Here is an 81200-nt window from a genome sequence, read left to right as displayed (position 1 = left end):
TCTACTCTAAAACATGCTAAAAAGCTCATCAACCTTGGAGAAAAGCACGAAATATATATCTTGCCCAAAGGTCAGGATTGGGATGATTTGCTTAGAGCAAACAAAATTAATAAAAGGCTTATGGAGGACTGCAAGCACCGTGGCAAGCTGCTCATGGCTAAAACGGTAGAAGAGTATACCTACCATAAGTATTGCAGAAATTCGGCGAAACGGTTTGTCATTACTTTCAAAAACAGACTCTTTAGCGTCTGCATTGATATTGCACAATTGACTGAAGATTTAGCCGGCATTCCGCTTGAGGACAAAGATAGCTTTCCCGTCTTTATCAGTCACTGCACTGTGATGGAAATATGCAATCGTGATCCTCAATGTCTTTACCGTGAAGTGGATGAATTGCTAGGTGAGCAATGGTATGTTTTCAAAATACAATCCACCAGCAAAAAGCCTGAAATTGTACGTCTTGAAGGTTCGAATATCGCAACAGCGGATGCCTTTCACAAAGCCTTGCTAAATAGAACTGCTGGAGGGACTTTCAGCGGAACTCCTGCCGACATGCGAATCCTTACAAACCGTTGGCTTCAAAATGAACTCTCTACCGTCCGCTCTCTTCCGTATATTGGGTATGACAATGAATCCCAAGCGTACATTTATCCGGCAGCAGCTTTTTATAAAGGTAAGGAAATTAGACTAGACGAAAACAGTTTTTATAGAGTGGGAAAAGATCTTGTCCGCCCCGGCCTGAAATCTATCAAAATAATATCAGATGGAAAGTTTACCCCTGATTGGTTTGATAAGTTTTTGAAAACTTTTCACTGGCAGGGACTTGCTCTTCTTGCTTTCTGGACAGGATCACTCTTTGCTCATCAAATACGGAAAGAGCAAAAATCCTTTCCTTTTTTTGAGCTTACAGGAGATCCGGGCGCAGGCAAATCCACCATGCTCGAATTCTGCTGGAAATTGTTAGGGCGTGAAGATTATGAAGGTTTCGACGTGATGAAATCCACAATAGCAGGCCGCCGCAGGGCATTCAATCAGGTTTCCAATATGCCTATTGTTATCATTGAGTCAGACCGTGAAACAGGCGGTAAAGACAGCAAGCAAAAGCAATTCAATTTTGACGAATGCAAGCCTTTCTATAATGGTAGAGGAACAGGAACGCTAGGTGTCCCCAAGCGCAATAATGACGTTGAAGAATCCTTGTTCCAAGCATCCCTGATCATATCTCAAAATGCGCAAGTAGACGGCAGTGAAGCTCTTTTACAACGAATTGTACATTGCCATGCCGATAAAACTCATTACGATTCCGGATCGCGTGAACTTGCTCGTTTTTTTGAAAGGATTCCCTGCGAGGAAGTAAGCGGATTCTTGAAGACAGCTCTTATCAATGAAGCAAAAATTCTAAACACGTATTTTGAGAGTTTCAAAAAGATAGAAACCGCTTTTTCCGCATCATTAAAAAATGAGCGGATAGCTAAAAATCATGCACAAGTCGCTGCCTGCGGATATGCTTTGCAAACAATCTTCCCTGCCATAAGCTCAGAAACAATAGAGAATTTTAAACGCTACATCCTGCAAAGAGCAACCTTACGAGAGAAGCGACTTTTAGCAGACCATCCTTTAGTAGAACAGTTTTGGGAGACTTTCAGATACCTAAACTCAGAAGCAAGGAGTACAGAAGGAGAAGCATTGAACCATAGTGGCAACCCTGCCTATTACGCAATCAATCTAAATCACTTCGTGCAACAATGCAGAGATAATGGGCAGGAAATGCCTGACCTCAAAGTATTAAAAAAGCTGCTCCCGCACTCAAAAAAACATAAATTGCTTCATAAATCTAAGGCCATGACTAGCAAAATAACAAACAAAACAGTTCGATGCTGGGTTTTTAAGGTCTAATATCTTTTGAATAAAAAAATCATCACCAGAGGGAGTCGGAAAACTGTAATAAGTGTAATTATTTGTAAATATACCTATAAGCATCTAAAATAGTTGTACTAAAATAAAACTCTGCGTGTAATAAAAAGTGTGATTTTATGTAACAGATATTACACTTTGAGATTACATTTCTTAAAAACACAACCCACCGAAAATACAGGTTATTACATTTCCTATTACATATTATTTCATTTTTATTACAATTTGATTTTCAATTAACTTATCTTATTTCAATGCCTTAAATAGATAACGCTGAGTCCATTACAGAAATTACACTTTCCCGAAGACCTATCCCTAGCTTGAATCTATCAATAAATATTTTCAGCATAGTATTCTTAACAGCCGCACTTTAAAAATTAGCTGTTTCTTACAATTTTTAATCCGTGTGCCTCGGTTATACGAGGGAAGATATTATCGGATTTGCAGATTTAAGTTCCAGCTTTTTACCCTCATTGTTTTGAAATCTAAAAGTAGACTTCTTTTGCTGTCTGGAAAGATTACCATCCAAATCAAAGCGACAAAAATGAACGTAGCTTATCGTCAGCAATTCATCATTTTTTAACTTTTTATAAATTGCCTTCTTCGAGTATCCCTTCTCTGTCAGATCTCTAATCACTGACAACGAAGCTATCACTTCAACCCTTGCATCATATTTTTTTCGCACTCTATCCTCCTTTTTCACCCTGACTGACTAGCCATAATAAGATCACTAAAACTAACAGATTAACTCTTTTAAAGTCAAAAGTATTAGACTGTTAGCTTGTGAAATTTTAGGACACTATGTGATACTTTCAGATACTAAACGAGATTATAGATGATTTAAGAGGATTTTTTGATATTTAACAGTGAGCATCACTAAATATCAAAAAATTACCTTTAATCCTGTATAATAACCTAAGCTTTGGAGGCAGGACAGGTAAGGTGGGCCCACTTTTTCAAAGTGGACAACCTTACGCCCTGCTCCCTATGGGAGAAGAGCTTATTCGCCTGCGGCTCAATGCTGGGAATGTGAGAAATTTGAAGCAGATCAAAGCGGCAGTTTCAGTAAATAAAGAGTTGCTACAATTCTATTGGGAACTTGGGGCAGATATTATTGAACCGCAAAAAAAATCCACTTGGGGAAGCGGATTTTTAAAAAAGCTAAGTGCAGACTTAATCCACACTTTCCCTGACTCTAAGGGGGGTGCGAATAACGAACTTGCGAAGTCTTTGCCTGAAGAGTTAGAATTATATAGAACAGATTAAGAGGGGGGGGATAAGTGTCTGGTGCTGGCCGTGGAGAAAATTTGCGCGGCTTGTTTTGTGAACATACAAATCATTATAGGTAAGTCATGATATTTTTAAATCAGCATGTAGAAAATGATGGCAGTATACCCAACGCTTATTGTGACAAATGTAATCTTGATTGCGAAACACTCCCCTTGATTAGTGGGGAGATTGAAGACGAGAGTGTGCGTATTATGCGCTGTCCCGAATGTGGGGATACTGGTGAATTTCGTAGGACTGGTGGTAGTGTATGGGATTCTTCAGAGTAGAATTAAGATTGTTTTAAGCTATGTGTTTAACTGTATTTTGATTCGATAAAGCCATCAAAAATATTCTCTATACTTGAATTATTTGATTTTATGCCGCTGGAGAAACCTTCGACGTCAGCATTATTTAAGTAGAATTCCTGAGCCATTTCATCCAAGTCAAAATTTTTAAGAATTAGTGTGACTTCTTCTGTGGTTAGAGGTCTAATGAGCTCTTCTGTAGACTTAGACAATATGTCTCATCTACCTCTACAGAGGGCCCGTAGCAGTAGTTTTCATCATCGTAATCGCCTTCTCCCAAGGTAGAACATTCCTCCATGTTGTCATTGATAAAATCGTAAGCAATTTCGTCGGTCCATGCTGGTATGTAATTTTTGGCAAAGGCATTCTCTAATTCTGATCGTTGTGCTTCATCCCATGAATATGTGAGGGCTCGTTCAGAAATCTCTTCTAGATCATTAGATCCATATGTATTGCGAAAAAGTAAACAAAAAAGTTGGAAAATATCATTAATTGGGCATTTTTTTGTTGCTACAAATCGGTCGCAAAATTCAATTGCGTTGCTACCCGTTTCGATTTCTTGAAGTTCATTCTTGATGTATTCAAATGAAACGTCTTTATATACTTCTTTAAAGTCTTGCTCGTTGAGTAAGCTGCCTAGCTTAATTGAAAAAGACATCCCCCTCATAAATATATTGTTTTCAAGTTTTTGAGCGATTATCCCCGCCACGTTATGAACTAAGTCTTCATCCTGCCAAAATATTTTTTTCAAGATTGTGAGCCCTTTATCCTCTTTGAAAAGCAATAACATTTCAGAAAAGCGTAAAGGATCGTTTTTGTATTTATTTAGTACATAGTCAGAAATGGAAGGATTGAATGGGGTATATCTAACGATTCTCTCAGGACTTTTCCCGTAGCTATAATGGCTTTCGTTCCTATTGATAAAGGTGCGCGCTAACTCTTTTGAGACGCTGTAGAAATCATTTGGGCTAGGGGTTCTTGCCGAGTGTCCCCCTGCTGCTACAAAATTGTTGTATGCGTATTGTAGGCTTTCTTCATTTACCGATGAGTCTCCAAGGACGACAAGATCAACCATGCCACGGGCAAAGTCGTCTAGCTGGTTGGAATACGGATGGTCCCAAACGTCTACGGGGTTTTTGAGAGACTTGCTGATGAAGCTCCAGTACTCATCACTTGGAATGTCTTGGCAGTGATCTCGGGAAGTAATAAATTCAAGAATGCGGGGATTGTAGTTTTTGTGCCGTGCTATGTGTAAATATTTTTTCCTTGCAATAATTTCCCCCAAGTAATCTTGTGACAGCCCACTTTTCCACATGAAGCTATACAAAATTCGTGCTTTCTCTTCTTCTGTATATTCTTGAATTTTGAGCAAATACTCTTTACTTTTTAGTTTTGCTGGAGTGTTAAATTGGCCTAATGAATATCCTCTATCTAAAATGTTAGTCCTTGACGTTAAGACAAGTTTTTTGTTGCTAGCATCTTGTATTAACTTGATAAATTTCATGATTTTTGCATCTTCATTAAACCGCAATGTTTCAAGAAAGTTGCTGCCTAAAAAATCATCAAAATAGAAGATTTGTTTTTCTGTATTGCTATATACTGCTCGCGCATTTTGTATATTATCTTCCACTGCTATCAGGCTATATCCTTCTGCAACGAAATGAAGGCAAATTTGCTCAGCAAGAGTGGTTTTGCCTACGCCGGGCTCTCCGGTAATCACAAGGGTGTTTGTTTGGCTTATTTTTTCTAGAGCTTGCTTATGGGAATTGGTGACAACGTAGCTGTTGCTTGACTCTATAGCGTCTCTAAGGAATTGATCACTAAGATTATATGTGGCTGCGTTTAGTAGACTTCTTAAAACTCCGGAGCTTTGAATCCAGAGTTTGTAATGTTGGCGTTCTATACCGCGAAACCGTGCGATTAAGGCATTGAGGTCATCTTTACCGTATATGTCTGATGTGCATTTGATGTGTGGGGCGAGGGTCGCCTTAATTTCATCTTTGTTTTGCGGCGAAAGAGGGACGGATGTAGATAGAATATATCTGTTCGGAGACAGTTTATTAATTTTGTTTTTTTCTGTGTGTTTTAGAGTTCTCAGCAATGCGGGAAATCCGGAAACGGCGTAGTGCTTGCTCTGAATAATACAAGTTTCGTCTCGGCTGCTTGAAAAACGGCCATCTATGCCCATGTCTTTGCCAGACTTAAATCTTTCAATCTGCACATTTAAATGTTTTGACAACAAATCGTTTGTCAAATTTTCGAAATCAATTGGGTCTAAAATTTTAAAATCATAGCAAGGCATTGGTACGTCTCAGTTCTGTAAGTTAGTTTGTTAATGGGGCTGCTCTTCATCTTGTCGGCATGAAAGGTAATAGATATGTTCAGCGGAAGAGGTCAGCGCGAAGAAATACCCCGTAGAGTTAAAAAGATCCTCAACAGAAAAAGAGACACATATTTGGTCAATTAACACTGCTTTTGGGGTTTTGCATAGAAGGGCTTCTTTGAGTTCAAAGGGGAATGAACGCTCCATGGATTTTTCAAAGAGTACCTGAGTACATGTGTAAAACTTATCCCATAGTTCTTCTGCGACAGCATCATTATTCATGTCTAAGGTCAGCTTCAGGTGTATCGCAGCCTTCTCGTGTCCTTCTATTCGATACCGAAAGGAATTTCCTGTTTTGAAATCCATTTGCTTGGGCTCAACAGAATCTGCATGCCAAAGATTGTCGATGGCTGGCTCATAATATCCTGTTTTTATCCCCTCTGTGAGCAGAAAGTCTTTTGCCTGAGATGGAGACCAGCCGTCAGATCTAGGAACTACCTGCGGCTTCTTTTCCGTGTGTAGCATTTTGAACATAAGAAAAATCGAGTCAACAATCCCCTTGTATGACTCTCTGTCTGCGTAAAAAATTCTTCCAGCCCACCTTTCTAAAAGCTTCGTCCTCACATTAAAGGCGATAAGGGCAGCGAATATTGCAAAGAGTCTTATTTTTGTTGAGGGGAGTTTAAAATAAATGTCATAGTAAGTATTTTCATACGTCAAAGCTAAATGCATGAAATATAAAAACGGAATATAAAGCAACGTGAGTAAAGGAGGCAGCGAGTAGTCTGTAACCAACCCCTGGACAGCCTCTTTGTTTAAAGATGAAACCAATTCTCCTGTTGAATAAATTATTAATCCCCAACCAATTGTTGAAATGGTGAAGCTAATAAATTTTCTGACAAGATTATATTGCTCGTCGCGTTCAGCGACGACTGCCATCATACCCAAAAAAGTTACTACGGGGATAAGTAGCATTTCGGCTAAAAAAGGAAGAGTGTATGTGCCAGTGATAATTTCTATGAAAAGGACAAGCTTGATGTTGTCCATTAGCAGATGTCTAAAGTTGATAGAAGTATTGTTATTGCCTGACAGCTTGAAGAGGGAAAATAGAGCGACACTAAAGAACCATATGGTTGTGCCTTTAATTTGTGAAAAGTCCCATAGTCCATATTTGTGTAAAAAATATACTATTGTGCAAGTGTAGGCCGCAATTGAAGATATTGCGATAACTATTTTGTACTGTAGTAGAGCGCGAATCGCATTTTTAAATGCTTCTCTGACTTCTGCCATGCGAGGTGCATAGCTTATGCTGGCTACGCAGACAAAGACCCAAGTCACAATAGCCCATTCGCGAGAAGTTAATGTGAGCATAGGGCTGTAATTTATCACTTTAAATTTAGGTAAATATTTTTGAATTTTTGAACTGAAATAAAAATATTAGAGGCTTAGTTGAATTCAACTAAGCCTCTAATATTTTGTATCTGTTTTAGGAAAAATTCTCATTGCATTGAGAACAATCTAGATCAGTAGCTAGCTCTATGGGAAGTGGGGCATAGTCTTGGCCGGAACATGGAGCAAAATCATCAGGCCATGGTGCTTGCAGATCAAAAAGCAATCTAAATCCCATTGGGGCATCTCTGTTAATCCTTTTGACCTTAAGGGAAATTTTTTCAGGAGATACCCGCCGAAGTAATGCATGAAAGTCTTTTTTTAAATACCTTGGGCAGTACCCAAGAAATGAGACGGGATCGTCTGATCTAAGAGAAATGGCTAGTTTGTCAAATCTGTTCATGGGGTCTGGTTGAAGAAAGGCATCGTCGCCGCATTTAATCATATCAAGATCTAATTTGGTGCCTTCGTTTAAATACCTTAATCCGTGGCTGAAGAAAGAAACATGCAAAATGTTATCAATATTTTTTTGTGGACAGGGAAAAATTTCTAAGGAATCCGTTCCGCGTTTGCCTTCAGTCAGTGCGAGTACATCTAAGGGGTCATAGCTGCTGTCTTCTAGTGCTAGCCAATTTAGAAAATTTTTAAATTCAGGCCGGCTTTCGCTTAAAAGCCTATTTTTGAAAATCGGGAAGAGTTCTTTTGATCTATATGTTTTTTCAAGATTAGACATTCTTCCAAATGGAATAAATCCATCAGCACTTTTAGCCCCAAGAGTATAAAAAAAAGTGAAGCCTTTATCACAGCGCATAAGGCTTGCAACTGTTTTCCATTTCCTCGTTTTGGCATTTTGCCAAGCAATAAAAAGTCTTTTCATCGTAGTTCGTCCATTCTTACTAGTAGCCTAGTTTTGTTTTCTAAAACAACTTGAACACCAAATTCAATCGCAATTGGAGTTATTAAATCAGGAGGTATTTGATTGAAGATGCTACGAATCATGTCTTCATCTAGTCTTTTTAGTTGGTTAAGCCATCCAAGAGTGGCATTTTTGCAATGTTTTCCATAGTCGTAAAATGCATCTATAGTACGAACTCTTTGTAACTTGTCTGGGGTGAAAAAAAGACTTTTGGCTTTTGCCACGTAGGTTGCAATAGACGCACGCCCTTTGCCTTCTAATATGTCTTTGCGCCTTTGGTCCTGCTCGTGTCTTCCTAGACTTGAAGCATGGTCAAATGTCTCGGCAAGGTATATTTGGTCTTCAAGGATAATGATTCCCCAGTTCTCATGATGCCTATCTTGATTTGATATTAAGGTATCAAGCATCAAATAACCAGCAAAAACCTCTGCTGCAGTATGGATGCTAGGTTTGTCCGTCCATGTCAACGGGGGTAGTATGTGGGGGGCACTTTTGAAATAAGCAGTCACAGTTCGAATGCAGTGATCTTTATTCGTGTCTTCTGTGTCGTGCCCATATCGTTCATAAACCTTTTTTAAAAGCTCATTACCTAAAGCAAGGCGTCCTCCCCTAGGTACGATAGTTTTAGATACTACACCATTTCTCTCTTGATGGACGCCAAAATCATATGTCGCACTAGGTATACCTAGCTTTTTGCATAGTTCGTGTGCAACTTTTTCTGCCCAGTTTTCACCTGTATTTTCACGTCCTTGCTTGAATAATAACTGGTTGTCATTGAACCAAAACTTACTTTTAGTCCCCATTTGTTCAAGTAGAGTGTCTGAGCCTGTTGGTACGTCTATTATTTTATAATGCATTTGCTTTATGTATAAGAAAAAGTTTGGCTAATTACAATATATCTAATGGTAAAAACATTATTTCCTAAAATGTTAGTAATGGATTTGTTGCATGGCTTTTACACTATCGAACAATCCGCCCCAACAGGAGTAACCCCAGATAAATCAACCTTGCTGCGAACCTTGCCAAGGTCATAGTTGGCCTGCATAGCCAGCCAGCTTTCAGGGGTACGACCGAGGGCCTTTGAAAGACGCAGTGCCATTTCAGGAGAAACCGCACTCTTGCCATTCAGAACGCGTGTGAGGGTGGAGGGAGCAACTCCGAGCATCTTTGCAAGCTTGCGGCAGCTGAGAGTGTGCTCTTCCATATACACGGAGCTGATAAGCTCGCCGGGGTGTGGGGGATTGTACATAGTCATTAGTGATAATCCTCGTAGTTTAAAATGTAACCATTTCCGTCTCGAAATTCAAAGGTCAGCCGCCAATTGCCATTGACGGTTATGGACCAAAGATCTGCACGGCTTCCTTTGAGCTTGTGCAGCCGGAATCCGGGAAGGTTCACGTCCTCTACTTCCTGAGCCGTATCAATGACCGAAAGCTGGATTCTGAGCCGCTTGGAATGCTTGGCCTGGACTCCAGCTGTTGAGCCGGTACGGTAAAATTTTTCCAGACCTTTGTGCTTAAATGTTTTGATCATTGTTCTTCATTTGTATGTTGCGTGCTGCGCAACGTTTTGTCAAGGCCCATTAATTATCCAACACCGTCACAGCTGCTCTCAGATTGTCCGGCGCAAGGTGCGCATACCGCTCTGTCATTGCTAAAGTAGAGTGGCCCATGAGTTTTGCCACCGTATACAAAGGTGTTCCGCGTTGAACCAGCCAGCTTGCAAATGTATGACGTAGAGTGTGGAAAACTACCTTTTGCCTGCGGTCATCAATCCCTACATTTAAGCCTAGTTCATCAACCGCTTCATTAAAAGAGCGAGACACTTCATTTATTTTTTTGCCTTTTTGAGCACTGAATACTGGCTTTTGAGTTGGATCTGTTTGCCTTCTGAATTCTCTAAGTTCCTTTTTGACCCGCTTTGTCATGAATGCATGGCGGGAAAGAGTGTTCTTCGAGTCTCGTATTAGAACCATGCCTTCGGCAAAGTTGAGGTCTTTCCATTCTAAATTAACAATTTCTCCTGCCCTCAGACCTCCATAAATGGAAACGAGTGCAATAATATAAAGCTGATGATGTTTGTCTTTTAATATTTCAAGAAGCTGTTCGGCTTCATCTTCTGACAGAAAGCGTGTTCGCCGGTTGTCCATTTTAGGCATTTTGATTTTCTTGACTGGATTATCGCCGTTGAAGAGGTCCATCTTCTTGGCGACATTATACACTTGGCGCACGGTTGCCAGAGCATATTGAATTGAGCGCGGGCTACGTTCTTTTTTAGCCATGTTCGTTTTAATGCGCTCAAGGTCAATAGCGGAAACGTCTGCAAAAGGAATTGTGCCTATGGCAGGGGATATCCAGATACGGTGAAGACTTTCTTCCCTTTTCCATGACGTGGCCGCTTTATTTGATTTTGCCTGTGGTCGGTAAAATTGTGACCATATTTCATCAAAGGTTATACCTTTTTCTTTTTCAGCGAGTTCGCGAGTTTCTTTCTCTTTGAGATGGTTGGTAGCCATCTCTTTTTTTTGCTTCAAGGTTTGCGGAAATTTGCCTTGAGTTTGGTTGACCTTAAGTTCACTTAGAATATTGGCTGCAATTTGTGGTTTGATCCCGTTGCTGGACCATCCTATTGCTTCGGTTTTGGTCTTGCCTTCATACTTGTAAGTAATGGCGAAATATTTGTCCGGCTGGATGCCGTGTTTGCGGGTCTCATGTTCCCGATAACGCACTCCGGGGAATTTGGTTTTGTGCCATTTGATATTTGAAGCCATTCTTCCTCCTTCATGTTTTGTACAACTCCTGTACAACTTTTTTAGAGGATGGGCAATGATCACAAGTGATGACATGTGGAATGTGATTGGTTAAAAAGTAAGTTAAAACAATGGTTAACCGAACTTATGTGAAGGCGTGTGATTTCTTGTGAAACTTCAAAAAACGGACTCAAAATCCGCCGGTAGTGATACCATGAGAGTTCAATTCTCTCTCCCGGTACCATTTGAAATATAAGGGTTTCTCACTGAAAGTGAGAAACCCTTTTTTTGTGCCTAAAATAGCTTTCCCCACACTCTTCCCCATAAAATTAAAAAAAGTGAAAAAAGTTTGATTAAGTTCAAATTTTTTTCACTTTTTTGTTCCCCATGTCTATTTATTGGGGAAGTTCGCTTAACCATCATCCTATTTGTAAAAAAAATATACCTCAGTTAAAGGGGGATAAGCTGTATAAAAGCATAGGGAGATAGCGAATGAGTGAAGCGCAGAATGATAAAGTTACTGAGGTTCAAATTACAGATGTGAATACTTTTGAAAATGAGAAAGAACAATTTGTTGAAGCTAAGACTAAAGTTGTTGAGCAAGTAGATGAAAAGCCTAAACGTGAAGCTCTCATTCAGTCACTTTTTCAAGAAAAAAGTTTTGAAGACAAGCTATTAGAGGCATTTGTGTTGTTTGTGAGTATGATAATTCCTGTAGTTATTATCAAGTTTGTTCCTAGTCATCCAAATGCTTCAGTATTGGGCTATGCTTTTATTTGCTCTTTTGTTCTTTGGCTAACAATTTATTTGTTTAATTTTGCACTCTCACATTTTATAGAAGGGATGAACTTTTTTACAAAGAATGAAGTTCCGCGACGAATTTTAGCTTCGGAATTGAGAACTAGGTGGAATCGAAAATCAATTGCTGATTTTACGAACGCAATTCTTGAAAATAGATTGAAAGTGTTTTTTATGTCTGAATATAATTCTGTAAAATTTATGAAGATAGGTTGTTTCCATTCTTCTTTTTTCCGTCAGAAAGAAAGAGCTATTCGTCTTTTTGATGAGCGCTGTTTTTTTGATTTAGATGAAGTAGAGAAGATTGAATTGAAATATTCAAGATTTTTGTCAGATGAAGACCGTTTAGCCCAAATACAAAATTTAGAGATTGAAGAGCTTAAAAAAGAAGTTAAATCTTATCAAACACAGAAGGCTCGTTTGACTCTCGCTCAGAAAAAGTTAGACGGAGCACATAAAGAAGGCTTCTTTCTTGCGAATATGGTGCTGGAAATGGTCAAAGACCCGACATCCTTACAGACTTTTTCTCATGAGGATTACCAAGCGATTGCTGATAAGGTTAAGGATAAAAAATATATTCAGGATTTGAGTTTGAATCGTCCTGCAGATAAGTTGATTAAAATTTTTCGTCTGAATCTCCCTTCAGAATTTAGAAACACAGGAAATGATTCCAAGTAAAAACCTTGGGACAATATGGACAAAATGGACAAAATTATATTTCTGTCCATTTTGTCCATATTGTCCGGCCATAATTATTCTTCCTTTTTTATTTCTATTTAGGTCTTCTGTTTAAAAATACCCTGCCTTGCTTCCTACTCTGTTCATAAATTTTCAAGTTTTTACAGTAAATAAAACTTAGAAATTTAATTTCTAATAACATCTTGAAAACAAACAACTTTGCCCTCTAAATTCTGTCTGTATCCGACAGAACTTGGAGGGTTTCTAACAGGATTTCTACCCCTCCAGATGGTTTAACAGCTCCGTTAAACGTGATCGATTTGCATCGAATAATAAACACCTCCAACCAACAAGGAGAAATCGATGCAAGGACTATTAAACACAAAAGAAGCAGCGGAAAGATTGAGACTTAGCCCCGGAACATTAGAAGTATGGCGTTGTCTTGGTAAAGGTCCGCGCTATATCAAAATAGGGCGGCGTGTCGGGTACGATGCTAATGATCTAGATCTCTATGTTGAATCTTGCAAAATTATCCCGCTCGAAGAACAAGCCAACTTGCCGAGGCCCAGATGAACGAGTCCGGCACAGACATTCTTTCTATGTTCAGGCATAAACTCCCTGTTCCGTTGGGTCCGAAGTTTCCGCCTTCGTTGGCTTCAATCGCGTTGCCTTCCGTTTTGGCCGAGTACTGCTATGAACTGAGTGAATCCTTACAAGTTCCGTATGATATGGTTCTCTGTAATTTCTTTGGAGTTCTGTCCACAGTCGCGCAGCGGCGTTTTTCTATAGAAGTGAAGGAAGGTTATCACGAATCCTTAAACCTTTACTTATTGTCACCGCTTCCACCCGGTGAAAGGAAAAGTGCTGTTACTCAGGCTGCACGTAGGCCGTTAACCAAGTGGGAAAACGATCAAGAGAAAGTAGTAGGACCACTGGCTCAGGAAGTCCGTTCTAAGCGATTGACGCTAAAGCGGGCTATTGATCATCGTCGTAACTTGGCTGCTAAGGCAAAGAATTCCCAGAATCGAGATAGTTTATTGCAAGAGATTCGTGACCTTGAGGAAGAATTGCCAGAGTTGTTATCCATTCCAAGATTACTTGCTGATGACATTACTCCTGAATGTCTGGCTATGCTCATGGAGCAGCAAGGCGAGTGCATGTCTATTATTGAGGCCGAAGGCGGTCTCTTTGATACCTTTGCAGGACGGTATAGCAAGATGCCTAACCTCGATCTCATCTTGAAAGCGTTTAGCGGTGAGCCGTGTCGTGTGGATCGTAAGCACGGGCAGTATATCGGGCTGAAGCATCCATTGTTGACGATATGCATTACGACTCAGCCTGATGTTTTGCGGGGAATGGCCATGAATCCAGAGTTTAGAGGGCGCGGCTTTCTGGCTAGGTTTTTATACTTCTTTGGTCAAAGCAGGCTCGGGTTTCGAATTGCGGAACCTCCGAAAGTTTCATTGCAGGTTGAGCGGGCATTTCTTGAGAGAGTTGAACTCCTTTTATCCTTCAAAACAAATTCTGAAATTACTGATCAAAGTCAGCCCTTGTTGCTCAGTGCTGAAGCGTATGAGTTGTGGAAAGGTTTTTTCTTGCTCATTGAGGGAGAGCTGCGACCGGGGAAGAGTCTGGAAAGTATGACTGATTGGGCGGGTAAGGTTCCCGGTCAAGTTGCTCGTCTTGCTGGATTGTTACACCTCGTTTCATCTGGAAAAATTGAATCTAGAATTGAACAATCTGTGATGTTGGCAGCTACCGAACTTGGCAAGAAGCTTGTTTCTCATGCTCTATATGCTTTTCATGATATGGGGTGTGATGCTTTGACTTCGTGTGCTCAGGCCGCTCTTAAGTGGATTAAGAATAGAAATATTGAGCAATTCACTTTTCGGGAATGTCATCGTGCCATCCGTGGGAGATTTCCTAAAAAGAAGCAAGTTGAGCAGGGCATAACGATGCTTGAGGATTATGGGTATCTTGTTCTGGTTCCTATTCAATCATCTGGTGTTGGGCGTCCTTCGAGTCCTAGTTACAAAGTTCATCCGGCTGTCCATGAGCAGGAGGTTACTCCAAAAGGAGTGTATAGCCAGCCTACCCAACGTGACACAGCTTGCTGCGCAACCAGTGCCGCCGTTGGGGCTGGCGAGGGAGGCAAGCCTCCCTTCGATCCCTCCGTTTACGCCAAGGAAATGGAGGTTGCATGAGCTCAATACGAAATGAGTGGATTAATCTCAGAGTTACGCCAGAAGAAAAAAAGATCATCACTTCCGAAGCAGAAACTAAAGGAATGAATACTTGTGATTTTGTACGCCATAAATTGGGAAAGCAGCGAGTTCGTAAAACCAAACGTGAAAGAGAGAAGCTGCTTCACGTTGCCCGCATAGGAAATAATCTCAACCAGCTTGCTCGCTGGGCAAATACTTATAAAGGCAATGCAGATTCAATTTTAATTCTCGCTGAACTGTCAGCGGTTGAAAAGGAGTTGAAATGTATATGAGGGTTTTTCGGTACGGCAAAGGGAATGGAGTCGCATCCATAAAATATGTCCTTGATCCAAAACGAGAGGGGCGTGAAGATTCTCCGCCAGAAGTTTTGCGAGGTGATCCAGAGACAGTGCAAAAGGTTATTGGCTCAACTGACAGGGTATGGAAATTCACTTCCGGCGTGCTTTCTTGGGCTCCAGAAGATGAAATTTCACATCAAACAGAAAAAGAGGTCATGGATAGCTTTGAAAAAATAGCATTCGCAGGCATGGAGCCGGATCAGTATTCTATCCTTTGGGTTCGGCATAGTCATGCCGGACACCCAGAGCTGCACTTTATTATTCCGCGCACTGAACTTAGGCAGGATAAAGCCATGAATCCATGTCCACCCAACTGGCAGAAACAATACGACGTTTGGCGTGATCTCTGGAATGAACGCAAGGAGTGGGCAAGGCCAGATGATTTGAAACGGTCTCGGCTTACACAGCCGGGGAAAGATATGCATTCTCCAAAGGGTAAGCAACTGAATGACTTCCGTAAAACCGTAACTGACTATTTGGCGCAAGGGATAGCTGACGGTTTGCTTAAGGACAGGAAGGATTTGGTCACGGCTCTTCAAGAGCTAGGCTACGCCGTGCCGAGGCAGGGTAAGAATTACATCACCTTGGAGTTGCCAAACGATAAAAAGCGCGTCCGACTTAAAGGAGGGATATATGAATCATCTTGGAGAGCTGACCGAGAAATTAAAAGCGAGGATGGACTCACAGTCTCAGGAGGTCGAGCAGGTAACCAAGAACGCATTGAAAGACTTGAGCGGGAACTTGGTGAAATATGCCGAAAGCGAACTGAATACCATCACCAGCGATATGGACAGCCATCTTCAGAGGCTCAGGAAAAAACAATCCAGAATATCCGCGCATCATTGGAAGCAAAGCATTTTGGCAAATATCATATCCGCTCTGCTTCTAGTCATAATCTCAGTCTGCATAACCGGATACTTCGGTTGGCGCATTCAATCCCGTACCGAGGAGTTGAGCCAACTCACGGTCAGGGTCTCGAATCTAAAAACGCAGGAAAGCAAGCTCAAGAATTGGGGCATAACAATGCACCAGCAGGGCAAGCAAAAGTTTCTGGCATTTCCCAAGGGAACGAATCTGGAAATAGTAAAAACATCCAACGGCGACCCAGCCGTTTTATTGCAGAGGTAGATCATGAACGAGTTAAGTCAGAGCTTATCGGAAACGTTGGGACGGATGGAGAAAGCGCAGGAACAAAGGTTGAAGCAGCAAGATCAGAGAATCGCCGAACAAGGGCAAAGGATAGCCGAGCTGGAAAAGGAGATGCAGGGTTGCCTAGACTTGCAGAGCGGATTGGACGGTGCGTTGAGGGAGTTGGGGCGGTTGTGCGGGCGGGGGAGATCAAAAGGCGTGAAAAAAAAGACCTCCATATAAATGGTACTTGCATAAAATAGCCCCTGCTTTATACAATGTGTTTATTTTATGTGCTGGAGGCTTAATGAGGGCATTTAAATTAAGACGTGAACTGTTAAGCCTCCAGCTTTATTGCAAAGCATCGTATCGTGTTTTTCCTTCTGCTGTGACTTTAAGATCAGCAAGAAATCTTTTTCCGTATTTTTTCACAAAAAATGAATCAACTGTATCAATGTTACCTGTTGCGCATACTAGAGCTTTATAAGCGATAGCTGACTTTAAAGGGATATCGTATGGCCAAAAAATAAGTTTAGAGTATACTGTTAGTATTTCGGACGGTGTTTGGATTATAAAAGAGTCTCTTTTAGCTGGGAGTGGTCTTACAGATGCAAACATAATTTTTTTGAAAAAAAACGGCAATTTCCGTTTTGTAAATATAAGATTTTCAAAAGTTTGAGTTATATTATCTAATGTATCTACTTTTATGGTTTTGGCTACTATTTCTCCTGCAAATTCTATGGTTTCTTGACTTGGCAATCGCATATATAACATTTTAGGCTCGCTATCGATTGCTAGCGAGGTTTGGATGGCGTTATAATTTTCCCTACCATGATTTTTGATGTGGTTGGCAATATGTTCAGCATATAAATATTCGAGGAACGATTTGTGTGGGAATTTAAAACTATCGTTTGTGCTTAAATCTCTGACAAGGAGACCGTAGCTCCTAACATTGGTGTATACTTCGTCCATAGCATTCGGGTTGTCTTGCAGTCTTTTCCTTAAATTTTTCTGTGGATTTTCAGTAATAAGTTTTGCTGCGGATGCTGAAGCAGGAATGTTTTCATATAATCTTTCGGTAATTTGCTTAAAATAATCTCCTCTAATTTGGTTTTGCTTGTTTGAACGCATCATATACACAGCAATTCCACTCATGAAGTACCGTCGTTCGTTGTCATTCAAGGTCATGAATTTAAAAACTGATAGTTTTGTTTTGTCTTGTTTTTCTGTTTGCCGATTACAACAATGGTCTATAAATGTAGACATAATTAGTGCTGAGGTTATTTTTTGTGTCTTACGATACTCTATCATCTTTTCTGTATTCCAAAGAATACTGATTATATATAAAAGAGAGGGGCGTGCTGCTACGTCTTTAAACGCGTTGTTAGATTTAAATAGGGCTACTATTTCTTCTTGGCTTTTGGGCTCGCAATTTCTTAAGCTATGTTGGACTTGTTCAGCATTGAATGGTTTCAGATATAAAGCCTTGCATGAAGGGCCAACGCTTTGCGTTTCATCAATTCCAAGAGCTTGTTTTAATTCGTCTTCGTCGAGAAAAAAGTTAGGGCGTCCTGTGATTATTATTTTGGATTTAGGGTAGCAGAAGTTCCAAAGAGCTGCGAAATGAGCCATCCTAGCTTCTTTGTCTGTCACTCCTTGCATTTCGTCAAACCCTTCAAATATAATACATAGTTTCCCTGATATTAGTAAGTTGAAAACAGCTTCTGGAGCAATGTTATATCTGGCAGCCCAAACAGCAACAAGCTGCTTAGGTTCAAGGCTAGACGGACTTTTTCCTCGTAGATCTATAAGGATAGGGATGCGATTTGTAGAGATTTTTTTGGAACATAATATATTGTACGTGAACATTAGTGAACCACTACTTTTGCCTTGTCCATACTCACCTAACAGTGCAATTTGTTGTCGGCTGCTCGTTCTAAGCCATTCCTCAAGGAAGTTTTCAAGTGTTAAATCTACATCCTTTGAAGTGGAGGTAGATATGTGAGATTGCACGTATGTATCTTTAAGAGTGAGAGAGCTATCTGGGAGTGGGGTCTTCTCAACTTGTTTTCTTATGTCGGCTGCATAGTCCGAAAAATCTGCTAAATTTTTAAGTAATTCTTCTTCAAAAAAATGTTGTAGGGTTACCCGTTCAAATTCATCGAGAGGTATGTTTGGGCCTTCTTGAGTGATAACGAATATCTCAATGTTAGCAGGTTTATTGTTTGTATTGTTTTTAATGTAATCAACGACTTCTGCTACTTTTTTAGTGTCTGGTTGATGCAGGGGACAATAAATAGCAATTGGCAAATGTGTTTTTTTATCTTTACCAATCCAGCAGGATGCTCTGTCATGCCAATCATCTTCATCTATTAAGAAGTCTTTAAATTTTAGTTTTATCAGTGACCTTGCTTGCTCATTCCAAGCACAGTTGTCGACATGCCTTAATAGTTCAGTTGTATATATATCCGATTTTTTCCCTTTATATTCTGGAGAGGGAGGGGATCCTTTTGTTATGCGGTTTATTTCTGATATACCTTCAATTAAAAATGATAGAGGTAGATTCTGCCTTTCATTAAATTGCTCTTCTTTAAATTGTTTTACAGATTTTAGACCATTCCAATTTTTAAAAATAGATTGAAAAAAGTGTACTAGAATTGCAAATAATATTATAATAAAGAATTTATCTACAATCGTTGCTTTTTGAATTGTTGTTTCAGCCCCTAGAATGAGATCAAAATAATGTGCGATAGGGGCCCAAGGGGTGCTAACAAAAACAGTTTGAATGATAAGTATAAACGCAAAAATAGCAGATGAAGAGGCCATAAATGCAAAGCGTTCGCGAGTGTACTTTTTGCGTTTTAAATATATGTATATGGCTAAAAGGCCCAGCACGAAGAAACTCACTAAAATAATAATACCCCAAAACATCATTTTTATGGCTCCTGTTTATACAATGGCGTTGTCATGTTTGCTTTATGCGTTCAATTGTCCTAAAAAACAAATTGAAGTTGGTATGGATATATTATTTTTGAGATAAACGCTATATTTGTTTAAAGATGAATAGGATTCTTGTTTTTTAATTTTAATTTACTATTTGCTATAAATATATGGTCACCACCTACCAACCACCCCACACAATAACCCCACTCATCGTAAATCTGATAGCCCAGATAAGCGAGGTAATAGGGCGTTTAACCGTCCTTACCGATAATTCAAAGGAATTACGGCTAAGGCGCATCAATCGCGTGCGCACTATTCGTGGCTCTTTAGCTATTGAGGGGAACAACCTAAGCGAAGAACAAATTACAGCTATTCTTGCCGGCAAAAGGGTAATAGCCCCGCCCCGTGAAATTCAGGAAGTTCGTAACGCCATTGCTGCTTATGAGCGGTTCGGTAGTTGGTCCGTTGAGCGGGAAGCTGATTTGCTGGAGGCACATAGCGTACTTATGTCCGGCCTGATAGATGAGGCTGGTGCTTACCGTCATTCCGGTGTCGGCGTGATTGCGGGTGAAAGGGTAATTCACATGGCCCCGCCAGCGAAGCGCGTTTCTATTTTAATGCAGGATCTTTTTGGATGGCTTGCCGCAACTGACGATCATCCACTAATAGCAAGTTCAGTTTTTCACTACGAATTTGAATTCATACATCCTTTCGCTGATGGCAACGGTCGTATGGGCCGTTTGTGGCAGACTCTTATTCTGAACCGCTGGAATCCTTTGTTTGCAGATATCCCGGTCGAAAGTCTGATCTATGAACACCAAGAAGAATACTATGACGCTCTACAACAGAGCACAGATAAAGCTGATTCAGCTCCATTCATCGAGTTCATGCTCAGGATGATTTTCGATGCTATTGCATCTGCGACCCCCCAAGTAAGCCCCCAAGTTGACCCCCAAGTTAAAGCGTTGGTGGAAGCCATTTCAGGTGAAATGAGTCGTAATGAACTTCAAGCTGTTTTGGGTCTGAAAGATCGGAAATCATTTAGAGAACTTTATCTCAAGCCAGCTCTAGAAGAAGGGCTTATTGAAATGACTATTCCTAGTAAGCCTAATAGTAAGTTGCAGAAGTATCGTTTGATTTAAGCGGGGGCTTTTGTTGCTGCGCTCCATAAAAACTGTGATTTTATTTTAAGGACTATATAAATGAAAAAGAGATTGAGAAAGAAAAGAAGACTTGGTGAATTTAAAGAATTTGGATTTAGTGTAGGTTTCCGATATTCTAATGAATTAGATAGAAAAGCTGAGGATGAGTTAATTGATAGGTTTATTGAAAAAGCAATTGAAGATAATGGGCTCGGATTCGGTGGTGGCGGCTGCAATCCTGAATGGAGAGGGTTTGTTGTTGCGGAGAAAACGAGAAACTCCACCTCAAAGCATCATCAGGAAGCTGTTGAGCAATGGTTTATTCAAGATTCTGAAATTTTAGAATATTACGTTACTCCTATGGTTGATGCTTGGCATGGCAGCTATGATGATGAAGATATTCAATGGGTGCATAAGAAAAAGGCATAGCAGGCTTTCATCTTCGAGTATGAAACAATTTTGTATGAATTATTTGGGCTCTGTATCCGGCCGGGATAGTAGCATCTAGGCTATAGTCTTTTGTCTTGTATTTCTTACCATCTGCGCAGTTTTTTCCAAAATAGAAACAACTGAATTTTCTTCAATTTTATTGCTATCAAAAATGGTTTGCAGGTGTTTAGAGATAGCAAGCACCTCAACTCTAAACAGCTCGGCAATCCTTTTTTTTGAGGAAGCTATATCTACCTCTTTTGACCGCCACATTTCTGCATCTTCTGATACATATCCCCCACAACTTCACTTGCCTTCATCATGGCATCATCACGCAGGTGTGCATATCTCTGAACCATAGACGGTGTTTTATGGGTGAGCAGTTTTTGCAGAGTGTACATGTCTACTTGTCCCGAACTGGCGAGGGTAGAGGCAAAGACGTGTCGCAGTCCGTGCATAGGACGAAAATCTTTGGCCAGTCCCGCATTGTCACATATACGCCGAAAGGGAATACGCATTTCTTTTGTTGGGCCGTTATCTCTACCGGGGAAAATGTATTCGCTGTCTTTTTGGGGCAGGTCTTCCAAAATTGATCTGGTTAAATTATTCAAAGGTATACGCTGATCAGTTCCACCTTTTGGGTCTTTGAGTGTGATGAAGCCACGATTAAAATCAATGTCATTCCATCTCATCTTAAATATTTCGCCTTTTCTCATGCCTGTATAGAGGGCCATAAGCATCATGTTCGCAGCAGGTTTATTCGATGATGTTTCAATGGCTTCCATGAGTGATGAAAGCTGTCTGGGCGTGAGATCTTCAGTTTTGATGTTATTTACTTTAGGCATTTCAAAATGAAGTTTTGCCTGATTGACTGGCTGACACAGTCCGCGCTTGGCTCCGAAATTAAGTATGCGTTTGAGCAGGACAAGTTCTTGTTTCACTGTGCCGGGAGCAAGGCCGCGGTCCTGTAGTTTGCGGCGCAGTTTGTCTATGTCCGTTGTTGAAATTTCTTCCGTAATTTTTCTACCAAAATCTTTGAGCAGGTATGCCCGCCAGCGATTACGGTCGTCTTTTATGCTCTTGTTTTCCTGCTTGGCATCATAGAATGCTTCCCATAACCGACTGGTGGTCATTTTCTCCCGTTCTGCTCGGATCTTCTCGCTACGCTCTTCATTGGAGTCAACCCTGCCTTCAATGCGCAGTACCCGGAGACGGTTGGCTTTGGCTGGTGTCATACGGTCCTGATGCTGGCGACCGGCTTTTTCTTCGATTGATTTTCCGTTTTTATAGTAACGGATATAGTATATTTCCTCATTCACATCAGTTGTGGGGTGGGTGCTGGTGATGTAGAATACACCTTTGTATGCGGTTTTATTTCTTTTTTTAGCTGCCATAACCTTGTCCTTTTTGCCTGTTTGTGGGGAAGAGGATTTTCTGATCAATTTTCTCTCATTAATCCGTTTAATTCCGTGGGGTCATGGCTCATATTCCCCATGCTATTCCCCATAAAGAAGGCCAAGATACAGTAAATTATGGGGAAATCAAACAAGGTAGGTTAAAGAGTGTTCTTCTTTTAATTAAAGAACTTATGAGGCAGTTAAACTCGGATAAAGTGTCAAGAACGGTACTCAAAATCCGCCGGTAGTGATACCATGAGAGTTCAATTATCTCTCCCGGTACCAGATAAATCAAGGGTTTATAGCTTTGCAGCTGTAAACCCTTTTTTTGTGCGTGGTGGTTTGTACAACTCCTGTACAACTTTTTTTGGTACTAAGATTTAATGTTGTTATAGCTTGATAGGCCGATGGTTAGCTTTCAACTTTAGCAGGCAAAGACATGAGCCACGGAAATCCTGATATGGGGTCAAAGTGATCGAGCCCTGTTAGGATGTTGGCGTTAGCTTCAATCCATCCATGTGCCAAGCGCAGGCAATCAATGCGTACATTGGAGCATAACCGAACATGGAGGTTTAATGCTCCATAAGGAGTAGAGAGTTTGATCTCTTGACCGTCTTTAATCCCGTGTGCCGGTGCCGCATCATGGTGCATGTCAAGATACTGATCAGGTAAAGCCTTGCGGTATTCCAGCACGTTATGAAACTGGCTATGTTGGTAAGGAGAAACTCGGTCACCAGTGCTTAGGGTAAAGGGGTACTCGTTCGCATCCTCTACAGGCAGTATGAACGATTCTGGTACAGGCATGGATGCTTGCCCCATTGATGCAAGTCGTTCTGATGCATAGTGGACTGGTCCGTGTTCATCATATTCTGCTTTATATGAAACCGTTGACGTGGAGCTTTTTTCCAGATCTTCAATAGAAATACCACTTTGGGACAGACGCCAAATAAGTGCCTCGCGGTTGTCTTTCCACGGGAAAAGTTCTCCCAAACCGAGTCGTTCAGCCAGAGTGAAAATGACTTTCCAAGCAGGTTCCCCGATGGCTGACTCCGTAGAGACTGGACGAACCAATCCCAAAAGAGGTCGCCCGGTTGTCCCGTAATCATGTACCTCTAAGGTTTCAAGCATGTCTGCTGCTGGAATAATTAAGTCAGCCAATTCCGCTGTTGGAGTCATGAAGAGATCAAAGACCGCAAGAAAATCGAGCTTCGAAAGGGCCTTTCGTTGAGCATCCTCATCAGGAAAGGTCAGCATCGGATTACCACCCATAATAAGCATAGAGCGCAAAGGATAAGGATCTCCTTCAAGAATAGCCTTACCCCAAAACATTCCCTGCCCTTGCGTATCCCCACCAGTATACATTGGAGCCTCATGCGTTCCAATAGATCTTGGACGCGCAGGATATTTATCCATACCGGGCAATGGAGCAAGCTTCACGGCACTGGATTTAGGTCGAACGTCATCCAAAAGAGATTGCAGGCATGCTATAGCCCGAATGGTTTGCACTCCGGTGGGTTTGAGTTCAAGCCCAAGTCCGGTTTGCACCCAAACTGGACGATTTGCATAAAGAATTTCCCAAGCAGCCTTGACAGTTTCAAGCTCCAAGCCTGTTTTATTAACAGCCTCATTCAAGGATATTCCTTCTAGCATGGCTCTTAAGTCCTCGAATCCAATAGCTTCACTCGATGGAACCAATTTAGCATTTTCAATTGCCAGCTTGAGAAACGCTAAAGCCAGAAATCCATCTGTTCCGGCTTTTATCTGTAAGTGGATATCTGCCATTTTTGCCGTTTTTGTTTGAGATGGGTCAACCACAACCAAGCGAACGCCATCTGTCACTGCTTTTTTGATATCTTTATATGTTCGAGGAGAAGATATCGCCGGATTGGCACCCCATATCAACGCGGATTTCATGCGCGAAAAATCCGGTTCGGGGATGCCTCCGTAGGTCATTCCATGTCCCATAGCCATTGAAGCATGACAGAGGCTGCCCACGGAAATGTAATTGGGGGATCCCAAACCGTGAGCAAGATGCTTCATGTATGCAGCAACTTCCTGATGTTTGAGGGATTCTCCTTTATAAAGGCAAATGCTTTCTGGGCCATATTGATCTCGGCTTTCAGCAAATTTCTCAGCTAGAACATCCATTGCTTGGTCAAATGTTATCGGAACAAGCTTTCCGTTCTTGCGTAAAAGTGGCGTTTTCAATCTGTCTGGAGAATGCCGAACGTATCCATATTTTTTCCCTCGAGAACAGATGAATCCTCGGCTTACGGGGTGCTCTGGGTTGCCATCAATTTGGGTTTCTCCATCAGTTTCACTGACCAGTAATCCACAGTTCTCTTTGCAAATCCTACAAATGGTCGGAACAAAAGGGGGCTGCATGCTATATCCTTAAATTAGAGTTTTTTACTTACATCAGTTCTTCTACAATACACATAATCACTAGTTTTACTCTATTAATTATAACTATGGCTTAAATCTATAAGTGCGCCGCAGAGCTACTCAAAATATCTATTGGACATATTCCTCGGCAAACATATATATACGTTTCATCTTAATTTGTTTAATTGTTATGTATTTTTTTTAACATAATAAAAATTTAACTGTAAAAATAGTTATATTTGAATGTATAGGGGTAAATTGTATGTCTAAAACTCTTGTTGAATTTATTAATACATGTCCGTGTTGTGATGAGTATGTGAATATAATAGAAAAAACTACTTCACAGTATGGTAGTAGTATTGATCTAAAAGTTTATTACGCAGGTAAAGATTTCGATTACGTCAGAAAGTATGGGCAGGTAAACAAAGGGACAATGATCATAAATGAAAGAAAAAAGTATGACTCATTGACTACAACAGTAATAGAAAATGCAATTGCCGAAGCCGTTGCCGAAGCTGACTCGCAGGCTGACAGCTAATGTTTCAAATGTTTACAAAGCCCTTGTTGCTGGCGCTAGATATCCTTAATGATGCTTCTCCTTGGCTACTTGCCAGCTTCATTTTGGCTGGAGTTCTCCATGAGTACCTCCGCCCGGAAATACTTCAAAAAATGATGGGAAACGATCGCCTCTCGTCCATTATTAAGGCTACGCTCTCCGGCATGCTACTCCCTATCTGTAGTTGCGGTGTTATTCCTTTGGGGCTCGGCCTGTATTATTCTGGAGCATACCTCGGACCTACACTGGCCTTCATGACTTCCACACCAATCATAAATCCGGCCGCAGCTGTATTGGCTTTCGGTCTGCTTGGGCCAAAGATTGCTGGTATCTATATTCTTGCAGGCTTTACCGTCCCCTTGGTTATGGGGCTTATAGGTAATCGCTTCGGCGGCCTAGAGCGCCAACTACCTGGCATGGAAAACCTTTCCGCGCCCCCCGTCCTTGAAAATATGAGCGCACCTTCCGTAAAAGAAAAGTTATTGGCAGGACTTCGCTGGGGTTTTTGGGACCTTGGCGTCATGGTCAGCCGCTATATTGTTTTCGGCGTGTTGCTAGCCGGTATGATCATAGCTCTGACTCCTCATGGAGCCATTCAAGAATACCTTGGCAATCCCGGTATGATTTCTCTATTTGGCATCGCAGCACTAGGCGCTATTATGTATGTTTGTGCTGTCGGCCATATCCCTTTTATAGCTGCTTTGGTGGCTGGCGGAGCGGCTCCTGGCGTAGCAATCGTCTTTCTTATGACCGGTGCCGCAACTAACCTTCCGGAACTTTTGAGTATGTATAAAATGATCGGCAAACGTTGCGTCATTATTTATTCCAGTGTCCTCATTATTACAGCTCTGGCTTTCGGTCGTCTGGCCAACTACTTGCTTATGCCGGATTTTATCCCCGTGTTCTCATTAGGCGCTGATAATAAGGCGATAGATATAGCTAATTCACTGATTGTATCAGTCCCTGACCCTATTCAATACTTTTGTTCACTAATTATTGTTCTGCTTGGAGCCCACTCTGTTGTTCCTAGTCTGATGAAAATATTTAGCAGCAAACGGGTGACGGTCTAAAATATACAATGAGAAATGCATACATCTTATTTGCAGAATTGTTGGTCCTATCCGTTTTATGTTGTGGATGCGAAAACATACAGAAAACACCAAAGGATGTAGCTGAAGGGCTCACGCAATGTACTGATATTTACGATGTCTTTTTTCAAAAAAATCCTAAGTGTACGCCCATTTTGGCTACCGAAGGAGATGTTAATGATGATGGTGATGCCGATCTCGTACTGTTGTATGTCGGGGTAGATTGCAATAATTGGATGTGCGTTCTGCTTCGTGACAAAGATGGGGGCTATACCGCTTCGAAAACGCACAAAGCCCCCGTATCAAACCAGTCTGTAATCTTTCGGAATATAGATGGTAAGCCTCCACTTGAATTTATCGTGCAGGGTATGAAAGGAGCTAAGTCAGGTTTTGCTATTTACAGAATGGAAAATGGCGAACTGATGGATGTTTTTGGAGAAGGCATGGAAGACTGCTGCTAAAATATCTACTTTCATTCATTTAATAACTTAATAATAAGGATTTCTCATGGGCACATCTTATAAAATTTCTCTTAGTTCATTTTTATCTATAACAATCATGATGGTTTTGGGGGCACTGCTTTTTTCTGCCAATCAGGCGGTTGCAGATGACGATGACTACGTTGTTCAACTTGGCTACTACAATTGCGATCACATGACAGCCGCGCCCATAGCCAAGGAAGCAGGAATATTCGATGAGCTAGGTCTCAAGGTGAATGTAACAGGAAATGGGCAGGTCCCTCAGGCAATGGCTGCAGGGCGGATGGATGCCGGTTATATTGGTATTCATGGTCTCATGAGAGCCCGCCTTAAAGGTGCCCCCATTTTCGTCAGCGCTAATAACCATCTTGGCGGTTCCTACTATCTGGTTGTTTCCAACGATATCAAAACACCGCAGGACTTGATTGGCAAAAAGCTTTCTCTAGGTAGTAACCCTACCAAGCGAAGCGCTTCATGGGTTGGATTCACTGCAGCGAATAATATTCCTGTAGATCCTGCAAAATATGAAGTTTTTGCCATGGCAGACAAGGATGAATTCATTGCACTTAAGACTCATAGTCTTGATGGGTACCTCACATGTGATCCTTGGGGATCAATGGCTGAATATGATGGTTGTGGCTGGATTATGGAAACCTTTTCTAAACTGCCATCCACCAATGATTGGGGCGTTTGCTGCGTACTCGCTATGAGTAATGAGTTTGGTAAAGAGCATCCGGAATTAGCAAAAAAAATGATTCAGGCTCACGTTAAGGCTTTGGAATTCATATACACTCAGCCCAAACGGGCAGCGGAAATCTTTGCAAAAGCTTACTCTGTCCCTGAGGAAGTGGCTCTTATGACTATTTTCAAAAAGACTGTTGCCGAAGAGCGCACGTTGAACTGGGAAGTTGATAAAGGGAAGATTCAGGACGAGATCGATTACAACGTATCCATTGGAACTTTGGACGCAGCTCCTCCTCTTGAAGAGTTTGTGAATGTTGAGTTCTTAAATGCCGCAAAAGTGGATGATTTCAAAACATTCATCAAAGAGAAAGTCGATCCCATTTTTCCTATGGGTATGACATATGAGCAGTGGAAGGCTAAGGCTTTGGAAATCCACGCACAGAGGGGGTAGCTGGAGTTCTGTAATGAAAGGCTCCCTGTTAATTTTATTAGGGTTGGTCGTGGCGCTGAGCGTTGCGGCCGCCTTTGGTTCTCCAACCGAAAGCACAACGGATATCCGGATCGGAACACCTTCGGATACTGCTGGGCTTTTAGCTGATTTAGCTGTCGAAGAAGCTGACATAGAAGGGTTAACCACTGTTAGCGGAATTAAGACATTTCAAATCAATGACTGCTGCACTCCAGTTGCGCAATGGGCAATGTCGTCTCAATCTGTAGATTTGGCTTTGATGTGTCCTGATTCAGCCGGAGCTTTGGTTGCCAAGGATGCACGGTTCAACATTATTGGCCCTATTCTTTACAATTCCGAGGTTCTTGTTTCTAGGCTAGATACAAAAATTTTATCAGTAGGTGTTGCGCAAGGACGTACACGATTAGAGCCAATACTTAAGGAGGCTTTAGGTGAAGAAATTTCTGTTTCTCCTATGCTCCCAACATCTTTACCCTATGCTTATAAGAAAAAAGTCGTTGATGCCGTGGTCGTTGATTTCTTCACAGCTCTGAATATGCCGGGACAGATAACGAGGCTTGCTCAACAAAAAAATGAGAATCTTTCATATGTCCTTGTGATCAGAAAAGACCTCCAGATCACGCCTCTCTATTCCAGAATTATTAAGGCATTTGAGAATGCTGCGACGAAGATGAGTAATTCGACCGAGCTTCAAGCGGCAGTTCTAAAATACAAAAAAACAACTCTAAATGATGAAGAGGTTAAATTATGGCAGACACTACGAATTCGCTTCGTTTCTCCTATAAGCATGCCAATAAGTTTGCCAAAATTGTAGGATCTGAAACTTCTGGACAGCGAAAGATCTGGTACAGACTGATAACATTGCTCATTTTCACTGGGACTTGGCAGTTGGCAGCATTGTATTACAATAGTGAATTTGCGCTTCCAGGTCCGCTAAGTGTTGTTAAATCTTTCGGACTGGCGGTCATTGACCCGACTACCTTGTTCAACCTTTGTCTGACTTTGCGGCGAGTTATAACTGGGTTGGGCATAGCTTGTGTTCTTGGCATGAGCATCGGGTTCACTATGGGGTATTCCAAAACAGCAATGCAGCTAATTGATCCAATCATTAATCCACTTCGTCAGGTCCCTATTATGGCGTGGGTGCCTTTGACCATTGTTTGGTTCGGTCTGGGAGATGGGCCAACTATCTTTCTCATCGCCATGGTCGCCGTCTTTCCCATATTGCTGAGTACTATTTCAGGTGTGCAGTCCATAGATAAAGACTACTATAATGCCGCTCGCTCAATGGGGGCTGGGTTTTGGACCGTGTTTCGTAAAATCATTATCCCTGCATCACTGCCGGAAATACTTACAGGTTCTCGAGTGGCTGTGAGCGCGGGATGGATGTCCGTTATCTGAGCAGAGTTTATAGCAACGAGTGCCGGGTTCGGTTTCTCAATGGTTGAAGCGTCTACGCTGATGGACACGCCCCGCCTGATCGCACTTATGATCATGGCGGCTCTTGTGGGGTATGCTATAGATTTGCTGATTGTTTCACTCAGCAAAGTAATACTCCCTTGGCGTTATCTGGAGGACTAGTTCCTCATATAATTTCCTTTTTAACAGCACGGTGAACACAATGCATCTGCACATTAACAATGTTTCAAAAACTTTTTCTAGAAGCGGAATATCCAATACCGTCCTGAACGACATCAATTTCAATGTCAGTTCAAGTCAATTCCTAACTCTTCTGGGTCCATCAGGGTGCGGAAAAACTACCTTGCTAACCATTATTGCCGGATTTCAAAAAGTTACATCCGGTAAGATTATCCTCAATGGGATGAATGTATCAAAGCCATGTTCGGACCTTGGTTTTATGTTTCAGAATTATGCATTGTTCCCGTGGATGAGTGTGCGGGACAATATTCTTTTCCCCTTGAAGCAACAGAAAATTTCTAAGCGAGAACAAGAATCGCGCTTGGCTGAGCTGTTGAGTTTGTCCCGCTTAGAAGGCAAGGAAAATCTCTATCCGAGTCAAATCTCCGGTGGTATGAAACAGCGGACAGCCTTTGTACGAGCATTGGCTGGAAACCCGGAGGTTCTTTTGATGGATGAGCCTTTGGGAGCCGTAGACCACCAAATGCGCCAAGCACTTCAGGAAGACTTAGAACGTCTCTGGATTAAAGACAAAACCACAGTGGTTATGGTTACTCATGATGTTGATGAAGCTATCTACTTAAGTGATCGTGTGATTGTAATGTCTTCCGATCAGGGTCGTGTTGTGGGCGATATTCAAATTAAAGACCCTCGTCCTAGAAGCCGGTCAGGGCCTCAATACCATAAATATAAAGACATATTAACCAGCCACCTCAATCAAGCTTATATCCCATGTAAGGATGAAAAAGAGAGTAAAGGAGTGGAAGCTGCATGATTACCGCAGGCATAGACGTCGGATCGGTAGCAGCCAAAGCAGTTATATTTGATGATAAGATTATAGGAAAGGCGGTCATTCCAACTGGCTGGGATCCAAAGGGCGCAGGTGAAGAAGTCTTTCGCATGGCTCTGGCCGACGCAGGTATAAGCAGGACGGATGTATCTCACGTAGTCGGAACAGGATACGGCCGTGTTGCTCTGCCTTTTATAGATAAAAAAATCACTGAAATAAGTTGTCATGCTAAGGGGGCATCCTATCTATTTCCTGGATGTCGTACGGTCATTGATATTGGCGGGCAGGATCTTAAGGTCATCTCAATCGAAGAAGATGGCTCTGTCTCTGATTTTATTATGAATGACAAATGCGCCGCAGGGACAGGACGGTTTCTGCAAGTTATGTCTGGAGTGCTGGATATGACGATATTGGAATTGGGAGAAACGGCTCTTTCTGGCGAAGCTGTGGAAATAAATAGCATGTGTACTGTTTTTGCCGAGACTGAAATCATTGGTCTTCTGGCCCAAGGCACGGATAAGAAATCTATTTGCGCAGGTATTGTCCGGTCCATAGGCAGGCGTGTCCGTGCTCTCTCTGGTCGTGTATCCTGCCGGCCTGAAATAGCTTTTACCGGAGGACTGGCTTTGAGTTCAGGTATTTGCTCGATCATTTCCGATGAATTGAGTGCCCCATTTAAAATTTCAGATAGTCCTCAGCTAACAGGTGCACTAGGTGCAGCAATCTTATCCCAAAAACTAGCAAAAGCTGCTGCAGAGCAGCAAAGCGCCCAATAGGAACACAAATGATCCTTGAAACAATAGAAAAAATGAAAACCCTCAGTGAACGCAGTATTTTGGAACTCACATCTGCGCATGAAGCAGGGGCAAAAGTAATAGGACATTACTGTCTTTATTCGCCATCAGAACTGGCCATTGCTGCCGGCGCTATATCTGTCCCATTATGTGGCACTCGAAATGACCCCATTCCTGCGGCAGAAGAAATTCTACCCCGTAATCTTTGTCCACTGATCAAAAGTAGTTTTGGTTTTGCAGTAACTGACACATGTCCATATTTTGCTATTTCAGATTTTTTGGTTGGAGATACTACCTGTGATGGTAAGAAGAAAATGTTTGAGCTTCTGTCTGAATATAAGCCCATGCATGTATTGCAACTCCCACAAAATCAAGATCCCGAAACGGCTCTTCCTTTCTGGAAAAACGAACTATACCGCCTCAAGGAACGTCTGGAAACTGAACTTGATACGGTCATTACCCAAGAAAATCTCCAGAAAGCTATAAAACTTCTGAACCGAGAGCGTAGGGTTCTTAAAAGGTTAATGGATCTGTCCAAAAACCAGCCATCTCCTATTTCCGGCATGGATCTATTACAAATCAAATTTAAACTAGGCTTCTTCCCCGAGAAGGAAGACGGGTTGTCCTTGGTAGAAGATATTATCAAAGAAATTGAAGACATGGTTAGCGAAGGAGTAGAAGGCTGCTCGACGAGCGCACCTCGAATCCTCCTAACTGGTGTTCCTGTAGGGCTGGGCTCTGAAAAAGTTGTCAAACTCATTGAAGATTGCGGCGGCGTTGTGGTTTGTTTCGAGAGCTGCGGTGGTTACAAAAAAGTATATCAAGTTGACGAGGATGCCGATCCTATGGACGCTTTGGCAAAGCAATATCTCAGCACTCCGTGTTCAGTCATGTCTCCTAATACGGGCCGGTATGATCTCCTTTCACAGCTTATTGGCGATTTTCATGTAGATGGAGTTGTCGATCTCACATGGCAAGCCTGCCATACATATAATGTGGAATCATATTCTATCAAAAAGCATGTGAAAGAAGTCCATGGTTTGCCTTTCATACAGATAGAAACTGATTATTCCGATTCTGACACGGAACAACTCAAGGTTCGTGTTGAGGCGTTCCTTGAGATGCTTGGTTAAATATAAATATTGGAGAGTTTAATGTATTTTGAAAATTATCCTGCTGAAAGGCTCTATATTGACAGTATAGATTCAAGGCTTTCACCAGAAGGCAAAAATGCTCGACTAGAAATTATGAATTTCACGATCGACAATCAGCGGCCTTACAATATAAACAGTGACGCTTCTCCTCAAATCCTTGAAGTAATTGAGGAATTGCGGGAAAAGAATGCAGCTGTAATAAGTTCTGATGGTGAAATACAATTCATATATCCTGTCTCAGCCATTCCTACTGGGCATAAGGTAATGCTGGAGGACGGACGCAAGTTTTCAGCCATGTGCGCTATTGATGCCATGGGGGCAGCCTTCACCTATCGCCAAAATGTTACTATTGAATCCGCGTGTGCGCATTGCGGTGAATCCGTTCGAGTTACAGTCAAAGACGGCGGGTTGGATTTAATTTCTCCGAGTACAGTACACGCGTTGTACTTCGATCTAAACAGCGATAATGAATGGGCAGCTAACTGCTGAAACATAATAAACTTCTTCTGTACGAAGGAGCATTATTCAGATTGGACCAATGCGAGAAAATTAGACGAGAACCAGATTTTCTGCCTTCCAGCAAAAGAGGCAATTTTCGTCTCGGAAATGATATTCAAGCTTGAAGATAGATAATGCAAAGGGGAAGGTTATACTGAGGTCTTCCCTTATCCTGTACCGGTCAAATCTAGAGAAATTTGGCCTTCCTGAGGGTGTCTTATGGGCAAGGGCGAAATCGTTTGGCGTCTGATCTCCTAATGAAGAGTGTGGACGAAACTCATTATATTCCTTGCGCCATGTTTCAATTTTGGTTCGAGCGTCTGGAATAGATAAAAACCAGTGAGTATTTAGACACTCATCCCGAAAACTACCGTTAAAAGATTCAATAAATGGGTTATCCGTTGGTTTTCCGGGCCTTGACAAATCCAGAATGACTTCATTTTCATACGCCCATTTATCAAGCGCTTTAGAAATAAATTCACTGCCGTTATCTACTTGGATACGAAGCGGTTTCCTGTCTGAAAGAATACGAAGCCATTCAAGTCTGGCAGCTACTTAATTCCCCTTTATCGATGGATCTACATGAATATCTAAGCACTCGCGACTAAAATTATCGACAATAGTTAATGCTCTGATTCTTCGGCCATTATACAGATTATCGGCGACAAAATCCATCGACCAGCACTGGTCAATAGTTGAGAGTTCTGGGCGCTCCATTCGATGTGCAGCAGATATGTGCTTTCGTGGTCGCTTGGAACGCAGGCTCAACCCTTCTTCTCAGTATATGCGATGAACCTTCTTGTGGTTCATATACCAGCCTTCTCTTCTCAACAGGATATAAATTATATGGCATCCATAGCGTACACGGCTCTCTGCAATATCCCGAATACGAAGCCGCAAAGGAGAATCATCCTTTCTTACTGACTTATAATAGTAGCTTGATCTTCCCAAACAAAGGACTGAACACCTTCTACGAATGCTGACTCTGTAAGCCTGCTCCAAATATTCAGCAAATTTAATCAACTGGGCAGACTTCAAAACTTTTTTGTTAAAACCTCCTGAAGCATTTGCTTGTCCAAACTTAGATCGGCAACCAGCTTTTTTAGTTGCCGGTTCTCTTCTTTAAGTTGTTTCAAGCGGCGCAGCTCGCTAACGCTGAAACCAGCGAACTTCTTTTTCCAGTTGTAAAAAGTTGCTTCAGATATGCCCATCTTGCGACATAGCTCATTAACCTTTGTTCCTGTTTCAGCCTGACGCAGTGCAAATGCGATCTGTTCATTGGTAAATTTATTTTTCTTCACGGCAAACTCCTTAACCTGATTATAGGTTGGTTTGCCAAAAATTTATATTTTTAAATGGTGCAGCTTACAGGGAAGAATCCATTTTGAGCTGGATATGCTAGGCTTCAAGACTTGCCCCTTGTGCAACAACAGGATACGTAATGCTGCATCCCATGACACCCACAACCCACCTTGCAGCTCCCATGAACAAATCCACTCTTCCCCATTTCCCCAAGTTAGCGGCCCAACTTAACAGCCCTATTGTGATTGGCGAAAAAACCATTCCCAATCGCCTGTGGTTAGCGCCCATGGCCGGGTTGACTCACTGCGCCTTTCGTCAGGTTCTCGCCCATTATGGTTCCTGTGGCTTGGTCTTTACGGAAATGTGCAACGCCAAGGCTGTGCCAACAGAAAATCCCAGGGTATCCCCGGTATTTCGGTGGCATGAGTGGGAACTTCCCAGCTTGGTCTGTCAATTGGCGGGTAGCACTCCAGAGGAGTTGGTGATTGCAGCAGAGCGCGTGGAGCGTGAAGGCTTCTTTGGTGTGGACATTAACATGGGGTGCTCCGCACGGGGAGTGATCAAACGCGAGGCGGGAGCCGCCTTTCTGAAGACTCCAGACAAAGCCGTGGCCGTGGTGGAAGCAGTACGAAAGGCTGTGTCCATTCCTGTTTTTGTCAAATTCCGCACCGGCTGGTCCAAGGAGATCGGTCCAGCAGTGGACTTGGCCAAAAAGCTTGAGGCTGCAGGAGCCGATTGCCTAGTCTTCCACCCGCGTGTGGCCCCGGACAAGCGCACCCGTCCCCCAGTAATTGACAACATCCGCTTCATCAAGGAAGCAGTCTCCATTCCCGTCTTTGGTAATGGCAATGTGACAACCCCGCAGCAATGTCAGGATATGCTGGATACGACAGGCTGCGATGGCGTATCCGTAGGCCGTATGGCTGTGGCCCGCCCCTGGCTCTTTGCCCAATGGACAGCTGGCTGTATACCCGACGACAATATTTTTCAGGACTACGTTCTGCGTCTGGCTACAGCCTTGGAACAGGAGTTTGATCCCATCCGAGGCATCAAACGATTTCAGATGTTCATGGTTTATTTTGCAGCTAATTTCCGATTTGGTCACAGCCTGCAGGCCATTTTTTCCACGGCAAAGACCATGGATGATGTCCGTAGGTTGGCCAAAGAACGCATCAGGCCGGACATGCCTTTGAGTCAATCTCCCAACATGAATTTGCACAATTTCTGAGCCAGTGTCCCTCAAAGAATTAGCAAATTATCTTCAGGATTGTGGCCACTTTAGATGTCTTTAAAATATAACTACACTTCTCACATTCTTCCCTATAAAATTAATAAAAGTGAAAAGCGTTTGATTAAGTATAAGATTTTATCTTTTAGCTATTGTAACGTCCTAGCTTTTCAGCCGTGTAAGCGCACAGTTGCCGCCTTTAAAAATAAAGGGTGTAACTTAGGCTCCGTAGTCAACATAAGTAGCTTTTTTGTTTGCGCTGGCATCTTGCATTAGACCATCATGCAATAAGACAAATAGCGTTGCCGAGACAAAAGCCAACCCGACTTTTCCGGCAAAAAATCTGATGATTAGGAAGGGGGAGTTCGTCAAAGATAGTTCTATTAAGAGGCATTGAAAAATGAATTTTATTGGAAAAAGCTCTTATAGTTGAAGTGCACGAAGGATCAATCGAGTGTACCACTTAAGAGAAAGATGAAATCCCTATAAACTGGTTCTGCCTAAAAGAACTATCTAACAGGCTCTCCAAAAATTTGATGTAGCTTCTTGTAGAGAGTGTTTGGTGCAAACGGTTTAACTATGTAGTTTGTAGCACCGGCTTGCACAGCTAGAATAACGTCAATGCTTTCTGCATGAGCGGTTAACATCAGGACTGGCAATTCTTGGTAATCTTCACTGCTCCGGATCTTGTTCAATAACTCAATTCCGTTCATCACAGGCATATCCCAGTCAAGAATGACAAAGTCCGGTGAGTCTTTAACAATTTTATTCCAGCCTAACTTTCCATTCTCTGCTTGTATAACATTTTGAAATCCTACCGCACGCAAAATGTCGGAAGTTATTTTTCTAACTCCTTGATTGTCATCCACAATGAGAAATTTCATTTCTCTATCAATAGCCATATACTACTCCAAAAAGTTGATAAGATCACTCTTGGTATTTTTTTAAGCTTACTGTGTAAAGGTGTAATGCAAAAAAGAGTGAGCTTGAAACTCTGCCTCGATCTAAAACGGTTATCTTATGACCAAATCTTCAACCACATCTTGGAGTCTCCCTGTTCTAAGGTTAAGCTTCAAGCATACTTCCGCATCTTGTGTATTGGGATTGTAGTGTTCACCACATGTTGCTGCTGAATTGGCCAGACTGCTTGCTCCTAAATGGATCGCATTGTTCGCAATTTGCCCACTTCTTATCAGCGAATTTCTTTCATATTCCAGCCCCTGAATTATATCAGATAGCCTAGCCTTCGCATCGGAACGCGCAGCATTTAGAGCTGTTGATTTCGACCCGCCTGACCCGCTTCCGACAACTTGAAAGTATCCGCTGTAGAACGCTTCTGTCTTGTCTGATACTTCGGTAAATGAATTTCCGTAGTCGGATTGCTGCATGCTCGGGTTATATGAATCGTTTGAATTCGAAGTGGATTTTCCACAGCCGGAAATGAATAATGCTAGGATGATAAGGAGTGTTGCAGAGCAGGATGTCTTTTTCATGATTAGCCCTTTAAAATATGATGTTCCCGAAGAAATTCCAGTACGCTTCTAAAATCACTTAGTGTTACTACAGAGATAAAACTATACACAACTTGGTGTAAAATCGGAAGGGCTGTTTGCTATAAAAGCGGCCTGTGCTTTTGCGCTGAGCATTTCAATGTGCAACTAGCACTCCTGACCCCGGTTAATTTCACTGCCTCTCAAAAAAATAAATATCACTTTTTTGTACAATATGCTGATTTTACACATCATGTTTTTTTGAGACTCCATTGACACCCCTACCCCGTGGGGGTATATTGAAGGCGAAATATTTGATGAAAATAGTCGACCCTCTTTTAAAAAGATTTAGAGGGTGGTATGTAAAAAGAAAATTTTGGAGGATTGTAATGAATCGTAAAATGATTAGTCTTCTTCTCGGTGTTTTGCTGGTCCTTTCAATTGCGAGCATGGCTACTGCAATGGGTGGTGGTAACGCTCGCAAAGGTAAATTTCTTTACAGAAAGCACTGTCGTACCTGTCATGGTGACAGTGCATCTGATCTCAGTCCGAACAGCAAAACTCAAGCTGGGTGGACTGCAACATTCTCTGACACATCCAAGATTAAGTGTTCTCCTGATTGGAATGGTGTTAGCGAAAAAGACTTGAACGATATTTTCACTTATCTACATGATTTCGCCAAGGATTCCCCAACCCCTGCTAAGTGTAGCTAGTTTTATTTAAAATACTGCGGCGGAGAATTTTCTCCGCCGCATGATCCAAACCTCGATTCCTTTCCACTGATTCAACATGGAGGTGGAAGTGGCCAAAGACAATATGAAACTATCTCGCCGCGATTTCTTTAAGGCCTCAGGGCTTATTGCGGCTGCTGCAGCTGGAAGTGTTCCTGTGCTTGGTGGGCTTGAGCCCGGCTTGGCTCATGCCGGAACGTCCTCCGGTGAATGGAGTAACGCTTATTCTGTGTGCGACATGTGCTTTAATAAGTGCGGTTGCATCGCCAGAATTCAGGATGGAGTTGTTAAAAAGCTTGATCCTAACCCCAAATTTATTAAGTCTAGAGGAATGCTCTGCGCCCGTGGTAATGCAGGCGTTTCACAGCTCTATGATCCTGATCGCCTCAAGCATCCTCTTCTTCGGAAAGGGGCGCGCGGTGAGGGAAAATGGCAGCGCATTCCTTGGGACGAAGCCTTGGATATGATGGCCGCAAAGATGCAGGACATCCGCAAAAAGTATACCTCATGTGGGCATCTTTTTAGTGCGGGGGCTGATCTGCAATCGCAATTCGTAGGCCGTTTTGCCGAGGTTTACGGTTCTTATAATGTTACATCGCATGAATCTTTGTGCCTCCTTAGTGGTAGCAGGGCCTTTCTTGATACCTTCGGCGAAGTTCCATTCGCGGACGTATTGAATAGCAAATACATAATTATGGCAGGTGCTAACCGCTTCGAAGCATTGGTTACACCGGATTCCATAGATCTTATGACCGCTATGCAAAAAGGAACAAAGCTTGTGGTTCTTGATCCTCGCTATACTAAGACTGCGGCCCTCGCCAATGAGTGGCACCCGATCCGTCCCGGTACAGACATGGCCTTCATGCTGGCTCTTGCGCACGTTATCATTAATGAAAAATTATATAATGAAACTTGGATTCAGGATAAAACTTACGGGATTGAACAGTTCCGTGAGCACGTTCAAAAGTATGATCCGAGATTTGCCGCTGAAGAGTGTGGGATTCCGGCTGAGGACATCGTCCGCATAGCTAGAGAGCTTGCCGCGGCGGCTCCTGCGGCAATGATTTATCCGGGTCGCAGAACTTCAGATTACAAAAATTCTACTCAGATCAGACGTAGTTTCGCCATCGTGAATGCTATTCTCGGTAACTGGGATCAGCCGGGCGGGCTACTTGCCGCACGCGAAGTCGGCCTTAAGGGTGTGCCTTTTGACGCTCCTTGGTATGATGACAATCCAGATGACCGCGTTGATGCTCATAAAGTGCCCATGATGTTTGAGCATGACGGGTCTTTTGTTCTTACTCGCGACGCAGTTCTTTCCGGAAAACCATACCCTATTAAAGGGTGGTTTGTTTACAAAACTAATCCGCTCGGAACTGCTCCTAATCGTGCCAAAACCATAGAGATGGCAAACGCGATGGAGTTTATGACTGTGGTGGATGTTGCTATGAGCGACACTGCTTGGATGGCGGATTTGGTTCTGCCTGCGCCAAGCTATCTTGAACGTCAGGACCCTGCGTCCGGTCTTCAAGGTTCGGCAGCTTGTGCCTGTGTTGTTCAACGTGACGCAGTGGTTCCGGCTCTTTACGAGTCGAGGCCCGTTTTTGATATACTCAAGTCTGTTGCCGGTAAATTGGAACTGGGCGAATATTTCGACTTTACCATAGAGGAATATCGCAAGAAGCAACTGCGCGGGCTTCCGAATGCCGCCACTGCTCTGGCTGATGACGGAGTTTATTATAATCCAAGCAAGGTTTACGGCATCTATAAAGATAGGGTTTATAAGACTCTCAGTAAAAAGATAGAGCTGTATAATAAACGTTACGAAGGCATGGGCGTTGATCCTATGCCTGTTTATTCTCCGCCGTCCAAGGTTCCGAAAAATAGGTTCCGTATGGTTGTTGGACGAAGCGCTATGGTTACGCAGACTTCATCGCAAAACAATGCAGTTTTGCATCAGCTTACTGGTCCTAATACTCTGTGGTTAAATACCGCATCTGCTAAGAATCTCGGCATTCATCCCGGTGATACTGTGGAAGTTGCCAGCTCGGTCGGCAGGGGAGAGCTTAAAGTGGAGATCACTGACGGAATCCGCGAGGATACAGTCTATATGCTCTCAGGGTTCGGACCTTTGTCACCTCAGCTTAGTCTTATCTTTGGTGAGGGAGCCAGCATGTCAGCGGTGCTTCAGGAAGGTTATGACGAGATTTGTGGTAATGCGGCTTTGCACGAAACAATCGTTTCCGTAACAAGGAAGGTGGCCTCATGAGTATTAAACAAGCTCAACTGGCCATGGTCATTGATTCGTCCATGTGCATAGATTGCAAAGGGTGTATGGCCTCCTGCAAAATTGCGAATGATTCGCCTGAGGGGCAGTGGCGAAACTGGGTTAAGCATTCAGTCCCTGACTTTACTGCCAGATTCCCTAAAACGCACTTTCAGCCCGGTGGCTGCATGCATTGCGACAATCCTACTTGTGTGCAGGCTTGTCCCACTGGAGCTACCTATAAAGATAAAAAAGACGGCACGGTGCACATTGATTCTTCACTGTGTATAGGGTGCGGAAACTGTATTCCGGCCTGTCCTTATGATGCCCGTTTCCGAAATATTCTGACCAAGAAAGCCGATAAGTGTAATTTCTGCGCTGAACGTAGAGAGCAGGGACTTCTGCCTGCTTGTGTTGACACTTGTCCAACTAAGGCTCGTGTTTTCGGTGATATTAATGATCCTGAATCCGAAGCATCGCGTTTGCTTGCGAAAAACGCGGGCAGGCTTGTTAGGGTTGTTAACGCTAAGACCGATACCAAACCTAACATGATCTACCTCGGTGAAACCGCTCCGCTGAATTGGCCTGTTGAGGCTAAAATGCCGACAGCTATGGCCGCTCTAACTAGCGTAGTAAATCCACTGGTTAGAACTGTGGTTGGTTTATCGGGAATAGGAGTTGCCGTGATGCTTGTCAGGCAGCTTATTGCCGGATCTGATTCTGAGGACGATGTTCATGATGAGTCTGGAACCGACTCCCAAAATAAAGGGGGGGATGCATAATGAGTCAGAAACAATTAAAGCGGCACGACCGCTCGGACATTTTCATCCACTGGTTCAATGCAGCTTGTTGGCTGCTGTTGCTCATCACAGGACTGGCGCTGTTCAGCAATCCTGAGATTGACCCCGTTGGGTCAGGGTATCCAGCCTTTGTTCGCTCCATAGTGGGCGGCGGGGGGAATTTACTCCTTATTCACGTAGCTTTAGGTTTCATTTGGGCTGGTGGATTACTGCTCTATATAATGGTAAATTTAAAGGGCGCTTTGTTCTTCCTTAAAGAAGTGTTCGTGGTTAGTCCGGCCCGTGACATTTCGTGGATAATTAAAAAAATGGTCATCATGACCGTAGGCCCGAAGCCGCTTGGTGATAATGCCGAGCTGCCGGATCAGGGTTATTACAACATGGGGCAAAAGGCATTTGCTCAGGCTTCGGTCATCGGGTGTATCGTAATTGTTGTGACGGGGATTATTATGTTCCTGTCCGACAGGACTCTCGGCGCTGAGGCTACTGCTCTGGTAAGTTGGTCCATAACTCTGCACTACCTTGCCGTGGGCTTGGTCTTCGCAGGTCTTTTGGTTCATATCTACATGGCTGCTATTTCCCCTGAAGAACGGCCCGGGTTCCTGTCTATGTTCACAGGGCATGTTCCGGAGGGATACGCTAAGCATCACCATAAAATCTGGTATGACAAGGTTAAGAGCGAAACAAGTTCTGACAGTTAAATAAGAAAATCAGCCAAGTGAGGATGTCTCTTGGCTTCTATGCACGATAAACCTTTGAGGGAAGAGAGGAACACATGAGAAGAAAACAGTTTATTACAGCTTTGGTAATGGCGCTGTGTCTTGCATTTATCGCAGGTCCGGCAATGGCGAAAGATCTTGTTCCGGCTGATAAAATGCAGGACTGGATGTACACAGACATGGTCGATGTTGACTTTGTAGCAAAGTACGCGAAGATGCCTAAGCCTGAAGGCGTTATGGTTATTGATTCACGCCCTTACAAAGGTAAGTACATGGTTGGTTACATTCCAACTGCGGTATCAATTCCTGATTCCCAGTTCGACAAAATGACTGACAAGCTGCCTAAAGACAAAAACACTCTGCTAATCTTTTATTGTCAGGGTTTGAAATGTAAACTCAGTCACAAGAGTGCAAAGAAAGCTGTAAAGCTTGGCTATAAAAACGTTAAAGTCTTTCCTTATGGTTACCCCGGCTGGATTAAATCCGGACGTTACGGCTCCATCGGCCTTGAAGTTGTGGCCCAGAAAATGGCGAAGGGCGATGAGTACCTGCTGATTGATGCTCGTCCGACTAAAAAGTTCCTTGCGGGTTCAATTCCATCATCCATTTCCATTCCAGATTCCAAGTTTGAAAAGCGTAAAGGACTTCTACCTACTGATAAGAACGCACCTCTCATTTACTTCTGTCAGGGTTACAAATGTAAGCTCAGCCACAAGTCTGCCATAAAAGCTAAGAAGCTTGGTTACACCAATGTTTCCGTTGCTGAAGCTGGATACCCGGGCTGGGTTAAGATGTACGGTTCTGCCGCAGCTGTGAAAGTTGAGGCCGGCGGAGAAGAAGGTAGCATTGCTATTAAGCAGTTCGAAAAGATAATGGCGGAAAATCCTAAATCAATCATGTTGATTGATGTTCGCGACGCTGACGAATTTGCCATGGGCCATATTCCAAGTGCAGTGAATATGACTGTTGATAAGCTTGAGAAGGATATTAAGACTCTTCCTACTGATAAGCCTATCGTGTTTGTTTGTTCCACAGGCGCACGTAGTGGTGAATCTTACTACCTGGTTAAAGACATGCGCCCTGAGATTAAGGACGTTTACTACCTTGAAGCTGAAGTCGACTTTAATAAAGACGGCACATTCAAGATCCATCATCCAAAGAAATAATGCATAATATCAGGCCGGAAGCAGAGATGTTTCCGGCCTTTTAATCCCCGAGGCAGACCATGTTTATTAGTCGGTTTGTACTATCATCTTTTGCAATGCTAGGGCTTCTTTTTTTTGCGCCGCTAGTGGGATGGAGTGCGGGCGAAGAACCTTCATGGTGGGCGGATGCGGCTAGCGAAGCAAAACAGAACGGGTATGAACTGGTGTCTGGGGCTCAGCTTGAAAACGTGCTGAACGGGACACAGGGGATTCTGGTTTTGGACGTGCGAACGGGGTATGAATTTGAGGACGGACATATTCCTGAAGCTGTGAATATTGAGTTCGATTTAAGTGAGCAGATCCGGCTTGGTGAATCGAAAAAAGATGAATTCAGAGAATTAGCGGGAAATGATTTAAATCGGCCCATACTCATATATTGCCGAAGCTTCAGGTGACTGCGCAGCTCTATTGCAGCGCGCTGGGCAGCGCGTCTTGGATATACCAATGTAGTTCGATATCCTGAGGGGTGGTACGGTTGGGTCGCGGACCACTCTAAAAAAGTAGAGACGGCCGCACCTACTTTCGAAACAATTTTTCCGGATACTGAACTTAGCATATTAGGTGGCGCCAAAGATAAGGTACGCCTTGGAGTGGATGATTCTGCTCGGAAAGTTAGGCTTCACGATTTGCAGTTTAATTATTACTTAGTTTTGCTCGTTAATGATAACCGTTTGGAAAGTGAACAGGCGGCGCGCACTTTTGAAGAAGTTCGTAAAGAATTGGAATGCTGTACGCCGGATGTGCTTTTTGTTGCAATTGGACTGGGCATGAATAAGCGGGCAGTAAAGAGTTCTACCAGTGAAACTGGTGCAAACTATCCATTTTTTGCCGATCCTCTGGAGGATATAGCTGATTCCTTCGGTACATACACTTTGCCGACAGTGGTAATGTTTAAGAAGACAGAATCAACTCTTATTTCGGTATTTAGCTTTAGTGATATTAAATCTGATCCTGTTCCTCTCTTAAAGAAAATCAATAGCGCTTTGAGCGGACGACATGGACAGAAGTGTACTATTCGCCAATGATTTTGTTCAGCACACCTATTAAAAAGTCAGCCGATAGCGTGTAAAATTTTTCTGAATTGGTTGAACTAGACGAACCGAGTTTTTCTCTGAACAGCTTGGTCCATAAGAGCATTTCTTGTCCAAACTTTAGCGCCTTAATTTCGGCAGAAGAATCATTTGATCCCCATGCCTGAATAAGTAGGACGAATAGATATTCCAGTTCGATGCAAAGGTGGTCCGGTGGTTCTGTGGCGAGGATGCCGCTAGGTTTTAGCCCGTATTGTTCAAGCTTGTCTCGCATGGCAAGAGCCGGTTCTCTCATTATTCGAGCTGAACCCGGTTCGTAGCAAGATTCGTATAGAGGGGCGGTTATGCCTCTTATATTATTGATAAAAAGGTTGACGTAATCTGTTTCTAGACGGACACATATTTCTTCCTGAGAACAGGAATTGTCTATCGAATCTAGAATGGCAGTAGCCAACTTGGTTAGTGGTTGTACAGCATTTTCGGAAGGGGAAGCTAGAGCGGGAAGACCGTCTTCCAGAACAGCTCTACATTCATCTTTATTATCATTTGAACGGAATCCACGAAAGATGATAGTGCAGATTTCAAGACAGTTTAGAAGGTAAATTTGGGTTGGAGTCGCGCCTTCGCTACCTGATTCATTTGATTTTGAAATAATATTTTTTTGATTACTCATGTATGTAAGCCTACTTAAACTTACTGGCACATACAACCACTTGGTGCAGGAGAAATGGTTATGACTGGAAATAGTTCTGAGCAAGAACAAATAAAACAGGAAGTCCTGAAACGCATGAAGCGTATCGAAGGGCAGGTGCGCGGAATTCAGGGCATGGTTGAGGGCGGGAAAGAGTGTAATGACATTCTGGTTCAGGTTAAGGCCGCCCGCTCAGCTCTTAAATCCGCGACTTCACTTATAATGAAACGGTATATGCTGAAATGTTATGCTGATTCTCTTGAAAAGGGTGAAGACCCAGTGGAAGCTATGGACCGCTTTGTGAAGGTCCTGACTAATTTTATGGATTAATGGTTTAGCTAGTCAATTGGTTAAGGATGATTGCCTTTAGAGTCGCTTCCTAGAGACAGTCTTTTAATATTGAAGTTTAATAAGCGATATATAGGAGAAACTAACATGAAAAAGGTAATTATAGCTGTTTTTGCTATCATGATGCTTGCGTCCACAGCCATGGCGGCAGACAATTTAGACCGTTGTTATTACAGCATGGATAACAATGGAGACAGTGTTCTAAGTAAGGAAGAATTTAAGAAAGCACTTCCAGAATCAGATAAGGCTTTTTCCGCAGCAGATGTCGATAAAAGCGGTGATCTGGATCATGACGAGTGGGAATCTTACAAGAAGTCTATTGGAATTGAAGAGAATCACGGTTAACTTTCTCTCGACGAGGATCTTATGAATATTGGACCATATACTTTTGAAGAGTTTAAAGAAGTTGCCCGTAAATTCCACGGATACCCTGCGCCTGGTCTACTTATCGGTGGATATATGGTGGAAGAGGCTAAATCGTATTTGCCAGAGGGAACGCTATTCGATGCAGTAGTGGAGACGGGTAAATGTCTTCCCGATGCAGTACAGGTTTTGACCTTGTGCTCATACGGCAACGGCTGGATGCGGGTGATTAAACTTGGGCGTTACGCTTTATCCTTGTATGATAAGTTTACGGGTGAAGGCGTTCGCATTCATATAGATATGGCCAAACTTAAAAAATGGCCCGAGATAGAAAGCTGGTTCTTGAAATTAAAGCCTAAGAAAGATCAGGATACGGATCTGCTCTTTAGTGAAATAGAAAAAGCCGGACACAGCTTTTGTACGGTAACGCCTATTCAGATAACAGAGGATTTCATGTCTCACAAAGGTATGCGATCCATCGGTATATGTCCGTCATGTAAAGAAGCTTACCCCGTCAGTGATGGCGCAATCTGCCGCGGCTGTCAGGGGGAAGTTCCTTACGTGGGTGGTTCGCGTGATATGGTTCGCGAGGATTGTGTTATTGCTGTGGATGTGCAGGATGCAGTCGGTAAAAAAGCTTTGCATGATATGACCCGCATTGATCCCGGTACGTCTAAGGGGGCAGAGTTTAAGGCTGGTCAGGAAATCACTGCGGGGGACGTTTGCCGTCTTCAGCAAATGGGGCGTAACCGCGTTTATGTTTCCGGAAGTGACGATGAATTAGCTGATATGGTTCATGAGAATGAGGCCGCGCAGGCTTTTGCAAAGCGTATGGCTGGTGATGGTATTGTATTCAAAACTCCGCCCGAGGAAGGCAAAATAAGTTTTTGCGCCGGACTTAAAGGGCTGCTTACCATAGACCGTGACATTTTGGCCCGGTTCAACTTGCTGCCGGATGTTATGTGCGCCGCCCGTCAAGGCGATATACTGGTAGACGCAGGTAAGCCCGTGGCGGGAACCAGAGCTATCCCACTACACATAACGAAGAATGTTTTTGAAAACGCGTTATCCGTTCTTGATGCTGGGCCTATCTTTAAAATACTGCCACTTAGAACTGCTAAGGTCGGTATACTGGTTACAGGGACTGAAGTTTTTCAAGGGTTAATCGAGGATAAATTTATTCCGATCATATCTGGTAAAGTGGAGAGGCTTGGGTCCGAAGTCGTTGCAACAGCGGTAGTACCGGATGATCGCAAAGCCATATCTGATGGAGTGGCTGAACTTCGCGGGCAGGGAGCTGATCTTATTGTTACCACAGCGGGATTGTCCGTTGACCCCGATGATGTAACTCGTCCCGCACTTGTTGACGCGGGGCTTACGGATATTCTTTACGGAGCGCCTATTTTGCCCGGCACTATGCTGCTTCTTGGAAAGATCGGGAATGTAGACGTTATGGGTGTGCCTGCCTGTGCTTTATTTTACAAAACTACAAGTTTCGATTTATTATTGCCCATAATTCTAGCAGGGCAGAACATAACCAGAAAGGATCTGGCTAGTATGGCAGAGGGCGGACTGTGTCTGAATTGCCGCTCTTGTACTTTCCCTAAATGCCCATTCGGTAAGTGATTTTGTTTCGGGAAGTTATCTCCGATTGGGGCGTAATATAGATATGTGATGGGTAATATTTTAGTGTTTTTAAATGTTTTTAACGATAGGTCATAAACAGAAGTGTCACCTTTAAGAGACCATGATAGCTACGAAAATGAGACTTTTAAAGATTTGGATATGAGCGATGAGTCTCTGAAAGATATTTCGTTTTATAACTGTCAGTTTATTAAGTCTTCATTCCAATTTGCAAATTTAGTGAGCTGTGTTTTTGAAAATTGCACGTTTTCAAATTGTAATCTTGCTCTTGCGAAATTGAAAAATACAAACTTCATTGATGCAGAATTTATTGATTCTAAATTGCTAGGAGTTAACTGGAGTAGCGTGAGGGTGGTTATTGTTGCGTCTTTTGTGAACTGCTTACTCGATAGCTCATCTTTCAGCGATATGAATTTAGCTAAAATGAAGTTTGTTTCATGCTCTATGATTGAGGCTGCTTTTACTAATACAAAACTCACTCGTGTGAAATTTGATGATTGTGACTTGGCAAGATGTTTGTTTTCTGGTGCTGACCTAAGTTTTGCCGATTTTAGCACTTCGAGAAATTATTATATGGACGCAGAATCAAATAAGCTTCACAAGACTATCTTTTCACTGCCCGAAGCTGTTTCGCTACTTGGGAATCTCGACATTGAATTAAAGTAGGCCGCAATAAGTGGTTATACGCAGGTTAGCACTGTGTTTGCCCATTCCATGGCTTCCTTGTAGCACTTCATTATGTCTGAAGCTTCTAAATCTAGAGTTGCAGCCATGGCTCCTACTGTGTCCCAATCAGATTTTTCCATTGCTTCGATAAGGGTAAGCCAAGGCCAAAACTTTGTTTCGCGGCCATCTAAAGTATAGCGAATAGTGTCATCCAGCGCAGAAAGTAGTTGTACTACTCTGCTCATGGGGAGTTCCAGCATTGCGTCAAGCAGTGAGAATAAGCCCACTAAAAATAGGCGCTCGTCCGGTTTTACGTCGGCTGAAATGGCGTTGAGAGATTCCATTACTTTGGCACGTTGGAGGCTTAGTATTGTAAGCTCTGCTGACTTTCCGGGCTGTTTCATGTCTGTGAGCAATACAACACGAAGCCAATGCCTGAGCTGATCTCCTCCCAAATATACTACAGCTTGCTGAATTGAAGACATCTTAGCCGTCAGTCCATATGCTGGAGAGTTCAGAAGATTTAGAAGGCGGACACTGAGTGATACGTCTTTTTCTATGGTTCTGCTCAGTTCTCCCAAATCAATGTCGTCGTTGTTGATCATTTCCATGAGGTTGAAACGGAGCATCTCGTTTGAAGAAATTTTACGCACAACTTCAGTTTTAGGGCGCTTGAAAAAGTAGCCTTGGTAATATGAGAAATCTAGCGTTTTCAGGCTTGCAAACTGCTCTTCTGATTCAATGTTTTTGGCAAGGAATTTACCCTTAAGACCGCCGATAGCCTGTATGTATTGAGATATATGTGAGGTCTCTAACTTAGATATATTAAGAGTCATTATGTCAGCAAGCATATACAATTCTGTATTTGTATATTGCGCAGAAAAATCGTCGATTGAGACGGTGTAGCCTCTATCTTTTACCTTTATAATCATTTCTAAAAATTCTGGAGAAACTTCATCCGGGTCTGTGAACTGCACTACAGTATTTTGTGGATGCATCGAGAACGGTATTTCTTCCAAAATAGCTTGTTCAGGGAAATTTATAATAACTTTTGCAGACTTGAATTTATCATCTGGACTGAGCGCTAAACTGGCCATAACTTCCATGGTGGCCTTGAACCCGTCAAGATAGATCGCTGAATCTACATCTTCATTTTGACGGTAGAATAGCTCGTAACCCCATACTTTCATCATGCGGTTGAAAATGGGTTGCCGTGCATAGAATGCGTTGCTGTACGCATGCTCACTGTTGTTTGAGGTTGTTTTTTTACTCATACTTTACTCATGTTTTCAGGGGTTTGTAGAAATAAACCTGATTTTTCCCTTTATTTTTTGCTAAATACATAGCTTTATCAGCGGCTTTCACCAGATCACGTGAAGTTTCAGCGTCCTGCGGATACAAAGCTACACCTATACTCGCGCTTGTTTGGCAGACATTGCCTTCACAGCTTGCAGGCTGGGCAAGTGCTTTTCTGATCTTTTCAGCTACAATTTCAATGTCTGATGGATTATTATACATCTCGGTAAGTACAGTGAATTCATCGCCACCGATACGGCAGGCGGTGTCTGATTCGCGTACAGTGGTCATCAGCCTTTTGCCTATACTTCTTAGCAAGGTGTCACCTGCATCATGTCCGTATGTGTCGTTGACTGTTTTAAATCCATCTAAGTCAATGTATAAAAGAGCCAGTGTGTAGTTGTTGCGCTTTGCCATCGCTATAGATCTTTTTAGCTGTGCATAAAACATATTGCGGTTGGGAAGACCTGTTACCTGATCATGTAAAGCAAGGTGTTTTATTTTTGCCTCATATATTTTGCGCTCAGTTATGTCCGTGAACGCCCCGACTATCCCGGAAATATCACCCGAAGAATCAATAAATGCACTCTTTTTGACCTGAACTTCATGTTGCAGGCTGTCTGGGAATGGAAATGCTGTTTCATATTCCTGCTCTTTGCCTGTTGCCAGCACACGAAGGTCAAAGGCTTTGCTGAGGTCCACTATTTTGTTTGGAATAATTTCCATGGTCGTTTTTCCGATGATATCCTCTTTAGATAGACCTATTACTCCGCAAAAAGCCTGGTTAATATTTCGGTAGCGCAGGTCTTTGTCTTTGTGAAACACCGGTATCGGGATCGCATCTAAAAGTACGTCCATGAAGTGGTAGTTGGCTTCTAGCTTTGCGGCATGTTTATTTTTTTCAATTTCAGCCCGTTCTACACTACCCCAAATAAAGGCAAAAGATGATAAAATTAATGTGACATGATAGGCTAGCATGTGGCTCCAGTAGGGCCATGCTGTTTGAAAACTATTCGGGGCTATTGGGTGCTTGAAGGTCGTATAAGTTTTGTAAGTAAAGGATGCTATTACGAGAGCTAAAGCTGTGCTTAACATGAATTGGTAGCTCTTAAAAACGATGGTATTACGTAGTGTTGCCCATATGCAAAGTACTAGCTGTATAAATATTAATACAGAAAATATAGTGTCACATGCTTTTATGTTCGGGATAATAGAGGTAAAAAAAGAGGCTGATAGAAAGGATGTGCAAGGGATAAGTAATGAAAATTTGAGAAGCCTATGTTCTTGTGCTCTAAAACGTTCCGTTCCTATGTATATCAAAAATAGTGTTGTTGAGCCAAGAGTATGGGCTGCAATAATGGATAATTCTGGAAAATAAGGCCTAGCAGCTGAAAGGGCGAAGGCTGTACTGAGGCAAATGTAAGCTGAACTGATCAGGACAAAACCGTTGTATATCTTATGAAAATACGCAAAGAGCATCATAATAAGACCGAGCGTTAAGCTAATCAGTCCGTTGTCGATGAGGGTTGCACTTATATTAATGTCCATGCTTGGGTCGCTCCAAGGGGAATTTATTTTGCGTAAGAACTAATATTTAATTTTTTGGCACTTACCACCGTGATAAGTGGATTTCTATGTGGATACTTAGTGAAAAGCAAGGTAAATTCATACCTGTTTGGTGTGATTTGTTGCTCTATGTAATTATTACATAGAGACTGGCAGCTGCATAGTAACGCTTGTTCCTTTGCCTGGACTTGAAGAAAATTTTAGAAGTCCATTATGGTCCTTCATTATGCTTGATGATATGGACAGCCCGAGACCTGTTCCACCGGAGTCTCTTTTGGTGGTAAAGAAGGGATCTTCAATATATTTAATGTTTTGCGCAAGTATGCCGCTTCCATTATCCTGTACAACGATACATGCGAATTTTTTATTTTTATTTTCATCGTGGCAGGTCTTCACTGTAACGGTGAGATGTCCATCTGTTTTGGGCAGTGCTTCGCAGCTGTTCACGATAATATTGATAAGAACTTGAATGAGTCGCTGAGGATTGGCATCAACAGTTGGACTTTCGTCCGGAAGGACAAGCTCAAAATTTCTGGCTGAATTTTTGATTTTGTGACGGACGAAGGTGAGCGCGCCTCTAACCACGTCATTAAGATCTATATATTCGCGCCCGTCTTCGGGGTTTTGGCGGGAGTAGTCTTTCAGGCGTGAGACAATGTCCTTAATGCGGGACGCGCCTTCCATCATCTCTTGAAGAAGGTAAGGTAGATGGTTGCGGAGTTCGGAGTATTCCAGTCCGCCAAGGACGAAATCTCCATTCTCTTCACTGAACTCATCAAGTATTCCCTGCGCATCATTCCACACATCTTTAAGTAGCGGTAAATTTAAGGTCAGATAGCTGTTCGGGTTGTTGATTTCATGAGCTACTCCGGCGACAAGAACTCCGAGCGAGGCCATCTTTTCTGCCTGCATCATTTGCTGTCGTCGTTGTTCCATTTCCTTTCTGGCTGTGATGTCGGTCAACTTTCCTTCGACGTAGAGGGTCTGTCCTTCTTTGTTTTTTTCGCAGCGGGCGTTGAATTCCACCCAGATAGGCATTCCATCTTTGCGAAACATGCGAGTTTCAAAATCTTTAATGACATCTTCTCTACGCAGGATGGAAAAGACATTGTCCCGGTCAACCGGATCACAGTAAAGTTGGGAGCTGATGTTTGTAATGGAAGACATTAATTCGTCAGGTGATTTATAGCCTAAAATTCTGGCCATCTCATTATTAGCTTCTATAAACCGGCCTTGAACTGTGGACCTGTATATTCCTTCAAGTGCTTTATCAAAAATGGCTCTGTATTTACGACCTTGTTCTTCCTTTTCGTTCCACTCTGTAATGTCATGGGCCGAGACTGTTCCTGCTACTATTTTACTGTTTTCGGTTACAGGAACGTATGTGTTTTCGTAATATTTAGTCTCGCCTTTGCGCCGCTTATATGTGCGCTTAAGGATATATGATTCGCCCTGTAAAACTCTATCAAAATGGCTTCTCGCAGATTCAATTTCTTTAGTGTCGGTAAATATGTCCAACACGTTCATACCGGGGTATATTTCGACGTGCCAGTTGTGTTTTACGAATTCGTAGTGAGCTTGATTGAAGGTGATGTAGCGGTAGGAAGGATCAAAGGAAAATTGCATTACGTTACGCGGAGCATCAATTAGCGCGCGAAGTTCTTTCAGTTCCTTTTGGAGCTGAGAATTTTTATCTTCCAGATTTTTCATGCGGTTATCAGGAAGCTCTTTATCAAGTCCCATATTTACCTTGTGTACGGTTTATTCTTCTTCTTTTCTTTTTATTTTATTTAGTCGTTTATTTAGGGCCTGCCTCGAAACTCCGAGTATTGACGCTGATGTGGCTTGATTGTTGTCAGTGCGGCGCATGGTCTCTTTAACTAATTCATCACACACTTCTTTTAGTGTGGGCAGAGTAGAACCGAAGGCCACCTTACCAAGAACTTCACTGTTCCCGGTTTGCTGCGCGGTAGAAGTAGAACCGATGTGCTGCTGAATTCTTTCGATGTTAAGTTTAAGGCCATCTGTGCAACTCAGTGCGTCAAGAATCAAAAATTGCAGTTCCCGAATATTCCCGGGGAAGTCGTAAGCTGCCAGCAGCCCGATAAGGTTTGCCGGAATCTCAGGTTTTCTGCGCGTTTCATCCTTGCATGCGTTGCGCAAGAAATAGTCCACCAGCATGGGGATATCTTCTTTGCGCTCGCGAAGCGGAGGAATATGAACGTGATGAGCTTTAAGCCTGTAATAAAGATCACTACGGAATTTTTGTCCTTCGTTCAGGGTCTCGGGCGCAATGTTGGTCGCTGCAATAATACGCGCATCGGTTTTGCGAGTAAGGTCTGACCCTATGGGCATGTATTCGCGTTCCTGAACTAAGCGCAGCAGTTTGAGCTGCGACGCATGCGCGAGATCTCCGATTTCATCTAAAAATAGAGTTCCACCTGCAGCGTTAACAACAAGCCCTGACCTGGCTTTATCCGCTCCGGTAAAAGCTCCTTTTTTGTGCCCGAAGAGGGTGTCTGCAAAAATATTGTCATCAAGCCCGGCTACGTTTACGGGGACGAATTCTCCGATTTTACCGCTTACTTTATGGATAGCTCCAGAAACAAGCTCCTTACCGACTCCACTTTCTCCCGTAATAAGCACTGGCTTAGATGAATCTGCAATGGCTTCAATGTATTTGAAGATCGAGCGCATATTCATGCTATCAGTGATAATCTGATCGAATGCTTCGGGGTGCTCAAGCTTGTCGTCAAGGAAGCGTGAACGCAGGCTGGTATTTTCGCGCTTAAGTTCGCGAATCTGAATAGCGTGGCGAATACCGGAGACAAGACTGCTCTTGTCGTAAGTTTTTACAAAGAAATCGAACGCCCCCAGCTTCAAGCACTGTACAGCCGTTTCCACCTGACTCATTCCAGTGATAACTAAGATTGGTATTTCAGGATGGCTGGCGGATACGAGCTGAATCAGATCTTCCCCGCTGACATTGGGCATGGAGAGATCTGCAGCAATGACTTCCACGTCGGTGGTTTCCAGAATGGCTGCCACTTCGCGACTGTCGTTGCAACATAGAATGTTATCAATTCCCGCTGACTTTAAGGCCAGTGAAAATGAGCGCAACCATGTTTCCTCGTCATCAACGAGAAGTACGGGATTCTTTGGGAAAGTACTCTTCTTCATCCTGTCCTTACTGGAATTACAAAACTTATGTCTCTTTCAAACTGAACCAATCTATGCTGATAGTAGCTCTCTGCAACTAAAGTTGCAACTGCGAAGTTCAGGCTTACTCGTATGTGCGCAGATCAACTAAGGGAGCGGCTCCGTCTTCAATTTGTTCACTGCTGTTAAGTTGCTCCAGAGTCGGTCTAAGTTTTACCATTTCCTGAAATGCCGGAATAAATGCGCTTTCATCTAAGGCTGCACTCAGCTGGAGTTTCAGGGTGAGTAGGTCGCGACCGCCTTCGTTGGTAATTACTACCTGATGTTTTTTAATCTGCGGGAATGTTGCAACTACCTGCGCAACTTGAGTGGGGTATATGAACTGTCCTTTGACCTTGGCTGTATCGTCTACGCGGCCAAGAATCCCGGCAAGCTTTGGAGCTGTTCTGCCGCAAGCACATGGCGTATCGACCATGCGTGAAAGGTCACCTGTTCCGAAACGGATGAGCGGGTATGAAAGAGTATATGGGGTAACTACAACCTCGCCCATTTCGCCCATGGGTAGTGGGCTTCCCGTTTGCGGATCACAAATTTCTACATAACAACGGCTGGATACATGCATTCCGCCAAGTTCCAGACATTCATAAGCAAGGCACCCAACATCAGCGGTGCCATATCCTTGTCTGACCTTCATACCGAAAGCTTCTTCAACTTCTGTACGTAAGGATTCAGGGAGCCTTTCTGCCGCAACAAATGCAACGTCCAGATTGAAATCTTTTTTAAGGTCCATTCCCGCCGCGCTAGCTTTGTCCGCAATGACTTTAAGGAAGCTGGTCATGCCCACAAATCCAGTAACAGGAAGCGAGGTCATGAGCTGTGACTGAACAGCAGAATTGCCGGGACCAGCGGGAATAACCGCACAGCCAATTTCGCGCAGAGGCTCTTCAAGCATCAATCCTGCAGGAGTAAGGTGATAACTAAATGTCATCTGAACCAAATCGCCCGGACGGAAACCCGCCGCATAGAAACCTTCTGTCCAGCCCCAATAGTCTTTTTCGCGTCCTTCAGGATCAAACAAAGGACCCGGCGACTGATATATTCTACTAAGCTCACCAGGAGCGGCAGTAAGAAGCCAGCCCAAGCCTTTATCCTGTTGCAGTCCAAGAAGCTCTTTTTTGCGAAGAACAGGGATTTTGGAAAAACTATCAAGGTCTTTTATATCTTCGGCATTAAGTCCAGCCGCTTTCATGCGTGCCTTAAATTCACCGGATGATTTCATTGCCGTAGCGATTACAGTCTGTACTTTATCAAGCTGTCTAGCCGCACGATCTTCTGGTGAATCCTGCTCGACCTGATCATAAATTCCGTTTGATCTATCCATTATTTAATCCTCGCTTTAGAAATAAGAGTAAGAGTAAGAATAGGTGATTTCGCCTTCAGCTGGACCAAAGGGGATAATCCCCTTTGGAAACCCTATCAGTTTAAGAAGGGTAGTTATTTTAGATCTTTCTACGAACATAACCCTTCTTAACCGTTAAAAGTTTTGGGAAGGGGGTCTGGGGAAACCTTTTTTCAAAAAGGTTCCCCCCAGCCGCCGGAGGCATTCTTATTAACCAAGCCAGCGTTTTCTGCGGCGGTAGTGTTTTACGTCTCGATAGCTTCGTTTTTCTCCGCCATGTGATAGGCCGAGATAGAATTCTTGAACATCTGGGTTATGTAATAGTTCTGAACCTTTGCCGTCCATAACAATTCGGCCATTTTCCATTATGTAACCGTAGTCGGCTAGGGAAAGGGCCATGCGGGCATTCTGCTCAACTAGAAGGACAGTTACGCCTTCTTCTTTGTTGATTTTTTTAACGATATCAAAAATTTCTTCTACTAGAAGCGGCGCTAGTCCTAGAGATGGCTCGTCGAGAAGAAGCAGCTCGGGACAGGCCATTACAGCTCTGCCGATGGCTAGCATCTGCTGTTCTCCGCCGGACATGTACCCTGCAAGCTGTGTTCTGCGTTCGAGCAGTCTTGGGAAATATGCGTAAACTTTTTCAAGGTTAGTTGAAAAGTTTTTGGCAGGCTGGGTGTAGGCTCCGCAACGAAGGTTTTCCTCAACTGTGAGGTCTTCGAAAATGCGACGCCCTTCCATTACCTGAAAAATTCCTTGGCGCACGGTTTTTTCGGGGCTTTTGCTGCTCATCGGTTTTCCCTTATAGAGAATTGTACCGGAGGTAGCTTTACCGTCTTCTCCTTCAAGTAGGCCGGAGATAGCTTTTAAGGTGGTTGATTTACCCGCACCATTTGCGCCAAGCAGGGTGGTAATACTGCCCTTTTCGACACTTAAAGAAAGACCTTTCAAAACCAGCACAACATCGTTGTATACGACTTCAAGATTTTGAACGTTTAGCAGACTCATATATTTTCCTTACCTTGGATAATCAGGAGGGCTTTTGCCCTCCTGATTGTTCATATCTATGTCAATGTCGATTCTATATTATTTGCCGAGCCACTTGTCGTCGCGATCTAAAGAAACTGTTTCCAAGAACTCAAGCTTGCCGTCTTTAACAGTACAGATGTTAACAGCCATGCTTGGTCTGTGATCTTCAGGGTAGTAGCTGATTGCAGGAGCAAGTCCCATTGGATCGTAATCTCGCATTGTTTCAAGTGCGTTTTTGATGCCTTCACCATTGAGTTCGCCGTTAGCTTTTGCTTTCTTCATACCTTCGACCATAACCATGGTGGATACGAATCCGCGCATGTAATGAGTCATCTGTGGCTCACCTTTTGTTTCAGCTTCAATCATCTTCATACCGGGGACATCCTGTCCGTAGACAGAAGCAGCCTGAATTCCGAGATTGCCTTCACAAGCAGGGCCAGCCATTTTGGCAAGGTTTTCGTCATTTCCCCAGATATTTACGAGGAACTTACCGGTGAAACCTAACTTCTTAGAGTCTTTCATAAGTACAGCTGTGGAAGGAGTTGTTCCGCCAACCCATACGAAGTCTGCCTTATGCTTTTTCAGGCCAAGAATCTGAGGAGTTGCGTCCATAGCTTTAAGGTCAAGAGTTTCGTCTCCTGTTACTTCAAAGCCAAGCTCTTTAGCGTATTCTTTCATAGCTGGAAGAGGAGTGTGACCGTATGGTTTATCTGGGTAGACAAAAGCGATGCGTGGTGCGCGTGCTTCTTTCCATGAATCTTTGATGTACTTCAGTCCTGCGCGGCCCTGTGTGGAGTAATCAGGTGCGATTGTGAAGTTGTAAGGTGCATTAGCTGGGTTCATGAGATGAGCAGAGTAGGAAGCTGAAAATACAGGTATTTTATCACGTTTGACAAAGCGTACCAGAGCTTCAGTGTCGCCAGTTCCCCAGCCCTGCAAGGCAATGATGCCAGCAGATTTGAAACGTTTGTATGCGGAAAGTGCCTGCTGCACGTTGTAAGCGTAATCTACTTGAATAAGTTCGATCTGGTCGCCGTCGATTCCGCCGTTAGCGTTAACGTAGGCTACACAATCTTTAATGCCCTGAGCGTAAGGAACACCTACGCTGGAAGTAGGACCTGTAAGGTCAGAAAGTACACCGACTTTAACTGTAGCAAAAGCTGTGGAAGCGAAAAGCATTGCCGCTATTGCCGCCATTGAAATTATGATCTTTTTCATAATTTTATCTCCTGTAAAAAGTTAGATTATCGCAAATGTGCCTGCTAGCACGTTTTTTTAGTAAGCAAAGGGGTATAGTTTCCAGTACGCCTTAATCATCTTCCACTTGCGAACCAGTCCTTCCGGTTCGAATATAAGGAAGAGTACGAGAGTCAGCCCGAAGATACCTTCTTTGAGTGGAGCCATCAGAGCACTGATGTCTGGAGCAAAAGATCCCACTAAAGAAGTTGCGGTATTGAGAACTTCTGGAAGCAGGGTAATAAATACCGCTCCGAAGATGGCTCCTGTTACAGATCCCATTCCGCCGATGATGATCATGGCGAGGTAACTGATAGACAGTGATATGGAGAACTGCTCCGGGGTGATGTACATAGTGTAATAGGCCCAGAGTCCGCCTGCGATTCCAGCCATGAAAGAGCTGGTTGCGAATGCCTGCAGTTTGAACTGGAACAGATTTACACCAACATTTTCTGCTGACTGGTAGAAGTCGCGAATGGCGACAAAAGCTCTACCTGAACGGGACCGGATAATATTGCTCACTCCGAGTACACACAAAACGGTTACTGCGAAGATGAGATAGAACATTCTTTCGTCTGAATCGAATGAAAAGCCCATAATGGACGGGGGATCAACTGGCATTCCGTTTGCGCCACCAGTAAATGCTGACCAGTGCAGGAATACGTATTCCAAGATCATCTGCGCGGCCAAAGTTGAGATTGCCAGATAGATACCTTTAAGCCTCAGCGATGGAATGCCGAAGAACATGCCGGCGACTGCGGCAAGAGCTCCGCCACCGAGTAGGCAGAGAACAAAGGGAACTCCTTTGGCAGCGAGAACCGCACAACCGTAAGCCCCTACTCCGACAAATGCGCCGTGTCCAAGTGACATCTGACCACATACTCCGGTGAGCAGGTTGAGGGATACAGCCCCGATGACTGCAATCATGATCAGGTTCATCACTGATATATAGTAGAAGTCGAGGACCTGCGGGGCTATGAGCATTGCCACAAGGAACAGCCCCAAACATGTTTTTTGAAACATGGAGGGGAAGAGCTGGTCTTCTTTGTTATACGAGGTGAAAAAAAGTCCGCATTTAAGCATGTTACACTCTCTCGATTTCTTCGGTTCCGAACAGGCCGTATGGTTTTACCATAAGGATGATTACCAGCACGACAAATGATGCAACTTCTTTAAAGCCGCCAAGATTAAATAATTCTCTAGCAAGTCCTTCACAGACATTTTCAAGCACTCCGATGATAAGTCCGCCGAGGGCCGCACCGAGTAGACTGTCCAGTCCGCCCAGAATTACCGCCGGGAACACTTTCAGTCCGAGATGTCCGAGCTGGGAGTTGATGCCGTTGATATTACCAAGAATGATACCGCCGATGGATGATACAACCGCAGCGATGCACCATGACAGAGCAAATATATTTTTGATGCCTATACCCATGGACTGAGCTGCCTGCTGATCAAATGCTGTGGCTCGCATGGCGATACCTACAGATGAATATTTGAAGAACAGGGAGAATATTGCGAATAGCAATAGACACAGTACAAAGGCGGCAATGTAAACTGGAGCAATAGGTAAGCCCATCAGCATAAACGGTTCCTGCGGCAGAATGTGCGGGAAAACTCTAATTTGTGTTCCCCAGAATACCTGCACCAGAGACTTCAATATTGATGAAAGACCAATGGTAACCATAATAACCGAAATGATCGGCTCTCCGATGAGCGGGCGAAGTATCATTCTTTCGATCAAAAGACCGAGTAGAACGGAAAAGGCTAGAGTCATCACGAAGGCCAGAGCAAAAGGAATTTGGTATTGAACGGTTAGTGCGAAGCATATGTATGCCCCTGCCATAACCATCTCACCCTGTGCGAAGTTAACAACTTTGGTTGCTTTATAGATGATGACAAAGCCAAGAGCGACCAAGCTGTAAATAGAGCCGACGACAAGGCCGTTGATTATGAGTTGGAGGTAATATTCCATGATCAGACCTTCCCTGACGGGTTATTAAGTTCGCGGATGGCAATATCGCCGGACATGGATCGTTCAGTTCCGTTCTGATACCTGATTCGCATGGTAAGATTTATTGTGGAATCTCCGTTATAGAGAGCGGAGATAAGATCGCTGTAGCGTTCTTCAATGACTTTTCTACGAATTTTACGGGTACGGGTCAGCTCGCCGTCATCTGCATCAAGTTCTTTAAACAGCAGTGCAAAGCGTTTAATAGCTGTGCCTTCCTGCAAGGATTCGTTGATAGCGGTAACTTCCTCTGCGATTAGTTCGTAGAGGCGCGGGTTTGCTGCCAAATCCTGATAGGTAGTGTAAGTCAGCTGTTTCTGTTCGGCCCAGCGTCCTGCAATGTCACTGTCGAGGCAGATAATGGCGGTGATGTAGTCACGATCTCGTCCTACAACGACCGTTTCCTGCACAAATGTGGAGAATTTGATTTTGTTTTCGATGAACTGCGGGGAGAACTTAATTCCATTGTTCAGCTCCATAACATCACTTAAACGGTCAATGATGATGAGCTGTCCGTTATCCTTGAAGTATCCTGCGTCACCTGATTTGAGCCAGCCGTCTTCAAGAGTTTCAGCTGTTGCTTCTTTGTTCTTCAAGTAACCGAGGAAGACAGCAGGGCTCTTGGATAGAACTTCACCTTCGTCTGATATTTTTATCTCAGTTTCAGGAATAGGCTCACCGACGGTATCGAAATTGATTTCGCCGTTTTTGTGGATACAAGAAATACCGGCAATTTCAGTCTGCCCGTAAATCTGCTTCAAGTTGATTCCGAGAGCGTGGAAGAATGTGAAAGTGTCCGGCCCAAGAGGCGCACCGCCTGTTGATGCTGAACGAATGCGGGAGAACCCGAGTCTGTCACGCATTGCTCTGAACAACCCTATTTCAGCCAGCTTGTAACCGAGAGTTAGGGATGTGCTCGGCTTTTCGCCATGCAGAATCTTTTCAGCGTACTTGATGCCGATAGGCATGAGCGTATTGAATAACCATCTCTTAAATGGAGTGGTTTCCATTATGCGAACGCGGACTTTTGCCGCCATGTTTTCCCAAACTCTAGGCGGGGAAAATATGAGATGAGGTCCAATTTCGCGGATATTCTCTTGAATGGTCGCCGGCTCTTCCGGGAAGTTTACACAGAATCCGAAAAGCAAAGCCGAAGCCACAGCCATCATCTGCTCACCCATCCATGCCAGTGGCAGGAAAGAAACAAATTCATCAGATTCATCTTTTGGGTCGGAAATCCCTAGATTGTAAGCCATAGAGAGAAGATTGGTATGGGACATCATGGCGAGCTTAGGTCTGCCGGTTGATCCTGATGTTGTAGCGATGATCGCTATGTCATCAGGTGATGTCTCTTTAGACCAATTTTCAAATTCAGAGGCAGTGTCGCGGCCCAGATCACATATTTCATCGAAAGCTTGAAGGCCTTCGACGTCATAACCAACCAGCCCTTTAGGGTCGTGGTAGATGATGTGTTTAAGCTGTGGAAGTTCATCGCGGATTGACATGATTTTATCAACCTGTTCTTGATCTTCCGCAACAACTAGCTTTGCTTCTGAAAGGGTAAATACGTAGCCTATTTCGTCAGCAGGAGCATCTTGATAGAGACCTACGGAATAGCCGCCGATTCCTTGAATTGCTAACTGCGCCCAGAGCCATTCCGGTCTGTTATCGCCGATGATGACTATGGCATCGCCTTTTCCGAGACCTAGTTTTTTTAGGCCGCCTGCGAATTCAGAGGTGATGGTCAGATATTTATTGTAGGAGAACGGTTGCCATATGCCGAAATGTTTTTCGCGCATGGCGGTGCGGTCACCACGTTCTTTCGCATTTTTGATTAGCAGAGCCGGTAGGGTTGTTTCGTATATTTTTGTCATATTAACGCCCTTGGTAAAGCCCGTCTTCATCGCCTAGGTAGGCGCTGATGACTTTGGGGTTGCTTTGCACTGCTTCCGGGGTTCCACTTGCTAAAATTCTACCGAAATCAAGAACTACAACATGGTCTGAAATGTCCATTACAACGCCCATGTCGTGCTCAACCAAAAACACTGAAATTCCCCATTCTTCATTGATATCCAAGATGTACCTAGCCATGTCCTCTGTTTCTTCGAGGTTCATGCCTGCCATAGGTTCATCTAAAAGGAGTAATTCAGGTTCGGCGGCAAGTGCGCGGCCGAGTTCGACCTTTTTCTGAACGCCGTAAGGAAGATGTCCAGCTGCCTGATGGCGGTATGGGGAAAGTCCTAGAAAATCGATAATTTCTTCTACCCGTGCACGATGAGCGGATTCTTCCTTGCGGGCCTTTCCAAAATAGAAAAGTGAGGCGAGCAGTCCGTAATTTATGCGGGAGTGACGCCCAACCATGAGATTGTCCAGTACAGATAATCCTCTGAAAAGGGCGATGTTCTGAAATGTGCGGGCCATGCCGAATTTGGTGCGTTTACTTGCAGGAGTGCCGAGCATTTCTTGTCCCGCCATGGTTATGGAGCCTTTGTCCGGCGTGTAGCGTCCTGAAATGCAGTTAAGCATACTGGTCTTACCCGCACCGTTAGGACCGATAAGAGAAGTTATGCTTCCTTTTGGCACGTGACAGGATACGCGGGAAAGAGCCGCAACACCTTTAAAGGTCAGCGTGATATTATCTACGTTAAGTAGCGGGTCGCTAGATCCATTCATCCCTGAAATCCTCCGGACCTACAACTTCATAACCATTTTTTTGTAGAGCCGCTGCGACAGATGAGGGGTTCTCTGTGTTGATGCGGACAACTACCATTCTGCATTCATTGTGCTTGAATGTGCCTGTTGAGATGATGGAGTAACCGAGATCGTCTATGAGGCTTGCAACTTTTTTCAATATGCCGGGTTTGTCGCTAACTTCGATAACTATTCTTGAGCCGCCTTCAGCAAATCCCATCTCTTCCATAAGCACGTCGAGAATGACATTGCGGTTTATGTAACCGATGAGTTTGCCTATGTTATCGACGACAGCAAGTCCTGCGAGATTTTTCTCACGCATTTTAGCGGCTGCAGCTTCGATTTCCGTTTCAGGGCTGATGGTGGTGATATCAGTGCGCATGATTTTGCGCAGAGTCAGTTTGGAGAGCAGGTAGTTAATTTCATGTTTATCAAGTCCGGTCATTGTGGACGGCATTGCCGCGCTCACATCTTCCTTGCGGACATATCCGATGAGCTTATCGTCTTCCACGATCAGCAGCATCCACAACATATTTTCATCCATGAGAGTTGCTGCATCTTCTGCAAGCGCATCCGGGGATTGCGGCATGAAATCTTTTAGCATTTTTAGCCCGACGTACATCGTATAGTTTCCTCCTGAGACAATTTTATACAGTCTCTATTGGAAAGATCGTGCCAAGTTTTGAATTGTCGGAGTAATTTCCGCAAAATGGATATATGATGTACAATAAAGATCTTTATTCTAGCATGTTACGAATGTTTTAAGTGGGCTCTTTTAGTTGCGTAAGCTTTTCTTTTTATTATTTATTTCTTCTTTCGGTTAACATGTTAGCAACTTTTATTGACAATATTTGGTGGCTTTACGCAGTAAGCACCTTTTGTTGCAACAACAAGTCTGTGCAACAAATGTTTACAGTGCAATAGAAGTTGCACCGAGTTGGAGTCTTAGGCTGACGGGCGTGTATTTTGAATATAAGGTCTCGGAAAAGCATGAAAAATTGGAATAGTGCAATGTTTTTTTTGAGAAACGATAGTTGCGCAAGTGTTATACAGTTAGAAAATTAGAATAGCTTAGGATGCCGAATCTATCTTGCTTATGAGTTTTGCTAACGAGTCAAATCTTGAGCTATTGTTCGGTCGGTGCTACCATAATGCTTGCTAAAGATAGTAAGTTTATACGGGAGACTCAGTGTTATTTTATAATATATTTGATGGTAACTTTTTTTATCTGTTGAAACGTTGCTCCTTAGGAGCTATTTTAGTTGTGCTTTTTATGTGCGTTTCTACTGGTTTTTCTTATGGAGAAGAATCCAGCGGTATACCTGTGAGCGATATTATCGTTGCCGGGCAGGCTGACTTTGAAAATAGTGCACGCTATCAGCAAGTTTCAAGCTCTGTTGGTTTTGCACAAAATCCACGGTCCGGTAATGTTAATAAGGATTCTTCTGGAGTTTTCCCCTTACCTAAAGCCTCTAACGAGCCTTCCAGTGGTTCGCTCGATTATAGCGCGCTTGGGCAGATAATTGTTCTTTTGCTATTTGTAATACTGCTAATATTTTTTTGGAATTGCAAACTGAAGAGGTTCAATCAAACTCTTCAGTTTGAAGTTGCTAAGCGGCGTAAATTGGAGAATGTACAACACTCTCTTTACCAGGTTGCTATTGCGATTACCTCGGTTTCAAATATCGAAGAGTTTTTCTCTGTTGTACACACGCACATCAATGAGTTTATATATGCCAACAACTTTTTCATTGCAATTTACGATCATGAAAAAGACGTGCTCAGTTTTCCTTATTACACTGAGGATGTAGAGCAAAAACCTCCCTCAAGGTCTTTCGGTAAAGGGCTTAGTGAATATGTAATCAGAACTGGTGAACCTTTATTTGCAGATCAGGCAAAGCAGGCTGAACTGATAGAACAGGGCGAACTCGAGGTTATGGGGGCTCCTGCAATTGTCTGGATCGGTGTACCTATTGTTCATGAGGGCCAAACTCTCGGGGTTATGGCGGTCCAGATTTATGATGATGCATATGTTTTGGGTGATGAAGATTTGGAGATACTTCATTTCATTTCCCCATATGTAGGCATAGCTCTTGATCGATTGCAGCTTTATGAGCAGGGAAACGTGCAGACTCTTGCGCTAAAGGAGAGTGAAGAGAGGTTTAGGACTTTATTTGAGGAGTCCGCAGACGCGGTCGTTTTGTTAGATGGAGTTACTATTTTCCAATGTAATCGGGCGGCTTACAAACTGTTAAATATGGAATCCCGTTCAGAATTGGTTGGTTTAAGGCCTAGCGAGTTTTCGCCTGAGGTGCAATTTGATGGGGTCAATTCCAGAGAGAAAGCTCTTAGCATAAGAGATTCTAGTAAGCTTAAAAGCGGGACCCGTTTTGAGTGGGAATTAAAAAAAGTTACCGGGGAAGTTTTTCCTGTAGAAGTTTTACTGACTCCAATTAGTTATAGAGGTCAAAAAATATTTCATATGGTTTGGAGAGATATAACCGAGAGGAAGAAGGCCGAAGCTGCCTTGGTTGAACGTGAAATAAAATATAGAGCACTTTTTGACCACGCAAGTGACGCAATTGTTCTGATGGATTTGAAAGGTCAATTTATAAGTGTTAACCCTGGGGCTGTTGCCATGTTAAGGGTTCACTCAGAAGAAGAGTTCATGTCTTTCACTCCCTCCAAGTTTATGCCCCAATTTCAGCCAAATGGATTACTTTCAACTACCTCTCTGTCTTCCAATCTTCAGACTGCTGTGGACTTAGGAAGTCTGGAATATGAAGGGGTTGGTAAACGCGCTGATGGTGAAGAATTTTATGTAAATGTCCGACTTCGTTCTTTAGTGGTCAGTGGTGAGACTTTAATACTTGGGACATTTCGTGATGTTACCGAAAAAAGAGTTGGGCAAGAGGAGATAGAACGTTCCGTATCATTGCTTGAAGCTACCATTGAGTCTTCAGCTGACGGTATTCTTGCGGTAGACGGGTATGGGCTTGTTGTTGCGTGGAATACTCGCTTTGCTGATATGTGGGATATTCCTGAACAAATTTTAAACGATGGAATTGTTTCGGATATTTTTGGGTACCTCATTGATAACATCGAAGGTCCGGAATTCGCTCAAGAAAGTCGTTGGGATTTTTCACTCGAATCTGAACATGATTATGTGGATGAGTTGGTCCTCAAAGATGGCCGGATTATTGAGAGGTATTCAAATCCGCAGCGTATCGGCTCTAATGTAGTAGGCAGGGTTTGGAGTTTCAGAGATATCACTGATAGGCGGCTAAGTGAAATCGCTTTGGAAGAGTCGCATCATCGATTGAATGATATAATTGAATTTTTACCTGATCCGACTATAGTTATAGATGTTTCCGGAGTGGTTGTCGCATGGAATAAGGCTGTTGAAGATATCACCGGGGTGTCTAAAGAAGAGATTATAGGCAAAGGAAACTATGAACATGCTTTGCCTTTTTATGGGGAGCGTAGACCTATACTTATAGATTTGGCCATGCTCTCTGAAGAAGATATTCCTCCTGAGATCTATGATTCTGCCGAGAGAAAGGGAGATATGCTTTATGGAGAAGTGTATGTTCCAAGAGCTTTTGGGGGGAAGGGGGCATATCTTTGGGGTGTAGCTTGCCCGCTGCGGGACGGGGCAGGAAATATCTATGGTAGTATTGAATGCCTACGCAATGTTACAGATCGTCGTAATGTTGAGCAGGAGCTAAACAGAGCAAAACTTTCTGCGGAAGCCGCAACGAGAGCGAAGTCAGAGTTTCTGGCAAATATGAGCCATGAAATTCGCACCCCTATGAACAGTATTATGGGGCTTGGGCATTTGGTTTTAAGTTCGCTGCTTGACAGCACACAGCGGGATACCCTGGAAAAGATGATGTCGGCAGCTGATTCTTTACTTTCAATTATCGAAGATATTCTTGATTTTTCAAAAATTGAAGCGGGTAGACTCGTATTGGAGCATACAGATTTTCAACTTGATGATGTTCTTAATAAACTGTGCAATGTTGTTGCAGTAAAGGCCGAACAAAAAGGATTGGATTTCGTTTTATTTGTGGATCCGGATGTGCCGTATCGTGTGATAGGTGATCCTCTTCGTTTGGAGCAAATACTTATAAATCTTACTAATAACGCAATTAAGTTTACTGAAGAAGGTGAGGTTGCACTGCTTATTTCCTGCGTTAGTATAGGTGATGAGAATGTTCGGTTGAGATTTGTTGTCAGAGATAGCGGGATAGGGCTCGGAGAAGAAGAAATAATAGACTTGTTCCAGTCATTTACTCAAGCTGATACATCAACTACCCGGAGATTTGGCGGAACTGGCCTCGGATTAGCCATTACCAAAAGTCTTGTGGAATTAATGAATGGCTCAATTCATGTCGATAGTGATCCCGGTAAGGGAAGTCAGTTTGAGTTTGATGCAATTTTTGAGGTGGTTGAAAGTCAGCCGGATATGACGTTGCCATTCAGTTCTTCCGGTATGAACATCCTTGTTATTGAAGAAAATTTTACTTCGAGAAAATTTATAGAGACATCTCTTGAGGGAATGTCTTCAGCTGTTTTTGCGGAATCTACAGGTGAGGGGGGGCTGGCTTTTTTAGGGTCTAGTCTTTCTGAGTCTAGGGCCATTGATTTTATTTTTGTTAGCCAGAGTTTACCGGATATTGATGGGATTAACGTGATTTCGTACATACGCGCTATTGCCGAATTTAAGGATGTTCCTATTACTCTCATGGTAAGAGCTGAAACTAGTGAGAAATCCCGTAATATGGCTATTGAGCGGGGGGCAACTAACTTTATTTCGAAGCCTGTGACCAGAGATTCTCTGCATCAGTCTGTGAAAAAAGAGTTGGACTTGAGCGCTGATTCTCAGGAGATTTCTGAATCGTCCCAAGAGGCGGCTTCATTTCCAGAATTGAAAGAACGTGGAGTAAGAGCTCTTTTGGTTGATGATAATTATCTCAACCAACAGGTTGCCTATTTCATGCTCAAAAAGTTTGGTCTTAATGTCGTTGTCGTGGATAATGGGCGTAAGGCTTTAGAGGCTTTATGGGCAGATCCTTACGACATCGTCTTTATGGATATACAAATGCCTGAAATGGACGGGCTGACTGCTACCCGTATAATTCGGTCAGATGAACAGTATAAGGATTTACCCATCATTGCCATGACAGCTCATGCTATGCAGGGAGATCGAAAAAAGAGTCTGGCAGCGGGTATGAATGATCATATAACTAAGCCGATTTCACCTGTTGTTATATTGAATGCTTTGAATAAATATGTAAAATCCACCGCTTTCAGCTATGTGCCGATCAGTCATGATGCGGAATTGGATGGTATTGAGATTCCTGAAGTTACCGGAATTGATACTGCCAAAGGACTTAGCAACGTTGGTGGAAATAAAAAAGGATACCTGAGAATTCTGAGAGGGTTCAGGAATGATTATTCCGATTTTGCTGGAGAAATAAGTTCTTTAATTGGGAAAAAAGAATTTGAAAAAGCTTCAGTCAGGCTTCACTCTCTTAAGGGGGTTAGTGGTAATATTGGCGCAGCTTCTCTTTATGATTCGTGCCGTCTTTTTGAGAGAGCACTTCATCGTTTGGAGGAAAAAAGAATTAATGCCCATTTAAGTGGATTTGTGTCAGAAATGGGAGCCGTCATAGATGGCTTAGGGGAATTAGGCGGAGTAGAGCTTGTTGAAAGTAGTAATTTTACAAATGACATAGAGAAGAGCTTTGAACTCATAAATGCACTGTACTCGCTGCTTGAAGAAGGGAACGCGGATTCTTATGATGCCCTTGAAGAGCTTATGAAATATATCGACCCTGATAGGTTTGAAGGTGATCTTCAAGAGCTGGCTAATCATATAGATAACTTTGACTTTGATGAGTGTTGTGTAGTTTTGGAAAGGATTGCCGCAGCTCTGGGTATGGTTCTTAGAAAAAGGAAATAAAATGGACGATAAAGCAAAAATATTGGTGGTTGATGATGAACGTTTGAATTTGAATGTTCTTTCTGATTTGTTGCGTCAGGACTACAAAGTCATTTTGGCTAAAAACGCGAATCAAGCCTTAGACCGCATTAATGCGGAGTATCCTCCTGATATTATTTTGCTTGATGTGGTTATGCCGGAAATGGATGGCTACACTCTTTTGCATAAAATTAAGGAACAGGAAGCTACAAAAAATATTCCAGTAATTTTTATTACGGCTCTTGATTCAAAACAGAATGAAGCTAAAGGCTTAGAAATGGGGGCTGTTGATTACATTCGCAAGCCTTTTCACCCCTCTATTGTGAAAGCTAGAGTGAAAAACCATTTGACTATTGCCAGGCAGAGAAAACTTCTTGAGGGGTTGGCTAATCTTGATGGGTTGACCGAAATGCCAAATCGCCGAAGCTTTGAAATTGCGGTGGAAAAAGAATGGCGCAGATGCCTCCGTTCCGGTGATCTGATATCTTTGGCAATGTTGGATGTTGATTGCTTTAAGCAGTTCAACGACAATTACGGACATACTGCCGGGGATGATGCTCTGAAGAAGGTCGCAGATGTTCTTTCCAGTGAAATGAAGCGTCCTGCTGATCTTGCTGCCAGATATGGCGGAGAAGAATTTGTAATACTTTTACCTGAAACCGATGCTGAGGGTGCTAAATTTGCGGTAGAAAGAATCTGCAAGGCCGTCGAGGACCTGTGTGTACCTCACGGATTTTCGTCTGCGGGGCAGTATTTAACTGTAAGCATCGGTGGAGTCACCGTAACTCCATCCATTTCTTCCAAGCCGCTAGACATGACTGTGGGCGCCGATTCAATGCTTTATGAGGCTAAACGTCGCGGAAGAAACATGGTTTTGTGGACCGATCTTAGTTAAAATCAGGATTCCAAAAGTCTGGTGTTTTTGTGCTGCTCCGAAGTGCCTGCAGGAAACCAGATTTCAAAAGTAGTGCCGGATCCGATTGTGCTTTTGCACTCAATTTTTCCTTTAAGAGCTCTGGTAACAAGATTGTAGACCAGATGCATTCCCAATCCTGTGTTTCCTGCGCTTCTCTTTGTTGTGTAAAACGGGTCATATATTTTTTCCAATTGTTCTCTGCTCATACCTATCCCGTTGTCTGAGTAAGTGAGGATAACTCCCTCATTTTTCTTATGGGCAGAAATGGATAATGAGCCGTGCTCTAAATTCGGAAAACCATGGGTAAGCGAGTTCATCATCAGATTTGAAATGACTAGCATTAATGACCCTGGGGAAAGTATAATGTCCAAATCATCCGGACAGTCTATTTCCAGCGAATAATCGTAGTCTTTTAAGTTTGGTTTGAGAGATATAAGTATTCCGTCTATGTAGTCGCGAAGGTTGACATTTCGCAGGTCGTCAGTTGATTGGTCTACAGCCAATTGCTTAAAATCACTGATTAATTTAGCTGCTCTGTTAAGATTTTTTACAATATTAGTCAGGGCAATCGTGCTTGTTTTAATGTATTTTTCAAGATTAGATTTTTTTAATGAGCTTGAGTCGAACTGTTCCTGCAAATCTTCAGTCATTCCTTTCAAATATGATGTACTTGTTACTCCAATTCCGAGCGGAGTATTAATTTCATGCGCAATTCCAGCGACTAGCTCCCCGAGTGATGCCATTTTTTCTGTTTCCACAAGTTTGTTTTGTGTCTTGCGCAAGTCATCCATAGATTTGGTTAGTGCCGAGTTGGCGTTTTCAAGCTCGATAGTCCGCATGGACACTCTTTCCACAAGCTCCTTGTTCAAGAGCTGCAAGGTGCTTTCAGCATTCTTAATGCGGGTGATGTCCATAGATATTGTTAATATGGCCCGTGTATGAGTTTCCGTTGAAAGGTAAGGAACCTTAGTTGTTTCAAGCCAGTGAATATCTCTATTCTCGTCAACATAACTTTCTTCAATAAGAAGTTTATCTTCCCGATCAATGACAAGCTGATCATCGTTTTGTATTCTTGCTATTTCGTCCTGGTTGTCTATGACTTCAGACAGGTGCTTTCCTGTTAGCTCGGTTGCTATGCGCCCTAGCCTTTTAGCCTTATTTTTGTTTACCAGAATGAATTTCCCGTTTATGTCATTTGCAAATATTTCCTGTGGTAGGAGATCTATAATTTGTCTGAGACGGGCTTCACTTTCGAGAACTTTTTTTACTGCTTTTCTGTTTTCCGTTACGTCTTGCCCCTGTAATAAAATAAAGTCGGCACTGCCTTTCTGGTCTATATTTACAGGAGAAAATGTCCATACAAAAAATAGTTCTTCGCCTGAAATAGTTGAAATAGGGATGACAGCTACGGGTGGAGTTTGCCCCGCAACAGCACGTCCCAGATATATTCCGATATCTTGTGAGTATTTGTCAGGAAAGAGTACCTCCAGAGATCTTTTTTTAAATTTGCTAGGTAAAGCAGATGCTAGTTTTTCCGCAGCGGGATTCATATCCAGTATTTTACCATCTAAATTACATGTAATAATCGGTGCGGTTGCAGATGAAAAAAGTTTGGATATGTACGTGCTTTTTTTGTCGAGGCTGCTAACCATTGTTTCAAGATTTTTGCCTAGCTGATTGAATTCTTTTACGCTTCCTCTCTCGAACGAGGTTTCGCTGCTTCCGTCCACAACAGAGTGCGCATAATTGGTTAGTTTTTTTAGCGCGTTGAGAATTCGGTTTTGCATCATCCATGCTGTAATGGCAGAAAGCAGAAGTGCGAGAGTGAGCATTATGCCCAGACTTTTCATATAGTTTGTCTTTAGAGCCTGAAAGGACGGGTTTCTTTTTGAAAAAGTATATAGCAAGGGGCTATCGGTTTGTTCTTCTAGAAGATGTATTGTGGAAAAAATGCGGTCTTCTCTGATAAGGTAGCTGTCTGAGGAAACTCCATGAGCCCACTTGATGAGTTTGCTGATTTTATTCTCAGACTTGTTGTGGGAGCTTATGAGCAGCCTCTTTTTAGTTATAAGGGCAGCATCAATAGCTCCTGATGAAGATCTTAGGCTATCTAGAAAAGACACATTTGAGTTTAGATCAATTCCACCGTAAAGAGCACCATAAACTTCTCCTGTCTTACTATTTGTTATCGGAATTGAGCAAATAAGAATTGTTTTGATAGTGTCAGTGCCCTGAAAAGTAAGGTGTTCCCAAACTGGAGATGTTGTAAGCGCATTTTTATGTTTTGCTTTAAGTTGCATTATCGGAACGGGGAAAATGCCCGCATCAACCAGATGGTTCCCTCCTTTGAACACTTCCAGTATATCGAGTAGATAACCTTGTTTGGAACTGAGGAAATTATATAGCTTACGCTCTATCTCTTCTGAATTGTCAGAAGCTAAAGCTTTTTTAAAGTCAGGAGCAAGAGACATTTCGATCAGATCGTCTTTGATGTCGTTGAGGGTATTGTCTAAGGATAGCGCAACAATGCTTTTAGTTTTTTCAAGGTCAAGAGCAAGTTCACTTTCCAGAGCCGTCTTAGATATATAAAATGACCACGCAAAAATGGTAAGACCTGTAATTACAAGTAATCCCAGTATTGGGATTGCTATTTGAACTGCAAGGCTAAGGGAGTGTTGCTTTTTGTTCATAACCGCCATGAATTATTCCTTAGTTATACCAGAGTAGCGAAAGCTTTTTTCCTTTAAATAATCAAGCCTCTGTGGGCTGATACCTCTTTCAATCAGTTCAAATCTTCCAGAAAAAACAAGAGGTAAGTTTTTACTTTCTCCAAGCAATTTTAGAATGACAGCATCTGCCATTGCAGCTCCATTGTCATCGTTTATTCGCATTACAGTTACATCCATTTCGCCATTTTGAATTGCTTTAAGTTCAGAAGATCCACCACCCCATCCGTTGACCATGACTTTTTCCATCATGTCTTTTTCGCGGAGAGCTTCTATCGCTCCAAGGGCAATATCTGTAGCGCATGTGTATATGAAATCGATATCAGGGTTTTTATCAAGTATAGCGAGAGTTGCCAATCTTGCTTTTTCTTTATCTATTCCGGTCTGATAAACTGATACAAGTTTTAGTTTAGTGTTGTTATCCATGTACGAAATGAAAGTTTTACCTCTGACCTCGCTTAGATATCCTGGACCCGGAAGAAGTACTGCATAGCTACCGTTGCCATGAGTTTTTTTTGCAAAATATTGGGCCAGTATAGTTGATCCCGTTACGTGGTCAAACCCAATGTACATTAGCGGCTGTTTGTCTTCCCATGCTTTTATCGGCGTAGTGATGTTTTGGAGGATCAAAGCCGGTTTATCCGTTATCAGGATAGGCTCTATCATCCTTTTGTGCCTGAGGGCATCGAGAGTGAAAATGAGAAAATCGGGTTTCTTTGCTAGCGCTTTATTGAAGGCAATATTTTGTTCGCGCAGTGAAGCGGTCGGCTTAACATAAAAAGAATGTATTTGTGGTTCGATCCCGTACTGTTCCAGACGGGCTTTAAATGATTTGCTGCTTCTGCGCCAGTAGTCTGAAATTTGTTCACCTGGATAAACTATGGCGACTGAAAAGTTGAGTGGTTTGATTGACAATGCCGGGGCGTCACCCTTAACTCGAGCATTAAATTTCTCAGCTTTACTTTTTTCTTCTGGATGTATTTTGTACAATTCTTCAATGGTAAAATAATCTGCCGCCTGTGCTGTACTCAGCACTGCGAAGCACAGCAGGGAACAGAAGGCCAATGCACCGATTAGTATGTTTTTATATGCTGTTAGCATATGCCTCTCCTGAGCAGATGTTAAAGTACATATGAATTCTAGCAGAATTGTGCTGAAATGTAACTGTAAGAAAAAACATACATGAATATAGGAAAGGTTGCGGGCATCCTATATTAGAATGCCCGCAACTGTTAAGCTGTGGCGCAGAGTTTATCTTGTTTTTTTAGAACGGAGACACCTAAGTATACGAGAGGGGTATCGAGTAAAGCAATGGCCGTTTTTGCCATCCATTGCCCAATGATTATTTCGGTTACCGGCATAATTCCGTAGAATGCGATTAAGACGAAAATTGATGAATCTATCAATTGAGAAGTCATTGTGGATAGATTATTCCTGAGCCATAGATGTTTTCCGTCTGTTTTATTGCGGAGCAGGTGAAACATCCAAACGTCGTATTTTTGGCTTATTGCGTAAGCTATAAGGGATGCCAGCACTATTCTTGGAGTGTTTGCGAGGACGCTAGCGAAGCCGTCTTGCCCTGTCCAGAATGGAGCTGGAGTCCAATTGAGAGCGGCCCACGAAAGACAGATGGCGGCAAGCAGAGCTATAAAGCCACAGTGGATTACTTCGTTTGCGCGTTCTTTTCCCCATACTTCACTGATAATATCAGAGGCAATAAAGGTGAGAGAGTATGCGAGAACTCCAGCAGGTGCGTAGAAGCCAAAGATACTAATGATTTTGGTTGAAAGTACTGCGGCTATGACCAGTGAGCTGATAAAAAGGCACGTGAGAAGAGTGAACGCTTTGCGTTCAAATGTAGAGGAGAGCATTAGATTCCCTTGTGTTGATGGTTCTTGTCATGAAGCAGAGTCTGCCCGATACGAGCAAAAGGGAGAAAGTCCCGCACCTCGACAGATCTGCTTCGGGGCCTGAAAATGTTGTCGAAAGAAGGCTTGCCTGTATTGCTAAGAAAAGTCAAAATGGAAAAAAGGCCGTATTTCGGTAAGATTCTGCTCTTAGCGGGAGTTTTCTTTTAATTGATAAGCTGTTATCTGCTCACGGCCTTCTGTTTTTGAGAATGAATTTAATTACAGCTTTATGCTGGCAACATATATTTAGGGAGAAACTTTATGAAAACCACCAAAAGCCAGGACAATACAGATGCGTTGAAAACTCTAGGTGCAGGCGGGGAGACCCGTTACAATTACGATTCTCCAAGTTCTGATATTCTAGAGGTTTTTCCAAATAATTTTCCAGGACGCCCATATCTTATAAGTATAGAATTTCCTGAATACACTTCTCTTTGTCCTGTTACAGGGCAGCCTGATTTTGCCAACATTATAGTGGAATACATTCCTAATGAAGTGTGTGTTGAGTCTAAAAGCTTTAAGCTCTACATGGGTGCATACCGCAATCATCAGTCCTTTATGGAAACCATCACTAATAATATTTTAGATGACTTTGTAACTAGGCTTTCTCCTCTCTGGATGCGTGTGAAAGGAGTTTTTTCTCCGCGTGGTGGAACCTGCCTCCATGTATTTGCAGAGCATTACGATGAAGATAGCGAAATGTATGAACGAGTTCGTAATATTGTTCGCGAGTGGAAAAGCGAAGCCGGGCGACATAGTTCTTAGTTGACAAAGAAAGCATTGTTTCGTATTTTGCCAAATAGCAAAACAATAGGGAGTAGTGTGTGAATAAAAATATTGAAGCAAAAGCGAAAGTTTTCAAAGCGCTGGGCCATCCAAGCAGACTTGTTATTGTAGAGGCTCTTTGTGAAGGGGAGCTTTGTGTATGCGATATTGTTCCGCTCGTCGGGAGAGATATTTCTACTGTTTCGAAACATCTCTCTTTATTGAAAGAAGCTGGAGTTCTGAAGCATAGTAAGCGTGGAACAAACGTGTACTACAGTTTGCAGATGGATTGTGTTCCCGGATTTTTGGGTTGTTTAAATGATTTTCTTGGTAAGCATCTAGAAAGTCAAGTTAAGGATTATGCTTCAAACTCGATCAAGAGATTGTAAGGCGAAGAGCTCGTTCTCTTGTTCCCTTTTTTTTGGTTTGGTATTTTCGTATTTGGCAAAATAAACAATATTGAGGTGTGTAATGGAAGAATTAAATATCAGTCCGTGTGCGTGTTCAGGAAATAAACTCGAAGAACTTGGTGCGAATGTCAAAAAGGTTGAGAAAAAGCCTCCAATGCTCAAAGGGAAGGCGCTTTGGGCCGTTTTGGCCGTAGCTGTCGTGATCTGGTATGCATTGTATTCGCAATTGCTTGGGTTTTCGAAATATTTCGCCTTTGATTTGCTGGGCCTTGTAGAGGGAAGCAGGCTTGGCGGGACAGTTCAGTTTTTTGTATATGACACTCCAAAAGTGCTGATGCTGCTTGGAATTGTAGTTTTTGGTATTGGAATAATTCGTTCTTATGTAACCGTTGAGTGGACGCGGAAAGTACTGGCTGGACGCAGGGAATCGGTTGGAAATGTACTGGCTGCTCTTTTAGGCGTTGTTACACCATTTTGTTCCTGTTCAGCTGTTCCACTTTTTATCGGATTTGTGGCAGGTGGCGTGCCTCTCGGAGTTACTTTTTCATTCCTTATTTCAGCACCTATGGTTAACGAAGTAGCTTTGGTGCTCCTTTACGGCCTGATGGGCTGGAAAATTGCCACTTTATATTTTGTAACCGGGATTACTATAGCCATAGTTGCCGGTTGGATTATCGGAAGGCTGGGCATGGAGAAGCATGTAGAAGGCTGGGTTAAGCTAGCTACTGCTGATAAAAGCGCTGTGCAGGGGAGTATGTCTATTGAAGAGCGCGTTGATTTCGGTCTCGAGTCTGTGAAGGATATTGTCGGAAAAGTTTGGTTGTATATGGTGCTAGGTATTGCCGCCGGGGCAGCGATTCACGGCTATGTTCCTGAAGGGATGATGGTTTCTATCATGGGCAAAGAGGCCTGGTGGGCAGTTCCCGTCTCTGTATTAATGGGAATTCCTATGTATACCAACGCTGCTGGTGTCATTCCGATTGTCGAAGCCTTACTTGGTAAGGGGGCTGCTTTAGGGACTGTGCTTGCTTTTATGATGAGTGTTATTGCTCTTTCACTTCCCGAAATGGTTATACTCCGAAAAGTATTAAAGCCTAAGTTGATTGCAGTCTTTGTGGGCGTTGTCGGTTGCGGGATTCTTTTGGTCGGATATTTATTTAATATGATTATTTAGCATTTTACTGCAAATCGGAATAAAGGCTTGCTCTGATTGAATAACAATTGGAGCAAGCTTTTGTCGTTTTAAGTTTTTTTTGAATATTAAATATGTTAAAAAGAGTTATAGAGAATTTTTTAAGGGGGGCTTATGCTTGAAAAATACGAAACTGGCTTTCTTGTGGTAAGCTGCTCTGGAGCATTAAAATCGGGGCAGGTCTCGAATGCTATTGCCGTGAAAATGGCGGAAAATGGCTTTGCTGAGATGATCAGTATTGCAGGAATAGCTGCGGGGCTTGATGAATATGTTGATAAGGCGAAGAGAGTTAATGACCTTATCATAATAGATGGTTGCGATAAAAAATGTGCCTGCAAAATAGTTGAGAGATTAGTGGGAACTCCGAAGCATGAATTTTGCCTGGCAGAGCTTGGATATTTAGATTCAGAAGGCCCTGTTGATATGGACGAAGTTGATATTTTTAGAAAAAAAATTAAACTTTTGTATGGACAGGCTAAAAGCAGTAGTAAGTACTCTGTCTGTGGTTGCGAAACATGCACTCGCAGTTAATTATAATTTCTTTTGTTAGGTGATAGATTTACAGCTTAAAAATAAAGCGTGAGCGTAATTAGTTACTTTTATTTAGGCTCATTTTTTCTTTATGCGTGTCGTTGAAATGTTATTTATGGGGAGTTTAGCTGTGGATAAAGTCTTAATAATTGATGCCAGCAGGGTGACGGCTTATTTTATAAAAATGACTTTGGAACTTGCTGATTTCGAGTGTGACACTGCATACAATCTGGAAGATGCTGCTAAGATGATTAAACAAAATAAATATTTTGTTGGTCTTAGCAGTTTGGTCTACGAGGGGCATGAGTCCGGGGATGGTATCGACCTTTTGGTTAATAATGGTATCCCCGCAATTGTCGTAACTGCCTCATTAGACGAGGACCAGCTTCAGGCTATTCAGAACAAAAACATAGTTGATTACGTCTTAAAGAAAACAGAATATTCCGAATATATAGTTCGAATTGTCAAACGTGTTTACAACAATAGAAGAATAAAAGTGATGGTTGTGGATGATTCCATAACCATACGGCATTGGATTTCGGATATATTGCAAAGGCAGGGGCTGACAGTTCTTGACGCTGAAAGCGGTGAGGATGCTTGCAAGGTTTTTGAGCAAAATCCTGATATTAGACTGATTCTGACAGATTACACTATGCCGGGGATGGATGGGCGTGAGCTGACAGCAAAATTACGGGTAACTCATCATATGGATGAGCTTAGCATAATTGTATTGTCGTCAGATGAGGACACGCGGACAGCCCCTTTATTTCTGAAAACAGGGGCGAATGACTTTATTCATAAGAGTGCGAGTGTAGAAGAAATTTTGTGCAGGGTTAACTCAAACTTAGAGATGCTTGAGTTGCTTGAAGAATCTAGAATGCGTGCAAATAAAGATTATCTTACGGGCATCTGGAATAGACGTTACTTCTTTGAATATGCTGAGCCTTTGTTTCTTGATCTAGAAGAAAGTGGCAGAAAACTGGCAATTGTAATGCTTGATATCGATTACTTCAAAAATGTTAATGATACCTATGGTCATGATGTAGGGGACTTGGTCTTGAAGGGGTTTTCAGCCAGACTCTCTGACTATTTTGATTCCGTTGGCCTTTCTGCCCGTTTCGGTGGTGAAGAGTTTACAGTTATTGTAGAGGATGTTGACCCTGAAGAACTTGAAGAGTTTGTGGACGGTTTCAGAGAAATAATTGAAGGTTATTCTATTTCCCATAGGGGTAATACAATAAAATTTACGGTTTCTCTCGGAGTTAGTACAAACTCAAGCCTCGGCCTTGATGCTCTGATTAACAGGGCGGATGCTTTACTCTACGAGGCGAAAACCTCGGGCAGGAACAAGGTTGTGTGTGAAATTGTCTGATTTTTGTAGCCGTTATTGTTAATTGGATGTAATTCTTCTGACTCTTTGACTCTGGAGGAACAATGCTGACATTTAGTGAATTTTTCAAGTCCGGTGAAATCGTTAATCTGACTGAACAAGTTGTTTATGACGAACTGAAAGCCTTCATTGATAATCAGGAATATGAATTTTGTCAGTGTGATAAATGCCTCTTTGATATTGTTTGTGTACTTTTAAATTCTGTTCCGAGCCTGTATTCTTCCAGTGTTATTGATAGGACCTATCCTAGTGAAGAGTTCGCAGTGGGATATGAGCAATTGAGAAAGCTGGTGAAAGGCGAAGTGCCGAGGGCTATAGAAAGGGTTAAAGGCCGGATGCATCATTAAAAAGGCGGATCTTTGCCTATAAGAGCGTTGATTCGATATTAGTTGAAGTATAATTTTCTTTTGTTCGGATAAGTAATGAGTTACGTTTCTCATATCTCTGGTGGTAGTGGGAATTTGCCTTTCTTGCGTGGTTTAAACTTTATTGATTCAGCATTTATATAATGTGCCTAAGGGGTGTTCCTGTGAATTTTCAATTTAGTCGTAAAAGAGCTGTTAAAAACATGTCTGTAAAAAGCGTGCTTTTAATGTGCATGGTAGCTTCTCTTGTATTTGTTGCAGGGTGTTTTGATGACAGCGAGAAGGCTGCTGAAGTAAAAGCGATCCCTTTGAAAGTTGTTAAAGTCGGGGTGGAAGATTTCCCTGTGATGGGATCATATGTTGCTCAGGTTGAAGCTAAAAAGACTGTTGAAATTCGTTCGCGGGTTGAAGGATATCTCAAATCTCGTCATTTCGATGAAGGTGAACTTGTAGATAAAGATCAGCTGCTTTTCGTGATTGACCCCCGTCCATATAATGAGGCTCTGAATAAAGCTGACGCTGAACTTGCTAGAAGTCGGGCTCAGTTGGCTAAAGCCACCACAGACTATAACAGATTTAAAACTTTGTTTGAGCAAGGCGCTGTCAGTCGTGATGAATATGATACCAAGGCAACAGACAAGCAGGTTCTTGAAGCCCAGCTCAGCAATTCAAAAGCATCAGTTAAAGAGGCTCGTTTAAACGTTGCCTTCACCAAGATTGAGTCTCCCATGACTGGTATCATCGGGCGAACTCAAGCGAATCTCGGAGCTCTTATTGCCAAGGAATCAACTCTCCTTGCAACGGTTTCAGATGTTAAAAATATTTATGTTAATTTCAGTATTCCTGAACGTGAGTATCTGTTGACCGTTAAGGATATGGATGAACGGAGGCAGAACGGTGAGCCTCAGCGCACTCAGGAACTTCAAATCGTTCTTGCTGATGGCAAACTCTTCGATCAAAACGGTACGTTCAGTATGGCGGATCGTGCAGTTGATTCCACCACAGGAACTCTCGGCCTCAGAGCAGAATTTCCAAACCCTGAGCAGCTGCTTAGAGATGGGCAGTATGCAAAAGTTATAGTCCTGCTTAAGAATTTTAAAAATGCATTGGTTGTTCCAGCTAGAGCTCTCTTAGATATTCAGGGCAGAAAATCTGTTCTTACTGTTGCCACCAATGGGACGGTCATCGAAAGGGTTGTAGATGTTGCATTTGCCAATGATCAGAGTGCTGTAATTGAGAAGGGTCTCAAAGAGGGTGACCTGATTATTGCTGACGGTGTGAATAAAATCAGACCCGGAACAGTGGTTGCTCCTGAGGTTGTAGGTGCTGAGACGAGTAATACTGAGACTGCAAAACCTGAATAGCGCGCATTACTTCGCTTTTAGCTCATAAATAGGGAACGACAATGGTCAATTTTTTCATCGACAGACCGATTTTTTCATCAGTTATATCTATCGTCATTACGCTGGTAGGGCTTTTAAGTATTTTTACTTTGCCTGTTGCCCAGTATCCGGAAATAGCACCCCCGACCGTTCAGGTTACTACCACCTATAATGGTGCAAGTTCTGACGTTGTAGAGCAAACCGTTGCTGCTCCGATTGAGGAACAGGTTAACGGCGCGCAGGATATGCTTTACATGAACTCCATCAGTTCTAATGATGGTAGACTTGTTTTGAATGTTACTTTTGAACTTGGTCGCGACCTTGAATTGGCAACCGTTGATGTTCAGAACCGGGTAGCTCTTGCGAATCCTCAGCTTCCTTCTGAAGTAAGACAGTCCGGTGTAAGCGTTAAAAAGCAGTCAGCCAGTATGATCTGTGCGGTCAGTCTCGTTTCCCCGAATGAATCTTTTGATGCTCTTTTCCTGAATAACTACGCTAAAATAAATCTTTATGATGCTATTGCCCGAATTCCCGGAGTAGGTAGTATTACTCTCTTCGGTGATCAGGATTACGGTATGCGTATCTGGCTTGATCCCGACAAAATGGCTCAGCTTGGAATTACTGCAGATGATATCATTAGTGTTGTTCAGGAGCAAAATCTACAGGCTCCTGCTGGACAGGTGGGACAGCCGCCCGCCGCATCAAATCAGCAATTTCAGCTTTCTGTTCGTGTTAAGGGAAGGCTCAGCGATCCTAAAGAGTTTGAACGGATAATAGTAAAGGCTAATCCTGATGGTAGTACTATCAGAATTAAAGATGTCGGTACTGTTGAGATGGGTTCCAAGGCTTATATCGCTTTTAGTAGACAGGATGAAGCTGCTGCTGCAATGCTTCTTGTTTATCAGCTACCAGGAGCAAATGCTCTCGATATTGTTGGGCAAGTAAGGTCAACAATGCAGGAGCTCTCTACGTATTTTCCAGAAGGAATTGCGTATGACATTCCTTACGATACTACTTTGTTTGTTACCGCTTCTATTGATGAGGTTATGAGTACTCTTTACGAGGCTATGGTCCTTGTCTTTTTAGTTGTTTTTATCTTTTTGCAGAATTTAAGAGCTACAATCGTCCCTATGCTTGCTGTACCGGTTTCTCTTATTGGTACGTTTGCATCATTTCAGGGGCTGGGCTTCTCTATCAATACGCTGACTCTCTTCGGGATGGTGCTCGCAATCGGGATTGTTGTTGATGATGCTATTGTAGTGGTTGAGGCCGTCCAGAAAAAAATTGATGATGACGGTATGGACCCGAGAGAGGCGACGAAAGAAGCAATGAAAGAGGTTACGGGACCGATTGTTGCGACGACCGTTGTTCTTATCGCGGTGTTTATTCCGGTAGCATTTATGGGTGGTATTTCCGGTCAGCTATATAAACAGTTTGCGCTGACCCTTGCTGTTTCTGTTGCGATTTCATCGGTAAATGCACTGACTTTTTCTCCTGCGATGTGTGCATTGCTATTACGCCCTCAGAAAGATGCTCGTGGCCCTCTGGGGTGGTTCTTCGGTAAGTTTAATAAATATTTCGACATAATTACTAAAGGATATACTGCCACAGTAAGGCTGATAATCAGGAAGTCTGTAATTGCCTTGATTGTCTTTGCTGCTCTTATGGGAGCCACATGGTCCCTTTTTGGAACAGTACCTACAGGATTTGTTCCTGATGAAGATCAGGGGTATTTCATGGTTAACGTGCAGCTACCTGAAGGTGCATCATTGGCCCGTTCCGATGTGGCTGTTGCTGAAGTTGAAGCTCTTTTAAATGATGAACCCGGAGTTAAGGCTTTCTTCGCACTTGGTGGGTTCAACCTTGTGACTGCGACTTATTCATCTTATACTTCAACGGTTTTCGTTATCCTTGAATCTTGGGATGACCGTAAAGATCCTTCACTTCATGTGTCTGCAATTATGCAGAAAGTGCAGCGCAAGTTGGCTGGAGTTCAAGACGCAAAGATTGCAGTATTTAACCCCCCTCCAATCAATGGTATCGGAGCAACCGGTGGTATGCAGTTTGAACTGCAGGATAGGTCTGGCGGGTCTATTGAAGAGCTTGCGAAGGTCGCAAAAGATTTTTCAGAGAAAGCCTCACAACGTCCTGAAATTGCGTATACATTCACTCCTTTCAGTGCCACGGTTCCTCAGATTTATGTAGAAGTTGACCGTGATAAAGTGCGTAAGCTAGGAATTCCTCTGAATGAAATATTCAGCTCCTTACAGACTTTCCTCGG

At 42.9% G+C, this 81200-nt stretch carries 72 protein-coding genes and 1 pseudogene (1 of these 73 running past the window's edge); 41 read left to right on the top strand and 32 right to left on the bottom strand.

Annotated elements, in window-relative coordinates; genetic code table 11:
• The coding region (locus BR06_RS20530; protein ID WP_031483385.1) for a hypothetical protein at window positions 1-1896 on the top strand (1896 nt) is incomplete at its 5' end.
• A 433-nt stretch (window positions 1897-2329) separates the two neighbouring features.
• Here the strand turns inward: BR06_RS20530 and BR06_RS0112080 are convergent.
• Window positions 2330-2599 (bottom strand): hypothetical protein, encoded by a 270-nt coding sequence (locus tag BR06_RS0112080; RefSeq protein WP_031480473.1) that lies wholly within the window; start codon window positions 2597-2599, stop codon window positions 2330-2332.
• 257 nt (window positions 2600-2856) lie between these two features.
• Between BR06_RS0112080 and BR06_RS0112075 the strand changes: the two genes are divergently transcribed.
• Together BR06_RS0112075 and BR06_RS20335 are read left to right on the top strand one after the other, a co-directional pair.
• The gene (locus BR06_RS0112075; RefSeq protein WP_031483383.1) at window positions 2857-3180 is read left to right on the top strand and encodes a DUF1016 N-terminal domain-containing protein; all 324 of its coding nucleotides are present in this window, start codon (window positions 2857-2859) and stop codon (window positions 3178-3180) included.
• An 86-nt stretch (window positions 3181-3266) separates the two neighbouring features.
• Entirely contained in the window at window positions 3267-3470 is a 204-nt protein-coding gene (locus tag BR06_RS20335) for a hypothetical protein (protein ID WP_156952704.1), read from the top strand.
• A 26-nt stretch (window positions 3471-3496) separates the two neighbouring features.
• Here BR06_RS20335 and BR06_RS0112070 read toward each other — a convergent pair whose 3' ends face one another.
• The 8 genes from BR06_RS0112070 to BR06_RS19805 all read right to left on the bottom strand — a co-directional run bounded on the left by BR06_RS0112070 (window position 3497) and on the right by BR06_RS19805 (window position 10886).
• Window positions 3497-3700, bottom strand: coding sequence for a hypothetical protein (locus BR06_RS0112070; RefSeq protein WP_031483380.1), 204 nt, complete (start codon window positions 3698-3700; stop codon window positions 3497-3499).
• Window positions 3664-5790 (bottom strand): nSTAND3 domain-containing NTPase, encoded by a 2127-nt coding sequence (locus BR06_RS0112065; protein WP_031483377.1) that lies wholly within the window; start codon window positions 5788-5790, stop codon window positions 3664-3666. The genes BR06_RS0112070 and BR06_RS0112065 overlap by 37 nt, the downstream gene beginning before the upstream one ends.
• 30 nt (window positions 5791-5820) lie before the next feature.
• On the bottom strand, window positions 5821-7182 hold the full coding sequence (locus tag BR06_RS0112060; protein ID WP_031483375.1) for a hypothetical protein: 1362 nt from the start codon (window positions 7180-7182) through the stop codon (window positions 5821-5823).
• 115 nt (window positions 7183-7297) lie between these two features.
• Window positions 7298-8077 (bottom strand): HIRAN domain-containing protein, encoded by a 780-nt coding sequence (locus BR06_RS0112055; protein ID WP_051677072.1) that lies wholly within the window; start codon window positions 8075-8077, stop codon window positions 7298-7300.
• Window positions 8074-8973 carry a HipA domain-containing protein gene (locus BR06_RS0112050; RefSeq protein ID WP_031483371.1) on the bottom strand — a complete coding sequence of 300 codons (900 nt, stop codon included), beginning with the start codon at window positions 8971-8973 and terminating at the stop codon, window positions 8074-8076. The genes BR06_RS0112055 and BR06_RS0112050 overlap by 4 nt, the downstream gene beginning before the upstream one ends.
• A 98-nt stretch (window positions 8974-9071) precedes the next feature.
• Entirely contained in the window at window positions 9072-9371 is a 300-nt protein-coding gene (locus BR06_RS0112045) for a HigA family addiction module antitoxin (RefSeq protein WP_031483368.1), read from the bottom strand.
• Window positions 9371-9649: a type II toxin-antitoxin system RelE/ParE family toxin gene (locus BR06_RS0112040; protein ID WP_031483366.1), complete on the bottom strand. Its 279-nt coding sequence runs from the start codon at window positions 9647-9649 to the stop codon at window positions 9371-9373. Before BR06_RS0112040 ends, BR06_RS0112045 begins: the two co-directional genes overlap by 1 nt.
• Before the next feature lie 49 nt (window positions 9650-9698).
• Window positions 9699-10886 (bottom strand): tyrosine-type recombinase/integrase, encoded by a 1188-nt coding sequence (locus BR06_RS19805; protein WP_051677070.1) that lies wholly within the window; start codon window positions 10884-10886, stop codon window positions 9699-9701.
• 471 nt (window positions 10887-11357) lie between these two features.
• Here BR06_RS19805 and BR06_RS0112030 point away from each other — a divergent pair, with 471 nt between their 5' ends.
• From BR06_RS0112030 to BR06_RS19800, 5 genes are all read left to right on the top strand, one after another.
• The gene (locus BR06_RS0112030) at window positions 11358-12341 is read left to right on the top strand and encodes a hypothetical protein (RefSeq protein WP_031483362.1); all 984 of its coding nucleotides are present in this window, start codon (window positions 11358-11360) and stop codon (window positions 12339-12341) included.
• Window positions 12342-12704: 363 nt separating this feature from the next.
• Window positions 12705-12914: a helix-turn-helix transcriptional regulator gene (locus BR06_RS0112025; protein WP_031483360.1), complete on the top strand. Its 210-nt coding sequence runs from the start codon at window positions 12705-12707 to the stop codon at window positions 12912-12914.
• A complete protein-coding gene (locus BR06_RS0112020) occupies window positions 12911-14545 on the top strand; it encodes a YfjI family protein (RefSeq protein ID WP_051677069.1) in 1635 nt (544 codons plus the stop codon). Before BR06_RS0112025 ends, BR06_RS0112020 begins: the two co-directional genes overlap by 4 nt.
• Window positions 14542-14838, top strand: coding sequence for a MobC family plasmid mobilization relaxosome protein (locus tag BR06_RS0112015; RefSeq protein ID WP_051677067.1), 297 nt, complete (start codon window positions 14542-14544; stop codon window positions 14836-14838). The genes BR06_RS0112020 and BR06_RS0112015 overlap by 4 nt, the downstream gene beginning before the upstream one ends.
• Window positions 14835-16295 carry a relaxase/mobilization nuclease domain-containing protein gene (locus tag BR06_RS19800; RefSeq protein WP_211252479.1) on the top strand — a complete coding sequence of 487 codons (1461 nt, stop codon included), beginning with the start codon at window positions 14835-14837 and terminating at the stop codon, window positions 16293-16295. Before BR06_RS0112015 ends, BR06_RS19800 begins: the two co-directional genes overlap by 4 nt.
• A gap of 88 nt (window positions 16296-16383) precedes the next feature.
• Here BR06_RS19800 and BR06_RS0112005 read toward each other — a convergent pair whose 3' ends face one another.
• Window positions 16384-18966 carry an NACHT domain-containing protein gene (locus BR06_RS0112005; protein WP_031483279.1) on the bottom strand — a complete coding sequence of 861 codons (2583 nt, stop codon included), beginning with the start codon at window positions 18964-18966 and terminating at the stop codon, window positions 16384-16386.
• A gap of 314 nt (window positions 18967-19280) precedes the next feature.
• Here BR06_RS0112005 and BR06_RS0112000 point away from each other — a divergent pair, with 314 nt between their 5' ends.
• Both BR06_RS0112000 and BR06_RS0111995 read left to right on the top strand, forming a co-directional pair.
• A complete protein-coding gene (locus BR06_RS0112000; protein ID WP_235727720.1) occupies window positions 19281-20117 on the top strand; it encodes a Fic family protein in 837 nt (278 codons plus the stop codon).
• A gap of 60 nt (window positions 20118-20177) precedes the next feature.
• A complete protein-coding gene (locus BR06_RS0111995) occupies window positions 20178-20546 on the top strand; it encodes a 50S ribosome-binding protein YggL (RefSeq protein WP_031483275.1) in 369 nt (122 codons plus the stop codon).
• A 251-nt stretch (window positions 20547-20797) separates the two neighbouring features.
• Here the strand turns inward: BR06_RS0111995 and BR06_RS0111985 are convergent, their stop codons facing one another.
• Complete coding sequence (locus tag BR06_RS0111985) at window positions 20798-21940, bottom strand: tyrosine-type recombinase/integrase (protein WP_031483272.1); 1143 nt, start codon at window positions 21938-21940, stop codon at window positions 20798-20800.
• A gap of 414 nt (window positions 21941-22354) precedes the next feature.
• The gene (locus tag BR06_RS0111980) at window positions 22355-24328 is read right to left on the bottom strand and encodes a molybdopterin-containing oxidoreductase family protein (protein WP_031483270.1); all 1974 of its coding nucleotides are present in this window, start codon (window positions 24326-24328) and stop codon (window positions 22355-22357) included.
• Window positions 24329-24590: 262 nt separating this feature from the next.
• On the opposite strand from BR06_RS0111980, the gene saoT reads away from it, so the two are divergent.
• From saoT to saoL, 10 genes are read left to right on the top strand one after another with little or no spacing between them, the layout of a single operon-like run.
• Window positions 24591-24866: a thioredoxin-like (seleno)protein SaoT gene (gene saoT, locus BR06_RS0111975; protein WP_031483268.1), complete on the top strand. Its 276-nt coding sequence runs from the start codon at window positions 24591-24593 to the stop codon at window positions 24864-24866.
• Window positions 24866-25954, top strand: coding sequence for an efflux transporter SaoE (gene saoE / locus BR06_RS0111970; protein WP_031483267.1), 1089 nt, complete (start codon window positions 24866-24868; stop codon window positions 25952-25954). Before saoT ends, saoE begins: the two co-directional genes overlap by 1 nt.
• Before the next feature lie 8 nt (window positions 25955-25962).
• Window positions 25963-26433: a Cys-Cys-COOH (seleno)protein SaoC gene (gene saoC, locus BR06_RS0111965; RefSeq protein ID WP_051677063.1), complete on the top strand. Its 471-nt coding sequence runs from the start codon at window positions 25963-25965 to the stop codon at window positions 26431-26433.
• Window positions 26434-26479: 46 nt separating this feature from the next.
• Window positions 26480-27586, top strand: a complete 1107-nt coding sequence (gene saoX / locus BR06_RS0111960) for an ABC transporter substrate-binding subunit SaoX (protein WP_031483265.1) — start codon at window positions 26480-26482, stop codon at window positions 27584-27586.
• A 13-nt stretch (window positions 27587-27599) separates the two neighbouring features.
• A complete protein-coding gene (gene saoB, locus BR06_RS0111955) occupies window positions 27600-28418 on the top strand; it encodes an ABC transporter substrate-binding (seleno)protein SaoB (protein WP_031483264.1) in 819 nt (272 codons plus the stop codon).
• A complete protein-coding gene (saoP, locus tag BR06_RS0111950; protein WP_268870798.1) occupies window positions 28352-29185 on the top strand; it encodes an ABC transporter permease subunit SaoP in 834 nt (277 codons plus the stop codon). Before saoB ends, saoP begins: the two co-directional genes overlap by 67 nt.
• 40 nt (window positions 29186-29225) lie before the next feature.
• Window positions 29226-30017 carry an ABC transporter ATP-binding protein SaoA gene (gene saoA / locus BR06_RS0111945; RefSeq protein WP_034603003.1) on the top strand — a complete coding sequence of 264 codons (792 nt, stop codon included), beginning with the start codon at window positions 29226-29228 and terminating at the stop codon, window positions 30015-30017.
• Window positions 30014-30808 (top strand): acyl-CoA dehydratase activase, encoded by a 795-nt coding sequence (locus BR06_RS0111940; protein ID WP_031483261.1) that lies wholly within the window; start codon window positions 30014-30016, stop codon window positions 30806-30808. The genes saoA and BR06_RS0111940 overlap by 4 nt, the downstream gene beginning before the upstream one ends.
• 8 nt (window positions 30809-30816) lie before the next feature.
• Window positions 30817-31959: a double-cubane-cluster-containing anaerobic reductase gene (locus tag BR06_RS0111935; RefSeq protein WP_031483260.1), complete on the top strand. Its 1143-nt coding sequence runs from the start codon at window positions 30817-30819 to the stop codon at window positions 31957-31959.
• 21 nt (window positions 31960-31980) lie between these two features.
• Window positions 31981-32613 (top strand): MerB-like organometallic lyase SaoL, encoded by a 633-nt coding sequence (gene saoL, locus BR06_RS0111930; protein ID WP_238493463.1) that lies wholly within the window; start codon window positions 31981-31983, stop codon window positions 32611-32613.
• An 87-nt stretch (window positions 32614-32700) separates the two neighbouring features.
• On the opposite strand, the pseudogene BR06_RS20115 reads toward saoL, so the two are convergent.
• Window positions 32701-33779, bottom strand: a pseudogene (locus BR06_RS20115) (IS3 family transposase); the annotation flags it as partial.
• A 97-nt stretch (window positions 33780-33876) separates the two neighbouring features.
• A complete protein-coding gene (locus tag BR06_RS20525) occupies window positions 33877-34041 on the bottom strand; it encodes a hypothetical protein (protein WP_169738238.1) in 165 nt (54 codons plus the stop codon).
• On the opposite strand from BR06_RS20525, the gene BR06_RS0111920 reads away from it, so the two are divergent.
• Window positions 33962-35008, top strand: a complete 1047-nt coding sequence (locus BR06_RS0111920; protein ID WP_034603030.1) for a tRNA dihydrouridine synthase — start codon at window positions 33962-33964, stop codon at window positions 35006-35008. The two genes, BR06_RS20525 and BR06_RS0111920, sit on opposite strands and share 80 nt — an antisense overlap.
• Window positions 35009-35517: 509 nt before the next feature.
• On the opposite strand, the gene BR06_RS0111915 is transcribed toward BR06_RS0111920, so the two are convergent.
• Together BR06_RS0111915 and BR06_RS0111910 are read right to left on the bottom strand one after the other, a co-directional pair.
• Entirely contained in the window at window positions 35518-35910 is a 393-nt protein-coding gene (locus tag BR06_RS0111915; protein WP_031483254.1) for a response regulator, read from the bottom strand.
• Window positions 35911-36021: 111 nt separating this feature from the next.
• The gene (locus tag BR06_RS0111910; protein WP_031483251.1) at window positions 36022-36501 is read right to left on the bottom strand and encodes a hypothetical protein; all 480 of its coding nucleotides are present in this window, start codon (window positions 36499-36501) and stop codon (window positions 36022-36024) included.
• 386 nt (window positions 36502-36887) lie between these two features.
• Here BR06_RS0111910 and BR06_RS0111905 point away from each other — a divergent pair, with 386 nt between their 5' ends.
• The 6 genes from BR06_RS0111905 (at window position 36888) to BR06_RS20880 (ending at window position 43244) form a co-directional block, all read left to right on the top strand.
• Entirely contained in the window at window positions 36888-37211 is a 324-nt protein-coding gene (locus BR06_RS0111905) for a c-type cytochrome (protein ID WP_031483249.1), read from the top strand.
• Window positions 37212-37314: 103 nt separating this feature from the next.
• Window positions 37315-39498: a molybdopterin-dependent oxidoreductase gene (locus BR06_RS0111900; RefSeq protein ID WP_034603029.1), complete on the top strand. Its 2184-nt coding sequence runs from the start codon at window positions 37315-37317 to the stop codon at window positions 39496-39498.
• Window positions 39495-40277, top strand: coding sequence for a 4Fe-4S dicluster domain-containing protein (locus BR06_RS0111895; RefSeq protein WP_031483246.1), 783 nt, complete (start codon window positions 39495-39497; stop codon window positions 40275-40277). Before BR06_RS0111900 ends, BR06_RS0111895 begins: the two co-directional genes overlap by 4 nt.
• A complete protein-coding gene (locus BR06_RS0111890; RefSeq protein WP_031483244.1) occupies window positions 40277-40996 on the top strand; it encodes a formate dehydrogenase subunit gamma in 720 nt (239 codons plus the stop codon). Before BR06_RS0111895 ends, BR06_RS0111890 begins: the two co-directional genes overlap by 1 nt.
• Before the next feature lie 74 nt (window positions 40997-41070).
• The gene (locus BR06_RS0111885) at window positions 41071-42180 is read left to right on the top strand and encodes a rhodanese-like domain-containing protein (protein ID WP_031483242.1); all 1110 of its coding nucleotides are present in this window, start codon (window positions 41071-41073) and stop codon (window positions 42178-42180) included.
• A 59-nt stretch (window positions 42181-42239) separates the two neighbouring features.
• Window positions 42240-43244: a rhodanese-like domain-containing protein gene (locus BR06_RS20880; protein ID WP_271121208.1), complete on the top strand. Its 1005-nt coding sequence runs from the start codon at window positions 42240-42242 to the stop codon at window positions 43242-43244.
• Here BR06_RS20880 and BR06_RS19795 read toward each other — a convergent pair.
• Window positions 43231-43923, bottom strand: coding sequence for a TorD/DmsD family molecular chaperone (locus tag BR06_RS19795; RefSeq protein WP_031483236.1), 693 nt, complete (start codon window positions 43921-43923; stop codon window positions 43231-43233). The genes BR06_RS20880 and BR06_RS19795 overlap by 14 nt on opposite strands.
• A 54-nt stretch (window positions 43924-43977) precedes the next feature.
• Here BR06_RS19795 and BR06_RS0111865 point away from each other — a divergent pair, with 54 nt between their 5' ends.
• The 4 genes from BR06_RS0111865 (at window position 43978) to BR06_RS0111850 (ending at window position 46962) form a co-directional block, all read left to right on the top strand.
• On the top strand, window positions 43978-44271 hold the full coding sequence (locus BR06_RS0111865; RefSeq protein WP_407637428.1) for a metal-sensitive transcriptional regulator: 294 nt from the start codon (window positions 43978-43980) through the stop codon (window positions 44269-44271).
• 105 nt (window positions 44272-44376) lie between these two features.
• The gene (locus BR06_RS0111860; protein WP_051677060.1) at window positions 44377-44634 is read left to right on the top strand and encodes an EF-hand domain-containing protein; all 258 of its coding nucleotides are present in this window, start codon (window positions 44377-44379) and stop codon (window positions 44632-44634) included.
• A 21-nt stretch (window positions 44635-44655) separates the two neighbouring features.
• A complete protein-coding gene (locus BR06_RS0111855; RefSeq protein WP_031483230.1) occupies window positions 44656-46278 on the top strand; it encodes an FmdE family protein in 1623 nt (540 codons plus the stop codon).
• Window positions 46279-46437: 159 nt separating this feature from the next.
• Window positions 46438-46962 carry a pentapeptide repeat-containing protein gene (locus BR06_RS0111850; protein ID WP_051677058.1) on the top strand — a complete coding sequence of 175 codons (525 nt, stop codon included), beginning with the start codon at window positions 46438-46440 and terminating at the stop codon, window positions 46960-46962.
• A gap of 14 nt (window positions 46963-46976) precedes the next feature.
• Here BR06_RS0111850 and BR06_RS0111845 read toward each other — a convergent pair whose 3' ends face one another.
• The 12 genes from BR06_RS0111845 to BR06_RS0111790 form a co-directional block, all read right to left on the bottom strand.
• The gene (locus BR06_RS0111845; RefSeq protein ID WP_031483226.1) at window positions 46977-48236 is read right to left on the bottom strand and encodes an EAL and HDOD domain-containing protein; all 1260 of its coding nucleotides are present in this window, start codon (window positions 48234-48236) and stop codon (window positions 46977-46979) included.
• A gap of 7 nt (window positions 48237-48243) precedes the next feature.
• Window positions 48244-49806 (bottom strand): GGDEF domain-containing protein, encoded by a 1563-nt coding sequence (locus BR06_RS19790; protein WP_051677056.1) that lies wholly within the window; start codon window positions 49804-49806, stop codon window positions 48244-48246.
• A 156-nt stretch (window positions 49807-49962) separates the two neighbouring features.
• Entirely contained in the window at window positions 49963-51567 is a 1605-nt protein-coding gene (locus tag BR06_RS0111835; protein ID WP_031483222.1) for a PAS domain-containing sensor histidine kinase, read from the bottom strand.
• Window positions 51568-51585: 18 nt separating this feature from the next.
• Entirely contained in the window at window positions 51586-53004 is a 1419-nt protein-coding gene (locus BR06_RS0111830) for a sigma-54-dependent transcriptional regulator (protein WP_031483220.1), read from the bottom strand.
• Between the two features lie 103 nt (window positions 53005-53107).
• The gene (locus BR06_RS0111825; RefSeq protein WP_031483218.1) at window positions 53108-54364 is read right to left on the bottom strand and encodes a phenylacetate--CoA ligase family protein; all 1257 of its coding nucleotides are present in this window, start codon (window positions 54362-54364) and stop codon (window positions 53108-53110) included.
• Between the two features lie 228 nt (window positions 54365-54592).
• Window positions 54593-55390 (bottom strand): ABC transporter ATP-binding protein, encoded by a 798-nt coding sequence (locus BR06_RS0111820; RefSeq protein ID WP_031483216.1) that lies wholly within the window; start codon window positions 55388-55390, stop codon window positions 54593-54595.
• Between the two features lie 78 nt (window positions 55391-55468).
• On the bottom strand, window positions 55469-56629 hold the full coding sequence (locus BR06_RS0111815; protein WP_031483213.1) for an ABC transporter substrate-binding protein: 1161 nt from the start codon (window positions 56627-56629) through the stop codon (window positions 55469-55471).
• 57 nt (window positions 56630-56686) lie between these two features.
• Window positions 56687-57730, bottom strand: coding sequence for a branched-chain amino acid ABC transporter permease (locus BR06_RS0111810; RefSeq protein ID WP_031483211.1), 1044 nt, complete (start codon window positions 57728-57730; stop codon window positions 56687-56689).
• Window position 57731: 1 nt separating this feature from the next.
• On the bottom strand, window positions 57732-58619 hold the full coding sequence (locus BR06_RS0111805; RefSeq protein ID WP_031483209.1) for a branched-chain amino acid ABC transporter permease: 888 nt from the start codon (window positions 58617-58619) through the stop codon (window positions 57732-57734).
• A 2-nt stretch (window positions 58620-58621) separates the two neighbouring features.
• Window positions 58622-60529 carry an AMP-binding protein gene (locus BR06_RS0111800; protein ID WP_031483207.1) on the bottom strand — a complete coding sequence of 636 codons (1908 nt, stop codon included), beginning with the start codon at window positions 60527-60529 and terminating at the stop codon, window positions 58622-58624.
• A 1-nt stretch (window position 60530) separates the two neighbouring features.
• Complete coding sequence (locus BR06_RS0111795) at window positions 60531-61328, bottom strand: ABC transporter ATP-binding protein (protein WP_031483205.1); 798 nt, start codon at window positions 61326-61328, stop codon at window positions 60531-60533.
• Window positions 61315-61968, bottom strand: a complete 654-nt coding sequence (locus BR06_RS0111790; RefSeq protein ID WP_031483203.1) for a CBS domain-containing protein — start codon at window positions 61966-61968, stop codon at window positions 61315-61317. The genes BR06_RS0111795 and BR06_RS0111790 overlap by 14 nt, the downstream gene beginning before the upstream one ends.
• Before the next feature lie 567 nt (window positions 61969-62535).
• Between BR06_RS0111790 and BR06_RS19785 the strand changes: the two genes are divergently transcribed.
• Together BR06_RS19785 and BR06_RS0111780 are read left to right on the top strand one after the other, a co-directional pair.
• Window positions 62536-67314 carry a PAS domain S-box protein gene (locus tag BR06_RS19785; protein WP_031483201.1) on the top strand — a complete coding sequence of 1593 codons (4779 nt, stop codon included), beginning with the start codon at window positions 62536-62538 and terminating at the stop codon, window positions 67312-67314.
• A 1-nt stretch (window position 67315) separates the two neighbouring features.
• Window positions 67316-68227: a GGDEF domain-containing response regulator gene (locus BR06_RS0111780; protein ID WP_031483199.1), complete on the top strand. Its 912-nt coding sequence runs from the start codon at window positions 67316-67318 to the stop codon at window positions 68225-68227.
• 2 nt (window positions 68228-68229) lie between these two features.
• Here the strand turns inward: BR06_RS0111780 and BR06_RS19780 are convergent, their stop codons facing one another.
• The 3 genes from BR06_RS19780 to BR06_RS0111765 all read right to left on the bottom strand — a co-directional run bounded on the left by BR06_RS19780 (window position 68230) and on the right by BR06_RS0111765 (window position 72845).
• Window positions 68230-70947: a PAS domain-containing protein gene (locus BR06_RS19780; protein WP_051677054.1), complete on the bottom strand. Its 2718-nt coding sequence runs from the start codon at window positions 70945-70947 to the stop codon at window positions 68230-68232.
• Between the two features lie 3 nt (window positions 70948-70950).
• Complete coding sequence (locus BR06_RS0111770) at window positions 70951-72075, bottom strand: substrate-binding domain-containing protein (RefSeq protein WP_031483195.1); 1125 nt, start codon at window positions 72073-72075, stop codon at window positions 70951-70953.
• A gap of 131 nt (window positions 72076-72206) precedes the next feature.
• The gene (locus BR06_RS0111765) at window positions 72207-72845 is read right to left on the bottom strand and encodes a queuosine precursor transporter (RefSeq protein WP_031483193.1); all 639 of its coding nucleotides are present in this window, start codon (window positions 72843-72845) and stop codon (window positions 72207-72209) included.
• A 300-nt stretch (window positions 72846-73145) separates the two neighbouring features.
• On the opposite strand from BR06_RS0111765, the gene queF reads away from it, so the two are divergent.
• The 8 genes from queF to BR06_RS0111720 form a co-directional block, all read left to right on the top strand.
• Window positions 73146-73649 (top strand): preQ(1) synthase, encoded by a 504-nt coding sequence (gene queF / locus BR06_RS0111755; RefSeq protein WP_031483191.1) that lies wholly within the window; start codon window positions 73146-73148, stop codon window positions 73647-73649.
• 59 nt (window positions 73650-73708) lie between these two features.
• Entirely contained in the window at window positions 73709-74038 is a 330-nt protein-coding gene (locus BR06_RS0111750) for an ArsR/SmtB family transcription factor (RefSeq protein WP_031483189.1), read from the top strand.
• An 82-nt stretch (window positions 74039-74120) separates the two neighbouring features.
• Complete coding sequence (locus tag BR06_RS0111745; RefSeq protein ID WP_031483187.1) at window positions 74121-75233, top strand: permease; 1113 nt, start codon at window positions 74121-74123, stop codon at window positions 75231-75233.
• A gap of 132 nt (window positions 75234-75365) precedes the next feature.
• Window positions 75366-75782, top strand: a complete 417-nt coding sequence (locus BR06_RS0111740; RefSeq protein ID WP_031483185.1) for a putative zinc-binding protein — start codon at window positions 75366-75368, stop codon at window positions 75780-75782.
• A gap of 130 nt (window positions 75783-75912) precedes the next feature.
• Entirely contained in the window at window positions 75913-77154 is a 1242-nt protein-coding gene (locus BR06_RS0111735) for a GGDEF domain-containing response regulator (protein ID WP_031483183.1), read from the top strand.
• Between the two features lie 62 nt (window positions 77155-77216).
• Window positions 77217-77519, top strand: a complete 303-nt coding sequence (locus tag BR06_RS0111730) for a late competence development ComFB family protein (RefSeq protein WP_031483181.1) — start codon at window positions 77217-77219, stop codon at window positions 77517-77519.
• Window positions 77520-77701: 182 nt separating this feature from the next.
• Entirely contained in the window at window positions 77702-78901 is a 1200-nt protein-coding gene (locus tag BR06_RS0111725) for an efflux RND transporter periplasmic adaptor subunit (protein WP_235727719.1), read from the top strand.
• Between the two features lie 41 nt (window positions 78902-78942).
• Window positions 78943-81200, top strand: the 5' portion of a protein-coding gene (locus BR06_RS0111720) for an efflux RND transporter permease subunit (protein WP_084154123.1). It continues 934 nt past the right edge of the window; only the first 2258 of its 3192 coding nucleotides appear in the window; the start codon lies at window positions 78943-78945; its stop codon lies beyond the right edge, outside the window.

Origin of the sequence: Maridesulfovibrio frigidus DSM 17176 (assembly GCF_000711735.1) — a bacterium.
Classification (GTDB): domain Bacteria; phylum Desulfobacterota; class Desulfovibrionia; order Desulfovibrionales; family Desulfovibrionaceae; genus Maridesulfovibrio; species Maridesulfovibrio frigidus.
This window is presented reverse-complemented; position numbering and strand designations above follow the sequence as displayed.

What these genes read in the sequence shown, in the direction of transcription:
- BR06_RS20335 (WP_156952704.1), top strand. Translation starts at nt 3,267, where the DNA reads ATGATATTTTTAAATCAGCATGTAGAAAATGATGGCAGTATACCCAAC.
- BR06_RS0112065 (WP_031483377.1), bottom strand. Translation starts at nt 5,790, where the DNA reads ATGCCTTGCTATGATTTTAAAATTTTAGACCCAATTGATTTCGAAAAT.
- BR06_RS0112060 (WP_031483375.1), bottom strand. Translation starts at nt 7,182, where the DNA reads ATGCTCACATTAACTTCTCGCGAATGGGCTATTGTGACTTGGGTCTTT.
- BR06_RS0112055 (WP_051677072.1), bottom strand. Translation starts at nt 8,077, where the DNA reads ATGAAAAGACTTTTTATTGCTTGGCAAAATGCCAAAACGAGGAAATGG.
- BR06_RS0112050 (WP_031483371.1), bottom strand. Translation starts at nt 8,973, where the DNA reads ATGCATTATAAAATAATAGACGTACCAACAGGCTCAGACACTCTACTT.
- BR06_RS0112045 (WP_031483368.1), bottom strand. Translation starts at nt 9,371, where the DNA reads ATGACTATGTACAATCCCCCACACCCCGGCGAGCTTATCAGCTCCGTG.
- BR06_RS0112040 (WP_031483366.1), bottom strand. Translation starts at nt 9,649, where the DNA reads ATGATCAAAACATTTAAGCACAAAGGTCTGGAAAAATTTTACCGTACC.
- BR06_RS19805 (WP_051677070.1), bottom strand. Translation starts at nt 10,886, where the DNA reads ATGGCTTCAAATATCAAATGGCACAAAACCAAATTCCCCGGAGTGCGT.
- BR06_RS0112030 (WP_031483362.1), top strand. Translation starts at nt 11,358, where the DNA reads ATGAGTGAAGCGCAGAATGATAAAGTTACTGAGGTTCAAATTACAGAT.
- BR06_RS0112025 (WP_031483360.1), top strand. Translation starts at nt 12,705, where the DNA reads ATGCAAGGACTATTAAACACAAAAGAAGCAGCGGAAAGATTGAGACTT.
- BR06_RS0112020 (WP_051677069.1), top strand. Translation starts at nt 12,911, where the DNA reads ATGAACGAGTCCGGCACAGACATTCTTTCTATGTTCAGGCATAAACTC.
- BR06_RS0112015 (WP_051677067.1), top strand. Translation starts at nt 14,542, where the DNA reads ATGAGCTCAATACGAAATGAGTGGATTAATCTCAGAGTTACGCCAGAA.
- BR06_RS19800 (WP_211252479.1), top strand. Translation starts at nt 14,835, where the DNA reads ATGAGGGTTTTTCGGTACGGCAAAGGGAATGGAGTCGCATCCATAAAA.
- BR06_RS0112005 (WP_031483279.1), bottom strand. Translation starts at nt 18,966, where the DNA reads ATGATGTTTTGGGGTATTATTATTTTAGTGAGTTTCTTCGTGCTGGGC.
- BR06_RS0111995 (WP_031483275.1), top strand. Translation starts at nt 20,178, where the DNA reads ATGAAAAAGAGATTGAGAAAGAAAAGAAGACTTGGTGAATTTAAAGAA.
- BR06_RS0111985 (WP_031483272.1), bottom strand. Translation starts at nt 21,940, where the DNA reads ATGGCAGCTAAAAAAAGAAATAAAACCGCATACAAAGGTGTATTCTAC.
- BR06_RS0111980 (WP_031483270.1), bottom strand. Translation starts at nt 24,328, where the DNA reads ATGCAGCCCCCTTTTGTTCCGACCATTTGTAGGATTTGCAAAGAGAAC.
- saoT (WP_031483268.1), top strand. Translation starts at nt 24,591, where the DNA reads ATGTCTAAAACTCTTGTTGAATTTATTAATACATGTCCGTGTTGTGAT.
- saoE (WP_031483267.1), top strand. Translation starts at nt 24,866, where the DNA reads ATGTTTCAAATGTTTACAAAGCCCTTGTTGCTGGCGCTAGATATCCTT.
- saoC (WP_051677063.1), top strand. Translation starts at nt 25,963, where the DNA reads ATGAGAAATGCATACATCTTATTTGCAGAATTGTTGGTCCTATCCGTT.
- saoX (WP_031483265.1), top strand. Translation starts at nt 26,480, where the DNA reads ATGGGCACATCTTATAAAATTTCTCTTAGTTCATTTTTATCTATAACA.
- saoB (WP_031483264.1), top strand. Translation starts at nt 27,600, where the DNA reads ATGAAAGGCTCCCTGTTAATTTTATTAGGGTTGGTCGTGGCGCTGAGC.
- saoA (WP_034603003.1), top strand. Translation starts at nt 29,226, where the DNA reads ATGCATCTGCACATTAACAATGTTTCAAAAACTTTTTCTAGAAGCGGA.
- BR06_RS0111940 (WP_031483261.1), top strand. Translation starts at nt 30,014, where the DNA reads ATGATTACCGCAGGCATAGACGTCGGATCGGTAGCAGCCAAAGCAGTT.
- BR06_RS0111935 (WP_031483260.1), top strand. Translation starts at nt 30,817, where the DNA reads ATGATCCTTGAAACAATAGAAAAAATGAAAACCCTCAGTGAACGCAGT.
- BR06_RS0111920 (WP_034603030.1), top strand. Translation starts at nt 33,962, where the DNA reads ATGAACAAATCCACTCTTCCCCATTTCCCCAAGTTAGCGGCCCAACTT.
- BR06_RS20525 (WP_169738238.1), bottom strand. Translation starts at nt 34,041, where the DNA reads ATGGTTTTTTCGCCAATCACAATAGGGCTGTTAAGTTGGGCCGCTAAC.
- BR06_RS0111915 (WP_031483254.1), bottom strand. Translation starts at nt 35,910, where the DNA reads ATGGCTATTGATAGAGAAATGAAATTTCTCATTGTGGATGACAATCAA.
- BR06_RS0111910 (WP_031483251.1), bottom strand. Translation starts at nt 36,501, where the DNA reads ATGAAAAAGACATCCTGCTCTGCAACACTCCTTATCATCCTAGCATTA.
- BR06_RS0111905 (WP_031483249.1), top strand. Translation starts at nt 36,888, where the DNA reads ATGAATCGTAAAATGATTAGTCTTCTTCTCGGTGTTTTGCTGGTCCTT.
- BR06_RS0111900 (WP_034603029.1), top strand. Translation starts at nt 37,315, where the DNA reads ATGAAACTATCTCGCCGCGATTTCTTTAAGGCCTCAGGGCTTATTGCG.
- BR06_RS0111895 (WP_031483246.1), top strand. Translation starts at nt 39,495, where the DNA reads ATGAGTATTAAACAAGCTCAACTGGCCATGGTCATTGATTCGTCCATG.
- BR06_RS0111890 (WP_031483244.1), top strand. Translation starts at nt 40,277, where the DNA reads ATGAGTCAGAAACAATTAAAGCGGCACGACCGCTCGGACATTTTCATC.
- BR06_RS0111885 (WP_031483242.1), top strand. Translation starts at nt 41,071, where the DNA reads ATGAGAAGAAAACAGTTTATTACAGCTTTGGTAATGGCGCTGTGTCTT.
- BR06_RS19795 (WP_031483236.1), bottom strand. Translation starts at nt 43,923, where the DNA reads ATGAGTAATCAAAAAAATATTATTTCAAAATCAAATGAATCAGGTAGC.
- BR06_RS0111865 (WP_407637428.1), top strand. Translation starts at nt 43,978, where the DNA reads ATGGTTATGACTGGAAATAGTTCTGAGCAAGAACAAATAAAACAGGAA.
- BR06_RS0111860 (WP_051677060.1), top strand. Translation starts at nt 44,377, where the DNA reads ATGAAAAAGGTAATTATAGCTGTTTTTGCTATCATGATGCTTGCGTCC.
- BR06_RS0111855 (WP_031483230.1), top strand. Translation starts at nt 44,656, where the DNA reads ATGAATATTGGACCATATACTTTTGAAGAGTTTAAAGAAGTTGCCCGT.
- BR06_RS0111850 (WP_051677058.1), top strand. Translation starts at nt 46,438, where the DNA reads ATGAGCGATGAGTCTCTGAAAGATATTTCGTTTTATAACTGTCAGTTT.
- BR06_RS0111845 (WP_031483226.1), bottom strand. Translation starts at nt 48,236, where the DNA reads ATGAGTAAAAAAACAACCTCAAACAACAGTGAGCATGCGTACAGCAAC.
- BR06_RS19790 (WP_051677056.1), bottom strand. Translation starts at nt 49,806, where the DNA reads ATGGACATTAATATAAGTGCAACCCTCATCGACAACGGACTGATTAGC.
- BR06_RS0111835 (WP_031483222.1), bottom strand. Translation starts at nt 51,567, where the DNA reads ATGGGACTTGATAAAGAGCTTCCTGATAACCGCATGAAAAATCTGGAA.
- BR06_RS0111830 (WP_031483220.1), bottom strand. Translation starts at nt 53,004, where the DNA reads ATGAAGAAGAGTACTTTCCCAAAGAATCCCGTACTTCTCGTTGATGAC.
- BR06_RS0111825 (WP_031483218.1), bottom strand. Translation starts at nt 54,364, where the DNA reads ATGGATAGATCAAACGGAATTTATGATCAGGTCGAGCAGGATTCACCA.
- BR06_RS0111820 (WP_031483216.1), bottom strand. Translation starts at nt 55,390, where the DNA reads ATGAGTCTGCTAAACGTTCAAAATCTTGAAGTCGTATACAACGATGTT.
- BR06_RS0111815 (WP_031483213.1), bottom strand. Translation starts at nt 56,629, where the DNA reads ATGAAAAAGATCATAATTTCAATGGCGGCAATAGCGGCAATGCTTTTC.
- BR06_RS0111810 (WP_031483211.1), bottom strand. Translation starts at nt 57,730, where the DNA reads ATGCTTAAATGCGGACTTTTTTTCACCTCGTATAACAAAGAAGACCAG.
- BR06_RS0111805 (WP_031483209.1), bottom strand. Translation starts at nt 58,619, where the DNA reads ATGGAATATTACCTCCAACTCATAATCAACGGCCTTGTCGTCGGCTCT.
- BR06_RS0111800 (WP_031483207.1), bottom strand. Translation starts at nt 60,529, where the DNA reads ATGACAAAAATATACGAAACAACCCTACCGGCTCTGCTAATCAAAAAT.
- BR06_RS0111795 (WP_031483205.1), bottom strand. Translation starts at nt 61,328, where the DNA reads ATGAATGGATCTAGCGACCCGCTACTTAACGTAGATAATATCACGCTG.
- BR06_RS0111790 (WP_031483203.1), bottom strand. Translation starts at nt 61,968, where the DNA reads ATGTACGTCGGGCTAAAAATGCTAAAAGATTTCATGCCGCAATCCCCG.
- BR06_RS0111780 (WP_031483199.1), top strand. Translation starts at nt 67,316, where the DNA reads ATGGACGATAAAGCAAAAATATTGGTGGTTGATGATGAACGTTTGAAT.
- BR06_RS19780 (WP_051677054.1), bottom strand. Translation starts at nt 70,947, where the DNA reads ATGGCGGTTATGAACAAAAAGCAACACTCCCTTAGCCTTGCAGTTCAA.
- BR06_RS0111770 (WP_031483195.1), bottom strand. Translation starts at nt 72,075, where the DNA reads ATGCTAACAGCATATAAAAACATACTAATCGGTGCATTGGCCTTCTGT.
- BR06_RS0111765 (WP_031483193.1), bottom strand. Translation starts at nt 72,845, where the DNA reads ATGCTCTCCTCTACATTTGAACGCAAAGCGTTCACTCTTCTCACGTGC.
- queF (WP_031483191.1), top strand. Translation starts at nt 73,146, where the DNA reads ATGAAAACCACCAAAAGCCAGGACAATACAGATGCGTTGAAAACTCTA.
- BR06_RS0111745 (WP_031483187.1), top strand. Translation starts at nt 74,121, where the DNA reads ATGGAAGAATTAAATATCAGTCCGTGTGCGTGTTCAGGAAATAAACTC.
- BR06_RS0111740 (WP_031483185.1), top strand. Translation starts at nt 75,366, where the DNA reads ATGCTTGAAAAATACGAAACTGGCTTTCTTGTGGTAAGCTGCTCTGGA.
- BR06_RS0111730 (WP_031483181.1), top strand. Translation starts at nt 77,217, where the DNA reads ATGCTGACATTTAGTGAATTTTTCAAGTCCGGTGAAATCGTTAATCTG.